Origin of the sequence: Streptomyces lydicamycinicus (assembly GCF_000829715.2) — a bacterium.
GTDB lineage: Bacteria > Actinomycetota > Actinomycetes > Streptomycetales > Streptomycetaceae > Streptomyces > Streptomyces lydicamycinicus.
Genome location: NZ_BBNO01000001.1, coordinates 432336 through 547678 on the forward strand (window position 1 = coordinate 432336; position 115343 = coordinate 547678).

Below are 115343 nucleotides of genomic sequence, written 5' to 3' on the forward strand. Positions count from 1 at the left end.
ACTCCACGTTCATGTCCGGCCTGTGGATCAAGAACCAGCAGCGCTACCGCACCGTCACCTCCAGCGACCGCATGCCGCTCACCGACGCCTTCAAGCGCTCCGGTGCCTGGCGCACGGCCGGCATCATGCCGGGCGTCACCCGCTCCTGGCCCGAGGGCAAGTTCTACGGCCTCGACCACGTCTACGACACCCACCATCTCGGCTACCGGGGCCCGCAGTTCAGCTGGTCGCGGGTGCCCGACCAATACAGCCTGTCGGCCTTTGAACGCCTGGAGCACGGCAAGCGCCATGACAAGCCGCTGATGTCGGAGATCATCCTCGTCTCCAGCCACAACCCCTGGGCGCCCATCCCCAAGATGATCGGCTGGGACGAACTCGGCGACGGCTCGGTCTACGACGCCATCAAGAAGGCGGGCAAGGACCCCAAGGAGGTGTGGAAGGACCCCGCACAGGTACGGAACGAGTACCGCCGCGCGATCCAGTACTCGCTGCACAGCCTCATCTCGTACATGGAGAAGTACGGCAACAAGAACACCGTGCTCGTCTTCCTCGGCGACCACCAGCCCGTCCCGACCGTCACCGGCGAGCACGCCAGCCGGGACGTACCGGTCGCACTGGTCGCCCACGACCCCGCCGTACTGGACCGGATCTCCGGCTGGAACTGGCAGAACGGCCTGAAGCCCGGCCCGAAGACCCCGGTCTGGCGGATGGACACCTTCCGCGACCGCTTCCTGACGGCGTTCGGACCCCGGCCGGGAGAGAAGCCTGAAGAGAAGCCGGAAGAAGAGCCGGGAGAGAAGGCGGAAGGAAAGCCGGGGCGGTCGGGACACTGACCTCGGGACATTGACCGTAGGGTCGGCGGACCCCCACCCCCACCGCTGCGAGAGCCCGCTCCGCCGCTGACGCCCAGGGCCGCTCCCCCGGGAGCGGCCCTGCTCCGTTCGACAGCCATGGCACACGGCCGGAGAATCGGAAGTGTGAGGAGGGGCCATGAGCATTCGCATAGCCACTTTCAACTGCGAGAACCTCTTCCGGAGGCCCATCGTCTTCAGCACCGGTGGCGAACCGGAGCACAACGCCATTCTGGAGGACTTCAGGAAACTTGTCGAAACCCTCGATCACCAGACGTATTCGGCCAACGACAGGAAAAAGATCATCGACCTGCTCAAGAAGCACAGCGTCGATGTCTCCCAGGAAATCTCCACCCAGACGATCCTGGTGAACGAGCCGCGCGGTCAGGCCCGGCTGCTCAAGGGTGAGGGCAGGAACATCGAGGTCAGGGCCGAGGTCGCGGGACGGGCCGACTGGGTCGGCTGGGTCGAACTGGCCAAGGGCGACCTCAGCTGGGACGCCGTCAAGAACACCGCCAGGGTGATCGCCGAGGTGAACGCCGACATACTGCTGACGGTCGAAGTCGAGGACCGGCTCACCCTGCACCGCTTCAACAAGCAGGTGCTGGCGGGCCAATTCGACGCGGAACCCTATCCGTTCAACATGCTGATCGACGGCAATGACATTCGCGGTATCGACGTCGGGCTGTTCAGCCGGCACCCGATCACCTCCATACGCTCGCACATCTTCGATACGAAGGATTCCCGGGAAATCTTCAGCCGGGACTGCCCGGAATTCGAGATCGACATCGATGGCGAACCGCTCTGGCTCCTCGGGAACCACTTCAAGAGCAAGCGTGGCGGTGGAGGCGCCGACAAGCGCAAGCTCCAAGGCGAGCGTGTCGCCCAGCTCTACCGGGCCGCACTCAAGCGCTCGGCCCATGTCGTGGTCGCCGGGGACCTCAACGACAACCCAGGCAGCCCGCCGCTCACGTTCCTTGAGGCCACCAGCCTGAAGGACGCGATGACCCACGACAGTTACGAGGGGCCGCCCGGCACCCACGGGAAGTGCACGAGCCCCAGCGACAAGATCGACTACCTGATGTTCTCGCCGGAGCTGTTCGCCAAGGTGGACAAGGTCGAGGTGGAGCGTCGTGGGATCTTCGAGTTCGGGACCCCGTTCGACACCGTGACCGGACCCGACGACCAGGCTTCCGACCACGCTGCCATCGTCACCGAACTGGACCTGTAGGAGAGTTCGGCACGTCGGGACCGGGCGGGTGCGCCGTGCAGCGCGCCCCACTTGGGCCGCCGCACCACCCAACCCGTCACATCCCAGCCGTCAGCCCATCGATCATGCGGTCGAGCAGGCGGTCGAACACGGCCTGCGGTGCCGAGTCAGGACCCGGCACCGCCAGGGCCTGCGCGAGGTGGGGATAGCGGCCCTCGGTGGCAACCGACCGGAGGTAACGGGCCTGCGCGTCCAGGAGTTCGCCGGAGGTGGGCCCACCGGCTTCGACCGCCCGCTCCTGGGCGAGTTCATAGGAAACATGGCTGGCCACGAAGCCGGTGAGCAGGCTGAACGTCTCCAGCCGGGCAGGGGCCTCCAGGCCGACGGGGGCGAGCACGGCGAGGGCGTACTCCAGGGCGGCGAGCGCGTTCGGGCCGAGCGTCTGCCGGGCCGAGAGCGCCCCGGGGAGCCACGGATGGCGCCGCATGATCGTGCGCTGCTCCTGCGCGAACTGTCGCAGGTCGGCCCGCCAGTTGCCGGACGGCGCAGCCGGCAGCGCGTGGTCGCCGCTCACCTGGTCGATCATCAGCTCCAGCAGCGTCTCCTTGTTGGGGACGTAGCTGTAGAGAGACATCGTGCCGGCCCCGATCCGGGCCGCGACCGCGCGCATGGTGACCGCGGCGAGCCCTTCGGCATCGGCGAGGGCAATGGCCGCGGTGGTGATCGCGGCGCGGCTGTGGGCCGGCGGCCGCCCCCGCCGCGGGCGTTCGGCCTGCGACCAGAGCTGCTCGGGATCCACACCGGCACTACGGCCGGCTGAGCCTGTACGGGGCACGGCAACCTCTCCTCACTCCTGGCGCCATCCAATCACCCCGCCTCGCACACACCGCACGCCGTACGGGAATTCCGCCCGCCGTCAGCCCTGGGCGACCGGCCGGACGACGACCTCGTTCACATCGACCGCGGCGGGCTGCTCGATGGCGAACGCGATGGCGCGGGCGATCGCGTCGGGCGGTATGGCGATGTCGTCCCGCATCTTCGTGATCTCCGCCCGGACCCGGCCGTTGCTCGACGCCTCGGCGAAGTCGGTGGCGGTCACCCCGGGCGAGACGGTGGTCACCCGCAGCGCGTCGCCGGCCTCCTGACGCAGCCCTTCGCAGATCGCCCGGACCGCGTACTTGGTGCCGGCGTAGACCGCCATGGCCGGGACGACGCGAAAGGCGGCGGTGGAGGCGATGGTGACGAAGTGCCCGGCGCCCTGTGCGCGGAAGACCGGCAGTGCGGCGGCGATGCCGTGCAGCACGCCCTTCACATTGACGTCGACCATCCGGTCCCACTCCTCGACGCGCAGATCGTCGAGCGGCGAGATCGTGCCGGCCCCGGCATTGCTGACCAGGACGTCGAGCCGGCCGAAGCGCTCACGGGCCAGCGCGACCAGGGCGTGCAGGTCGTCCCGCCGGGTCACATCGGTGCGGAGCTGCACGGCCGCGCCACCCGCCCGCTCGATCCGGGCCACCAACTCCGCCAGCCGCTCGGACCGCCGCGCACCGAGAACCAGCCGCGCGCCGCGCTCGGCGAGCAACAACGCGGTCGCCGCACCGATACCACTGCTGGCTCCCGTAACAGCCACCACTTTTCCTTCAATTCCAGACATGAGGAACTTCCTTCCTTCTCGGCCGGGGGGGAGGGAGGGCCGGGAGGAGGCGTCGTAGCTGTCGCAGTTGTCGCAGCCGTCGCAGCAGCTCGGTCAGAGCCGCCGGCACCGCATCACGCTGCTTTTCGGCGTCCGGCCCTCGCCCACCACTCTCCAGCAGCCTTAGCCTGGTATCCAGAACGTACTTATTCTGGAACTGAGGCTGCTATGCCCCCGTCATCGGACCAACGTCAGCAGCTGGCTGCGTTCCTGCGCAGTCGGCGGGAACGCCTCACTCCGGCCGAGGTCGGCCTGCCGCAGACCGCCCGTCGCCGCACGCCGGGCCTGCGCCGCGAGGAGCTGGCGCTGCTGGCCGGCATCAGCGCCACCTGGTACACGTACCTGGAGCAAGGACGCGAGATCCGCGCCTCCGAACAGGTGCTGACCGCCCTGTCCACCGCACTACGGCTCGACCGCCATGAGCGCGCCCACCTTCTCCAGCTGGCCGGTCACGCTCCCGCGGACGAACCCGAGCACCGCGAACCGCTCACCCCCGAGGCCGCGGCCGTACCGCTCCTGCTCCAGCCCCACCCCGCGTACCTCATCGACGGCACCTACGACGTCCTCAGCCACAACCAGGCGGCCGAAGCCCTCTTCCCCCGCCTCATCGACCACGAGGCAACGAGCCCGCCCAACTTCCTCCGCTGGACGTTCCTCGAACCGGCCGCCCGCGACATCGTGCTCGACTGGGAACCCGAGGCCCGCGCCCTGCTGGCCCGGCTCCGAACCCTGTCCGAACGCCACCCCGCCGACCCGCGCTACCCCCGCCTCATCGACGAGTTGACCACCCACAGCCCGGAAGCACGCGCCTGGTGGCCCCACTACGAGGTGCAGCCCCGCCACAGCGGCCACAAACGCCTGCACCACCCGCAACGCGGACCGGTTGAATACGCCTACACCGCCTTCCACCTGGCCGAACAGCGGGAGCAGACACTGGTGGTCTACATCGATGCGGCGGCGGCATCCGACCGGCCGCTCCCCGGGCTTTGAGCGCAGCTACCGGGTACGCGTCCCGCCAGGGCCGTTCGCGACGGTGCGGCCGGCGCTGCTTGATGCGGCCGGCGGTCTTGAGGAGACCGACGGCGCGTGATGAGACGACGGTGCTTGAGGAGACCGACGGCGCTTGAGGAGGAGGTGGCGTGTCAGGGCGTGCCAGGGCACATCAGGACGCGCGGTGAAAGCGGCGGTGCAGCTCACGCACCTGCTCCGCGAGGCCGGGAACCGGGCCCTCCACCACGAGGTCGGGAACGACGTCCCGGATCGGGAGGGCGCGTACGGGAGGGGCGGGAACCTCCAGCTCGCCGAGCCAGGCCATCAGTTGCTCGGAGGAGCTCACGTACACGATGCGCCCCAGCCCGGCCCAGCCGTGCGCTGCGGCGCACATCGGGCAGTGCTCACCGGAGGTGTAGACGGTCGCCGCCGCTCGTTCCTCGGGGGACAGGTGCGCCGAGGACCAGCGCGCCAGCTCGAATTCCGGGTGACGGGTCCGGTCGCCGGAGGCCACCCGGTTGTGGTCCTCGGCGAGGACACTCCCGTCCCCGCCGACGAGCACGGAGCCGAACGGTTCGTCGCCCGCCTCCAGCGCCTCGGTCGCCAGCTCCACACAGCGGCGCAGGTGCCGCAGTTCGTTCTCGTTCACGACGATGCTCCCAGCACGCGGTCTCCAGGGATGCCAAGCCTTCGCCCCCCTCGACACGCCCGGATCAGCCACCGTGCGGGACCCCGTACGGCACACCCCGTACGGCACGCGCCCCGCCCGGCTGTTGCCGCACTCCCCGGCTGTTGCCGCACCCACGGCTGTTGTCTCACTCCACAGGCAGCTCGGCCTCGATGAGGTCGGCCGCCCGCTGGGTGCCGCCCTCGTCGGCCATCTCCCGCTGGACGGCCGCGAGCCGCCGTGCCACTTCCGGGTCCTCGACGAGCGCGAGCACCGCCGCACGGAGCGTGTCGGCGTCCGCCTCGTCCATCGGCACATGGCGGGCCACGCCGAGCCCCTGAAGCATGTCCGCGTTACCGAACTGGTCGACGGCCTGCGGGACGGCCACCATGGGCGTGGCAGTGGCCAGACCCTCCTGACTGCCACCCGCGCCGGCATGCGTGATGAACGCGTCGGCCTTCCTCAGGATCGCCAACTGCGGTACCCACTGCCGCACTTCGATGTTCCCGGGGATCTCCCCGAGCTCCTCCGCGGTGACATGCTTGCCCACCTGGAGCACGACATGCCAGCCCGGCAGATCGCCGAACGCCTTGACGCACTCGCGGTAGAAACCGGCCTGCTTGGTGAAGGACGAGCCGAGCGAGACCAGCAACACGCGCTCGGCGCCCCCGGGCCGCTCCCAGCCCCCCTGCGCCGCACGCTCCCCCTGGCAGGCGCCGACGAACGAGTGGACCTTCTCATCCACCCGGTCGGCATGCGGCTGAAGTGCCTTGGGGATGAGCACGATCGAACGACCCGGCCGGCCGACGAACGGATCGGGATGCTGCGTGATCCCGTTCTCCGTAAGCCAGTTGCTGAACTTCTCGTAGTAGGCCCGCCCACGCTCGGTCGCCCTGGGCTCCGCCCACATCGGCTCGGCGACCTCCTCCTCATACCCCTCCCACGCCACGAGGTTCGGCGAAAGCGAGACCGCCGGCACCCCCCAGCGATGCGCAAGAACACGCGCCGGGTACGAGGTGATGTCATGCAGCACAAGATCCGGCTCATCCCCGCGATAGGCGTCGATGAGCTGCGGCAGCACCTGAATCGCGTCATTCAGAAACGGCTCGACGTTGTCGAGAAGCGTGGTCCCCCATGCCGACGGGTCATCATCCGGCGACGGCAACGTCGTGCGATACAGCACCGGCTCCGCCCCGGTCTCGGCAACCTTCTCCGCAAAAAGATGCGGGATCGCGTACGTGACACGGTGCCCCCGGGCGACGAGCTCGCGGATCACTTCGAGGCTCGGGTTCACGTGCCCGTGGGCGGCGATGGAGAACATGGCGATATGGGCACGCTTGGGGTGTTCCGGGGTCGTCATGCCCTCAAGGTAAGCGAGACGATACGTCTCGTGCAACCTATTTCCGGTTGAACCTGCCCCGCCCGCCCGGGGATCCGGGCGGGCGGGGCAGGTGATTTGCGGGGCGGCCTGCGCAGGTAATGGCAGGGATGTGAGCGCTCAGGCATCGTCCCGGGTCGGGCAAGGCTCTGGTGTCGACGGACGCACGGGCGCCGACATACGCCCCGTTGAAATCTCTTTCCGTGATAATTCTGCGCAGAAGAGTGGAGGGAATCCGCCGTAGATGCTCATGTCGGAAGTTGACTCCGTGAGGCGCGGCGGACCTGACGGCCCAGCCGACTGCCTTGGAAGTGCCACCAGGCATGGTTGTCGCTTGATCGGTGCCGCATCCGGGTCGACTTCTCTCGCCCTGCCGCACGAATCCTGCTCGGCTTCGTGGCAGGCGTTGGGTGGCACCGGGCATCGTTCGCCGCCCCACAACCGCACCAGAGCGAGCGGGGAACAGCGGAGAATCACAGTGAAGGCAGCGAAGCCTGATGAGGCCGCACTCCGGCCGTTCTCCCAAGTCAGCGTCCAAACCGGCCACGAATGATCGCAGCTTCCCAAGCTGATGGCCCGGCAGCTCAGTACGGCCGCGGAATCTCGTGCTCGGCCAACGCGGCCTCGTACCGCGCCAGCAGAGCATCCAGGTTCGCAAGGAGAAAGCTGGCGGACTCCCGAGCTTCAACCAGATCGCCTCGCTCGCATGCCTCCACCACCTCGGCCACGTCGCTGCGGAGGATGTGAAGGGAGTCGCCCTGTACTAAGACCCCAGGGAACCGTCTGCCAGGCATGCGCACCACGGCGTCGTTGACGCCATCTGTGAACAGTGCGGCCTCAATGCGCTCCATCGTGCCATCCAACCTGACATCACCAGCTGACATCAACGACGTTGGACCGAGGCGGGCTTGAGCGCTCACGCGCGCCATACCGGTAGGAGCACAAGGGTCGTATGAGAGACGCTCGATCGAACTCCTAAAGCGGTGTTCATGCACGTATTCGGGCCGTGCCTGTGGGTCGGGACCGGTCCGAATGCGTCCGCCGCGTCCGCGGGTGTCGGTGTCAGTGGCTAGTGGCATGCTCTTGCTGCTCTGAGACAACGCAGAGGGGGCGGCATGTCCATGCCGAGCAAGTGGGAGATTGCACAGTTTTGGGAGCAAGGTCGGAACCGCGATGAGTTCGCTCCTCATCTGTCTCTTGTTGAACCATGCTGCTTCGCATGCGGATGGTTCTCCGAATGCTGGGAGGAGAAGACCCCTCGGGCTCGCTGGCGTCGCGCCCGCCTAGAACGAGCCCACATAGTGCCTCGAAGCCTCGGCGGTCCAGATACCGCCGATAATCTGCTTCTACTCTGCCGGCCATGCCATGAGGACTCCCCTGACTGGGCCGACCCACGGCAGATGGCCCGCTGGATCGCGACTAGGGCGGAGCGGCCAAGCAAAGAGGTGGAGACTTTCCAGGCATGGTTTGCCGCTGCCAGTGAGGCACCAGAGTTCAGGGATGCCGTTGCCTCTGTCGCCACGGAGCAGAACGCGCAAGAGCGAGTGATGGATCTCCTTCAGGGCCTAATGGCGCAGGCGGGAACGCACTTCGCTGTTGGGACCAGCCCGGGCACGCGTGTCGCTGTACTTCGGACAGCTGCCGAGCGAATCCGCAGTTGGGACAAGCATGGAATGTCAGATGGCTGATGATCTCGTGCAGGGCTGGGATGACGAGGCTGAGTATCACGCGGCGGTTGGTTGTTCCTGGCTCGTGATCGTCATCGCGCTGGTGTGCGTCGGGGTTGTGATCGGTGTCGCGCTCGTTGGCGTGTTCGGAGTCTTCGGGGCCTCCGAGGTGTTGTCGATCATCTCCGGCTGACACCAACAGCGGCGGACGCCGGGAGACCCGAGCGGTGCACCGTGGCCGGGGGCGTACGGCACACATGCCTCGGCAGGCGGCTGGGTACGTTGTCTGCGACTTCCCGGAGGATTCCGTCGACGCTGCCTCGTTGCCAGGGGCGGCGGTCGGCGTAGAGGTGTGTGTACGTGTGGAACTCGGGGTCGGCTTCGTTGGCGATGGTCATCCGGAATGAGCCGTCGGGGTGCACCTCGCGCCGCCGCGTGGGGAGCTCCGGGCCAGTCGGTTCGCTGGACCAGGCCATGGTCAGCACGTAGATGTCGGTGCCGGCGAAGAGCTCTTCCAGGACCGTGTTGCTGCGGTCTAGGACCACGGCGTATTCGTCCTCGGTCTCCGGGTGGCGCTTCGAGCCGGGGAGGCTGTGGAAGCGCACGCAGCGGTCGCTGTAGGCAGCGCGTAGCTCGTGGGCGAGGGGCGGTCCCAGGGGCCACTGCCGCTGCCACAGTTCGGAGAGATGATCGCGGTCGAGATGGCGGCTCATCCGTCGGCGGGTGCCACCCCCACCGGGCAGCTCACCAGCGTCCCCCATCCCGCAGTACCCCGGCGGGTTCTTGTCCAGGTACTGCTGGTCTCTGAGGCCGCCTGCACCATTGCTGAGGTGCTTGGGACCGGCCCCTGATTGCATTGCAGAGGGCGGGGTGACGCGGTGCCTCGCCGGAAGGGTGGGGACGTGTACGAGCGTGAGGTCGTCGTCAACGAGCTTGCCCAAGGGCTTCGTCCTATGGCGGAGGGCACGGCGTGGTTCGCCGGCTGTCCCGAGGTCGAGCAACGTCTGGTCGTCAGGGAGCTGGTGCATTTCTGCATCCAGGCACGTGCGACAGAGGAAGACGCCCAGGAGGCCATCGCGCGCTCCGGCCTACGCCCGACGTACACACCGGCTGTGATGCTGACCCGATGGCGGCTCCACATGTCCGCACTCCCGCCTTACGACCTTCCCAGGGCGTTTCGGCTGTTGATCGCGCTGCTGGCCATCGCCGATACCCGCCGACGTGAGCGCTACTGCGTCGGCGGGTGCGGGCACGAGTGGCATCAGCTGGCTCGCAGTACAGGCGCGGGACTGTCTGCTAGCTGATCAGCCTTCGGCTGGCGCCACGCCGACGGGGCAAGACACCCCCGTCCCCACGAGTCTGCCCTGCCATGTGACCACTTGCTGCTGATCGGCCGCCGGCGCCGCCTGAGTGCCTGGTCTCGCAAGCAATGTCTGCAAGGGAGCAGCGAACCGTCGCCCTCTGATGCAGGATCAGGGTGTGACTGATCCCACTGCTGTAGACGACTCCACGCCCCAACAGGCCCAGATTCATCCGAAACTGGGCATCTTCGATGGATTCGAGAGCTATCGCTCGCCATCTGAGGGCGATCTGGCGCGGGTGATGAACGCGGGATTGGTTGTGGCCGACGCTAACGTCCTGCTCGACCTTTACCGATACACGGAGCAGGGACGTCAGCTTCTGTTGTCAGTCATGGCGAAACTGGGCAACCAGCTTTGGATCCCTAACCAGGTGCTCGTTGAGTTCTGGCGCCACCGCCTCGAAACAGTCAGCGCTCCTAAGGCTTCTGCTGCGAGTGCAATCAAGGAGCTGCAGGACATCAAGGGAAGAGCGACCGGTGTTCTCCGTAATTGGGCTGGCCGATTTGCTCTTCCAGAAGATGAGTTGGGAAGGATCTTTGAGGATCTCAATAACGGGTTCGAGGCGGCAACCAAGGCAGTAGATGATCTTGTCGTGAAACATGCAGGGCCTGCCGACCGTGACACTGCAGCAGATCCGGTCGTCGCGGCTCTGGAGAAGGCCCTGACGGCTCGCGTCGGGGCCCCTCTGTCGCCAGAAAGGTACAAAGAGGTCGTCCTGGAGGGGCAGCGCCGCGTCACACAAAAGATCCCGCCGGGTTACATGGATGCTGGCAAGGGGGACAACGCCGCCGGAGACTTCTTGGTGTGGAGCCAGATCCTCGATGAGGCGCGCCTCCGCAAGTGCGATGTCTTGCTCGTCACCGGTGACGTGAAGGAGGACTGGTGGCGTAGGGACAACCGACAAGCTAGCGGACCAAGGCAAGAGTTGATTGATGAAATGTCCCGCGAGGCTGGTACCCGACTGTACATGCTTACGCCGCGCCAATTCACGGCTCTCGGTGCGTCCGTCTTTGCCATCGATGCAGCTGAGACGGGATTGGACGATATCGACCGTGTGGATCGCTCTCGGGAGGAAGTGACGGAGGAGGTCGCCGAGACTCTGCAGGGCTTGTGGAATCCGTCGGCTGTAGAAGCACTGCTCGAGAAGCTTGTTTCGGGTGGCTATGAGGACCGTGCCGCCGTCATCAGGTGGGCTGCAGACAACGAAGGATTCGTGAGCCACGAGACGATCAGGGAGCTGTGTCACTACTCCCCGGAGGCCAAACTGAACGGCCTGGTGCGTCCCATCAGCCGGTTCACTACCGATCTTCAGGCTGCGGGGTTGCTGCCCCATCACGTCGCTCCACTGCTACAGGCTGTCTACGATCCCAACTACAGTTACGTGAAGGCGTCAGGATTTCGCCTTCACGCCTCTGCCGAGCCTTTGGTACAGGCATTGGCCGAGGCGGAAGGGGACGATCCCGAGTGACCGGGTAGCTAGAGGCAGTCCGGCCCGTGGCGAGGGGGAGACGAGTCATCTAGGCCGTGTTTTGGAAGTAGCTCCTGCCCTCGCCTCATGCCGTGATGATCCAGGTGTGGGCGTGGAGATCTTTCGGATGAGCAGTGGTCGGTGCTGGAGCCGTTGTTGCCGGTGGCTGGGGTGGGGCGTCCGGCTCGAAACCAGCGGAAGCTGATCGACGGGGTGCGGTGGCGGGTACGGACCGGTGTGCCGTGGAGGGATTTGCCGGTGGAGTACGGGCATTGGCAGACCGTGTACGGGCTCTTCAGACGGTGGCAGCGTGCGGGGGTATGGGCCCGGATCCTGGTCGAGTCGCAGGTCAGGGCCGATACGGCGGGCCGGATCGAGTGGTCGGTGAACGTCGACTCGACGGTCTGCCGGGCACATCAGCACGCTGCTGGCGCCCGGCGGGACGGAGCCCAGCAGAAGGAACCGCCGGGCGGAGGCCGGACCGAGCCCGACGATCACGGGCTGGGTCGGTCACGGGGTGGGTTCTCGACGAAGATTCATCTCGCTTGCGAACAGGGCCAGAAGCCGTTGTCGCTGCTGGTCACCGCGGGACAGGCGGGTGACAGCCCGCAGTTCGTGCCGGTCCTGGAGGCGATCCGCGTGCCACGTCATGCTGTGGGAGGTCCCCGGGTGAGTCCGTGGCGGGTGCGGGGTGACAAGGCGTACTCTTCACACGCTAACCGCGCCTACTTGCGGCGGCGCGGCATCAGGTGCACGGTTCCCGAACCGGCCGACCAGATCCGCAACTGCAAGCGACGTGGCAGGGCCGGTGGCCGCCCGCCCGCCTTCGACCGGCAGGACTACAAGGCCCGGCATGCGGTCGAGTGCGGGATCAGCCGCCTCAAGCAGCACCGGGCCGTGGCCACCCGCTACGACAAACTCGCCGCCCGTTTCGAAGCGACAGTCCAGATCGCGGCCATCCACCAGTGGCTGTGAACCTCCGCGTCCCCGGCACTCGTGCCATGTTGACTCTACGAAAGGGACGCTACCGCTGTTGGGGTCTCACCGTTTTGGGCTTGGCGGGCTCGTTCGTCGATCATCCTCGTAAAGGCAAGCAGCACATTTGTGTCGAGTTCACGGGTGCCACCTCCGTAGACGATGCGGGAAACAACCGTGCCGGCTCGGTTGATCGAAGCCATCTGATAGGTCGTTGCGTTGCCTCGGAAGCCCTCCGTGGCAAAGGCGGCAGTCTGCTCCCCCACAGCGCTCATCGACATAGCTCGGCTCTGCAGGCCATCATCGGTGGGCTCAGCTGCGCCGGTTAGGAAGTCTTTATAGCCCGCTTCAGCCGCTTTCTCTGTGCGGTACGAAAGGACACGGAACACCGCAACGTTGTTGACGCCCGGGTCGGTGAAGGTGACCCTGCTTTCCCACAGGAGTCCGGCGCAGGAAGTGGTGCAGGCTTTCCCTGAGAAGGTGTCAGCAGGTGTCTTCAACGACCAGCCACTCAAGATACTGTCTACGCCAGGCAGAACCGCTTCGAGATGACCTCTCTCGGTGATCGGCAACTTCTTGCGCGCTGTTCCCCCGCCCCCGCCTGACAGAGCACCCGGATTCGACCCATTCCCCCCTGATGCACCCAAGGAGGACGGCTTATCAGTGCCGTCGTCGGTAAGCCCTCTCACCCCTTCATATAGAAGGAGGGCGATGAGTACGGCCAGGGCTGCAACGATGGCGGTCAGCGAGGCCCGCACTCCGGGGGTGTTCTGGAGTGTTACGGGGCCGATAGTAATCGTGCTCTTCTTGACGCCACCCCCGATGGTGATCGTGTTGATGTCCGATCCGGCCCTGACGTGCGTCGGCTGCAGCACCTCCAGCAGCTTTCTCGCAAACTCCGGGTCGCTGGTGATCGCTGTTGCGAGGTATGCGCGGGCTTCCTCTTGAACGCCAGGTGCGGACGGCGCCTCGTCGAGCTGTGCGAGTGTGGCGCTTCCCCCGCCTGAGGAACTGAGGCGCTCACGCGCCAGGCGCCGAACTTCATCCGTAGCCGCGGTGCCAAGCCCAGTGCCAGCGCCGCTTGCTAACCCCGTGAGTGCCGACATGACCACCGACGCCAACCCATCCGCTTCCATGCTTCTCCCCCACCGATGGACGCTGAGCAAGCCATGATTGCCGCACAAGAGGGCTATCAACAAGCCCAGACCGTTTTTAGGAAGGTGGTGGTGTGTTCCGCCCAGTGGTTCCTTCTGGGCCTGGCGGTCCCGCCGGGCACCGGCGGCGTGCTGATGGGCCCGGCAGATCGTGGAGTCCACGCCGGCCTCCCAGTTGATCAGTTTGGCCGTGTCCGTCCTGGCCGACAGCCTGGTCAGGACCCTGGCCCAGACCCCATCGCGCTGCCAGCGACGAAAGAACCGGTAGTCCGTCTGCCACAGACCGTACGCCGATGGCAGGGTCCGCCACGGCGCACCGGTCCGTACCGCCAGCGAATCCCGTCGATCAATCGCTGCCGACCCACCGACGGCCTGTCCAGCACCGCGACCGGCAACAACGTCTCCGGCACCGCCCACTCGTCATCTGACAGATGCCCTCGCCCCACACTCAGATCATCACGACACGAAGCGAGACAGTTCTAAAACACGGCCTAGTAGTCATGGGGCTCCATTTGCCGACCCCGATGCTTGCGTCGCGTACCCTTACACGTTGGTCAGTGGATGACCACGCCGGGAACGAGGGCGACCAGTCCGGAGATGAAACTGCCGATTCCGGCGAGGGTGACGACGGTGGCTTTGCCGTCTGAGAACAGTCCTGAGCAGAAGGCCCGGACTTGGCGGCGGACGATCAGCATCTTGAGTTTCTGCCAGCGGTGTTGCCGGATGTGGCAACCGAGAAGGAGCCCCGATGCGTTGTTGCGGCAGCCGTCTTCGCGCCCTCGAACCGGTGCGCCACATGTGACCGGTGCTTGGACGGCGCACCAGAGTAGGACGACGGCTGAGAGTATGATCACCACTGCTGGCCCGGCTGCCCTGTTGATCCAAGCTGCGATCAGTAGGACGCCGGCCAGAACTCCCCACCACTGCCCCAAGCCACCAAGATTGCTCCGCCTCGCCCCCGAAGATGCCATGCCTTGATTCGTGGCGTGCTGTGGGCGAAGCATGCTTCGGAAGGGGCCATTGGCTCAAAGGGGCCTCAGGGTGGCTGGGAGTCCATGGCATCGGACCCGGCGGTGTGCCGCCCCGGCCTTCGTATGAGCCACTGATGGGATGACGCAGCTCTACCAAGCTGTGCTGCTGTCTACTCCTTCGTCGCGTCCGGCGCCGGCGCGATGCCCGTCGGGCAGGACCGTCCCCAGTTCGTCTCCGACGGGGCACTTAGCTTGACCCCCGTCCCCCCGATCCCGCAGTACCCCGTCGGGTTCTTGTCCAGGTACTGCTGGTGATAGCCCTCCGCCGGGTAGAACGGGCGGCCGGTGGCGGGGAGGATTTCGGTGGTGATGTCGCCGTGGCCGGCGTTGTGGAGGACGGGGCGGTAGGCGTCGCGGGAGGACTCGGCGGTCTGCTGCTGGGTGGGGGAGTGGGTGTAGATGGCGGAGCGGTACTGGGTGCCTACGTCGTTGCCCTGGCGGAAGCCCTGGGTGGGGTCGTGGGACTCCCAGAAGAGCTTCAGGAGGGTGGTGTAGGGGACGACCTTGGGGTCGTAGACGACGCGGACGGCCTCGGTGTGGCCGGTGTGGCCGCTACAGACCTCTTCGTAGGTGGGGTTGGGGGTGTGGCCGCCCTGGTAGCCGACGAGGGTGGTCCAGACGCCCTCGGTCTGCCAGAACTTCCGCTCGGCGCCCCAGAAACAGCCCAGCCCGAAATCGGCGATCTCCAGGCCGTCCGGGTACGGGCCGAGCAGCGGGTTGCCGAGGACGGTGTGCCGGTCGGGGACGGCGAAGGCCCGCTCGGGGCGGCCTTCGAGTGCCTCCTCCGGGGTGGGGAGCTGGTTCTTGAAGCGGGAGAACAGCATGGGGATCAGGCTCCTGGGGAGAGGAGAAGGGACGACCTGGCTGGGGCTGGGGCTTTGGACGCTGTGCGGTCGGCGGTCGGCGGTCGGCGGTCGGCGGTCGGCGGTCGGCCGTCAGCGGTCCGTGGCGTGCGGGGTGCGGTGACGGCGGGCGGTCAGGGTGCACTCAGGGGAACATCCGCGGAGCGGGGGGCATTCCGGTCGGCGGGGTCAGCTTCCGGAGGGTGGGAAGCCCGCGGAGGTGCCGCCGAGCTGTTCCCAGCCGGCGATGGCCAGGGCGCGGTAGGCGGCGTACTCGGCGGCGGGGCTGTGGCCGTAGGACCAGGGGACGGCGCCCACGTGGCCGTCGACGAGGCGGAGCTGTTCCATGGCCTCGGCGTAGCGTTCGGCGCGTACCAGGAACCAGACCAGGAGATGGCGGACGTGCGGGGCCATGGGGTGGTCGGCGGGGGCCTCGCGGAGGGCGAAGTGGGCGCCCTCGATGGCGCGCTCGACGACCGCGCTCTGGTAGAGGCTGCGGACCATGTTGGCCTCGGGGAGGTGCTCGTAGACCGCGAAGAGGGGGAGGGCCGGGAGGAGGGTCCCCTTGGGGGCGGCGGCCGCGGCGCGCTCGGCGAAGGACTCGGCCTGTTCGCGGGAGCCGTGCCACTTCTGCGACCAGTAGGGGAGCGCGGCGAGGTGGGCGCCCATGTGCTGCGGGGCGCGCTGGGCGACCTTGGACCAGAGCTCTTCGTAGTCGGCGGGGCGGTCGTGCAGGCCGCGGGCGATCGCCAGCTCGGTGATGTACGGGATCGGGCTGCCGGGGGCCAGCAGCGCCGCTTCCCGGCAGACCGTACGGGCCTCCTCCAGAATCATGCGGAAGTCCTGGGAGCCCGGGTCGCGCAGCGCCTGCACGACGAGGAACTGGGCGTGCGTCTGGGCACCGCCGGGATCCTTGGGCGCCTCCGAGCGCCAGGTGCGCAGCCAGATCCCGCCGGTCCGCCCGCCGTCGCCGTACCCGGGGCCCGTACCGCGCCGCTGCTGCTCCGACGCCTCCTCCGCGGCCAGCTCGAAGGCCGCGGCACCGGCCAGTGTCTGCACCCGCTGCCAGCGGCGCTCCCAGTCGTCGCCGGTGGACTTCAGCAGCTCGGCCGCCGGGCGCCAGTCATGCGTGCGGCGCATCTCGGCGAGCGCGTCGGCCAGTTCCTGGTCCGGGCCGGGCAGGCGTACGTCGAGCTGCTCCAGCGGTACGAAGCCGTAGCCCGCCATCGGGTCGGAGGCCACCACCAGGCCCTGCCGGGTGTGCTGTACGGCCCGTCGGCGTCGCATCCAGGGCAGGAAGACGAGACCGCCGAGCGCGAGCGCGGCGAAGAGAACCAGCAGAGCGTCCATGTGGAGTGTCCTGTACCTGAAATTCTTGTAACGGCTGCCTGGGAGCTGCGGTGGGGCGGAGACGTGGGTGGCGGGGGCGATGGGCGGTGTGCGACGGGCGGTGAGGGGAACCGCTGTGCGGATCCTCGTCTGTATCCACTATCCAGCCAACCAGAAAGTTCCGGAAAGTTCGGTTGCGCGGACGACTACCCTCGGCAGGCATGAGCGATCAGCGCGAAGAGCGCCACCAGCATTTTGAAACCCGTGCCATCCACGCAGGTCAGGAGCCTGATGAGGCGACCGGTGCGGTGGTACCTCCCATCTACCAGGTGTCCACGTACAAGCAGGACGGTGTGGGCGGGCTCCGCGGCGGCTACGAGTACAGCCGCAGCGCCAACCCGACCCGTACCGCCCTCGAAGAGAACCTCGCAGCCCTGGACGGCGGCCGCCGCGGCCTCGCCTTCGCCTCCGGCCTCGCCGCCGAGGACTGCCTGCTGCGGACCCTGCTGACCCCGGGCGACCATGTCGTCATCCCCAATGACGCCTACGGCGGCACGTTCCGTCTCATCTCCAAGGTCGTCGAGCGCTGGGGCGTGGAGTGGTCGGTGGCCGACACCTCCGACCCGCAGGCCGTGCGCGCCGCACTGCGGCCCCGTACGAAGGCGATCTGGGTGGAGACGCCCAGCAACCCGCTGCTCGGGATCACCGACATCGCGGCGCTCGCCGCCGTCGCCCGGGACGCCGGGGTCAAGCTCGTCGTCGACAACACCTTCGCGAGCCCCTACCTCCAGCAGCCGCTCGCCCTCGGCGCCGATGTGGTGGTCTACTCCACGACCAAGTACATGGGCGGGCACTCGGATGTGGTCGGTGGCGCCCTGGTCGTCAACGACGACACCCTGGGTGAGGAACTCGCCTACCACCAGAACGCGATGGGCGCGGTCAGCGGCCCGTTCGACGCCTGGCTGGTGATGCGCGGCATCAAGACGCTCGCCGTCCGTATGGACCGGCACAGCGCCAACGCGGAGCGGATCGCGGAGCTGCTGAGCTCCCACAACAAGGTGACCCAGGTCTACTACCCGGGGCTGGCCGAGCACCCGGGCCACGACGTGGCCACCAAGCAGATGCGGTCCTACGGCGGCATGGTGTCGTTCCGGGTCGCGGGCGGCGAGCAGGAAGCGGTCGAGGTCTGCAACCGGGCCAAGCTGTTCACCCTCGGTGAGTCGCTGGGCGGCGTCGAGTCGCTGATCGAGCACCCGGGGCGGATGACGCACGCCTCGACGGCCGGGTCGCTGCTGGAGGTCCCCGGCGACCTCGTGCGCCTCTCGGTCGGCATCGAGTCCGTCGACGACCTGCTGGCCGACCTGGCACAGGCGTTGGGCTGACGGCACCAGCGCCGGCCCTGCCGTTCACCACCCCTCCGTGCGAGGGGTGGTGTGGGCCGGCGGGGGCAGCCACGGCTGGGTCGTGGCTGCCCAGACCAGTGCCGCCAGCACGAGGAGCGCGAGCAGCCGGCCGAGGCGCCGTGCCCGCCTGCGGTGGATCATCAGCCGCCGGCCGCGGGCGGTGGCGCGCGCGGCCAGATCGGTCGGTACGAGCGGATGCGGTCCGGCCAGCATCCGCCGTACCTCGGTCTCCTTGCGGTCGGCGGGACTCATGGGGCGGTGGGTTCCGGTGTGGTTCCCGGTGCCGGTGCGGAGTCCGCTTCCGGGAACGGGGCCGGTCCGGGGCGGCGGCTGCGCATCTCCCCGAGGGCGTGCAGGCACAGCGCGTGCACCCGCTCGGCGGGCAGGCCGAGTTGGGCGGCGGTCTGTTCCTCGGCCACGCCCTCGTGGAACCGCAGGACGAGCACCAGCCGCTCCTGCGGGGACAGCCGGTCCAGCAGCCCGCCGCGCGGCCGGCGGTGGCGCCGGGCGGTGTGCGCGAAGACGGCGGCCAGCTCCCGGCGGGTGTGCGCGTACGGATCGTCGCCGCGCAGCCGGTCCCAGTCGGCGTACGTCCGCGACAGCGCCCGGAGCAGCAACTCCTCGGCGGCCGGGGCGGGCCGGGTGGCGGGCTCGCCGGTCAGCAGGGTGGCGGTGTGCAACAGCCGGCCCGCCGCGCCCGCCACGAACCGCTCGAACTCCCGGGCGCGGCGGCGCTCCTGCTCCGGCCGCCGCTCTCGCACCGCGCCTCCCGGATGACGGACGCACGACTCCTGGGCTCCTATAGCACGGCAGTACGGCCGGCCGGTCAAGAGGCGGGACGGGCCGGGCGGCCTCGCCGGGGCGAGCTCCGGGCCCGCGTCACGTCAGCCGGTGCGCCGGCGTCAGGACGTCGGGCCGGCCGGCGTCAAGGACGCGGTGATGTCGCAGAGGGAGGCGTTGAAGCGCGTCAGGAGTGTGGTGAAGGCGGCGCGCTCCTCCTCGGACCACTGCTCCGTCACCAGGGCCATCAGCGCACGGCGCGAGGTGCGCACCTCCTCCAGACGGGCGTGCCCGCGCTCGGACAGCTGGAGCACCACGGCGCGGCCGTCCTCGGGGTGGGTGGCGCGGCTGACCAGACCGGAGTCGACCAGCGGGGCGACCTGCCGGGTGACCGTCGAGGAATCGATGCCCATACCGGCGGCCAGGGCCTTGACCCCCATCGGGCCTTCCTGGTCCAGGCGGTTGAGCAGCAGATACGCGGCGCGGTCCATGGAGTTGCGCGCCTGTCCGACGCCGCCGAGCCGGCTCTGTTCTGCACGGCGGGCGAAGACGGCCACTTGGTGCTGTAGCGCGTCGAGGAGAGCGGGGTCGGTGTGGGTCGTCATGTCCGAAGAGGTGGGCATGGCCGGGAGCTCGCTTCGGTGGAAGTGCGTATGGATGGGAGGACAGCGTACGCGGACCCGGCGCGGAGCGTACCTGCGCTGCCCATTCCGATAACGCCCCGTAGCCCCGGGCGGTCGTACGGGGCGCCGCCGTACCCCCGCCCGCCGCGTGCCTGATCACCATTCGGGCAGAAAAGGCCCTCCGGTGGGCGAACTGCGAGACTGGCGGCATGGCCGACCACACGCCGCGCACGCCGCAGGAGACCGCCGCCGCCGCCGCGCTTCCCGCGGAGGGTCCGGCGGCCGCGATCACGGTCGATGACATCCGGGCGGCGCACAAGATGCTCTCCGGTGTCTCCCGGGCCACCGCGATGGAGGGCAGCCGCTATCTGTCCGGGCTGGTCGGCGCGCCCGTGCATCTGAAGTGCGAGAACCTCCAGCGCACCGGCTCCTTCAAGATCCGTGGCGCGTACGTACGGATCGCCGGGCTCTCGGCACAGGAGCGGGCGGCCGGTGTGGTGGCCGCGAGCGCGGGCAACCACGCCCAGGGTGTGGCGCTGGCGGCGTCCCTGCTGGGGGTGCGCTCGACGGTGTTCATGCCGGTCGGCGCCCCGTTGCCGAAGGTGGCCGCCACCCGTGAATACGGGGCGGAGGTACGGCTCCAGGGCCATGTGGTGGACGAGACGCTGGCCGCCGCCCAGGACTACGCGCGCGAGACCGGTGCGGTCTTCATCCACCCCTTCGACCACCACGACATCATCGCCGGGCAGGGCACGGTCGGGCTGGAGATTCTCGAACAGTGCCCGGAGGTACGGACCATCGTCGTCGGGGTCGGCGGCGGCGGGCTGGTGGCCGGGATCGGGCTCGCGGTGAAGGCGCTGCGGCCGGATGTGCGGGTCGTCGGGGTGCAGGCGGCGGGTGCGGCCTGCTATCCGCCGTCGCTGGCGGCCGGGCGTCCGGTGGCGATCGAGGGGCTGTCGACGATGGCCGACGGCATCAAGGTCGGGCGGCCCGGCGAGGTGACCTTCGGGATGGTCGAGGAGCTGGTGGACGAGGTCCGTACGGTCACCGAGGACCAGCTCTCCAGTGCGCTGCTGCTGTGTCTGGAGCGGGCCAAGCTGGTGGTGGAGCCGGCCGGGGCGAGCCCGGTGGCGGCGCTGCTCGCCGACCCGGAGTCCTTCGAGGGGCCGGTGGTCGCGGTGCTGTCCGGCGGCAATGTCGACCCGCTGCTGATGCAGCGCATCCTGCGGCACGGGATGGCCGCCGGCGGGCGCTATCTCTCGCTGCGGCTGCGGCTGACGGACCGGCCGGGGGCGCTGGCAACGCTGCTGGGGGTGCTGTCGGTGGCCGATGCGAACGTCCTCGATGTGGGCCATGTGCGTACGGATCCGCGGCTCGGTCTGACCGAGGTCGAGGTGGAGCTGCATCTGGAGACCAAGGGGCCGGCGCACTGCGGCGAACTGCGGGCGGCGCTGCGCGAGGCGGGGTACTTCGTCACGGAGTGAGCCTGCCGCGACGGATGCGGCAAAAGGGATGGGGCCATGGGGCGTCACGGGTATACCGTGGCGCCCCACACGCGTCGGCGGACGTCCGTTTCCCTCCGCTTCCCTACGCCCCCGCGCGGGAAAATCAGCAAACTGTATCGCGATGTATCGCGTCTGTGGCGTAGCATCCCGACTGCGGGGTGCCGGTGCGTCATGGCGCCCCGTTGCGGACAAATGCCCACAGAGCAGGCATAGACCGCCAACCGTAATATTCGACCTGGAACTGACCCAAGTCATGGGAGTACCCCTATGCCAGGCGCCATTTACGCCGAAGGTCTGGTCAAGACCTTCGGCGACGTGAGGGCACTGGACGGCGTCGACCTCGACGTCCCCGAAGGAACCGTCCTCGGAATGCTCGGCCCCAACGGTGCCGGCAAGACCACCGCCGTACGGGTCCTGACGACCCTGCTCCAGCCCGACCGGGGCAAGGCGGTGGTCGCCGGGATCGATGTGCTGGCCCACCCCGACAAAGTGCGGCGCTCCATAGGTCTGTCCGGCCAATTCGCCGCCGTCGACGAGTACTTGACCGGCCGCGAGAACCTGATGATGGTCGGCCAGCTCTACCAGATGAGCGGGCGCGACGCGAAGCGCCGAGCCGCTGAACTGCTGGAACGCTTCCATCTCGGCGATGCCGCGGACCGCACCGCCAAGACCTACTCCGGCGGTATGCGCCGCCGGCTCGACCTCGCGGCCGCATTGGTCGTCAGCCCGCCCGTGATGTTCATGGACGAGCCGACCACCGGCCTGGACCCCCGTAACCGCCAGGGTCTGTGGGACGTCATCCAGGAACTGGTCGCCGGCGGTACGACCCTGCTGCTCACCACGCAGTATCTGGAGGAGGCCGACCACCTGGCCCACGACATATGCGTCGTCGACCACGGCAAGGTCATCGCCCGCGGCACCTCCGACCAGCTCAAGGCACGCACCGGCGGCGAGCGCGTCGAGGTCGTCGTGCACGCTCCCGAGCACCTCACGGTCGCCGACGAGGTCCTGCGCGGCTTCGGCAAGGGCGAGGGCACCGTCGAACCGCACACCCGCAAGCTCACGATCCCGGTGACGGGCGGCGCCAAGCTGCTCGCCGAGGTCATCCGCGAACTGGACCTCCGCGGTGTGGAGATAGATGACATCGGGCTGCGCCGCCCGACCCTCGACGATGTGTTCATCTCGCTGACCGGCCACGCCGCCGAGACCGCGGACGCCAACGGCAACGGCGCGGACGCCGCGGACGCCGGCCCGGCCGACGGGGGCTCCGTCGGCAGGCAGAAGAAGCGCAGGAAGGCCGGAGCGCCGGCCGACGCCCTCGACGCGGACGTGACGACCGACAAGGAGGGCGTGAAGTGACCACGGTGACCGAAGCGGCCGACACCGCCCCCGTCCAGCCCCCGCGGCCGCGCGGCGGCTTCAGCCGGTCCGTACGCGACTCCCTGGTGGTCGCCAAGCGCAATCTGATACGGATGCTGCGCATTCCCGAAGTGGTGATCTTCGGGCTGATCCAGCCGATCATGTTCGTGGTGCTGTTCACGTACGTCTTCGGCGGTTCCATCAACATCCCCGGCGCCCCCGTGGGCGACGCCCAGGCGTATCGCGAGTTCCTGATGGCCGGGATCTTCGCGCAGACGGTCACCTTCGCCACGGCCGGTGCCGGCGCGGGTATCGCCGACGACATGCACAAGGGCCTCATCGACCGGTTCCGGTCGCTGCCGATGTCCCGGGGTGCGGTGCTCACCGGACGGACCCTCGCCGACCTCGTGCAGACCGCGCTGACGCTGGTGGTGCTGGCGATCGTCGCGCTGCTGATCGGCTGGCGCACCCACGAGAGCCTCGCCGAGGTGCTGGCCGGCTTCGCGCTGCTGCTCCTGCTCGGCTACGCCTTCTCGTGGATCGGCGCGCTCATCGGCCTCTCGGTGCGCACGCCCGAGGCGGCCACCTCCGGCGGGCTGATCTGGCTCTTCCCGCTGACCTTCATCTCGAATGCGTTCGTGCCGGTCAACGGCATGCCGGCGTTCCTCCAGCATGTCGCGGAGTGGAACCCGTTCAGTGCGACGGTGGCCGCCGCCCGGGAGCTGTTCGGCAACACCATCGACCGGGTGCCGAAGTCGGTGACCGGTGCCTGGCCGATGGAGCATCCGGTGGTGGCCTCGGTGATCTGGTCCCTGCTGATCATCGCGGTCTTCCGGACGCTGGCCGTCCGCAAATACCGGTCGGCCGCGGCCTGAGCGGGCGGAACGGCCCCCGGCGGGCCCTGCGGCTCAGGGCGCAGGGGAGCCGGGCGGCGTACGGCCCGGCGGTGTCCAGCGGTGTCCAGCACGGCGAAGCGGCCCGGAGCATCACGCTCCGGGCCGCTTCGACGTCTGCGGTGTCTCGGCCTCAGCCCGTGTACGGCTTGGCGTCGAGGATCTTCACGGTCGCCTTCTTGCCGTTGGGGAGCTCGTACTCCGCCTCGGCGCCGACCTTCTTGCCGTTCACGCCGGTGCCCAGCGGCGACTGGGGGGAGTAGGTCTCGATGTCCGAGCTCGCGTACTCCCGGGAGGCCAGAAGGAACGACAGCGTGTCGTCCGGGTCCCCGTCGAACGCGATGGTGACGACCATGCCGGGAGCGACCACGCCGGTCTCGGCAGGGGCCTCGCCGACCTTCGCGGTCTGGAGCAGCTGGGTGAGCTGGCGGACGCGCAGCTCCTGCTTGCCCTGCTCTTCCTTGGCCGCGTGGTACCCGGCGTTCTCCTTCAGGTCACCTTCCTCGCGGGCGGCCGCGATCTTTTCGGTGATCTCGGCGCGTGCGGGACCAGACAGGTGCTCCAGCTCGGCCTTGAGCTGGTCATACGCCTCCTGGGTAAGCCAGGTGACGTTCTCGCTGGTCTGGGTCACAGGTGCTCCTCGTCGGTACTGGGGATAAATCAAACGCCCTACCAGGAAGGTTTGCGCCTTCACAGGTGGGCGAAACCACGAGCCTAACAATTCCGGCACAAAACGGGGAAGAGGAAATTCACAGCGACCGCACAGCAGCGCATCATCCCTGCTCAGAGGCGGTTACGACACGCCCTGTGCCGGCTGTGGCCTAGGCGACACGGGTGGGGCGGGCGGTGCGGTTGACGCGGCTGGTGGGGGTGTGACCGGCGGGCCGGCGGGGGTGTACGGAGGCGTGTGGGGCGGGCGGTAGTGGCGTGAGGGGCCGGGTGGTCGGCGGTGGGGCTCGCGGGGGGGGGGGGGCGGGCCGTCGGTGGCGGTGGCGCGGTGGCGGGGTCAGCCCGTACCGGACGTCGTGCAGCCGACGAGCACGGCATTGGTCGCCCGCTTGGTCGTCCGCAGCGTGACCTCGGTGTCCACCTGGCCCGTGCGCTGGTCGACGGTGATGTCCTTACGGCCGACCTCGGAGCCGTCCTCGGCCTGCGAGCGGAGCGTGCACACGCCCTTGGCGTCGGTGTCCTTGACGACTTCGAGATGGACCTTGACGGCGTGGTCGGAGACCGCGTCCCAGGCGATCACACGGCCGCTGAGGTCCTGCCCCGTGATGTAGGAGACACCGGACCAGCCGATCACGCCCAGCAGCGCGACGCCGAGCACCGCGCCGATGATCTTGAGCTTGCGGTCCGCGCGCTGATCCGCGGAACGGCCGTAGCGTCCGTCGGGGAGCCCGTCGCGCACCGCGGTCATGATCAATCCTCCTGGATACGGGGACCTCACTCATGAACCCCCGGGGGGTCCCCGCCCCTGGGAATACAGCGCCCCCTCGCTTCGGTCACTATAGGAGGCATCTTCTCCGGCCCTTCATTGAGGATCGAGTCTTGACTGAGCAGCTGCGATTGATGGCGGTTCACGCCCACCCCGACGACGAGTCGAGCAAGGGTGCGGCCACCATGGCCAAGTACGTGTCCGAGGGGGTGGACGTGCTGGTCGCCACCTGCACAGGCGGTGAGCGAGGATCCATCCTCAACCCCAAGCTCCAGGGCGATCCGTATATCGAGGAGAACATCCACGAGGTACGGAAGAAGGAAATGGACGAGGCCCGGGAGATCCTGGGCGTCAAGCAGGAGTGGCTGGGCTTTGTCGACTCCGGGCTGCCCGAGGGCGACCCGCTGCCGCCGCTGCCCGACGGCTGCTTCGCTTTGCAGGACGTCGAGGCGGCGGCTGAGCCCCTCGTCCGCCTGATCCGGACGTTCAAGCCGCAGGTCATCACGACCTACGACGAGAACGGCGGCTATCCGCACCCGGACCACATCATGACCCACAAGATCACGATGGTGGCCTTCGAGGCGGCCGGCGACCCGGAGAAGTACCCCGAGGCCGGTGAGCCCTGGCAGCCCCAGAAGCTCTATTACAACCAGGGCTTCAACCGCCCCCGTACGGTCGCGCTGCACGAGGCGCTGCTGGCGCGCGGGATGGACTCGCCCTACGGCGAGTGGCTGGAGCGCTGGAAGCAGTTCGAGCAGCGTGAGCGCACGCTGACCACTTATGTCCCGTGCGATGAGTTCTTCGAGATCCGTGACAAGGCGCTGATCGCCCACGCCACCCAGATCGACCCCGACGGCGGGTGGTTCCGGGTGCCGATGGACATCCAGCGCGAGGTCTGGCCGACGGAGGAGTACGAGCTCGCGAAGTCGCTCGTGGACACTTCCCTCCCCGAGGACGACCTCTTCGCGGGCATCCGCAACAATTGACCCCATGATGAGCGCGACCAGCACCCTCGCCCTGACGCACTTCGTCACCCTTGCCGACAGCTTCGACAAGAACAAGGTGACCCCCGGCGTCCTCGGCTTCATCGTCTTCGCGGTCATCGGCGGCGCCGTGTGGCTGCTGATGAAGTCCATGAACAAGCACATGAAGAAGGTGGACTTCGAGGAGCAGCCGGAGGGCGGCGAGGCAGGCACCACCGCCTCCGCCGCCGCGCCGGCGGCCGAGCCGAAGACCAGCTGAGCGCGGGGCCTGCCGGTCCGCCCACGACGAGGACCGCTCGGCCCACGGGCCGGCCGCTCCGTGCGGACCGGTCGCTCCGTGGAGCCCCGGTGGTCCGCAGAGACCGGGTGGCGGTCGACGGCCGGCCGATGGACACGGCCGGCTGACCGGCCCGGCGGCTCGTCGGTCCGAGCGGCCGGCGAGCCGGGCCCGCGCGCCGTCGGGGCGTCACCGCGCACGTCCGCGGCGGTGCGCCCCGGCGTACCCGGCATCGCTTCCTGCATCTCCGGCATCGCTCCCGGCCCGCCCTGCCGTCACTCCGCGTCGGCCGGGGCGATCAGCACGCCCATGACCTCGCGCGCATGGCGGTTCGGCACCATGCCCAGCCGCCAGGCCTGCCAGCCCGACTCCGGCTCCACCCCGCGCTCCAGCAGCAGCGCGAACGCCTCCGCGCAGTCCTCCAGCTTGGCGTCGCGGGTCGCATGCTTCTCCCGGACCAGCTGCGCCAGCTCCTCCTGGGCGACGGCCGTACCCACCACGGAACCGCCCGGTGAGGCGAGCGGCAGCAGCGTGCAGCGCAGGAACCGCGCCCAGTCCTCACCGCGCCGATCGCCGTAGCCGGCGAAGAGCCGCGCCGCCTCGTCGGCCAGCTCCAGGGCCTGCGCCGCCCGGCCGTTGCCGGCATCGATGATCAGCAACTCCAGGCAGGACCACGCCTCCCCGTGGGGCACCCCGATCCGCTGGAAGTCCTTACGGGCGTCCTGAAGCAGCTGCCGGGCGAAGCCGCTGTTGCGCAGCGACCCGGTCTGCTCGGCCCGCAGATCGCGGGTGACCCGGCCGGAATGATGCCGGGCGCAGGCGAGTCCGTAGCCGTCCTGCATCCGGCTGAACATCGTCCGGGACCGCTCCAGCTGCCGCAGCGCCGCATCGCGTTCGCCGCGCTCCTCCAGAGCCTGGCCCAGGTAGTACATCGTCCAGGCCTCACCGCGGGCGTCCTCGTGCTGGTGGTGCAGTGGCAGCGCCTGCCGCAGCTGGTCCACCGCGGGCCCCGGATCGCCGTCCACCAGCCGGGCGCGCGCCAGCTGCGTCATCGCCCAGGCCTCACCGCGCTCGTCGTGCGTCCGGCCGTAGAGCTCCATCGCCGCCTGAAGGGCCTGCTCCGCGGCCGGTACATCGCCCCTGCGCAGATGTACCTGGCCGAGCTGGAAGTGCGCCCAGGCCTGGCCGTGCACGCTCTCGCTCTCCTCGTGGAGCTCCAGCGCCTCGCGCAGCATGGCGACGGCGTCCGCGAGCTGTGCGCGGTCGCGCTCCACCGCGGCCAGGGCGTGCAGCGTCCACGCCCGGTCACCGTGCATATCCGCGCCGGACTGGAGCTCCAGCGCCTCACGGAGCTTGGCCGAGGCCTCGGTGAGATGGCCCTGCTGTTGGAGCGTGATGCCCAGATCCCGCAGCGCACGGGCGGCACCCGCCGGATGCTGTGCCTCGAAATACAGATCCACCACCGACGACAGGGTCGTCCGCGCCTTGTCCAGCTCGCCGAGCTGCCGGGCCGCCACACCCGTACGCCACTGCACCGAGCGGACCAGCAGCCCCTGCCCGACGGCCCGGGTCAGCTCGCTCAGCTCGCCCAGCCGGTAAAGATCGCCGCGCAGCAGGCAGTAGTCGGCCAGCGCGCCCAGCAGATGCGAGACCGCTGCCTGGTCCACGCCGTGATCGGCATGGCGCAACGCGGAGGTGATGAAGCTGCTCTCGTCGTCCAGCCACTGGAGGGCCGCGTCCAGGGAGGTGAAGCCGTGCGATCCGAAGCGGTCGGCACGGGTGGACGTCCGGCCGTCGACCAGCCGGATGACCGAGTCGGCCAGCTCCGCATAGCCACGGATCAGCCGCTCCTGGGCCGCGCCGCGCTCGCCCGGCTCCTCCTCGTCCACCAGCCGGGCATGCGCGAAGCTGTGCACCAGGGCATGCAGGCGGTAGCGCTCGCCGCGGACATGCTCGATCAGCCCCGCGCGGGCCAGCGTCGTCAGCTGCCGGGCCGCCTCGGCCTGTTCGACGCCCAGCAGCGCCGCCGAGGCCGCCGCCCCCAGGCTCGCCCGGCCCACCAGCGCCAGCCGGCGCAGCAGCCGACGGGCCGTCTCCGACTGGTCGCAGTAGCGCAGCCACAGGGCCCGCTCCACCGGCGACCGCTCCTCGTGGGCCGCGAGATCCGTGGCCAGCGCGGCGGGGGTGCGCGTACCGAGCGAGGAGCCCGCCACCCGCAGCGCCAGCGGCAGCCCGGCGCACAGCTCGGAGATCTTGTCGATCGCCCGCGAGTCGTACGGACCGGCCGCGTCCGGGGCCTCGCCGCCACCCGCGGCGGTGGCCCGCAGCAGCTCCTCGGTGCCCGCGGTGTCCAGTGGTCCCACCGGCAGCTGATGCACCCATGCCTGGAGGTCCTCGGGCAGCTCCAGCGGCGTACGGGAGGTGACCAGCACCAGGCTGTCGGACCGCTCCGGCACCAGCGTGCGTACCTGCTCCGCATCCGCGGCATCGTCCAGCAGCACCGTCACCGGCAGACCGGTCAGATGGTGGTGATACAGCTCGGCGAGCCGTTTGACCTGCTGTTCCTGGGACGGCCGCTCGCGGAACAGCAGCTGCTCGCGCGGCGCGCCCAGCCGGTTGAGCAGATGCAGCAGCGCGTCCCGGGTGGGGAGCGGTACCTCACCGGGGGTGTCACTGCGCAGATCCACCACACACGCGCCACGGAACTGATCGCGCAGCTGGTGGGTGGCCCGCACCGCCAGCGCCGTCCGGCCCGACCCCGGCTCGCCGTGCAGCACCACCACCGTCGGCTTGGTCTCCGTGCTCGCACGGGCCGCCTGCACCCACTGAGCGATCTGCGTCAGCTCAGCCCGACGCCCCGCGAACGGGACGTCCGGGCACGGAAGTTGGGCGAACGAATGCTCCAGTACGGACCGCTGACGGGCCGCCGCGCTGCGGTCCGCGCCGCGCAACTGCGGCCCACGGGTGGACGTCGAGGCGGCCGGCTGGGATGCCGTGCCGCCGCCGCGGGCCGCTGCCGTCAGCATCCGCTGCTGATCCAGGAACGGACGGATGCCCCGCACCTCCAGCGCCGTCAGCCACTGAAGCCGCAGCTGCTGGGCCCCGCCCGGCTGGCCGCGCTTCCCGGCTTCCTGGTGGGCCGCCGGCCAGTGTCCCGCGGTCAGCTTCAGGACCGTGGCCGCCGCCCCCGCCACCACCACGACCGCCCCTACGCCCAGCGCCGCGCCCGCGCCCGTGCCGTACGCGAGGTCCGCGCCGCAGGCCGCCACCGCCGCCGCGGCCGTCGCCACCGCGGGGGTCCCCAGCTCCTTGCGGGAGAGCCGCCGGCCCAGCGAGGGCTGACCGGCGGCCGCCTCGTCCAGCGCCCGCACATACGCGGAGTACTCCTCGGCGGCGCTGCCCGCCAGCTCCTCCAGCGCCGAGCGTGCCCTGCTGAGCAGTGTGTCCCCGTCGAGCCGCCCGCCCGAGCGCCGTACCTCTTCCTCGACCGCCCTGGTCAACAGCGCTTCCGCTTCCGCCCGGTGGCCGTCGCGCAGCACAGCCAGTGAGCCCGGCATGCCCATCCCCCTCCAGCAGTTCCAGCAGTCTCCGGCGGTGATCGTCGCCGCACGCACAGTGTTCCGCGTCCGCGCGGATTCCGGCAGGGCTGTGGACAACTCCCTCCGCTCCCGGCTCACCGGCCCCCCTTGGGAGAGGATGGACCCATGCCGAACCGCCTGGCTCATGAGACTTCCCCGTATCTGCTCCAGCACGCCGACAACCCGGTCGACTGGTGGCCCTGGTCCGCCGCCGCGTTCGAGGAGGCCCGGCGGCGTGGTGTGCCGGTGCTGCTCAGCGTGGGCTACAGCTCGTGCCACTGGTGCCATGTGATGGCGCACGAGAGCTTCGAGGACCCGGCCACCGCCGAGGTGCTCAACGAGCACTTCGTGGCCGTCAAGGTCGACCGGGAGGAGCGCCCGGACGTCGACGCCGTCTACATGGAGGCCGTACAGGCCGCCACCGGCCAGGGCGGCTGGCCCATGACGGTCTTCCTCACGCCCGACGCCGAGCCGTTCTACTTCGGTACGTACTTCCCGCCCGAGCCCCGCCACGGCATGCCGTCCTTCGGGCAGATCCTCGACGGGGTGCGCAACGCCTGGGCCGACCGCCGCGACGAGGTCGGTGAGGTCGCCGGACGGATCGTCGCCGACCTGGCCGGACGTTCCCTGACCGGGGCGCTGCCCGCGGACCGGCGGCCGCCGGGCCCCGAGGAACTGCACGGCGCCCTGATGGGGCTGACCCGTGACTTCGACGCGGTGCACGGCGGATTCGGTGGCGCGCCCAAGTTCCCGCCGTCCATGGTGCTGGAATTCCTGCTCCGCCACTACGCGCGCACCGGGTCCGCCGGGGCCCTGGAAATGGTGCAGGCGACCGGCGCTGCGATGGCCCGGGGAGGCATCTACGACCAGCTCGGCGGCGGTTTCGCGCGCTATGCGGTGGACGCCACCTGGACCGTGCCGCACTTCGAGAAGATGCTCTACGACAACGCCCTGCTGTGCCGGACCTACGCGCATCTGTGGCGGTCCACCGGCTCGGACCTGGCCCGCCGGATCGCCGTCGAGACCGCCGACTTCATGGTCCGCGAGCTCCGTACCGACCAGGGCGGCTTCGCCTCCGCACTGGACGCGGACAGCGATGACGGCACCGGGAAGCACGTCGAGGGCGCCTACTACGTCTGGACGCCCGAGCAGCTGCGCGCCGTACTGGGCGACGAGGACGCGGAGTTCGCCGCCACCTGCTTCGGCGTCACCGAGGAGGGCACCTTCGAGGAGGGCGCCTCGGTCCTCCAACTCCCGGACACCGAGGACCTGGTGGACGCCGAACGGGTGGTCTCCGTCAAGCGGCGGCTGCTCGCGGCGCGGGAGGAGCGGCCGCGCCCGGGGCGGGACGACAAGGTCGTCGCCTCCTGGAACGGGCTGGCCATCGCCGCGCTCGCCGAAACCGGTGCCTACTTCGACCGGCCGGACCTCATCCAGGCCGCCACCGACGCCGCCGACCTGTTGGTCCGCGTCCACATGGACTGGCACGCCCGGCTGCACCGCACCTCCCGCGACGGCACCCCCGGCGCCAACTCCGGCGTCCTGGAGGACTACGCCGATGTCGCGGAGGGCTTCCTCACCCTGGCCTCGGTCACCGGGGAGGGCGTCTGGGTGGAGTTCGCCGGATTCTTCCTGGACACCGTGCTGCTCCAGTTCACCGCCGAGGACGGCGCGCTCTACGACACCGCGGCCGACGCCGAGGCACTGATCCGCCGCCCCCAGGACCCGACCGACAACGCGACGCCCTCCGGGTGGACCGCGGCGGCCGGTGCCCTGCTCTCGTATGCGGCGCTCACCGGCAGCGGTCTCCACCGGGACGCCGCGGAGCGGGCCCTGGGCATCGTCACCGCGCTCGCCGGGCGGGCCCCGCGCTTCATCGGCTGGGGCCTGGCCGTCGCCGAGGCCGCACTGGACGGGCCGCGCGAGGTCGCGGTCGTCGGCCCGCAGGGCGATCCGGCCACCGTCGCGCTGCACCGCGCCGCGCTGCTCGGCACCGCCCCGGGGGCGGTCGTCGCGCTGGGTGTCCCCGGGACCGACGAGGTACCGCTCCTCCAGGACCGCCCCCTGGTGGACGGCCAACCGGCCGCCTACGTCTGCCGCCACTTCACCTGCGAGCGGCCGACCACCGACCCGGAGGAGCTGACCGAGCGCCTCCGGGGGTGATCATCTTCCGGTGAACGGGCCCGGCCCGGCCCACGGTTCACGGCGCTTCCGCGGCGGCGGCCCCCTGGGAGGTACGGCACAGCGGCCGTCCCAGGGGGCCGCCGCCGGGCCCTGGGGCCAGCGACGGAATGGCCCCGGACGTGCGCGTCAAGTTCTGGCCTCGCACGCCCGGCTGTACGGCATTACGGCATCGAGCAGGCGCCGCGCGCCTTGCGCGAGCTTGCCGAAGGGCGCCATCTGGGCGCCGTCCTGGTGGAGTTGTGAGGACCCGGCCCCGGGACGCGGTGGCGGAGCCGAGGCAACCGGCCACTGTCAGAGGCCGGTTGTAGCCTCGCAGAGTGACGAACTTGCTCAAGAAGCGATCCCTCGTCCAGGAAGCCGCGGCGCTGCGGGCCGGCACCGAAGACCCCGTCGACGCGGTCCACCGCACCTGCGACCGCATCGACGCCGTCGATCCGGAGGTGCGGGCCTTCGTGGCGGAGACGGGGCGGCGTACGCGGCTCCTGAAGGCGGCGCGTCGGGCGGCCGCCGCTGTGCGGGACCCCGTCGGCCGGCCCGTCCTCCATGGCGTCCCCGTGGGCATCAAGGACATCGTGCGGGTCGACGGACTGCCCACCCGCGCGGGCTCGGCGCTGCCGCCCGAGGTGCTCGGCGGCCGGCAGGCCGGCGTCGTCGACCGGCTGTGTGCCGCCGGTGCGCTGATCGCCGGAAAGACCGTCACCGCGGAGTTCGCGGTCACCGCCCCGGGCCCGACCCGCAATCCGCACAACCCGGCGCATACGCCCGGCGGTTCGAGCAGCGGTTCGGCGGCCGCGGTCGCCGCCGGGATGGTGCCGCTGGCCATCGGGACACAGACCGTCGGCTCGATGATCCGGCCCGCCGCGTACTGCGGAGTGGTCGGCTTCAAACCGTCCTACGGGCGGATACCGGTCGACGGAGTGATCCCCAACGCCGCGAGCTTCGACACCCTCGGCTGCTACGCCACGGACGTGGCGGGTGTCGCCCTGGCGGCGTCGGTGCTGGTCGACGGATGGCGACCGGAGGCCGTGGTGGGGCCCGGGCCGCGCCCGGTACTGGGCGTGTCGGCCGGTCCCTACCTGGAGCGCGCCGACGACGCGGCGCTGCGCGCCTTCGAGGAGCAGCAGGAGCTGCTGCGATCCGCCGGGTACACCGTCCACGAGGTGCCGGTGATGGACGACTTCGAGCAGATCGTCGAGCAGCTGTTCACGATGAACCGCTATGAAGTCGCCCGTGCGCACCGGGACTGGTTCGCCCGCTTCGGCGACCGCTACCGCCGGCAGACCACGGCGGCCATCCAGGAAGGCCGGACGATCGGGGACGCCGCCTACGAGGCGGCCCGAATACGGCGTCATGCCTTCCGCGCCCGGCTCGCGGCGGACCGCGCCGCGGCCGGTGTCGACCTGTGGATCGCCCCGTCGGCCACCGGTCCCGCGCCTGCCGGTCTCACCACTACCGGCACCTCGATCATGTGCCTGCCGTGGAGCAACGCCGGGCTGCCGGCCATCAGCCTGCCCGCCGGCCGCGCCCCCAACGGCCTGCCGCTCGGCCTCCAACTCATCGGCGGATCCGGCACGGACGAAGAACTGCTCCAGGGGGCAACGGGAATCGAGCACGTACTCAACGGAGAGGCGCGGAAGAGGGACGTACTCAACCGGGGCGCGGGGGACGGGGATGTGGCGGCCGGCGACGGCGCACGGGTCGACGGCGGCGGAAGGAACGACGGCGGCGGACGGAACGGCGGAGACCGACGCGACGACGGCGGGCCGGCCCCGGACGGCCCCGCCCTCAGAGCGTGAGGCCCCGCGCCAGCACATCCATCGTCCGGTGGATCAGCGCCTCCAGTTCGGTGTGCTGACCGCCCGCGACCCAGTGCAGCATCGCCTCCTGGAGCGCGGCCAGGACCGCGGCGCTGATCACCCGCAGCTCCAGGTCGTCGGCCGGGCGGCCGGTGCGCTCCGCCAGCACCGCGCTGATCAACGCGGTGTCCCGGGCGTTGTTCTCCGCCGTACGGCCCCGGATGGCGGGTACGTCACGGACCAGCCGGATGCGCTGGACGAGTTCGCCGCGGTCCGCGGCGGTGAGCTCGCGCAGTGCCTCGACCGCGACCCGCCGCATCGATTCGACCATCGGCTCGTCCGCGGGACGGGCCCGCAGTCCCGCCTCCAGCACGGTGTCGTACTCGTCCGTGAGCACGATGTCTTCCTTGGTCGGGAAGTAGCGGAAGACCGTGCTCGGCGAGACATCGGCGGCCTCGGCGATCTGGTCGATGGGGGTCGCGTCGTATCCCTGCTCCTCGAAGAGCCGGTAGGCGGCCCGTCGGATCGCCTCCCGGGTCTGGATCTTCTTCCGCTCCCGGAGCCCGATCTTCGGTGTTCCGGGCGGCGCGGTGGCAGGGGTACGTGCGGAAACCATGCGCAGCATTGTCGGGCATCGCGCGCCCAGGAGGCCACGCCCCGGCCCGTGCGGGACGGTGCCCCGGCCCGTGCGGGACGGCGCCCCGGACAGCGGCTTCGGTCGGCGGCGCGCTCAGTGCGGTCGCTGCGCTCAACACTCTCCGTGTTCGCAGCGCTGTCCGCGCCTTCCGTGCCCTCGGCGCTGTCAGTGGGGTGTGTCACGCTGGGGCGTGGGAATGATTACTGTGAGTGATTTATGGGGGTGGGGGCGTGCTCGGTGAAGGTCTCGATACGGCGCGTGGCCGCGGCCGGGAAGGCCGCGGCCACGGGGGGCGCGGGGATATCGGGCCGGTCGGCCGCTGGGGCGGGGCCTCAGGTGTGCGTATAAGCCACCAGGGAGATGCCGACGTAGTGCACGACGAAGGCCGCCAGGGTGAAGGAGTGGAAGACCTCGTGGAAGCCGAACCACCGGGGTGAGGGGTTGGGGCGCTTGAGGCCGTAGATCACGCCGCCGGCGCTGTAGAGCAGCCCGCCGACGATGACCAGGACGAGGACGGCGACGCCGCCGGTGCGCAGGAAGTCGGGCAGGAAGAAGACGGCGGCCCAGCCCATGGCGATGTAGCAGGGGGTGTAGAGCCAGCGTGGGGCGCCGACCCAGAAGACCCGGAAGATGATTCCGGCCAGTGCGGCCGCCCAGACGGCCCAGAGCAGTGTCTGTCCTCGGGAGCCGGGCATGAGCAGCATCGTCAGCGGCGTATAGGTGCCCGCGATGATCAGAAAGATATTGGCGTGATCGAGCCGGCGCAGTACGCCGTCGGCGCGCGGGCCCCAATTTCCGCGGTGGTAAAGGGCGCTGACCCCGAAGAGCAGGCAGGCGGTCAGGGTGTAGATGGCGCAGGCCAGGCGGCCGCGGGGGCTGTCGGCGAGGGCGGTGAGTATGACGCCGGAGAGGAGGACGGCGGGGAACATTCCGGCGTGCAGCCAGCCGCGGAGTTTGGGCTTGAGGGGCGCGGTCACGGCGGCGACCGCCGCGATCGCGGGCGGCGCGGAGGGGGGCTGGCTCTCGGCGGCGTCGGGCGCGGAAGTCATGGCGCAATGCTACCTACGCGACCGTAAGTTACGGATTGGTGCCGAAGTGGTGACGGTCACGAAAGCGCCCTCTGGACAGAACCCCATAACGGTCGGATGATCAAATGAGTGCCGTCGGCACCGGATGAGCGGTCACGAAGCATCCGGGTCGCAGCCCCCAAGGGGCAGACATCAAAAGAAGCGGATTTTCCCGGCCAAATCGGGCATAAATCTGTCCATACCCTCATCTAGGAGCGATCGTGGCGCGCGACAACGCGGCTCCCCCCGTCCTCACCCGTCATCAAGGACTCATCTCCTGGGTCGACGAGATCGCAGCGATCACCCAGCCCGACCGGGTCGTCTGGTGTGACGGCTCGGAGGCGGAGTACGAGCGTCTGTGCGAGGAGCTCGTCGACAAGGGCACGTTCAAGAAGCTCGACCCGATCAAGCGCCCCAACTCGTACTACGCGGCCTCCGACCCCTCGGACGTGGCGCGGGTCGAGGACCGCACCTTCATCTGCTCCGAGAAGGAGGAGGACGCCGGCCCGACGAACCACTGGAAGAACCCCGCCGAAATGCGCGAGATCTTCGCCGGTGAGCAGGGCATCTTCCGCGGTTCGATGCGCGGCCGGACGATGTACGTCGTCCCGTTCTGCATGGGCCCGCTCGGCTCTCCGCTCTCCGCGATCGGCGTGGAGATCACCGACTCCGCCTATGTCGCGGTCTCGATGCGCACCATGACGCGCATGGGTCAGCCGGTGCTCGACGAGCTCGGCGAGGACGGCTTCTTCGTCAAGGCGGTGCACTCGCTCGGTGCGCCCCTGGCCGAGGGTGAGGCCGATGTGCCGTGGCCGTGCAACTCCACCAAGTACATCTCGCACTTCCCCGAGGACCGGGAGATCTGGTCCTACGGCTCCGGCTACGGCGGCAACGCCCTGCTCGGCAAGAAGTGCTACGCGCTGCGCATCGCCTCCGTCATGGCGCGCGACGAGGGCTGGCTCGCCGAGCACATGCTGATCCTCAAACTCACCCCGCCGCAGGGCGAGTCCAAGTACGTCGCCGCCGCCTTCCCGAGCGCCTGCGGCAAGACCAACCTCGCGATGCTGGAGCCGACGATCTCCGGCTGGACCGTCGAGACCATCGGTGACGACATCGCCTGGATGCGCTTCGGCGAGGACGGCCGCCTCTACGCCATCAACCCCGAGGCCGGCTTCTTCGGCGTCGCGCCCGGCACCGGCGAGCACACCAACGCCAATGCCATGAAGACGATGTGGGGCAACTCCGTCTTCACCAATGTCGCGCTCACCGACGACGGCGATGTGTGGTGGGAGGGCATGACCGAGGAGAAGCCCGCCCATCTGACCGACTGGAAGGGCAACGACTGGACGCCGGAGTCCGAGACCCCCGCCGCCCACCCCAATGCCCGCTTCACCGTCCCGGCCGGCCAGTGCCCGATCATCGCGCCCGAGTGGGAGGACCCCAAGGGCGTGCCGATCTCGGCGATCCTCTTCGGTGGCCGCCGCGCCAGCGCCGTGCCGCTGGTGACCGAGTCGCTGACCTGGCAGCACGGCGTCTTCCTCGGCGCCAACGTCGCCAGCGAGAAGACCGCCGCGGCCGAGGGCAAGGTCGGCGAGCTGCGCCGGGACCCGTTCGCCATGCTGCCGTTCTGCGGCTACAACATGGGTGACTACATGGGTCACTGGGTCAAGGTCGGCGCCGACAAGGACCAGGCCAAGCTGCCGAAGATCTACTACGTCAACTGGTTCCGCAAGGACGACAAGGGCCGCTTCGTGTGGCCGGGCTTCGGCGAGAACGGCCGGGTGCTCAAGTGGATCGTCGAGCGGCTGGAGGGCAAGGCCGAGGGCGTCGAGACCCCCATCGGTGTGCTGCCCACCAAGGAGTCGCTGGACACCACGGGCCTCGACCTCGACGACGCCGACCTCGATTTCCTGCTCACCGTCGACAAGGACGTGTGGCGCGAGGAGGCGGCGCTGATCCCCGAGCACCTCAACACCTTCGGTGACCACACGCCGAAGGAGCTGTGGGACGAGTACCGCGCACTGGTCCAGCGGCTCGGCTAGTCACCGCACCGCACAACGCCCGGCCGGGGCCCCGCATCTCTCAGGTGCGGGGCCCCGGCTCGTGAACGCCTGCCGGGCCCGCTCCCGCCGCCCTCATACTCCCTGTCCGTACGGGGAGTTCAGCCCCCGCCAGGCCCGGCGCTCGCGCTGAGTGACCGGTGGCAGCCCGAACCGTGCCCGGGAAGAGGCGCCGGCCGGTTGGGCCGGTCGAGTGAGGCGAGGGAGGGGCGGCCGGGTCCCGGGCACCCGCCCGGTTCAGGCCGTGGCGAGATCCCGGTGCGGTGCCGTGTGCGCCGCCATCCGCTCGGCGGCCAGTTCCCGCGCCGCCGCGTCGTCACGGGTGGTGGCGACCGCCAGGGCGTTCCCGGCGAGGGTGCGGGCGCGCTGCTGGAGGGCCTCGATCCGGGCCGGGGTGCCGCCGTCGGTGGGCTCGGCGCGCAGCGGATAGTGGCCGCCGCTCAGCCGGGCGACCTGCTCGGCGATGCGCTCGGCGGCAGCGGCCAGCTCGGCGCCGTCCAGCCCGGCGTCCTGCGGCGCACCGCCGTCCGTCCGCGTCGCCAGCGCATGCAGCTCATCGGTGACGGTGAGCAGCGCGGTCAGCTGTCCGGCGAGCCGGATGTCCAGCTCCTGCTCGCGCGAGCGGTGCGGGATCTCCGGGGCGGCGGCCATGGTGTGGACCGACTTGGTGCGGATCGGTTCGTACATGGGACGGCCTCCTGAAAACGTTCAGGAGACCATCCTAGCTTAGACGCTGTCTAAAGTTGTGGCTCTTATAGAAGACCGCTCCGGGTCAGTACTGTCCGTAGCCGTCGAGGAAGGAGCCGATTCGGGTGACGGCATCCGCCAGATCGTCCTTGCTGGGCAGCGTGACCAGGCGGAAGTGATCGGGCTCCGGCCAGTTGAAGCCGGTGCCGTGGACGATCATGATCTTCTCGGCGCGCAGCAGGTCCAGCACCATCTGCCGGTCGTCCTTGACCTTGTAGACCTTGGGATCCAGCCGCGGGAAGGCGTACAGCGCGCCCTTCGGCTTGACGCAGCTGACGCCGGGGATCTGGGTCAGCAGCTCATACGCCGTGTCGCGCTGCTCCAGCAGCCGGCCGCCGGGCAGCACCAGATCGTTGATCGACTGCCGGCCGCCGAGCGCGGTGGCGACCGCGTGCTGGGCCGGCATATTGGCGCACAGCCGCATATTGGCGAGGATCGTCAGCCCCTCGATGTACGAGGTGGCATGCGCCTTCGGGCCGCAGACCGCCATCCAGCCGCTGCGGTAGCCCGCGACCCGGTACGACTTGGACAGCCCGTTGAAGGTCAGGGTCAGCAGGTCGGGGGCGAGCGAGGCGAAGGGTGTGTGGGTGACGCCGTCGTAGAGGATCTTGTCGTAGATCTCGTCGGCGCAGACGATCAGGTTGTGCCGGCGGGCGATCTCCGCGATACCGCGCAGCAGCTCGTCGTCGTACACGGCACCCGTGGGGTTGTTGGGGTTGATGACGACGATGGCCTTGGTGCGGTCGGTGACCTTGCGCTCGATGTCGGCCAGGTCCGGCATCCAGTCCGCCTGCTCGTCGCAGCGGTAGTGCACGGCCGTGCCGCCGGAGAGCGAGACGGATGCCGTCCACAGCGGATAGTCCGGGGCCGGGACCAGCACCTCGTCGCCGTCGTCCAGCAGCGCCTGCATCGACATCTGGATCAGCTCGGAGACGCCGTTGCCCAGGTAGATGTCGTCGACGGAGAGGTCGATGCCCTGCGTCTGGTAGTGCTGCATCACCGCGCGGCGGGCGGAGAGCAGGCCCTTGGCGTCCCCGTAGCCGTGCGCCGTGCCGACCGTGCGGAGGATGTCCTCCAGGATCTCGGGCGGGCACTCGAAGCCGAACGCCGCCGGGTTGCCGGTGTTGAGCTTGAGGATGCGGTGACCCGCCGCCTCCAGCCGCATGGCCTCCTCAAGCACCGGGCCACGGATCTCGTAGCAGACGTTGGCGAGCTTCGTTGACTGGATCACCTGCATGTCCGCCACCTTACGGGCGCGTATCGGCGGCCGCCCGGTGTTTTTCCCCACGTTGATCACCGGACGGTGTGGAGTTCCTCACGCCCGGTGACGATTCGGGGGGGTGCGGATTCCGCGGAGGCCCCCACGGGCGGGGGTGCGCGCCGCTACGCTCCGGCACATGCCCGCCTCGGCACCGTTACCCCCGGCCGCACCTGCCGCACCGGCCTCGCCCGCTCCCGCCGCCTCCGCGCCCCACGGCCCGTTCGCGCTGCTCAACGACGAGCCGGTGGCCGAGCCCGGCGCGGATCTGCTCGGCGCCGGCCGCGCCGCCCGCCGGCTCGCCGGACTCCTGGTCGCCTCCCGCGCCTCCACCCCGTTCACCCTCGCCGTCGACGCCGGCTGGGGCATGGGAAAGAGCAGCCTGATGCGGCTGGTCGACGCGGAGCTGGCGCGCGCCCCCGAGGTCCACACCGTCTGGTACAACGCCTGGACCTCGACCGGAGCCGACGCGCTGGAAGGGCTGATCAAATCCGTACTGATGCGCTTCGACCGGCGGGTGCTGCGGCGCGGGCTTCAGCGGATCTCCGAGCGGGGCGCGCTGCTGCGGGCCGTACGGGCCGTGACCACGGTCGCCGCCGGGCCGCTCGGGGTGGCCGGTCTGGTCGACGAGCTGTGGCGCGGCCTGTCCGTCAACTCCCAGGCCCGCAACGAGATGCGCGAGGCGATCGGCACACTGGTCCAGGAGTGGTCCGAGACCGCCGAGTTCCGGCCGCGCCGCCTCCTGGTCGTCTTCGTCGACGACCTCGACCGCTGCTCCGAGGAGACGGTGCTCGCCGTCTGTGAGGCGGTGAAGGTCTATCTGGATGTGCCGGGGCTGGCGTTCGTCATCGGCTGCGACCGTTCGGCGCTGGCGCCCAACGGGCTGCTGCGTGACCCGTCGCCCGCGGCCTCGGCGTTCATGGAGAAGGTTTTCCAGACCAGCTACCGCATTCCGGTCGCCGACCAGCAGGACGTCCGGGAGTACATCGACCGGTGTGCCCGCGCCGTCGGGATCGACCGGCTTCTGGACGAGCGGCTCACCACCCTGCTCGCGGAGCGCTCGGCCGGTAATCCGCGCCGCATCAAGCGCCTGGTGAACGGCTTCGTGCTGGAGGCGACGCTCAATCCGATGTGGGAGGACTTCCCGCCCGAGGCGGTGGTCAGGACGCTGCTGCTCCAGTACTTCTACGCCGACTTCTACCGGATGGTGGCCGGCGGCGGGGGGCCCGGCGCCGGCGATGTGATCGCTGAGTTCCGCACCTACCAGCAACTGCGCCGGCTGCTGCGGGCCCCGGATCCGATCCCCGACGCCGAGCGCTCCCGCCTCAACCGCTTCCTTCACGAACACGACCTGCCGGACCAGGACATGGCCACGGGGGCCGATACGCTGAGCCGTCTGGAGCGCCAACTCCCCAGCGGCTTCCCGGAGATGGTGACCGACCAGGGGTTCACCTCGCTGCTCGACGGTCTGGTGGCGCTGCCGCGCTCCGAGGAACTGCTGCGGCGGCTGCGCGAGGGAGCCGCGCTCCCCGCCCCGGTGGAGCCGGAGCCCGCCTCGTACCTCCAGGCGCGCCCGCCCCGGACCGCGTCCCCGGCGGGGGCGTACGGCGCGCCGCCGGGGGCCGGGGCGCACCGTGCCGCGGACGGGATGCTGCACGGTGTGCACATCCTGTGGGTGGACGATCATCCGCGGAACAACGAGTCGCTGGTCAACGCCTTCCGCGCGGCGGGCGCGGTGGTGCGGATCGCCGAGGACTCGGCCGCCGCGGACGCCGCCCTCGCCGTCGAGCGGCCGACGATGATCGTTTCCGATATCGACCGGGGAGGCAATCCGCGGGAGGGCCTGGAGCACATCGGGCGGCTGCGGCGGGAGGGCCGCTACACCGGCCCGGTCGTCTTCTACGCGGGCCGGGTCACCCCGGAACGGACCACGCTGACCGGGCAGTTGGGGGCCCATCTGACGAGCAGCGGACCGGAGATCGAACGGCTGGTCCTGCGCGCGGCCGCGGGGGAGCTGCCGCCGCCCGGCTGACCTCAGCCCCGGCCCGGCGCCGTCCGCCGTACCGACCGGCCCGCCAGTACGTCCGTCCGCCGGCCGTCCTCCATCACGAACCGGCCCTCGATCAGGACATGCGGAATGCCGGTGGGCAGCGTGCGCGGGGCGTCGAAGGTGGACCCGGCGGCGACCGTTTCCGGGTCGAAGAGGACCAGGTCGGCGCGGTAACCCTCGCGTACCAGGCCGCGGTCGGGGAGCCGCAGCCGGGCGGCCGGACGGCCCGTCAGATGGGCGACGCACTCCTCCAGCGACAGCACGCCCAGCTCGCGGACGTACCGGCCGAGGTACCGGGGGAAGGTGCCGTACGCCCGCGGATGCGGTTTGGCGCCCTGGAGGATGCCGTCGCTGCCGCCGGTGTGCACCCGGTGGCGCATGATCCGGCGGACGTTGCCCTCGTGGCCGACGTGCTGGAGGATCGTCGAGCCCAGACGGTCCTCGATCAGCAGCCGGCGGGCGGTCTGCCAGGGCTCCTCGCCGCGCTCCGCGGCAGCGCGGGCCACGGTCTTGCCGACGTGGTCCGCCAGCTCGGGGTGCGACACCCCGGAGATCTCGATGGTGTCCCAGTCCATGGGCACCCCGTGACAGCCGTCCGCGCCCTCCACCTCCATGACGTGCCGGATGCGGGCGGCCGTCGCGTCGTCCCGGAGGCGGGCCAGGATCACCCCGGGGCCGCCCTCGCTCGCCCAGCTCGGCAGCATGGCCACCAGGGTCGTACAGCCGGGGGTGTACGGATAGGTGTCCAGGGTGAGGTCCGCGCCGGCGTCCAGCGCGTCGTCCAGGAGGGCGAGCAGCTCGGGCGCGCGGCCCTCGTTGACGCCGAAGTTCATGGTGGCGTGCGCCAGATGCAGCGCACAGCCGGCCTCGCGGGTGAGCGCCACCATCTCCTCGTACGCCTGGAGGGCACCGGCGCCGTAGGAGCGGTGGTGCGGGCAGTAGTAGCCGCCGTAGCGGGCCACCACCCGGCACAGTTCGGTCAGTTCGGTGTCGGAGGCGTACATCCCGGGGGTGTAGGTCAGACCGGAGGACATGCCGACCGCGCCCTGTTCCAGGCCCTCGGCGACCAGCTGCCGCATGCGGTCCAGCTCGTCGGCGGTGGCCGCGCGGTCGTCCCAGCCGAGGGTGAGCATCCGTACCGTGCCCTGCGGGACGAGATAGGCGGCGTTGACGGCGATGCCCCGGCCGTCGAAGCCGTGGTCGAGGCGGTCGAGGTAGCCGCCGACGGTGCGCCAGCTGAAGTCGACGGAGGCGTCCCCGGGCGCTCCGCCGTTCCAGCCGGTGATCTGGGCGCGGACCTCGGCGAGGGTGCGGTCGTCGACCGGTGCGTACGACAGGCCGTCCTGGCCGAGGACTTCGAGGGTGACGCCCTGGGCGGCCTTCGCCTCGTGCCCGGGGTCCCGCAGCAGTGCCAGGTCGCTGTGCGCGTGCATATCGATGAAGCCGGGGGAGAGGGCGAGGCCCTGGCCCTCCACCACGCGGGCGGCGCCCGGCCGCGGACCGCCGTCCGACTCGCGGTGGATGGCCGCGATCCGGCCGCCGGACAGGGCGACATCGGCGCGGTAGGACGGACCGCCGGACCCGTCGACGACGCGTACGCCGCGGAACACCGTCTCCATGGCTGGGCCTGCCTCTCTCGGTGCCCCGGAGCGTCGCCCAGGGGACGTGCGGTCGCAGGGTCCGGGGCCGGCGGCGCGCACCGCGGGGGATCGGCGCGCACCGCCGGCGTCCGGGGGCGGGAGCAGAGCTCCGGCCCGGGAAGCCCACGGGGTCAAGGCCCCGCCGGGCAGGTCCTAGAAGAAGGTCCGGATGAAGTCCGTGACCGTGCCGTCCTGTTCGACGAGGGGGATCAGCTGCCACTTGTCGAAGATGGTGCAGGGGTGCGAGAGCCCGAGGGCGACCCAGTCGCCGACCTCCACATCGCCGGCGCGCTCGGTGTCGACCCAGGCGTGCTGGTCGGACAGCTTGGTGACGGTGAGGCCGTCCGCCGGGCGTTCGGTGCCGTCCCGGCCGGACCGGACCACCTGGGCCTGCGGCAGATCCAGGTCGTACGCCGCGTCGCGCTTGCCCGCGTTGAGGAACGCCTGCTCGGTCGTGGGGCGGGAGACGACCTGGGCCCACAGCCGGAAGGCGGGGTGCAGGGCGCCCTCCTCCGGGACGCGGTTGAAGGGGGTGAGCCGGCGGTAATGGGCGTCGTCGTGCGAGACGTACGCGCCCGAGCGCAGCAGCTTGAGGACGGGCGCCGACAGCGTGGGGAGGTCCGCGAAGACCTCGGCGACCGCGTCGAACCAGGCGCTGCCGCCGGCGCTGACCACGATCTGGTCCAGGTCGGCGAACCGGCCCGCCTTGTCGAACGCCTCGGCCAGCGCGACCAGTCGGCGCAGGTAAGCGGTCACCCGCTCCGGGGTGGCCTCGGGCACCTCGCCCTCGTAGCCCGCCACGCCCACCAGGCGCAGGGTGTCCACCCCCGCGATGGCATCGGCGAGTTCCAGGCACTCGGTCTCGGTGCGGACACCGGTACGCGCGCCCTCGCCGGCGCACAGCTCGACGACCACATCCACCGGGCGGGTCGCCCCGGCCTCCCGCAGGGTGCGGTCCATCAGCTCGATACCGCGCAGCGAGTCGACGTAGCAGATGAGCTGGAAGCCGGGGTCGTCGGCGAGTTCGGCGGCGAGCCAGCGCAGTGCGGCCGGGTCCACGACCTCGTTGGCGAGGAAGATCTTCTGGATGCCGTAGGCGCGGTAGACGCGGACCTGGTGGGGGACGGCGGCGGTGATGCCCCAGGCGCCGTGCTCCAGCTGCCGGGCGAAGAGCTGCGGGGCCATACAGGTCTTGCCGTGCGGGGCGAAGGCGAGGCCGTGCCGGTCGGCGTAGGTCTCCATCAGGGCGAGGTTGTGCTCGACCGACTCGGCGGAGAGGGCGAGGACGGGGGTGGTGAAGCCGCCGTCGAAGAGGTTGCGGCGCTCGGCGGCCAGCTCCCCGACGGTGAGCCCTTCGGCGTCGGGCGGGAGCGCCTTGAAGCGGTGATCGACCCGTTCGTCCGCGAGTCCCTTGAGTCCCTGCGCGAGCCGCTCGCCGGCCATGGGGCCTCCTCCAAGTTCCTGTTGCACTCTCTGCAACGCTCATTGCGCATATCGCGTACAGCTGTCTAACATCCGGGCCATCGCCCGGTCAATGGTGAGAAGCATCGTGCAAAACGGGCCGGAACGGGCCCTGGACACCGCCCCGGACGACACCCGAACCGCCGCTCCCACCGCGCCCGGGTGAGCCGTACAGCGAAGGAGCGCATCCGATCGTGACCAGGTCCTCGAACGCCGGCGACAGTCGGGCTCCGGACGGCGCACCCGTTCCGGACGTCGATGTCGTCTGCCTCGGCGAGTCCATGGTCACCTTCCTGCCGCGGCTGCCCGGGCGGCTCGCCGATGTCCCCTCCTTCGACCGTGCCATCGGCGGTGCCGAATCCAACGTCGCCTGCACCCTCGCCCGCACCGGCCACACCACCCGATGGATCTCCCGGGTCGGCACCGACGGCTTCGGCGACCACCTGCTGACCGCCATCGCCGACTGCGGCGTCGACGTCCGCCACGTCCGGCGCGACCCGCTGCGCCCCACCGGCGTCTACTTCCGCACCGCCGGCGACCGCGCCACCGGCACCCACGAAGTCGCCTACTACCGCGCCGGTTCCGCCGCCTCCGCCATGACGGCGGCCGACCTGGACCCGGCCGCCCTGTACGCCGGCCGGATCCTGCATCTGTCCGGCATCACTGCGGCGCTGTCCGCGGACTGCCTCGGCCTGCTGCGGGAGCTGACCACCCGCCGCCCCGGGCGTCCGCTCCTCTCCTTCGACGTCAACTACCGGCCGGGGCTGTGGCGGGACACCGCGCGGGCACGGGTGCTGCTCGACCTCGCACGGGGCGCGGACCTGGTGTTCGTGGGCGACGACGAGGCCCGGGACGCCTGGGGCCTGCACGGTCCCCGGGCCATCCGCCAGGCGCTGCCGGAACCGCACACCCTGGTCGTCAAGCAGGGCAGGGCCGGAGCCACCGTGTTCCGGCGGACGCGGGAGCCGGGCGGCCGCCGCGACGACGCCACCTTCGTCCCGGCCCTGAACGTCGACCTCGTGGCGGCCACGGGCGCCGGCGACGCCTTCGCCGCCGGCTTCCTGTCCGCCACCCTCCGCGGCCTCCCGGACCGCGCCCGCCTCCGGCACGGCCATCTGTGGGCGGCCGCCGCCCTCACCGTCCCCGGCGATCTCGCCACCCCGCCGAGCCGGCCGTACGCCGACCGACTGGCCGCCCTCGACGACCCGGCCTGGGAGACACTGCACCTCGCTCCCGGCTGGACCGCCGCCGACACATCCGGCCACAGGGCCGACGAGGAGGTACCCACGCAGTGAACGAGCCATGTGCGAGAACCATCGAGAGGTGCGCCCCGGGCGACCGGCGGGCCGGGCGAAGCGAGGTGCCGGTATGAGCCGGACCGCCGACCGGGCCGAGGGCAACGAGGTGCCGGTATGAGCCAGACCGTCGACCGGGCGCTGAGCATTCTGCCGCTGCTCGCCGAGGGGCCCGCCGACCTGGGCCAGGTCGCCGACCGGCTCGGCGTCCACAAGTCCACGGCCCTCCGGCTGCTGCGCACCCTCCATGAACACGGCTTCGTCTACCGCCAGTCCGACCAGCGCTACCGCCTCGGTGCCCGGCTCTTCGCCCTCGCCCAGCAGGCCGTCGAGAACCTCGACGTACGCGAGATCGCCCACCCTCACCTCGTCGCACTCAACGAGAAGTGCGGACACACCGTCCACCTCGCGGTCCACGAGGAGAACGAGGTCCTCTACATCGACAAGGTGGAGAGCCGCTATCCGGTCCGGATGTACTCCCGGATCGGCAAACCCGTCGCGATCACGGTCGCCGCGGTCGCCAAGCTGCTCCTCGCCGACCTCCCCGAACCCGAGCGCCGCGCCCTCGCCGAGAAGCTCGACTACCCCCGCTACACGTCCCGTTCGACCCATGACGCCACGGCGTTCCTCGCCGAACTGGCCACGGTCCGCGAACAGGGCTGGGCCACCGACCTCGGTGGCCACGAGGAGTCCATCAACTGCGTCGCGGCCCCCGTCCGCGGCGCCGACGGCCGCCTGGTCGCCGCCATGTCGGTCTCCGCACCGAATGTCGTCGTCAGCGCCGAGGAACTCCTCGGACTGCTCCCGCTGGTCCGCCGCACCGCCGACGCCATCAGCCGGGAGTACTCCGGAACCGCCGTCCCCCCGTCAGCCACCGACCCCGCAGAGGAAGCCTGAACCCCATGACCGAGAAGACCGCGCTCACCCCGGCCACCCACACCACCCCGCCCGCGAAGTTCTCCCACGGCGTCAAGAAGGGCAACATCCTCCAGGTCGCGGGCCAGGTCGGCTTCCTCCCCGCCGTCGAGGGCCAGGCCCCCACCCCGGCCGGCCCCACCCTGCGCGAGCAGACCCTCCAGACCCTCGCCAACGTCAAGGCCATCCTCGAAGAGGGCGGCGCCAGTTGGGACGACGCGATGATGATCCGCGTCTACCTCACCGACGTGGCGCACTTCGCCGAGATGAACGCGATCTACAACGCCTACTTCGAAGAGCAGGGCCTCAAGGAGGCCCCCGCCGCCCGCACCACCGTCTACGTCGGTCTGCCCAAGGGGCTCCTCATCGAGATCGACGCCCTCGCCGTCCTGAGCTGAGCCACCCGCTGTGCCTTTGGTGAGCCGACCAGTGAGCCGACCGCTGTGCCGTTAGTACGTCCGCACCATCCGCCGCACGGCAGGGCACCCCGCACCGACGGGGCGCCCTGCCGCGGTCCCCCCTACCCGGAAAGCCGCTGCCTGCCACGGGAGTTCACCCATGCACCTTGCCGCCACGACCGCCGCCCCGGCCACCCCGCCATCACCACCCCACACCGGTGGACTGCTCGCCCTGATACCGGGCACCGCGGGCCTCCTGACGGTCGCCGCCCTGGGCATCGCCCTGCTCCTCGTACTGATCATCAAGGTCCGGCTCCAGCCGTTCGTCGCGCTGCTGACCGTCTCCATCGCGGTCGGGCTGGCCGCCGGGCTCTCGGTCACCGAACTCTTCGGCACGGTCCAGAAGTCCGACGCCGTCTCGCTGATCGAGACCGGCATGGGCGGCATCCTCGGGCATGTCGCGATCATCATCGGCCTGGGCACCATGCTCGGCGCGATCCTCGAAGTCTCCGGCGGCGCCGAGGTGCTGAGCGCCCGGCTGCTCCGTCTCTTCGGCGAGCGGCGCGAACCCCTCGCCATGGGCCTGACCGGCCTGATCTTCGGCATCCCGGTCTTCTTCGACGTGGGCATCTTCGTCCTCGCCCCGATCGTCTACGCGGCCGCCAAGAGGTCCGGCAAGTCGATCCTCCTCTACTGCATGCCGCTTCTCGCGGGCCTCTCCATGACGCACGCCTTCCTGCCTCCGCACCCCGGCCCGGTCGCGGCCGCCGGCCTCTTCAAGGTCGACCTGGGCTGGATCATCCTCATGGGCCTCGTCTGCGGCATCCCGGCGGTGCTCGCCGCCTGGGCCTACGCGGCCTGGATCGGCAAGCGGCTCTACGTCGGTGTCCCGCAGGACATGGTCGATGCGGCCGACGAGGCCAAGGCGGCGGTCACCGCCGAAAAGGCCGCGGCCGGCGTCCCGTCTGCGGCCGGCGTCCCGTCAGCAGCCGGTGCCCCCTCACACGAAAGGCCGGTCTCCCTGGGCACCGTCCTCACCATCATCGGCACCCCGCTGCTCCTCATCCTCCTGGCGACCTTCTCCTCCATCGCCCTGGCCCCCTCGCCCGGCCGCTCGGTCATCGAGTTCTTCGGCCACCCCTTCGTGGCCCTGACGATCGCCCTGCTGCTGTCGTACTACCTGCTGGGCATCCGCCGCGGCTGGTCCCGCACGTCCCTGGGAACCGTCTCGACCGCCTCACTCAAGCCGGTCGGCAACATCATCCTCGTGGTCGGCGCCGGCGGCGTCTTCGGCGCCGTCCTCAAGGCCAGCGGCGTCGCCACCGCCCTCTCCGACACCTTCCACCACGTCGGCCTCCCGGTCATCGTCCTCGCCTACCTCCTCTCCCTCGTCCTCCGCGTCGCCCAGGGCTCCGCCACGGTCGCCATCGTCACCACGGCGGGCATCGTCGTCCCCCTCGTCGAGGGCCAGAGCATGTCGCAGGCCCATCTGGCCCTGATCATCATGGCGATCTCGGCGGGGTCGATCTTCGCTTCGCATGTGAACGACGGGGGCTTCTGGATGGTCAGCAAGTACTTCGGCATCTCGGAGCGGGACACCCTGAAGTCGTGGACGGTGCTGGAGTCGGTGCTGTCGGTGGCGGGGTTCGGGGTGGCGGCGGTGGTGAGCCTGGTGGTGTAGGCGCCGGTGGCCAGGGCCCTCCACCTGCGTGGTGGGGTGGACTCCGCCCACGGCCGTAGCGGGCACCGAGCACGCCTACGTGACCGACACCCGCGAAGCCCTCCGCACCCTCATCCGCGTGATACGCGAGATAAAGGCCGGCAAGGCCGACCACCTGCTGTAGCGCCCCGTAGGGGAACGACGGAGGGGCGCCCGGCGTCGGCACGGGGCCGGGCCGGGCGCCCTTCGGGCCGTTGTCGTGCGGTCAGCTCCCCTTGCAGTACTGGCCTTCCTTGCCGATCGCCCGGTACGGGCAGTCGGCCAGTTCCAGTAGTTGCAGGACCGCCTCACGGTTGCGGGCGGTTTCCTTCGGGATCACCGAGTCCTTCGGGTAAAAGCCGCCGGAGCCGAACGAGGACGGATACATCTCGAAGGTGTACGCGAAGATGCGCTGGTCGCCCCAGAGCCAGTCGTCGATCGAACCGTCGGTGATGTACAGATCGCTGGACTGCTCGGGGGTGTAGCCGTTGGTGGCGGCCATGTTCTTGCCGATGGTGGCGAAGGCGTCGTGGTCGTCCTGGGTCATGCCCTCGCCGGTGTCGTCGTCGGTGAAGCCGAAGGGCCACAGCACCAGTTCGCTGTAGGTGTGGAAGTCGATGGCGGCCTTGATCTGCTGTTTGCCGCCGATGTTGCGGCCGTGGACGAACTTTGAGATCACCTGGACCTCGGGGGCGGAGGCGGGGGACTTGCCGCGGTAGGTCTCGGAGGAGGGGCTGGAGGAGGAGCCGCCGCAGCAGCCCCACTTGAAGTCCCAGTTGCGGTTGAGGTCGGTGCCCACGCTGCTGGACCCGGCGTTGGGCTGGCGGTTCTTGCGCCAGCTGCGGAAGGCACCGGAGGCGATGTCGTACTCGCCGCCGTCCGGGTTCAGATCCGGGATGATCCAGATCTCGCGGGAGTCGAGCATCTTGGTGATGCGGGGATCGGTCCCGTACTTCGAGGTGAACTCGTTGAGGAGGTAGAGGGACATCTCGACGGTGAGGTGTTCCCGGGCGTGCTGGTGGGCGGTGAAGAGGACCTCGGGCTCCTGCTCGTCCTTGGTGACGTTCTTGCTGAGTTTGAGAGCGAGGAGGTTGCGGCCCTCATGGGAGGTGCCGATGACCTGTTTGCTCAGGATGGCCGGGTACTTGGCGACGAGGGCGTCGATCTCCTTCGTGGCCTCGGCGTAGGTGTGGTACTTCGTGTAGCCGGTGGGGAAGTCCTTGACCCGGGGCTTGTGCGGGGACGGCGTGGCGAAGCCCGGTGGATCGGGCAACTTACGGAGTGCATGGCCCAGTTGACGGATTGCGGTGGCTTGGGCGCGGGTCGCGGTGATGACGACCGCGCGGGCGTGGACCTCGTCGATGCTGACGCCGGTCGCGGCCAGGGCGGTGCGCTCCGCACGGGTCGCGAGGCCCGTCACCTCGTATTGATGGGGGAGTTCGGCGCTCGCCGTGGAGTCGGCGGCGGGCCGGGCCGAAGGGGCGCCTTGCGCCTGTGCGGCGGCGATCGGGGCGGCGAGCGCGAGGGAGAGGAGTGCGGCGAGGACAGTGGTGCGTCCGCCGCGGATACGTGGTCGCATGCGGTCTCCTGTGGGGTGTGAGGCGAAGCGACGGCGTCAGTTTTGGCCTATGTCATGGCCGTGACAAGAGGTCGGGCGGCCATATGTGGGGCGCGCGGGAATCGGCCACCGGAATCGGCCACCGGAAGTGGCGAATCCCTCAACTTCCTCCTGAGCGGCGGAAATTGATTGCCAGACCGTGTCGAGTCGCCAACAATGCGCACGACAAAACCGAAGGCCTCCGCAAGGTCTTCGGTGACAGACGCTGAGAGGACCCCCACATGAACCGACCTCTCGTCGGCACCCTGGCCACGGCCGCACTGGGTGCCGCAACCCTGCTGGGCACCGTCGGAACGGCGCACGCCGCGCCGCAGGACGGTGCTCAGCACCCCACGCAGAAGAAGACCAAGGCGGTGGACTTCGCCGGCAGTGTCGCGCTGAGCAACTGCTCCGGCTCGGTCGTCCGGATGCCCGGATCCAAGCCGGAGGACCCGGCGCTGGTGATGTCCAACGGCCACTGCCTGGAAGGCGGTATGCCCGGCGCCGGCGAGGTCGTCGTCGACAAGCCGTCCAGCCGCAGCTTCACCCTGCTGGACAAGTCGGCCGGCAAGCTGGGCACGATCAAGGCCACCAAGGTCGCCTACGCCACGATGACCGACACCGATGTCTCGATCTACGAGACCGGGTCGACCTACGCCGAGATCGAGAAGAAGTACAAGATCAAGCCGTTGGAGCTGGCCACCGAGCACCCGGCCAAGGGCGCGAAGATCAGCATCGTCTCCGGCTACTGGAAGAAGATCTACTCCTGCGGCATCGACGGGTTCGCCTCCACCCTCAAGGAGGGCGAGTGGACCTGGAAGGACTCGGTCCGCTACACCCCGGAGTGCCAGATCATCGGCGGCACGTCCGGATCGCCGGTGGTCGACACCGCGACCGGCAAGGTCACGGCCGTCAACAACACCACCAACGAGAGCGGCGAGGAGTGCACTCTCAACAACCCCTGTGAGGTGGACGAGAACGGCAAGACCACGGTGCGCAAGGGCATCGGATACGCCCAGGAGACGTACCAGATACCGAAGTGCTTCGGCGACGGCAACAAGCTGGACCTGAACGCCGACGGCTGTGTGCTGCCGAAGCCGAAGGCCACGCGCCGGTGAGCTGAGGCAGGAGCCGCACCCCGGGTCCCGTGCACGAGGTGCGCGGGACCTGGGGCGTGGCCACGTGGTGCGGGGGCGCCGTTACGGAAGGCCGTGGACGTGCGCGCCCACCTGGTTCGCGAAGGCGCTGCCGTTGGCCGCGTCCCAGTTGGTGGACCAGGTCATCGCGCCACGGAGGCCCGGGTAGGTCCGGGAGGGCTTGAAGGAGCCGCAGTTGCTGCCCCGGGTGAGGCAGTCCAGCGCGGCGTTGACGACGGACGGGGCGACGTAGCCGCCGCCGGCCGCGCGGGCGGAGGCCGGTACGCCGATGCCGACCTGGGACGGGTCGAGCCCGCCTTCCAGCTGGATACAGGCGAGCGCGGTCAGGAAGTCGACCGTGCCCTGGGCGTAGACCTTGCCGTCGCAGCCGTTCATCGAACCGCTGTTGTAGTACTGCATGTTGACGGCGGTCAGGAAGTCCTTGATCCCGAGCGCCGTCTTGAAGTACTCGTTCTGCGGTGACTGCATATCGATGGTCTGCGGGGCCATGGTGACCACGACATCGCCGTGCCGGTCGTGCACGGACTTGAGCGCCTGGGTCATATAGGTCGAGTTGAGGCCGTTCTCCAGATCGATGTCGACGCCGTTGAAGCCGTACTCGTCCATCAGGCCGCTGACGGAGTCGGCGAAGTTCCGTGCGGAGGCGGCGTCGTTGACGGACACCGCGCCCCGCTCACCGCCGACGGAGAGGATCACCGACTTGCCGGCCGCCTGCTTCGCCTTGATATCTGCCTTGAATTCGTCGGTGGAGCCATAGCCGACGGCCGGGTCGAGACGGAAGGTGACCGCGCCGGGCTGCCCGGTCGCCTCGGCGAACGAGACCGCGATGATGTCGTAGGCGTCGTCGACATCCTTGAGTTTCTGCACCGTGGCGCCGTTGTCGAAGTTCTGCCAGTAGCCGGTGACCGCGTGCCGGGGGACGGCGGCGGTGGTGATGGCCGCGGCGGAGGGTGCCGGGGTGTGCGTCCCGGCCGCCTGGGCGGTGCTCGTCCCGACGAGGCCGGCCGTGGTCAGCACCGCGGCGGTGAGGCCGGCCAGCAGCCTCGCGGGCAGTTCGGCCGACGGCCGGTTTCCCGGCCCGTTCCCTGGCCCGTTCCCCGGCTCGGAATTCGGCCCGGAATTCGGCCCGGTGTTCGGCCCGTTACCCGGCCCGGTCTTCGGTCTTCCTGAGCGTGCGCGAACCACGACTGCCTCCGTGTGGGGGGAAGTTGGGGAGAGTGCGGATGCGTGTTCAGGGGCCCCTGTGCGTGCCGTACAACGTGGTCCAGACCAATCGCTCTGTCAAGAGTCCGGTCGGAAGCGGATGTTCCCGTGGGGGACGCTTGGCCGGTATCCGCCATTTCCCTGCGGGGTGATGGTCATGACGAGTAGCCCAGAACGTGTTCTCTGGGACGTATCTCTGTGGATAAAGTGCTGAGCGAATGGCGCCGATGGCGCAGAGCTGTGCCGATCCGCGGTCCCGGGACCCCCGGCGGCCGGAGGGAGTGGGGGAGCGACGTGCCGACCGCGATTGCAGTCACCAGCCCTGACCTCGCGCTGCCCGCGACCGACCGCCAGACCCTCGCCGCCGTCGTCCTTCAGGCCCCGCATCTCCAGCCGCTGGACGACGCCCTGACGGAGACCAGCGCGGTACTGGAACACCACGGCCATCTCGTCGTGCTGTACTCCTCCGTCTGCCCGCCGGAACACATCCGCCGGCTGCACACCCTCCGCGCCGTCCTGGAGAGCGACCGGATCGCCATCGTGCCGCTGTCCCTGCCGCCGCTGGGGGTCGCCTTACTGGCCCGTCAGCTGCGGCAGTTGTCGTTGTGCGATCTCAGCCCCGGGGTGCTGGCCAGCGCGGCCCGGCTGCTGACCCACTACATTCACGCCGGCGCCCTGCTGGGCAGCGTCAGCGGCCTGGACCGGGTCGAGGTCGATCTGCGCGCCCATATGAAGTCCTGGCTGCCCGGCGCGCACTTCGCGGTGCTGGCCCATCCCCAGCCGCAGTTGCTGCACCTGGACCGGCACAGCACCGAGGCCGGACTGCCCGCGCCCGGTTTCGCCACCCAACTCGCGGTCGCCCGCGGCCAGCTCACCTCGGAGTGGGTCACCGGCGCGCTCGCCCCGGGCTGGCAGGTGCAGGGGGTGTACGAGACCCGGCTGCCCGCCGAGTCCGCCCGGTGGTGGGGCACGCAGAAGCTGATCGAATTCGCGGCGGCCATACCGGATGTGTCGGTCCTCTATCAGCTGGTGACTTCCGTACGCCGCGAGGAGTGCGGCTGGTGCGGCCGGGAACTCCTCGGCGACCGCTGTGCGTTCTGCGCCGCCCCGCTGGCGAGGGAACGGGCGACGGGGGGTGGCGGCTCGGGCCAGGGGCCGGCGGCCATAGGCGGGCCGGCATCCCGGCAGGTGGGGGGCGCCGCTTCGGCTTCGGCTCCTGGGCCCTCGTCTGCTGCCGCTTCGGCTGCGGCTCCCGGGCCTTCTGCTGCTGCCGCTCCGGCTTCGGCTGCTCCTCCGGCCTCGCCCGTTCCTCCGGCTTCGGCCGCCGCGTCGTCACCGGGCGGCGGGGCGGCCGCCGCGCCCGCACCGGCTGCCCGGCCCGCACCGGCTGCCCGGCCCGCACCGGCTGCCCGGCCCGCACCGGCTCCCGGCCCGGACCGGCCCCAGCCCCGGGGCCAGGCCGCTGCCCCGATGCCCGCCCCGGCCCAGGCCCCCACGCCCGCCCCGGCGCCGACGCCCGCCCCCGCCCCGTCATCCGCCCAGACCCCGCCACCGCCACCGTCCCCCACGCCCGGACCCCCCACGCCCGGACCCCACACGCCCGCCCCCAACGCCCCGGCCCCCAACACCTTCGCCACCCCTGCCCCCTCCTCACCTCCGGCCGCTCAGGCCCCCTCTCCCTGGGAGGACGGCTCTCCTTGGGAGGGCGGCGCGTTCTCGCCGCCGGCGCCGTCGGGAGGGTCTGGTGCTCCCGCCGCACCCGGTGTGGTGGGTGTTTGGGGCGGCCGCCCCGGCGGTCGTGGTGAACCCGGGCAACTGGACGTACGCGGACCGGATCTCACGGCGGGCGGACCGGCCGTACCGGGGAACCCGTACGGGTCCGGCCGCCCCGTGCCGGGAAACCCCTACGCGTCCGACACCCCGCACGTCCCCGGCCAGTGGGACCTGCCCGGTCACCCCGACTTCGCCGCCCACCCCGATGCCGCCGGTCAGCCGGATCTCGCCGGCCGTCCGGACGTCCCCGGCACCCCGCGGACGGTGGCCCGCGTGCGCTGAGTCCGACCGGGCCGCCGTGGCCCCGCCCCTCCGGCCGGCCCCGTCGGCCGCCCCGCCGGGTCCCCGCCCGGTGACCGTCCACCCCGTCCCCCGCCCGCCCCTTCTCCCCGTCCCGATCGAGGTCCCTCCCCCATGAACTCACGCCAGCGCCGCGGAGTGATCCTGCTGCTCCTGTCGGTTCTCTGTGCGGTCGGCGCGTTCGTCGGCGTGCTGTCGGTGATCAAGAACGTCGAGTCCAAGGTCGGACCCGAGAAGACGGCGTACCGGCTGAAGACCGATGTCACGGCCTATAAAGAGCTGAATCCGGGGCAGTTCGAAAAGGTGCAGATGCCGCAGCGGTGGCTGCCGCCCACCGCCGTGACCGACCTGGACCAGGTCAGCGGCAAGATCGCGGTGACCCCGCTGAAGAAGGGGTCGCTGCTCCAAGACGACATGATCGTCGAGCGGCCCGCGCTGAAGGCCGGGCAGCAGGAGATCGCCATCATGATCGACGCCGCCACCGGTGTGGCCGGCAAGATCAACCCCGGTTCCCGGGTGAACATCTTCGCCACGTTCGAGGGCAAGCGCCCCGAGGACAAGCCGGTCTCCAAGGTCATCGTCGCGGGCGCCCAGGTCATCGACGTCGGCAAGCTGACGCCCCTGGAGGCCAAGGACCCGGGCGACAACACCACCGCCAACAGCCGGCAGGCCGGTGAGGCCGTCCCGATCACCTTCGCGCTGAACACCCAGGACGCCCAACGGGTCGCCTACGCCGAGTCCTTCGCCTCCCACGTACGGCTCGCCCTGCTCGCCCCCGGCAACGAGAACGCCATACCGCCCGGCCAGCGCAGCTACACCCTCGACGGCGACAAGTGACCCGGAGCCTCAGGTGACCATCCGCATCCTCCCGGCCATCGGTGACCCCGACGCCGCCCGCGCCGTGTCCTCGCTGCTCCACCAGCTGCCGGACGCCGAACCAGCGCCCACGGTCGGGGACTCCGCCGCACTGCTCCACGCGCTGGCCGGCGCCGCCGCCCAAGGAGCCGGCGCGGCGGCCGCGGGTGCCCCGCCCGCCGCGGGCCAGCCGTCCGCCGTGGAGGCGCTTCCCGAGGTCGTGCTCGTCCACGAGCGGATCGGGCCGACGCCGGCGCTGGAGCTGATCCGTGAGGTGGCGCTGCGCTTTCCCGCCGTCGGCGTCGTACTGATCACCACGGACGCCGGACCCGCGCTGTTCTCCGCGGCGATGGACGCCGGGGCCCGGGGCATCGTCGGCATGCCGCTCGGCTACGACGAGCTGGCCGCCCGGGTGCAGGCCGCCGCGCAGTGGTCGGCGGGCGTCCGGGTCCACCTGGGGGGCAGCCCGGAGGCGGCCCCCGGGCCGGCCGGCACGCTGGTGACCGTGACGGGCGCCAAGGGCGGGGTCGGCACCACCGTCACCGCGGTGCAGCTGGCGCTGGCGGCGCGGGCCGCGGGCCGCAGCGTCGCGCTGGTGGACCTGGACCTCCAGTCCGGTGACGTGGCCTCCTATCTGGACGTCCAGTTCCGCCGCTCGATCGTCGATCTGGCGGGCATCCAGGACATCTCCGTACGGGTCCTCCAGGACGCCGTGCACGACCACCACACCGGACTCGGCCTGCTGCTGGCGCCCGAGGAGGGCGAACGCGGGGAGGAGGTCGACGACCGGGCGGCCCGGCAGATCATCGGCGCACTGCGCTCCCGCTACGAGGTCGTGCTGGTCGACTGCGGCTCCCAGATGCAGTCCGCCAATGCCGCGGCCGTCGAACTCGCCGATCTGGCACTGCTGGTGACCACCCCGGACGTGGTGGCCGTACGGGCCGCCAAACGGCAGGTCCGGCTGTGGGACCGGCTCCAGATCCGTAAGGCGGAGGACACCACGACGGTGGTCAACCGCCTCACCCGGAACACCGAGATCCAGCCGCCGCTGGTCGCCAAGGCCACCGGCACCCAGGTCGCCCGGACCCATGTGCCGGCCGCCTTCAAGGAGCTCCAGCCCTGCGTCGACGCGGGCCGGATGCAGGATCTGGACAACCGGTCCACGGTCAAGCAGGCACTGTGCGCGCTGGCCGGTGAACTCGGCCTGGTCGACTCGCCGTCCGTACGGCAGGGCCGCGGCAGTCACCGGGCCCGCCCGACGCTGACCGGGCGCAAGCGCAAGGCCATAACGCCGGGGGCGGCTCCCGGTTCCGGGGGAGTTCCGGGTCAGGCATCGGGGTCGGCCTCCGGGGCGGGGCAGGGCCCCGGCCCCCGGTTCGGTGTGCGGCGGGGATCAGCGGCGGCGGCCGGCCCCGGACCGTTCGATCCGTCCGGCCCGTACGAGGAGGGCTGAGCGGTGCGGCGCCCGCTGGGCGGCGACGACCGGGGGCAGGTGGCCGTGGAGTTCATGGGGTTGCTCCCGCTGATCCTGCTGGTCCTCGCCCTGCTCTGGCAGTTGGTGCTGGTCGGCTACACCTACTCGCTCGCCGCGCACTCCGCCGACCGCGGCGCACGGGCCGCCACCGCCACCGAGGGCGGCGGTGCCGGCGCCTGCCGCACCGCCGCCGAGGACCAGCTGCCCAGTTCCTGGCGCGCGGGCGCCTCGGCCTCCTGCGGAACGGAGTCGGGCCTGTGGAAGGCAACCGTACGGATCAAGGTCCCGGTGCTCTTCCCCGGCGCCGGCAACTACCCGTGGACCGTCACCGGCTCGGCCGGCGCCGCGAAGGAGGAGACCGGGTGAGCGCCGTACGCCGGCCCGCCCGGCTCCGTGGCCACGGCCGCGACCGGGGCCAGGTCTCCATCGAATTCCTCGGCTTCCTGCCGATCCTGCTGGTCGTCGGGCTCGCCGTGGTCCAGCTCGGCCTGGCCGCCTACACCGTCCAGCAGGCCGGGACCGGAGCGCGCGCCGCGGCCCGTACCGCCTCGATGGACGAGGCCGACCGGGAGACCGGCCCGCAGGCCGCCGGGCGGTCCGCGATGAGCGGCTGGGTCGCGGACCGCGCGACGATCTCGGTGGGCGGCGGGGGCGCCGAGGTCAGCGCGACGGTGCGGGTAGCGATCCCCTCGGTCATCCCCGGCGTCGGCAGCCTCGGTACCGCCAGCCGCACCGCCACCATGCCCCGCCCGCAGGAACCCGGCGCACTGGGCCTGCGCGCCGCGGACACGTACGAAGGAGCACCCCCGCGATGAGCCTGAAAGCCCGGATCGTCGCACCCGAACCGGCCGGTGAGGCGCGCGAGGACAGCCATATGGTCGCCGTCTACCGCGCCAAGCTGCTCGAAGAGATCGACCTCGCCGAGATGTCCTCGCTTGCCGCGGCCGAGCGCCGCTCGCGGCTGGAGCGGGTGCTGGGCCACATCATCAGCCGTGAGGGCCCGGTCCTGTCCACCGCCGAACGCGCCCAGCTGATCCGCCGGGTGGTGGACGAGGCGCTGGGCCTGGGGGTGCTGGAGCCGCTGCTGGAGGACGCCTCGATCACCGAGATCATGGTCAACGGCCCGGACCAGGTGTACGTCGAGCGGGCCGGCCGGGTCGAGCTGCTGCCCGTCCGCTTCGCCTCGCACGAGCAGCTGATGCAGACCATCGAGCGGATCGTCTCCACCGTCAACCGGCGCGTGGACGAGTCCAATCCGATGGTCGACGCCCGGCTGCCGTCCGGCGAACGCGTCAATGTCATCATCCCGCCGCTCGCGCTGAACGGCGCCACCCTCACCATCCGCCGCTTCCCCCGCGCCTACACCCTCGCCGAACTCATCGGCATGGGCACGCTCGACGAGCAGATGCTGATGCTGCTGGCGGGGCTGGTGCGGGCCAAGTTCAATGTGGTGGTCTCGGGTGCCACGGGTGCGGGCAAGACCACCCTCCTCAACGCGCTGTCCGGCCTGATCCCGGACGGGGAGCGGATCATCACCGTCGAGGACGCCGCCGAACTCCAGCTCCAGCAGAGCCATGTCATCCGGCTGGAGTCCCGGCCGCCCAACGTCGAGGGCAAGGGCCGGATCACCATCCGCGACCTGGTCCGCAACTCCCTGCGGATGCGCCCCGACCGCATCATCGTCGGCGAGGTGCGCGGCGGCGAGACCCTCGACATGCTCCAGGCGATGTCGACCGGCCACGACGGCTCGCTGGCCACCGTGCACGCCAACAGCGCCGAGGACGCCCTGATGCGGCTCCAGACCCTGGCGTCCATGTCCGACGTCAAGATCCCCTTCGAGGCGCTGCGGGACCAGATCAACAGCGCCGTCGACTGCCTCGTCCAGCTCACCCGGCACGCCGACGGCTCCCGCCGGATCAGCGAGATCGCCATCCTCGACTCGCGCGGCCACGAGGACTACCGGATCGCCACGGTCTGCCGCTTCGACGCCGAACCGATGGGCGCCGACCGCATCGTGCACGGCCGCTTCCGCTACTTCCCGCTGCCGCGCCGGGTCGCCGAACGCCTCTTCATGGCGAGCGAGCCCACCCCGCCCGCCTTCGGCGTCGCCACCCACGACGCCCAACTCGCCACCCGGAAGGCCCACTCATGACCGGCGGGAACGACCTCGCCCTGCTCGCCATCGGCGCCACGCTGCTGTGCGGGCTGCTCGCGATCGCCGGCGTCCGGACCTACGCGGCCGGGCGCGCCCAGCGGCAGGCCGTCGTCGACCGGCTGGCCGACGAGCGCGGACTGCCGGTGACCGGGCGGCGCCGCTTCCCGTCCGTCGACCGGGCGCTGCGCGGCACCCGCTTCGGCCGGCGCCTCGAACTGCGGCTGACCGCCACCGGCCTGGACGTCACCCCCGGCGAGTTCGTCGTCTACATGCTGGGCACGGTCCTCGCGCTGTGGCTGGTCGCCCAGGCCACCCTCGCCCCGTTCTTCGGCCCGATCGCCGCGCTGGTCGCCATCTGGGGGGCGTTCGCCTTCCTCAACTGGCAGCGGCAGAAGCGCATCGAGAAGTTCATCAACCAGCTGCCCGAACTCTCCCGGATCCTCGCCAACGCCACCCAGGCCGGACTCGCGCTGCGGACGGCGCTGGGCATGGCGGCCGAGGAGCTGGAGGCACCGGCCGGTGAGGAGCTGGCGAAGGTCTCCGACAAGCTCTCGGTCGGCCACTCCATCGACGAGGCGCTCGGCGAGCTGGCCGAACGCCTGCCGTCCCGGGAACTCGTCGTGCTCGTCACCACCCTGGTGCTCGCCAACCGCGCCGGCGGCACCGTCGTCGGCTCGCTGCGCAACCTCACCAAGACCCTGGAGGAGCGCAAGGAGACCCGCCGGGAGGTCCGCACCCAGCTCTCCCAGGTGGTGGTCACCGCCTATGTCGTCCCGCTGCTCGGTATCGGCACCCTGCTGCTGATGAACCGGATCGCCCCGGGCGCCATCGACCGGATGACCTCCTCCTTCCTCGGCCAGCTCGCGGTCGTGGTGGCCTTCGCCCTCTACGGGCTCGGGTTCTTCTTCATCCGCCGCCTCTCCAAGATCGACGTCTAGGTATCGGTATCGCCATGGCACTCGGAATCCTGCTGGCCCTCGCCTTCGCCCTCTCGGTCGCCGGTATCTGCTGCGGTATCGCGCTCTACCGGCGCGAGGCCCGGCTGCCGCCCGACCTGGCGCTGTCCCTGGAGGTCGGCGCGACCCGCACCACGGCCGTCGGTTCGGCGGTGGACCGCGCCGGGATGCGGTACGCGCCGCTGGTGCTGCGGCTGATGGGCGGCAAGCGCACCGCCCGGGTCCGCCGGCGGATCGACCTGGCGGGCAATCCGGGCGGGCTGACCGTCGACCGGTACGCCGCCCGCCGCGCCGTGTACGGGGCCCTCGGCCTCTTCGGCGCCCTGGTGATGTTTCTGCGCGGGCAGCCGCTGCTCGGCGTGCTGATGGTGCTCTTCGGTCTTTTCTGGACCGAGGTCGGCATCTGGGCCGCCATCCGTCAGCGCAAGGACACCATCGAGCGCACCCTTCCGGACTTTCTGGATGTGCTGGCCGTCGTGGTCAGCGCCGGTCTGGGCTTCCGTCAGGCGCTGGACCGGGTCGCGGAGAAGTACGAGGGGCCGTGGGCGGATGAACTCCGGATCACCCTGCGGCAGATGGACATGGGCGTCAGCCGCCGGGCGGCCTTCGAGGAACTGCGCAAACGCAATGACTCCGAACAGGTCGCCCAGTTCGTCACCGCCCTCCAGCAGGGCGAGGAGCTGGGCTCGCCGATCGTCGAGACGCTGATCCAGATCGCCGACGACATGCGCCGGACCGACGCCCAGAACGCCCGGCGCCGGGCCGCCCGTGCGGTACCCAAGGCCACCATGGTCGTCACCACCTTTATGGTTCCGGCCACGATGATCCTGCTCATCGCCGGGTTCTTCCTCGGCTCGGGCACCAACTTCGGCTCGCTGATGGGAAGGTGACCCGTCGCACGCAGCCCGGCACCGGCCCGGCCCGCGCCCGTCCGGAGCCACGGGACCGAGCCCGGCGGACCCGTCCCGGCCGCCCCCGGCGCGCCGCCCGCCCGGCTCCCGGTGGCCTGCTGCGCCGGCACCCGTCACGACGGCCGCCGCTTCGGGCCGTCCTTGCGGTTGCACATCCGGGCCCGTCCGGCCGACAGCGGCCCGTACTCGGCCGGATGAGTGCGTTACCGGCCCGGCTTCCCGTCAACTCCTTCGCAACAGCAACGAGTTGTGTCACAGTGGGTGGGCGGATGGTTGCGCTCGCACTATGGTGCGGAAGGACCGTCCGGTCTGCATGGGTAACGGAACGGGGCACGGTCCCGGAGGGGGAGCGGGGGTGGATAGGGTGCGACTGAGTGGCCGAAAGACGCCGTTGTGCCTGTCATCCGGGTTCCCGAATGAGGATGGGATACGGATTCCCTGTTCCGGGCACACGGTTCCGGCGTACTTTTCTGGTGTCGTGAGCGCGGCCGACCGCGCCGGCACCACGGGGACAGACCAGCCGGACCAGAGCGGTACGGCCGCCCATGGAGGGGAAGACGATGGCGAAGCGGATTTTGGGGAACGACCGGGGACAGACCTCGATCGAGTACCTCGGCATCATCGCGGTGGTCGTGGCGATCGTCCTGGTCCTGTCGACCACGGACTTCGGCAGCCAGATCGCGAACGCCATCGCCAACAAGATCTCCGACGTCGTCGGCATTTAGCCCGCACCGCCACCGCCGTGCCGGCCACGCTCACACACCGCCGCCGGCGCGACGAAGGGCAGGCCTTCCCGCTCTACATCGTCGCGGTCGGGGGCCTGCTCTTCCTCGCGCTCGCCTTCTTCGCCGTCGGGCAGGCGGCGGCCACCCGCAACGGTGCGCAGACCGCCGCCGACGCGGCAGCCCTCGCCGCCGGCCAGAAGTACCGCGAACTGCTGCGCAAGAGCGTGCTCGACGGCCTCCGCGACGGCAGTTACCAAACCGATCCGACGGCCTGGGAAGAGCTGCTGAACGGGCGCGGCGCCCCGTCCGGGGCGGCCTGCGAGAGCGCGGGCTGGTTCGCCGGACGCAATGGCGCCGAGCTCTCCGGCCCGCGCTGCACCCCCGACTCCTGGCCCACCTCGTTCGCCGTCCAGGTCACCACTCGCAACCCCGTAGGGGATTCCGTCATCCCGGCGACCAGCCGCAAGCATGCGTCGGCCGAGGCGAAGTCCGTGGTCGGTCCCCGCTGCACCCTCGACCCCGCCACGGACGACACCGGCGGTACGGGCGACACCGGCGGTACGGGCGACGAGGGCGGCAAGGACAAGGGCGGCAAGGACAAGGGCGGCAAGGACGAGGGCGGCAAGGACGAGGACGCCCCCGTCGAGATCACCTGCGACGGCACCCGCTGGACGCTCGACCCCCGCCACCTGGAGGAACTGCCCGACGCCGCCGACCTGTTCTCCGTACGCCTCGCCCATTGACCGCCCGCACCCGACCACCCCCCTTGAGACGACCAGACGACGATCAAAGGAATCGCATCCCATGAGCATTCGGCGCACCACGAAGGCCGCCAGGGGAGCGGTCGCCATGGCGAGCGCTGTCGGCCTTGCGCTCGTCGTGGCCGGCTGCGGTGGTGACAGCGGCGGTGCGAAGGCGTCGGACGGCGACAAGCCACCGGCCCGCAGCACCGCCCCCAAGGACAGCGGCCCCGGCGCCCCGGCGGCCGACTCCGACAAGGTGATCGGCGAGATGAAGGGGCCGGACGGCGTGGTGGTCACCCTGCACTCCGTGGTCCGGGACTCCGGCGGCTTCGTCACCGTCAACGGCACGGTCACCAACCGTGGCACCCGCGCCTTCAACGCCATCGACTGGCGCTCCAACGAGACCGAGCTGCGGTCCCGTTCCTCGATCTCCGGGGCGACCCTCGTCGACAAGGCGGGCAAGAAGCGCTATCTGGTGCTGCGCGACACCAACGGCGAATGTCTGTGCACGACCGGCCTCAGCGGGCTGATGCCGGGTGCCAGCCGCCCGGTCTTCGCGCAGTTCCCGGCGCCGCCGGCCAAGGTCACCGAGGTCGATTTCCAGCTGCCGACCCTGCCGCCGGCCAGCGTGCGGATCACGGACTGATCGGGCACCGATGACCGTGACCCAGATGCCCCGAGGACGCCGGGTGCGCCGAGCGCCCCGGAGCGCCGCCACCGCCGCCGTCGCGCTGCTGCTCACCGCGGCGCTGACGGTCCCCGTCGCCCATGCCGATCCGCCGGGTGTGACCGAGGACTCCAGCCCGCCGGTGCACATCGACAGCGACGACCCCGACCTGCGGATGGTCCAGGGCGCCAAGCTCGCCCCGTCCAAGGTCCTCAACATCAAGTCGATCGTCGAGGCGGACGACGGCTCCGAGCGCCGCCAGGACACCAACGACAATGTGACCTTCGCGCTCCAGGCCGAGGTCCTCTTCGGCAAGGACAGCGCCGATCTGTCGTCGGACGCGCTGTCCCGTATCGGCACCATCGCGTCGGAGATCAAGAAGCAGAACGCCACCAAGCTGCGGGTCTTCGGCTTCACCGACAATCTGGGCTCGGCGGGCCACGGCCTGATGCTGTCCAAGAAGCGCGCCAACGCCGTCCAGCAGGAGCTGGCCAAGGACCTCGGCTCGTCCGTCAGTTTCGAGATCCGCGGCTACGGCGAGCAGTACCCGATCGCCGACAACGGCACCGAGGAAGGCCGCAAGAAGAACCGCCGGGTCGAGGTCAGCTTCCCGCGGGCCTCGTGACCGGGGCCGCGGCGGCCACCGGGGCCGGCCGCATCCGGCGACGGATGACCAAGCTGCCGACCACCTTGTCGTGCAGACACTGACGGAGCCCGTCCCAGAGGCAGTTCAGCGGGTCCAGCAGGGAGAGCACCGGCACCAGCCACATCCCCAGATGGGCCAGATGCCGTCCCAGGGCGGCCCCGTAGGAGAGCGGGCCCCCGTCGGCGAGCCGTACGACGCTCAGTCCGCACAGGAGCTTGCCCGGGGTGCCGCCGCAACGGGCCGTCATCAGCGGCGAGTAGAGAAAGAGCAGGGCCACGGTCACCAGGGCCGTGAGGTGGAAGGGCGCGTTGTCCCGGGTGCCGCCGAAGGTGACGACCAGGTCGGCGCCGGCGGTGACCAGGAACAGGACACCGAAGGCGAACACGATGTCGAGGAGCAGGGCGAGCAGCCGCAGCCCCTGGTTGCCGAGGACACCCGGGGCCGGCCCCCGGTGCGCCAGAGGCGCGGGGTAGGCGGGGGCGACGGGGAGCCCGGGGCCGGCGGGAGGTATGTGCTCTGGGGGTGTCGCGTTCATGCCGCGCATGTGACCATTCCGGCCCGCCCGGCGGCAACTCGACACCGGCACGGGCCCGTTGCCCCCGCACCCCGAGCCCTGGCCCCGGGCCGCGCGCCGGCCGCCCTCACCGGCGGGGTTCGACGCCCAGGCGCAGTCCGGGACGCAGCCCCCAGCGCGCCATCGCACCGGCCTCCGCCTCCAGGACGTGCCGGGCGCGGAGCCGGGGGAGCCCCAGCCGCCCCGGGCGCATGGTGCGTACGGCCAGCACGGTGAAGTCCCGGCTCAGATAGGCGACATCGATCGCGAACCGCATCCGGAAGGTGTGCACCCCGCTCGCCGGGGTGAGCAGCAGCGCCCCCTCGATACCGTCCCGCCCCAACAGCCCGCGGCCCCGCGCCCGGTAGGACGCCGCGATCTCCACCGGAATACCGCTCGCCGCCCCGTACAGGACCCCCGCACCGTTCTCCCAACGCGCCATGCGCAGCGTTCTATCAGCTCCCGCACTCCGTCTTTCCCGGCGGACCGCAGCCGGGCGCCTCTAGGCTCGGCGCGTGTCCGTGATGCTGATGTTTCTCGCCGCCGCTTACGGGACCGCGGCCGGGCTGCTGATACCGCGGCCCGTCCACCGGATGGCCGTCGAGCCCGGGGAGGAGTGGCGCGCGGTCTGTCCCGGGGGGCATCCGATCACCGGGCCGGCCCGGGGCTGGCTGGGGCGCGGGCGCTGCCCGGACTGCGGGGCGTACGGGCCGGGCCCGCTGCCCACGGCGGCGGTCACCGCGCTGGTCTGCGTGATCCTGGCGGCGGCCACCGGGCCCCGGCCGGAACTCGTCGCCTGGCTGGTCATGGCACCGGTCGCGGTGCTGCTGGCCGCCGTCGACTGGCGGGCCCGGCGCCTCCCGGACGTGCTGACGCTGCCGCTCGCGGTGGCGGGCGCGGCGCTGCTGGGGCCCGTCGGCTGGCTGACGGGGGAGACCGGGGCGTGGCGGCGGGCCCTGCTGGGCGGGCTGTTCCTCGGCGCCTTCTACCTCCTGCTCTACGTCGTGAACCCACGGGGCATCGGGCTGGGCGACGTCAAGCTCGCGGTCGGGCTGGGGATCGCCCTTGGGTGGTACGGCTGGCGCACCCTCGTCACGGGCGGCGCAGCGGGGGTGCTGCTCGGTGCGCTCTACGGCGCGGGGCTGCTGCTCGTACGGCGCGAGGCGCGGAAAGCGGCCATGCCCCTGGGGCCCTTCATGATCATCGGGGCGTTCTGCGGGCTGCTCCCCGGCGCCGCCGCGGCGGCCTGACCCACCGCGGGCCGGAGCCTTTGGGAGCCCCCGACCCGCCGCGGCCACGCCGGTGCACGCAGCACCCCTCCCGCGGGGTTATGGTGGAAACCCCCCCTCGGGCCGGTCCGTATCCCCCCCCACGGACCGGCCCGCTTTTTGTCCGGGGCACGGGGAACCCCGTGACCAGCCACGATGCGGCCGCGGCCGCACGGCGGCACCCCGCGCCGCGAGCGCGCGGAGCGCTCAGCGGCGGGCCCAGATGTTCACGCCGTCCGTGGTCCTGGCGAACTCGTCGATCTCGGCCAGCTCGGCCTCCGTGATCGCGGGGCCGTCGAGGGCCGCGATATTGGCCTCCAGCTGGGCGACGCTGCTGGCGCCGATCAGGGCGGAGGTCATCCGCTCGTCGCGCAGCACCCAGCCCAGGGCGAGCTGCGCCAGTGACTGGCCACGGCGGGCGGCGATCTCATTGAGGCCCCGGAGCCGGCGTACGACGTCGTCGGACAGCAGATTCGGGTCCAGCGACTTGCCCTGGGCGGCGCGCGAGCCCTCGGGGACGCCGTGCAGATATTTGTCCGTCAGCATGCCCTGCGCGAGTGGCGCAAAAGAGATGCAGCCCATGCCCTCCGCTTCGAGGGTGTCCAGCAGCAGATCGTCCTCGGTCCAGCGGTTGATCATCGAGTACGAGGGCTGGTGGATCAGCGCCGGTACGCCCATCGCGCGCAGGATGCCGGCCGCGTCCCGGGTCTGCTCGGCGTTGTACGAGGAAATCCCGACATACAGGGCCTTGCCCTGCTGGACGGCGGACGCCAGCGCGCCCATCGTCTCCTCCAGCGGGGTGTCCGGATCGAAGCGGTGCGAGTAGAAGATATCGACGTAATCGACGCCCATCCGCTTCAGGGACGCATCCAGCGATGAGAGGAGATATTTCCGTGAACCCCATTCGCCGTAGGGGCCGGGGTGCATCAGATATCCGGCCTTCGTCGACAGAATCATCTCGTCGCGGTAGCCGCGGAAGTCCTGTGCAAAGATCTTTCCGAAGTTGAGCTCGGCGGACCCGGGTGGCGGACCGTAGTTGTTGGCCAGATCGAAGTGGGTGACGCCCAGGTCGAAGGCGCGGCGCAGGATGGCGCGCTGGGAGCTCAGGGTGCGGTCGTCCCCGAAGTTGTGCCAGAGTCCAAGGGAGATAGCGGGGAGTTTGAGTCCACTGCGACCCGTTCGCCGGTACTTCATCGAGTCGTAGCGGGATTCCGCCGCACGGTAGTCGGTGCCAGTCATGCTCATCTCCCTATCACGTACTTGTGACCTACCTGATTGGGCTGTCGAGACAGCCGAGAAGTAAAGTTGCCCACTTGAGGCGACGGGGCGACCGCCATTGGCACGGAGGGGCTGGACCACACATGCTGCGATCTTCCGGGATGCGCATCCCGTATCCGCCTGCACTGCGCAATCTGGTCTATCGGCTGTACGCGCGCAGGGTGGAGGGTCGCCTGGATCACACCCAGGTGCCCAAGCACATCGGCGTCATCCTGGACGGCAACCGGCGCTGGGCGCGGGCCGACGGACGGACCACCGAGCAGGGCCACCAGGCCGGTGCGCTCAAGATCAGTGAGCTGCTCGGCTGGTGCGAGGAGACCGATGTCGAGGTGGTCACGCTGTGGCTGCTGTCGACCGACAACCTCGACCGGCCCGAGGACGAGCTGAAGCCGCTGCTCGGCATCATCGAGAACACCGTCCGGGACCTGGCCGCCGACGGCCGCTGGCGGGTGCACCACGTGGGCAACCGCGATCTGCTGCCCACCGCCACCCAGAAGGTGCTCAAGGAGTCCGAGCAGGCCACCCACGACAACACCGGCGTGCTGGTGAACGTGGCGATCGGCTACGGCGGCCGGCAGGAGATCGCCGACGCGGTGCGCTCGCTGCTGCTGGAACACGCCGAGCGCGGCACCTCCTTCGAGCAGCTCGCCGAGATCGTCGACATCGACCTGATCTCCGAGCACCTCTACACCCGTGGCCAGCCCGACCCGGACCTGGTGATCCGTACGAGCGGGGAGCAGCGGCTGTCGGGCTTCATGCTGTGGCAGAGCGCCCATTCGGAGTACTACTTCTGCGAGGTCTTCTGGCCGGCGTTCCGGAAGGTCGACTTCCTGCGCGCCCTGCGCGACTACGCCGCCCGGCACCGGCGTTACGGCTTCTAGGGCGAGCCCTGAAGAGCCGCTCCCGAGCCGCTCCCGTTCCGCCAGGCGCGTTACACCCCTTACGTCCCGGACAGCCCTGATTGTCACGGTACGTCACCAGGCCCCGCCGGCCCCATGAACCGCCGGCGGGGCCTCTTCTGACGCACCATCCCCCTGGGGCTCACCCGAATGGCTCCGCCGCTCGGTGATCACCTGTCACCCAAGGTTCATCGTCTGTGCGTCATATGCCGTGGCATGGCAACGAGGGTTCGAGGGAATATCCCTTCCAGGTCGGCGTCAGGAACAAGCCATCAGGCGCCGCATCTCAGCGGGCGGCATGGGGCCGTCCGCCCGGGAGGCCCTTTGCACATCACGGAGGTCCGTGCGTACCGCACGGTCGACGCGGAGGGCCGGCGCTCGGCCCGCGCATCGTGGCCCGAGCCCGGTCCGGTCATTAGATGGCCGGGGGTCCCGGGGACGCCGCCCCGAAGCGGTGGCCCCGGGAGAACACCGCCCCGCGACGCCGTCGCACCCCAACCTCATCCGAGGGGGTTCGTCCATCCGTGGTGAACATCAAGCAGCGCCGTGAGAACGACCGGCGCACTTATGTCCTCGACACCAGTGTCCTGCTGGCAGACCCAGGCGCCATGGCCCGCTTCGACGAGCACGAGGTCGTGCTGCCGGTCGTCGTGGTCACCGAGCTGGAGGCCAAGAGGCACCACCCCGAGCTCGGCTACTTCGCGCGGCAGGCGCTGCGCCTGCTGGACGAGTACCGGGTGCAGTTCGGGCGGCTGGACTCGCCCATCCCCATCGGGGATCTCGGCGGGTCACTCAGGGTCGAGCTGAACCACTCCGACCCCGGGATCCTGCCCGCGGGCTTCCGGCTCGGCGACAACGACTCGCGGATCCTCGCGGTGGCGCGCAATCTCCAGGCCGAGGGGTATGACGTCACGGTCGTCTCCAAGGATCTGCCACTGCGCATCAAGGCGTCCTCGGTCGGGCTGCTGGCCGAGGAGTACCGCGCCGAGCTGGCGATCACCGACTCCGGCTGGACGGGGATGGCCGAGCTGACCATCTCCGCCGAACAGGTCGACGACCTGTTCGCCGCCGAGACCACCCATGTCCCGGAAGTCTCCGAACTTCCGGTGCATACCGGACTTGTGCTCCAGTCCGAGCGCGGCAAGGCGCTCGGCCGGGTCACCTCGGACGGCGCGGTCCGGCTGGTGCGGGGCGACCGGGAGGCCTTCGGAATCCACGGCCGCAGCGCCGAGCAGCGGATCGCGCTGGATCTGCTGCTGGACCCGGACGTCGGCATCGTCTCGATGGGCGGGCGGGCCGGTACGGGCAAGTCGGCGCTGGCGCTGTGCGCGGGCCTGGAGGCCGTGTTGGAGCGCCGGCAGCACCGCAAGGTGATGGTGTTCCGGCCGCTGTACGCCGTCGGCGGGCAGGAACTGGGCTATCTGCCGGGCAGCGAGGCGGAGAAGATGAGCCCCTGGGCGCAGGCCGTCTTCGACACGCTCTCCGCGGTGACCACCAAGGACGTCATCGAAGAGGTGGTGGGCCGCGGCATGTTGGAGGTCCTGCCGCTGACCCATATCCGCGGGCGGTCGCTGCATGACGCGTTCGTCATCGTGGACGAGGCCCAGTCACTGGAACGGAACGTCCTTTTGACGGTTCTGTCCCGTATCGGCGCCAACTCGCGCGTGGTGCTGACCCATGATGTGGCGCAGCGCGACAACCTCCGGGTCGGGCGGTACGACGGCGTGGTCGCGGTCGTCGAGAAGCTGAAGGGGCACCCGCTGTTCGCCCACGTCACGCTGAACCGCTCGGAGCGCTCGCCGATCGCGGCGCTGGTGACCGAAATGCTGGAGGACGGCCGGATCTGACCGGTTGTGAAGACGACGCCGCCCGGCGAAGCGAAGGAGCTTAGCCGGGCGGCGTCGTGCTGCGAGTGGATATCCGAAAATCGTTTGCCGTAAACGAGGTGTGAGCTTTCACACCCAGCGGGGAATTGCCTCCCGGCGTCCCCGTCGGGCAGAGTCTGGGTCCTGTCAGGCCCCGCATACGGCAGCATCAGCACCCCCAGCGGTGTGGAACGAACACGAACTTCATAGCGAAACGCCGTATGCCGCCCGAGCATCACGCGGACCCCGAGGGGGACGTACCGGGCCAGTGCCTCCCGTGACCAGCCGGACCCATCCGTTCAACCGGGCCCGGAACAAGGGGAGACCAGCGTCAGGGGCACGATTGCGTCCGCGAGGTCACCTATGCGGACGATGCTGGAAGGAAAACGTGTGAGCCGGATCTCGGTCCGGGGATTCGCCGTGGCATCCGCCACCGCGGTCACCACCGTCGGCGCCGTGGTCGGCGTCGCTGCGGGCAACGAGCCTGCCTCGGTCAGCAACACCGAGGCCACCGCTGCCGATGCGACGATCGCCGACATTCCCGCGGGCGCACAGGCCCAGGTGCAGACGGCTTCCCTGACGCAGCAGGCGGACGACCAGTCCACCCAGGCGGACACGGCAGCGCTGAAGTCCGCCCAGGAGTCGGCACGCAAGGCCGCAGCTGAGACCGCGAAGAGCAAGAAGGACGCCGCGGACGAGGCGAAGGCGAAGAAGGACGCCGAAAAGCGCGAGAAGACGCTGGCCGCTTCCCGGTCCGCCACGCGCGACGCGAGCGACTTCGTCTCCAAGGGCTCGTACACCATCGCCGAGACGCAGTCCATGGCCCGCCAGATGATGGCGAGCGACCAGTTCCAGTGCTTCAGCAACATCGTGGACCACGAGTCCGGCTGGAACTACAAGGCCACCAACGCGGGCTCGGGCGCCTACGGGCTCGTGCAGGCGCTGCCCGGCTCCAAGATGGCCTCGGCCGGTGCCGACTGGCAGACGAACCCGGCCACCCAGATCAAGTGGGGCCTGAACTACATGAACGACCGCTACGGCAGCCCCTGTGGCGCCTGGTCGTTCTGGCAGGCGAACAGCTGGTACTAGGCCGTAAGCCGCACCACCGCACTTCCGAAACCCCCGAACGCGTCCGCGTCGGGGGTTTCGCGCGTGCCGCACAGGTAACGTCGTGCCGTCAGCTTGTGGCGCGTGGGAGGGGAAGAGGAAGGACATGTCCAGATTGCCTCAGTGGGTCGGTGGCCTCGGCGCCGGTCTGACGCGGCTCTCGCAGCGGCTGGAGGAACAGCGCCGCCGCGCGGAGGCCTCGATGGGGGTCTCCCCTGGAGGGGGCCCGTCAGACTCCTTCGGGGAGGCCGGCGACCCGGATGAGCTGAGGCGTGCCGAGCACGCGGACGCTTCCGCGGCCGAGAGCTCGGCGGACGACGGCCCGGCGGGTGACCGTTCAGCGGGCGACCGTTCGGTGGGCACGCTCACCGTTCCCCGTACGCAGCTGCCCGCGGCGGTGGACGGGGTGCCGGGGCCCGGGGCGGAGCAGGAGCCCCCGGCGGCCGCGGGCCGCCCGCCGGAGTCCGTGCCCGCCCCGCCCTCCTACGCCCCGGCCGTCGCGGCCCGCCCCGATCCGGTCGACGCGGTGCCGTGGGGCGTACGCGTCGCCGCCGAGGCGGGCTGGCGGCTGCTGGTGCTCGCCGCCACCCTGTGGGTGCTGGCGCGCGTCATCACCACCATCGAACTCGTCGTACTGGCCTTCATCGCGGCCACGCTGATCACCGCGCTGCTCCAGCCCACCGTGGGCTGGCTGCGTGCGCGTGGGCTGCCGCGCGGGCCGGCCACCGCGCTGACCTTCATCGGCGGGTTCGTGGTCATGGGCCTGGTCGGCTGGTTCGTCGTGTGGCAGGTCCAGGACAACATCGACTCGGTCTCCAGCCGTATTCAGGAGGGCATCACCGAGCTCAAGGGCTGGCTGCTGAAGAGCCCGTTCCATGTGACCGAGAGTCAGATCAACCACATCGCGAAGAATCTCCAGGATGCGGTCGGCGCCAACACCGAGGCGATCACCTCGGCCGGGCTGGAGGGCGTCACCGTCATCCTGGAGGTGTTCACCGGCATCCTGCTCGCGATGTTCACCACGCTCTTCCTGCTCTACGACGGCCGGCGGATCTGGAACTGGCTGCTCAGGCTGGTCCCGAGCGCGGCCCGCGAGGGTGTGGCAGGCGCCGGCCCGCGGGCCTGGCGTACCCTGACCGCCTATGTGCGCGGCACGGTCGTCGTCGCCCTGATCGACGCCATCTTCATCGGTATCGGGCTCTACTTCCTCAATGTGCCGCTGGCCGTCCCGCTCGCCGTCTTCATCTTCCTGTTCGCGTTCATCCCGCTGGTCGGCGCGGTGGTCTCGGGCGCGCTGGCCTGTGTCGTCGCGCTGGTCGCCAACGGGGTGTTCACCGCGCTGATGGTGCTGGCGGTGGTGCTGGCCGTCCAGCAGATCGAGGGCCATGTCCTCCAGCCGTTCATCCTGGGCCGGGCGGTCCGGGTCCATCCGCTCGCGGTGATCCTCTCGGTGGCCGCGGGCGGGCTGATCGCGGGCATCGGCGGGGCGGTCGTCGCGGTCCCCCTGGTGGCGGTCACCAACACGGTGGTGGGCTACCTCCGTTCGTACTCCACGGAGCAGGCGCTGCGGATGTCGGTGGCCCCGCGCGGTGCCACCGCGCTCGGGGTGGCACCGACGCCGCCCCCGACGCCGCGCCCGTCCGGGGAGCCCCGGGAGTAGTCCCCGTGCACCGGACGCACAGAACCCCCGCAGACCCGAGGTCTGCGGGGGTTCTGTCAGCTGGTGTCCGCGCTGCCGGAATTACTCGGCGAGCGCGGCCTCGGCGTCCAGCGTGGCGCCGACGGCCTGAAGGACGGACGCGATCTTGACGGCCTCCTGGATCGTCTCGCGGTCCACACCGGCCTTGCGGAGCACCTGCTCGTGCGAGTCCAGGCACATACCGCAGCCGTTGATGGCCGAGACGGCCAGCGACCACAGCTCGAAGTCGACCTTGTCCACGCCCGGGTTGCCGATGACGTTCATCCGCAGACCGGCACGCAGGTTGCCGTACTCCGGGTCCGACAGCAGGTGCCGGGTCCGGTAGAAGACGTTGTTCATCGCCATGATGGCCGCGGCCGACTTGGCGGCGTTGTACGCCTCGGCGGAGAGGTTGGCCTTGGCCTCCGGCTCCAGCTCGCGCAGCACCTTCGGCGAGCGCGAGGCGATCGCGCAGGCCAGCACGGTGCCCCACAGCTGCTGCTGCGGCAGGTCGCTGTTGCCGATGACCGAACCGAGGTTCAGCTTGAGGTCCTTGGCGTAGTCCGGTACCGCGGACTTCAGTTCGTCGAGAGCCATGTCAGATCTGCCTCCAGTTCGCTAGCGGAGTGTCACTCGCCCGAGAGCAGCGCGACCGGGTCGAGGGTGTCGTCGCCCTTGGACCAGTTGCAGGGGCACAGCTCGTCGGTCTGGAGCGCGTCGAGGACCCGCAGGACCTCCTTGGGGTTACGGCCGACGGAGCCGGCGGTCACCATGGTGAACTGGATCTCGTTGTTCTGGTCGACGATGAAGACGGCGCGCTGCGCGAAGCCGTCCTCGCCCTCGATGCCCAGGTCGCGCATGAGCTCGTGCTTCGAGTCGGCGAGCATCGGGAAGGGCAGGTCGGTCAGGTCCGGGTGGTCCTTGCGCCAGGCGTGGTGCACGAACTCGGAGTCGCCGGAGAAGCCGAGAACCTGGGCGTCACGGTCGGCGAACTCGTCGTTCAGCTTGCCGAAGGCGGCGATCTCGGTCGGGCACACGAAGGTGAAGTCCTTGGGCCACGCAAAGACGATCTTCCACTTGCCCTCGTAGGTCTTGTGGTTGATCTGCTCGAACTCCTGGCCCTTTTCCAGCGAAACGCAGGCGGTCAGGTCGAACTCGGGGAACTTGTCACCGACAGTGAGCACGTACTCTCCTTGTTGCGCAGAAAGTCCCTTTTGAGGACTTTCCTTGAGGCTTGGACGGGTTACACAGTGCCACAGCTGCCATTGATCAGGGAAATAGCTAGACTGGTTGATGTTGATCGGAGGTGGTTATCAGTGGCGTCACCGGCAAACCTGGGCGGCCGGCCCCGCCAGCCCAGCCTGGCCCAGCTGCGAGCGTTCGCGGCGGTGGCCGAGCATCTGCATTTCCGCGAGGCGGCGGCCGAGATCGGGATGAGCCAGCCCGCGCTGTCCGGGGCGGTCTCCACGCTGGAGGAGACCCTCGGAGTGCAGCTGCTGGAGCGTACGACGCGCAAGGTGCTGCTGTCGCCCGCGGGGGAGCGGGTGGCCGCGCGGGCCCGTGTGGTCCTGGAGGCCGTCGGTGATCTGATGGAGGAGGCGGAGGCGGCTCGCGCGCCCTTCACGGGCGTACTGCGGCTCGGTGTCATCCCGACCGTCGCCCCGTATCTGCTGCCGGCCGTGCTGCGGCTGGTCCATGAGACCTACCCCGACCTGGACCTCCAGGTGCACGAGGAACAGACCGCCTCCCTCCTGGACGGCTTGGCTCATGGCCGCCTCGACCTGCTGCTGCTCGCCGTCCCCCTCGGCGTCCCCCAGATCGCCGAACTCCCGCTCTTCGACGAGGACTTCGTCCTGGTCGCCCCCAAGGAGCACTGGCTCGGCGGCCGCGGCGACATCCCGCGCCAGGCCCTCCAGGAGCTGGACCTGCTGCTGCTCGACGAGGGCCACTGCCTGCGGGACCAGGCCCTGGACATCTGCCGCGAGGCCGGCCGCGACGAGAACACCCCCGTGACGACCAGCGCCGCGGGCCTGTCCACCCTCGTACAGCTGGTCGCCGGCGGACTCGGCGTCACCCTCCTGCCCCGCACCGCCCTCCGCGTCGAGACCGGCCGCAACGACCAGCTCACCACCGGCTACTTCGCGGACCCGGCCCCCTCCCGGAGAATCGCCCTGGCCATGCGCACGGGCGCCGCCCGCCAACAGGAATTCGAGGAGTTCGCGGAGGCGCTGCGCGGGGCGCTGCGCGGGCTGCCGGTGCGGATCGTGAAGGAGTGAGGGCCGGGGGCGGCGGTCACGGGGCAGGGCCCCGCGACGCTCAGGCCGCGCCCGCCCGCGTGTACGTCAGGAAGGCCGAGCCGCTCTGGAGGACGGTGTGTTCGGTCAGTTCCCAGGTGTGCGGGGCGAAGGCGGTGTCCGGGGAGAAGAGCGGGATGCCGCTGCCGAGGGTGAGCGGGCTGAGTTTGACGATCAGCTGGTCGATCTCCGGGTAGAGCGCGCCGGCGAGTGCGCTGCCGCCCAGCAGCCAGATGTCCTTGCCGTCCGAGCCCTTCAGCTCGCGTACCTTCGCCACCGGGTCGGTGGCGACCAGCTCCACCGCCGGGTCCGGGCTCTGCGTCAGGGTCCGGGAGAACACCAGATGCCGGAGATGGGGGTAGGCATCGGTGATCCCGGCCCGCAGGCCGATTTCGTAGGTGCGGCGGCCCTCCAGGACGGTGTCGAAACGGGTGCCCTCGCCGGTGATGCCGAACGCCGACCGGGCCTGCACGGGCAACACCTCAGGGAGCTCGGCGGCCAGATGCTTGACGTAGTCGTCGGCGATCGGCCAGAAGCCGTCCGGACCGGTGGGGTCCGCGCCGTCAGGGCCCGCGATGAAGCCGTCGAGAGTGGAAGCGATGCAGTAGACAAGTCGACGCATAAAGGGCCCCCCTTGGGCAGTTGATGTGCACTGCTGCGCCGGAATGATCTCGCAGATTCACTCCGTCCGCAGGCCGTCCGGGCGCATCAGGCGCCACAGCGGCGGCAGGCTCAGCGCCGTCACGAAGAGGATCACGCCGCCGCCGATGCCGGTCATCCCCGCCACCACCGGGATGTCCACCGTCACCGCGCTGTCGATCACCGTCAGCAGCAGCGTGCCCAGCGCCAGGCCACAGCCCAGTGCCAGGCCCAGGCCGAGGACGACCGGGAGGGCGGTCTGCCAGAGCACCGACCAGCCCAGGGTGCTGCGGCGGGTGCCGTAGGCGTCGAGGGTGGACAGCAGGCGGCGGCGCTCGTGGAGCTGTTCGACGGTGGAGATGATCAGGCCCGAGCCGATCAGCAGCAGGGTGATGACGGCGCCGGCGAACAGGCCGTTGCGGACGCTGGAGTACTGCGCGTCATGCGGATTGTCGACCGCGGAGAGCTCGGCCATCGTCGGGTCGATATGGGCCGCGGTGTTGCGGATGTGCTCCACCGCGTCCGGGGTGCCACGGTCGAAGTCGACCTGGTACTCCGCGCTGGGGAACCGGAAACGGCCGATGTCGACCGCGGCGGGGGTGGCCAGCAGGTCGTAGCGGACGCGGTCGGGGGCGCGCCCGGGGTCGCGCAGCCGGGCGTCGCGCGCCGCCGTGGGGACCGTCCAGGGGTGGGGCCGCACCGGATCGCTCTTGTCGTACGGGGGGTTGAGATCGAGGGTCGCGCCGGGCGTGAGGCTGTGGCCGCGGGCGCCGGTGAGGAAGACCTCGCCGTCCCGGCAGGAGTCCAGCCGGGCAAGGGTGCGCAGCTCGGCGCAGCTGCCGATGGCGATCGTCGCGAAGCGGTCGGTGGACCGGGCGGGCAGCAGGTCGGCGTTCGCGTCGATCGTGCCGCGGGCCGCCGTCACCCCGGGGGTGGCCCGCAGTGCGGTCAGCGCCCGCTGGACCTGTGGCCAGTCACGGGCGTTGCCCCACAGGCCGATCCGCGGCAGCTTGCCGGACTCGGCGTAGGCCTGGGCGTAACCGGCCTGCATACCGGTCAGCAGCATATGGATCGCGATGGCACCGGCCACCGCGACGGTGATGCCGCTGACCGCGCGGGTAGCCGAGCCGCTGTTCAACTGGAGCCGTCGGACGGCCAGTTGCCAGGAGACCGGCCCGCCGTGCAGCCGGCCGACCACCGCGTCGACCAGCCAGGGCAGCAGCGCGGTGACGCCGAGCAGCAGCAGCAGCGCACCGGCCGCCAGCCGGAGGGTGTTGACCGGGGTGTCCCGCCACGGGGATTCCCGGGCCAGCGGCACCAGCAGCAGGGTGCCCACGGCGGGCAGGGCCAGACGCCACCACAGCCGGCGGCGGACCGGCGGGCGCCGGCGGACGATGCCCAGTGGCTCGACGGTGACCCCGCGCTGTGCGAACAGTGTCACCGCCACCGCAGCCGTCGGCACCAGCACGGCGATCAGTGCCACGGCGAGCGGGCCGGGGGCCACGTCCGAGGGGAAGACATTGATGTCCCACAGCGTGATCACCGAAGCGAACTGCCGGCCGCCCAGGAACAGCGCCCCACCCGCCACCAGCCCCAGCAGCGAGCCGAACAGCGCCTCGCCCGAGGCGATCCGGCGGGTCGTGGGGACATCGGCGCCCACCAGCCGGAGCGCGGCCAGCCGGCGCTCCCGGCGTTCGTTGCCGAACCGTACGGAGGTGCCGATGAAGACCAGCACCGGCGTCATCAGCGCCACACACGTCATGATCACCAGGACCACGGCGGGCGCCCGCATCGGCGCCGGGTGCCAGTTCTTGCCGAAGTGGTCGATGCGATAGCCGTCGGGCGCGGCGAGGGTGGCGCTCTGCGCGAAGTAGGTGAGTTCCCGTGGGCCGCTCAGCCCGTCGTCGCCGATGACACCGGCCACCCGGTGGTCCAGCCGGTCGCGCAGCAGTGCGCCCTCGGGGGAGTCCAGCAGTTCCTTGAGCGCGGGGGAGACCAGCATCCGGCCGGGGCCGGGGAGTTGGCGTACACCCGGCGGCACCGGCGGATGCGCGCCGTCCGGGCGCACCACGCGGCCACGGACCGGTAGCCCGTGGAAGACGGTGTCGGTCGAGGCGTAGCGCACGGTGTCGTCGGCGGGCGGCGGTTCGTGCACCTGGCCCAGGTTCTCGCGGGCCTTCTCCCGGCCGTGCCAGGCGTCCATCAGGGTCGGCACGGACGCGCCGAGCAGCAGGACGGCCACGCCCAGGGCGACGCCGGCGGCCGTCAGCGCCGTACGGATCCAGCCCTCGCGGCCGCCGCCGGCCGCGAACCGCATCCCCATCGCGAGATCCCGGGCCCAGGCGCCGGGGCCGGTGCGCGGGGAGGCGGGCGCGCGGTCGTCGCGGTGTCCGCCGTCGTCGCCGGGCCCGTCGTCGCGCCCGGCCCGCGAGCGCAGCGGGCTCATACCAAGCCCGCCAGAATGTCCTTCACTTTGCCGTCGCGGACGACGATCTCCCGGTCGGAGTACGCGGCGACCCGGGCCTCATGGGTGACCAGGACCACCGCGGCGTTGCTCTCCCGGGCGGCGTCGGTCAGCAGGTTCAGCACGCGTTCGCCGTTGAGCGAGTCCAGTGCGCCGGTGGGCTCGTCCGCGAAGACGACCCGCGGCCGGGTGGCGAGGGCGCGGGCGACCGCGATCCGCTGGCCCTGGCCGCCGGATATCTCCCCGGGCCGCCGGTCGTGCACGGACTCGACCTCCAGCCGCTCCAGCCACTCGCGGGCCTGCCGCTCGGCCTCCTTGCGCTTGGTGCCGTTCAGCCGCAGCGGCAGCGCCACGTTCTCCAGCGCGGTCAACTCCGGCACCAGCTGCCCGAATTGGAAGACGAAGCCGAAGTCGGTACGGCGCAGGGCGCTGCGCTGCGCGTCGCTGAGGCCGGTCAGGGTGTGCGGGCCGTAGCGGACCGTACCGGCGTCCGGGCTGATGATCCCGGCCAGGCAGTGCAGCAGGGTCGATTTGCCGGAGCCGGACGGCCCCATGACGGCGACGACCTCACCGGGGTGGATGGAGAACTCCACGCCGTCCAGCGCCGGTGTCGCCCCGTAGGACTTGTACAGCCCCTCCGCCGCGAGCAGCGACCCCTCGGGTGTCATGGACGGACCGCTTCCGCCAGCTTGTCCAGCCGCGCGGCGGTCAGCTCCAGCCAGCGCAGATCGGCTTCGAGATGGAAGAGCGCATGGTCACAGATCAGCTGGTCGGCGAGGTCACCGGTGCGCTTGCGCTCGGTCAGCCCGCGCATCAGCCGCAGATGCTCGGCGCGCTGGCCGTCCAGCAGCTCGGCGGCGTTCCGGCCGGTCAGCAGCGCCAGGACGATCTTCGTGTAGAGCGTCGACTGGAGATACGGCTCGGGCTTCTCCGGCCGGGCCAGCCACTGCGCGACATCCGTGACCCCGGCGTCCGTGATCGCGTACCGCTTCCGCTCCGGCCCGGCCCCGGCCTCCACGGCGTCCACCTCGACCAGCCCGTTCTTCAGCAGCCGGGACATCGTGGAGTAGACCTGCCCGTAGTGCAACGGACGGTCCTGCCCGAAGTGTTCGTCAAAGGCCCGCTTGAGGTCGTACCCATGGCGCGGACCGGACTCCAGAAGGCCCAGCAGCGTATGACCGATTGACATGGCGCACACCCTACTCGGGGGTGTGTCGGCGGTGTATACGCGTGGCGTATAGCGCCCGGTCGGTCCGCGTCAGTCCCCGTCCGGCTCCTTGGGCGGCCGCCCCCGTCGCGGTATCGCCCCCGCTCCCTTCGGCAGCCGCCCCGCGTCCGACAGTGCCTTGCGGAGCAGGAACTCGATCTGGGCGTTGGCGCTGCGGAGTTCGTCACCGGCCCAGCGGGCCAGGGCGTCATGGATCAACGGGTCCAGCCGCAGCAGCACCTGCTTGCGCTGCTGCGGCCGTCGCGCGGGGGCCCGCTCGCTCTCGGCGCCGGGCCCCTCGGGGGTGTCGGCACTCACTGGTAGAGCGAGCCCGTGTTCAGGACCGGCTGGGCGGCCCGGTCGCCGCACAGCACCACCATCAGATTGCTCACCATGGCCGCCTTGCGCTCCTCGTCCAGCTCGACGATGCCCTGTTCGCTGATCCGTGCCAGCGCCTGCTCGACCATGCCGACGGCGCCCTCGACGATCTGCTGGCGGGCCGCGACCACCGCGCCGGCCTGCTGGCGCTGGAGCATCGCGGAGGCGATCTCGGGGGCGTAGGCGAGGTGACTGAAGCGGGACTCGATGATCCGTACGCCGGCGGCCTGAACCCGGGCGGTCAGTTCCAGGGCCAGCTTCTCGGTGATCTCCTCGGCGTTGCCGCGCAGCGAGAGGGCGTCCTCGTCGTGGGCGTCATAGGGGTACTCGATCGCGATGTGCCGGACGGCCGCTTCGGTCTGGGTGGCGACGAACTCCAGGAAGTCGTCGACCTCGAAGAGCGCCTGGGCGGTGTCCTCGACCTGCCAGACCACGATCGAGGCCAGCTCGATGGGGTTGCCGTAGGCGTCGTTGACCTTCAGGACGGCGGTCTCGTGGTTGCGCACCCGGGTGGAGATCTTCCGTGCGCTGGTGAGCGGGTTGACCCAGCGCAGACCGTCGGTACGGATGGTGCCGACGTAGCGCCCGAAGAGCTGGATGACGCGGGCCTCGCCGGGCGCGACCATCTTCACGCCGGTCATGCAGAAGAACGAGGTGAGCAGCAGCACGACGCCACCGATGATCATCGGGACCGCGGCCGCCTTGTTGCCGCCGTCGCCGAGTATGCCGCCGACGATGATCACGGCGATGCCCAGCGCGACACCGAGCACGGTCAGCAGCAGGGCCAGTCCGCCGCCGATGCTGTGCGCCGGGACCTCGCGGACCTGCGGTCTGGGCATCTCGGGGGCGTCGACGGTGAGGTCGTCGCCGGCGCCGCCGGTGCGGTCGGCCGAAGTCTGGTCGGTCATGGGGTCCCCGTTTCTCCAGGTGCGGCGGGTGATGTCCACCGCATTTGGTGATGTCGCTGGTCTAGCAAAGTGATAGCACTTTAACCGTTGGCGAGTTGCGGCGTCCAGTGCTGTGCGGGGGCTCTCCGGCGGTAAGACCCCAGGTGAGGGCGGGGCGACGCGCAATACCCACCCCATGGTTCCGTCGCGACGGGTGCTGTTTGTCACGTCAGGAAAAGCCTTGATCGATGAGTATTTGTTTATAGATGCGGTGTTAGCTTCAACAGCTGAGTTAGCTGGGGGCGGAACGACTGGAGTTGCTGAAGCGATGGGCCGAGCGGAAGCGAGACGGGCGCGACAGGGGAGCGCTCGCCGTGCCAAGCAGACAGACAAGAAGTCCGGCATACGCCGCTTCTTCACCTGGAAGAAGCTCCTCGGGGCCTTTCTCGGAGTGTGCCTGCTGGGCATCCTCGGATTCATCGGCCTGTATCTGTACGTGGACATCCCCAAGGGCAACAGCGCTGCCAAGCTGCAGAGCAATGTCTACAAGTACGCCGACGGCAAGGTCATGGCGCGGGTGGGCGACGTCAACCGCGAGACGGTCCCGCTCGACCGCATACCCAAGGACGTCCAGCGCACCTTCGTCGCCGCGGAGAACAAGTCCTTCTACGACGACTCCGGCGTCGACCTGAAGGGCACCCTGCGCGGAGTCCTCAACACCCTGCGGGGTCAGGGCAAGCAGGGTGGCTCGACGATCACCCAGCAGTACGTCAAGAACTACTACCTGAGCCAGGAGCAGACGGTTTCCCGCAAGCTCCAGGAGATCGTCATCTCGCTCAAGGTGGACAACAAGTTCAAGAAGGACGAGATCCTCGCCGGCTACATCAACACCAGCTACTACGGCCGCGGCGCCTACGGCATCCAGGCCGCCGCCCAGGCCTACTTCCGCAAGGACGTCGAGAAGCTCACCGTCTCGGAGGGCGCCTACCTCGCGTCGCTCCTCCAGGCGCCGAGCCAGTACGACTGGTCCAGCGCGACCGAGGCCGGCAAGAAGCGGGTCAAGGAGCGCTGGGCGTACACCCTCGACAACATGGTCGAGATGAAGTGGCTCTCCGCGGCGGACCGGGCCAAGCAGAAGTTCGAGGTGCCCCAGGGCCCCAAGCCGCTGCCCGGCATGAGCGGCCAGACCAGCTACCTGGTCAAGCAGGCCAAGCAGGAGCTCTTCGCCCAGGGCGTTGACGAGTCCGAATTCGAGGCCGGCGGCTGGACCGTCACCCTCGGCATCGACAAGAACAAGCAGAAGGCGCTGGAGAAGTCCGTCAAGCGCAAGCTCACCGACGACCTCGACCCCAAGAAGCGCAAGGTCGACGGGGACGCCCAGCTCGGCGCCACCTCGGTGGACCCCAAGACCGGGCGCATCGTGGCGATGTACGGCGGCGACGGCTATCCGAAGCACTACACGAACAACGCCACGCGCTCCGACTACCAGCCCGCCTCCACCTTCAAGCCGCTGATCCTGGCGTCGGCGATGGAGAACAACGCGGTCACCCAGGACGGCGTCCCGATCACCCCCAACACGATCTACGACGGCCGTAACCGCCGCCCGGTCGTCGGCGGGGACATCCCCTTCGCGCCGCCCAACGAGGACGAGCACCCCTACGGGAAGATCAGCGTCCAGACGGCGACCAACAACTCCGTCAACGCGGTCTTCGCCCAGATGGGCGCGGACGTCGGCCTGGAAGAGATCAAGAAGACCGCGGTCAGCCTGGGCATGGACGGCTCCAAGATCGACGCCAAGCCCGCGATGACCCTGGGCACCATGGGTGCCAGCCCGCTCCAGATGGCCGGGGCCTACGCCACGCTCGACAACCACGGCAAGAAGGTCACCCCGACCCTGGTCACCAAGGCGGTGCACCCGGTCGACGGCGTCGAGACCTCGGTCCCGCTGAAGAACCCGATCGGCGACCAGGTCCTCAGCCGCCGGACCGCCGACACCCTCACCTCGGTCCTGACCGGTGTGGTCAACGACGGCACCGCCTCGGAGGCCGTGAAGAACACCGCGTACGAGGCGGCCGGCAAGACCGGTACCTCCGACGACAACAAGTCGGCGTGGTTCGTCGGTTACACGCCCAAGCTGGTCACCGCGGTCGGCATGTTCGGCGAGTCCCCCAAGGGCGGCACCCAGGTCACCCTGAAGGGCACCGGTGGCGGCGGCCGGGTCAACGGCGGCGGCTACCCGGCCCGGGTGTGGGCGGACTACACGGAGTCGGCGCTGGGCGGCAACACCGGCGCGGAGTTCGACCTCGACACCGACCTCGGTGCCGGCGTCCCGCCGACCCCCACCCCGACGCCGAGCAAGACCCCGTCGGCCTCCCCGTCGCCGTCCGAGACGCCGAGCAAGAGCCCGTCGCCGACCCCGTCCAGCCCGAGCGGGCGGCCGACGGACACCACGAGCGGCAAGCCGTCGGACCCGGCCACCCCGACCGACCCCAGCTCCTCCCCGCCGCCCGACGGCACGGACGGCGGGGACACCGGCCGGCCGACCGGCGGGAACGCCGACGGTGGCAAGGGCACCAACAGCCTGCCCGACTTCAACTGACGCCGGCCCCGGCACACCGCACCGCGGCCCCCACCTCGTTGGTGGGGGCCGCGGTGCGGTGTCAGCGGGGGACGGAGCCTCAGCCGCCGTTCACCTTGTGGGCGATCCGGTCGCCCACGTTCTTGTCGATGTTGCGCCAGTACTGGAGCGCGCGGTCCAGCACCGGACGGCTGACGCCGTTGAGGAGATGACCGGACACATTGCCGACGAGCCGGTCGCGGGCCGCGTCGTCGAGGACCTGGCGGACCATGGTGCCCGGCTGGCCGAAGTCGTCGTCATCGCGGCGCAGTGTGTACGCCTCGCGGACCATTTCGCCGCCGGTCTCCCAGCCCGCGGGCTCCCCGTAGCGCAGGGTGTCCGCTGCCGGACCGCCGTAGCTGTTCGGGGCGTACGGCCGGGCCGCACGGGACGGCTCGTACCGCATCGGGCCGTCCTTCGCGTACGTGTGGACGGGCACATGCGGCCGGTTGGGCGGCAACTGGGCGTAGTTCGGGCCGATGCGGTACCGGTGGGTGTCCGCGTACGAGAACAGCCGGCCCAGCAGCATCTTGTCCGGTGAGGGACCGACACCCGGCACCATGTTGGACGGCTCGAACGCCGCCTGTTCGATGTGGATGAAGTAGTCCTCGGGGTTCTGGTTGAGCGTCATCCGCCCGACCTCGATCAGCGGGTAGTCGCCGTGTGGCCACACCTTGGTCAGATCGAACGGGTTGAACCGGTAGTCCGGGGCGTCCGCGAACGGCATGACCTGCACATACAGCGTCCACGACGGAGCGTTTCCGCCGTCGATCGCCTCGAACAGATCGCGCCGGTGGTAGTCGCCGTCCTCGCCGGCGATCCGGTCCGCGTCCGCCTGGGTGAGGAAGTCGATGCCCTGGTCGGTCTTGAAGTGGTACTTGATCCAGAACTTCTCGCCGCCGGCATTGACCCACATATAGGTGTGCGAGCCGTAGCCGTTCATGTGGCGGTAGGTCTTGGGGATACCGCGGTCGCCCATCAGCCAGGTGACCTGGTGGGCCGACTCGGGCGAGAGTGTCCAGAAGTCCCACTGCATGTCGTTGTCGCGCATCCCGTTGTCCGGGCGGCGCTTCTGCGAGCGGATGAAGTCCTGGAACTTGATCGTGTCACGGACGAAGAAGACCGGGGTGTTGTTCCCCACCAGGTCGTAATTGCCGTCCTGGGTGTAGAACTTCAGCGCAAAGCCTCGGGGGTCGCGCCAGGTGTCGGGGGATCCCTGCTCACCCGCGACGGTCGAGAAACGGGCCAGCATCTCGGTGGTCTTGCCCGGCTGGAAGAGATCTGCCCTGGTGAACTGGCTGACGTCGTTGGTGACCTGGAAGAAGCCGTACGCGCCGGCGCCCTTGGCATGCACCACTCGCTCGGGGACCCGCTCGCGGTTGAACTGGGCCATCTTCTCGATGAGGTAGTGATCCTGGAGCAGGATGGGGCCGTCCGGGCTCACGGTGAGTGAGTGCTCGTCGCTCTCCACCGGAACGCCGGCGTTGTTCGTTGTGCGCGGGACGTTGTGCGCGGTGCTGGTCATGGAGGAGCGCCTCCTGTTTCGACGACGGGGAGCAGGGGGTCGGTCAGTCCCGAATTAGGGCAGTCAGTCCCTTACGCCCACCCAAGCAGTGAACTCCCCGGACGGCATGTCGGCAAGAGTTGGACCCCGTCCGGTCTCAGACGGGGTCCAACATGTGGGACGCGGCCGGGCGCCCGGCAGACCTCAGCGGCGCGGCGTCCCCGGCGGCATCGACAGCTCGAACCAGACGACCTTTCCCATGCTCAGACGGGTCGCGCCCCAGCGTCGCGCCATCCGGTTCACGAGGTAGAGACCCCGCCCGCCCTCGTCCGACGGCCGGGCCTGCCGGAGCCGCGGCAGCTGCGGGACATCGTCACCGACCTCGCAGCGCAGCACGTCCGTGCGCAGCAACCGCAGCGTGATCGGCCGCTCCGCATACCGCACCGCATTCGTCACCACCTCGCTGACCAGCAGCTCCAGCTGGTCGGTCAGCTCGTCCAGGCCCCAGCGCGCCAGCGCCCGCCGGGCCAGCCGCCGGGCCTGACCGGCCGTCTGCGCCTTCGGGTCCAGATACCAGTACGCGACATCGCTGGGCGCGATCCCGTCGAACCGGGCCGCCAGCAGCGCGATGTCGTCATCGCGGTCGCCGGGGCCCAGCATGTCCAGCACCTCGTCGCACATCGGCTCCAGCGGCGGCGGATTGGGACCGGTCAGCCGGGCCGTCTCGGCCAGCCGCTCCCGCAGCTGCTCGATCCCGGTCCACACGTCCCGGATCCGCGACTCGACCAGGCCGTCCGTATAGAGCACCAGCGTGGCGCCCGCCGGGGCGTCCAGCTCCACCGCCTCGAAGTCCACCCCGCCGACGCCGATCGGCGCGCCCGACGGCACCCGCAGCACCTCGGCCCGCCCGCCGCGGTGCAGCATCACCGGCGGCGGATGGCCCGCGTTGGCGATGGTGATCCGGTGCGCGACCGGGTCGTAGACCGCGTACATGCAGGTCGCCATCCGGTCCGTGCCCAGCCGCTGGGCCTGCTCGTCGAGATGGTGCAGCACCTCCTGTGGCGGCAGATCCAGCCCGGCCAGCGTCTGGGCCGTGGTCCGCAGCTGGCCCATGATCGCGGCCGAGGTCATCGAGTGCCCCATGACATCGCCGACGACCAGCGCCACCCGGCTGCCGGGCAGCGGAATCGCGTCGTACCAGTCGCCGCCCACCCGGGCCGTCTCGGCGGCCGGCAGATAGCGGCTGGCCAGCCGGACGCCGGTCGGCTGCGGCAGCGAGTCCGGCAGCATCGTGCGCTGGAGCGCGTCGGCGATATACGCCTCGCGGCCGTAGAGCACCGCCTTGTCCACACCCAGCGCGGTGTGCGTCGCGAGCTGCGCCGCCACCAGCAGATCGTCCGGCTCGAACGCCGGCCGGTCCGGGCGGCGCAGGAACACCGCCGCGCCGATCACCCGGCGGCGGCCGCGCAGCGGCGCCAGAATCACCCGGTGGCCACCGGGCAGCCGCGGATCCGGCCCCAGCAGCTCGGGCAGCGCCGTCCGCGCCGCCTGTGCCTCGCCGAACAGCGGCCGTACGCCCCGCAGCACCTCGGCCAGCGGACCGCCGGGCTCCACCTCGGCCAGCTCCGCCGCGCTGCCGCCCATCGCCGGGCCCAGATCGGGCTGCGCGGGCAGCATCGGCAGCCGGCCGCCGTTGGTGTCCGGCTCCTCCGGAATCCGGTCGGTACGGCGCAGCCGCAGCACCACCGGACCGGTCGGCCGCTCATCACCCACCGGCAGCGGATCCCGCAGATAGACCAGGATGGCGTCGGCGAACGTCGGCACCGTCGCCCGGCACAGCCCGAGCACGATCTCGTCGAGGTCGATGCCCCGCGCGATCCGCCGCGTCGCCGCCCCGATGAAGCGCAGCCGGTCGCCGCCCGCCTGCCGGGCCGCGGCCACCTCGCCGCTCTCGCCGGGGTGTGCCGAGCGGGCCGGGGGAGGGGGCAGCGGGCCCGGCGGCGGACCGGCCGGTGCGGGCACCTGCTCCCCGGTGGCCTCCCCGGCCGCCGGCCGCGACACCTCACCGTGCGGGGCACCCGAGGCCGCCGGCCGTCCGCCGTGCGGCGCCTGCTCCGGCACCGACCCGCCCGGCTCACCGCCGCGCGGCCGCGACCGTCCGGCGCCGGACGGACCGCCGCCCTCCCGCGGCCGCCCCACCCCGTCACCGCCGTGGTGCGGGCGTTGCCCGTGGCGCGGCCCCTCACCCGGCTCGGGCGCCTCGGCGCGGCCCACCGCGCCCTGCGCCACCCGCCGTCCGGCACGGGCCGTCTCCCGGTCCGCCCCCTCCGGCCGTCCGCTCGCAGGCATGGACACCTCCCCGTACGAGTCGCCGTACGCCTCCCCATACGGGACCGAGGCGTCGCATGCGGCGGGATGGCCGCCGCGGTGCGTGGCGGAGTGCTCGGTGGCACGCCCGCCGGAGTGCCCGGCGGCGCTGTCCGCGTCCGCCGACGGGTCCCGCCGCGCCGCGCCGTGGTCCGCGGCCGGCTCGCCGTCGTCACGGCCGGCCGGTGAGCCCGCCGAGGCCGTGACGGTGACACCGGCAAGACCTATGTCGTCACCGCCGCGCACCGCGAAGCCGGTGCCGGGCACCGGCACGCAGCCGGCCGTGCCGGGCTGCTGCAGGGCGCTGCGCGGGTCGGGGACCGCGCCGAGCGGCGCCGTCCCGGCCGGCCCCCGGGCAGGGGACAGCGAGGACGCGGCGGTCGGTGCCGACTGCCGCGATTCGTGGGAGGTGGGGTGCTCCGTCACGCGTGGGATTCCATCCGTCCGGGGCTGCGCGCCCGACGCGCCGCGTTCCGAGCGCGCCGTCCGTGCGGCCGCGCCCGACGCGCTGCGTCTCAAGCGCGTCGCAGGTGCAGAAAGAGCTGGATCTCGGGTGGTACGTCCGTACTTGACGGGGCGTATGCGTAGGCATCTTCCCCGACGACGTCGAAACCCGCGTCGTGCACGACCCGGCGCAGGTCGTCCCGCAGGTAACCCGATACCCGGATCGAGTTGCCCAGGAACGGAATCGTGAAGTCGTCCACATCCGCCTCGACCATCGACAGGGCGAGCAGCCCCTCAGGACGTAGCAGATCATGGAGCATGCCCAATGCGTAAGGGATTTCGGCACGGGGCAGCATCAGAAGGGAGAAAAAAGCGGCAATACCGTCGAAGGAGCCGGGGCCGCCGAGCCGGCCGCCGCGCAGATCGGCGATGTCGAGCCGGTGGAAGTCGGCGACGGGGACGTTCTGCCGGGCCAGTTTGATCATCGAGGGGGAGAGATCGATACCCACGACGCGATGCCCGGCGTCCGCGAGCTGGTGGGCGCTCGGCAGGCCCGTACCGCATCCGAGGTCCAGGATGCGCGAGCCGGCCGGCAGGTTGTCGGCCAGCCAGGCGCCCGAGGCGAGCTGCCCCTCCTTGTGCGGAAAGGCGTCGTCATACCGGTCGCCGATCGCGTCGAACGCCTCGGCCTGGCCGGCCCGGTCCAGTGCTAACCGGTTCAGCCCCTCATATCCGTCGTAGCTAGTCGCGCTCACGACCTCGCCCCTCCTGCGACCGCGGTCAAGTTCGTTTTCCAGTTCTGGAGTTGCGCCTGTGCAGTCTTGCGGAGGACGATCCTACGTTTGAAGGCCCGGGGCGCAGCAAGGGGGCTCGGCCCCGCCTCCCGCCTCGCGGGAAACAGCTTTGCCCATAGGCGCACCTTTCCACGGTTCGCCCCCTTCACTCACGTCGTTTCACTTCACTCCCTCACGACCGCAAACGCTCCGGTGCGCGGTCCCAGTCCGCCGGGAGCCGGGGAACACCCCAGGCCGGATCGGGCCGCCAGTCCTCCCAGCCGTCGGCGTACGGTGCGCGCCAGGCCGAGATCTGTGCGATCGCGGCCCGTCCCGCCGACCGGACCTCGGCGGCCTGAGAATCCGTCATCAGCCCGTCCCGCTGCGCCTGGGCGAACTCGTCCTCGTCCCGCCACTCCCAGTGCCGGTCCGGAAAGACACAGATGTCGAGAAAGTGGTCCTCGGAGTCAATGCCGCCCGCCCAACGGCGGCGCGGCTCCTCCAGATTGACGTACCAGTTCTTGAACTGCCAGCCGCGCTCCCAGAACAGCCACACCGACCACGGGTCGCCGGGACGGGCCAGCTTCAGCACCCCGGTGCCGAACCAGTGGTCCCGGGCGGTCCGGCGCGGTTTGGTGTAGCGGGTGGACAGCGGCTCGCGGTGCACCGGTGTGCCGTCGGCGAGCACCGGCTTGATGCAGGCGGTGCCGGGCGCCATCCACACCGCCAGCAGCTCATCGGTGTCCTGGACAACGGTCATCGGCCGGCAGATGTGGAACCGCCCGGCATCGGCGTTGTCGCGATATCGCCAGAGGATGTGGTCCCCCGGCGCCCAGCGCGCCCCGTCCGCCGCCCGCCTCGCCCCGGCCGCCCCGCGACCGCCGGCCGCCTCGCCTTCCGTCGTGTCCACCATGTCCGCTGTCATGCGCAGATCTTAGAGGTGCGGCCCGCAGCGCGCCGTGACGTGAGCCGCACCGGGCGTAACGAACGCGCTATCCTGCGCCGCGCCGCTTTACGGGTGCGTCATCCGCAGCACGTCCAGCGCCTCGTCCAGCTGCTCCTCGGTCAGCAGCCCGCGCTCGACATAGCCGCCCGCCAGGACCACCTCGCGAATGGTCTTCCGCTCGGCGAGCGACTTCTTGGCGACCTTCGCCGCCTCCTCGTACCCGAGGTACTTGTTGAGCGGGGTGACGACCGAGGGCGACGACTCGGCGTACTCCCGGGCCCGTTCCACGTTGGCGGTGATCCCGTCGACCGTGCGGTCCGCCAGCAGCCGCGACACATTGGCCAGCAGCCGCACCGACTCCAGCACATTCTTCGCGATCACCGGCAGCATCACATTCAGCTCGAAGTTGCCGGCCGCCCCGGCCGCCGCCACCGTCGCGTCATTACCGGTGACCTGCGCCGCCACCATCAGCACCGCCTCCGGGATCACCGGGTTGACCTTCCCCGGCATGATCGACGAACCCGGCTGGAGATCCGGCAGCGCGATCTCGGCGAGCCCGGTCCGCGGCCCCGAGGCCATCCACCGCAGATCGTTGGCGATCTTCGTCAGCCCGACCCCGATCGTCCGCAGCTGCCCACTGGTCTCGACGATCGCGTCCCGCGCCCCCTGCGCCTCGAAGTGATTGCGCGCCTCGGTCAGCGGCAGCCCGGTCACCCGCGCCACCTCGGCGATCACCGCGGCCGAGAACCCGGGCGGGGTGTTGATCCCCGTCCCCACCGCCGTACCGCCCAGCGGGAGTTCCGCCAGCCGCGGCAACGAGGCCCGCAGCCGCTCGACGCCGTAGCGCACCTGGGCGGCATAGCCGCCGAACTCCTGACCCAGCGTCACCGGCGTCGCGTCCATCAGATGCGTCCGCCCCGACTTCACGACCTCGGCGAACTCCTCCGCCTTCCGCTCCAGGCTCTCCGCCAGATGCTCCAGCGCCGGAATCAGATCATTGAGGACCGCCGAGGTCGCCGCGATGTGGATCGACGACGGAAAGACATCATTGGACGACTGGCTCGCGTTGACATGGTCGTTCGGATGCACTTCCCGGCCCAGCCGCTCACCCGCCAGCGTCGCGAGGACCTCATTGGTGTTCATGTTCGACGACGTGCCGGACCCCGTCTGGAACACGTCGATGGGGAAGTGCTCGTCCCACCGCCCCTCGGCGACCTCGGCGGCGGCCTCCTGAACGGCCTCCGCGATCTCCTTGTCCAGCACCCCCAGCTCGCCGTTGACCAGGGCGGCCGCCCCCTTGATCCGGGCCAGCGCCGCGATGTGCGCCCGCTCCAGCCGCTGCCCGGAAACCGGGAAGTTCTGCACCGCCCGCTGCGTCTGGGCCCGCCATTTGGCATGCGCCGGGACCCGCACCTCACCCATGGAGTCGTGCTCGGTCCGGAAGTCGTCGGAGTCGCCGAATGCGCTGTTGTCACTCATACCTATGTCAGTGCCCGGAAACGGCGATCTGTTCCCGGGCACGGCCGTAAGTCACCTGCCTGCGGGGCGCCCGCGGCCGACGGGCCCACGGCGGGTTCCGGGTCCGGCCGGCGGTGGGCCCGCCCGAACGTCCCGTCCGGACAACCGCCTTGAGCGACTGCTCAAAACGCTCTACGCTGCGTTTTGAGCAGTCGCTCAAACATCTGGGGCGGAGGCAGTCGCATGGGGTTGTACGTGGAGGCGCGCATCCGCGCCGGGCTCGACGAGGTGTGGGACCGGAGCCAGCTGCCGGACCGGCATCAGCGCTGGGACCTGAGGTTCAGTGAGATCGACTACCTGCCCTGCGCGCCGGGGGAGCCGCAGCGCTTCCGCTACGCCACCCGCGTCCTGACGCTGCTCACGGTCGACGGCACCGGCGTCTCGGCCGGTGAGCGCAACCGGCCCGACGGCACCCGGACTTCCGCCCTCCGCTTCGCCTCCGCGCATCCGCTCTCGCTCATCGAGGAGGGCCGCGGGTACTGGCGGTACGTCCCTGACGGCGCGGAGCTGCGGTTCCTCACCGGATACGACTACCGGCCGCGGTGGGGGCGCTTCGGCCGGTTCGTCGACCGGCTCCTCTTCCGGCCGCTCATGGGCTGGGCCACCGCCTGGTCCTTCGACCGGCTGCGGCTGTGGTGCGAGCGCGGGATCACCCCCGAGCGGTCGCTCCGCCACGCCCTCGCGGAGCTGGCCGCCCGTACCGCCGCCGTCCTCGCCACCGCGGCGCTGGCCCCCGTGCTCCCCACCGCCGTACTGGCCGTGACCGTGCACGCCGTGGCAGCCGCCGCATTGCTGCTGCCGCCGCTGCCCGTCACCCCCGCCGCCCGCCGCTGTCTGCGCCGCCCCCCGGAGCGGCCCGCCGGCCGCGGTGGGAGCGCCGCCGCCCCGACCGCCCTCCTCGCCACCCTGGAGCAACCATGACCTCAATCTTCCAGCGCGCCCTGGGCGCCGACTTCGACCGGCTCCACCCGCAGATCCGGCGGCGCTTCTCCGTCGGGCTCGACAGCGGTGAGGCATGCGTCGGGCGCGGCACGATGGACCGCATCTGGCACGGCCGCAGCTTCGTCCGGCCGTTCCTGGCCCTCGGCGGCAGCCGCCACATCCTCGTCCCGCAGGCCGGCCGGGACATCCCCTTCGTCATCGAGAACGTGCCGTACCGGGACTCCTTCGGCCGCGAGACCGTCACCTTCGTGCGGACCTTCGCCTTCCCGCGCCGCCCCCGCCGCTTCGACGCCACCATGGTCTTCAGTCCCGAGCGCGGCTGCGTCGTCGACTACCTCGGCACCCATCAGCACCTCGCCACCGACCTGCACTTCACGGTCGACGACACCGGCGCCCTGGTCATCCGCTCCGGCGAGCACCGCTTCCGGGAGGGGCCGGTCGACGTCCGGGTGCCGGACCTGATCGGCGGCGACGCCGTGGTGCGCGAGTCGTACGACGACGCGGCCGGGCGCTTCCGTATCCAGGTACGCGTCGGCAACCGGCGGTTCGGCCCGCTCTTCGGCTACGAGGGGTCCTTCGACGCCGAGTTCGTGAACGTCGCCGAGCGCGGCGTACGCGCCGGACTGCGACCGGTGCGCGAGGAGGCGCGGGCGTGAGCGCCGACACCCGTACGAAACTGCTCGCCGGAGCGCTGCGGACGCTCACCGAGCAGGGCATCACCAAGACCTCGGCGCGCACCATCGCCGCCACCGCGGGCGTCAACCAGGCCCTGGTCTTCTACCACTTCGGCAGCGTCGACGAACTCCTCGCCGCCGCCTGCCGCTACGGCGCGGAGCAGCGCGTCGAGCATTACCGCGAACGCTTCGCCCAGGTCGGCAGCCTCTCCGAACTCCTTGAACTGGGACGGGAACTGCACACCGAGGAACGCGCCGCCGGCCATGTCGCCGTCCTCGCCCAGCTCCTGGCCGGCGCCCAGACCCAGCCCCGCCTCGCCCCCGCGACCGCCGCCGGCCTCACCTCGTGGATCGAGGAGATCGAGGCGGTGCTGACACGGGTACTGGCCGGCACACCGATCGCCGCCTTCGTGGACGTCACCGGCCTCTCGCGGGCGCTCGCCGCGGGCTTCGTCGGCCTGGAACTGTACGAGGGCGTGGACCCGGAGGGCGCCCTGGCGGCCCTGGACGCACTGGAGCAACTGTCCGGCCTGGTCGGCGTACTGGAGGACCTGGGCCCGGTGGCCCAGCGGGCGGTACGGGCCCGGATCCGGCGGAGTACGGGGCGGCGGGGCTAGGGCGTGTCGTTTGGATCAAGGCGAGCCCGCCTTGATCCAAACGACACGCCCTAGGGCCCCTCCGCGCCTTCCCGGTTCGCAGCAAGAGCCCCCGACACCACGTCGGGGGCTCTGCGGTCTCCTGCCGGTAGGTCAGGCGATCAGTTGGCCTGGCGCACCGGAATGCTCGTGAATGTAGGCGCCGGAGCCGGGTCCTGGAAGAAGTCGTTGCCCTTGTCGTCGACGACGATGAAGGCGGGGAAGTCCTCGACCTCGATCTTCCAGACGGCTTCCATGCCGAGCTCCTCGTATTCGAGGACCTCGACCTTCTTGATGCAGTCCTGGGCGAGGCGGGCGGCGGGGCCGCCGATGGAGCCGAGGTAGAAGCCGCCGTGGGTGCCGCAGGCGTCGGTGACCTGCTGGGAGCGGTTGCCCTTGGCGAGCATGATCTTGGAGCCGCCGGCCGCCTGGAACTGCTCGACGTAGGCGTCCATCCGGCCCGCGGTCGTCGGGCCGAAGGAGCCGGAGGCGTAGCCCTCGGGGGTCTTGGCCGGGCCGGCGTAGTAGACGGGGTGGTTCTTGAGGTACTCCGGCATCTCCTCGCCGGCGTCCAGGCGTTCCTTGATCTTCGCGTGGGCGATGTCGCGGGCGACGACCAGGGTGCCGGTGAGGGAGAGACGGGTCTTGACGGGGTGCTTGGTCAGCTCGGCCAGGACCTCGTCCATGGGGCGGTTGAGGTCGATGGCCACCGCGTCGAGGTCCGGGCCCGCGCCCTCGGTCAGCTCCTCGTCGGTGGTCTCCGGGAGGAAGCGGGCCGGGTCGGTCTCCAGCTGCTCCAGGAAGACGCCCTCGGCGGTGATCTTCGCGACGGCCTGGCGGTCGGCGGAGCAGGAGACGGCGATGGCGACCGGGCAGGACGCGCCGTGGCGGGGCAGCCGGACGACGCGGACGTCGTGGCAGAAGTACTTGCCGCCGAACTGGGCGCCGATGCCGATCTTCTGCGTCAGCTCGAAGACCTTCTCCTCCAGCTCCTTGTCGCGGAAGCCGTGGCCGGTGGGGGAGCCCTCGGCGGGCAGCTCGTCCAGGTAGTGCGCGGAGGCGTACTTGGCGGTCTTCATCGCGTACTCGGCGCTGGTGCCGCCGACGACGATCGCGAGGTGGTACGGCGGGCAGGCGGCCGTACCGAGCGAGCGGATCTTCTGCTCCAGGAACTTCATCATGGAGGCCTCGTTGAGGACCGCCTTGGTCTCCTGGAAGAGGAAGGACTTGTTGGCGCTGCCGCCGCCCTTGGCCATGAAGAGGAACTTGTAGGCGCCGCCGTCGGTCGCGTACAGCTCGATCTGGGCCGGGAGGTTGGAGCCGGTGTTCTTCTCGTCCCACATGGTCAGCGGAGCCATCTGCGAGTAGCGCAGGTTCAGCTGGGTGTAGGCGTCGTAGATGCCGCGGGAGAGCGCCTCCTCGTCGCCGCCCTCGGTCAGCACGTTCTGGCCGCGCTTGCCCATCACGATCGCGGTGCCGGTGTCCTGGCACATGGGGAGGACGCCCGCGGCGGCGATGTTGGCGTTCTTGAGCAGGTCGAGCGCGACGAAGCGGTCGTTGGCGCTGGCCTCGGGGTCGTCCAGGATCTTGCGGAGCTGGGCGAGGTGGGCCGGGCGCAGATAGTGCGAAATGTCGTGCATCGCCTCGGCGGCCAGCTTGCGCAGCGCCTCCGGCTCGACCTTGAGGAACGTCCGGCCGTCGGCCTCGAAGGTGCTCACGCCCTCCGAAGTGACGAGACGGTACGGGGTGTTGTCCTCACCTACGGGGAGCAGGTCGGTGTAGGCGAATTCCGGCATTGAAGGTCATTCCTTACTCGGAGAGGTCCGGCTGGCATCTACGGCAGCGCCTGAACAGCGTAGAACCCTGGCGCGCGGACGCGGCTGTGAGGTAAGGCTCAGTCGGTGTGCGGCCGGATCTGTTCGATTCCTGGGGCCGGTCGTGCGGACACTGGTCGCGATCTATCGCGTTTCGGTACGCTGGGCCGGTGGATGCAGACAACGGGGGACGTCCGGGCCCTGAGACCCCGCCCGGACCGCTTCAGGAGCAGGACCGGCTCCAGGAGCGGAAACCGCTGAACATGACCAAGCCGGCGGCCGGGGCGCCGGCCCCGCCCGCGGTGGCCGAACGCGATATCCGGGCGTCCGACGCGGACCGCGACCGGATCGCCGAGATCCTCCGCGAGGCGCTGGCGGAGGGCCGGCTGGACCCGGAGGAGCACGCCGAGCGGATCGACGCGGTCTACCGCGCCAAGACCATGGGCGAACTGGAGCCCGTCGTACGGGATCTGCCCGCGGCGGGCGGCCACCGCCCGCAGCCGGACCAGGGCGGGCCTGCGTACGGCCCCGCCGCCCCGGCACCGGACCAGAACCTCGTCGCGATCTTCAGCGCCGCCGTCCGCAAGGGCCGCTGGCAGGCCCCGGCGCGGATCAACGCCGTGGCGTTCTTCGGCAGCGTCGAGATCGATCTGACCGAGGCGGTCTTCCCGCAGCAGCAGATCCAGATCAATGTCACGGCGGTCTTCGGCAGCGTGGAGATCCGGGTCCCGGAGAACATCACGCTGCGCAGCAGCGGCTCCGGCATCCTCGGCAGCTTCGAGGTCGAGACCCATGAGGCGGGCGACACCGACGCCCCGCAGGTCCAGGTCAACGGCTATGCCGTGCTGGGCAGTGTGGAGGCCAAGCCCAAGCGCGGCGCCTGGATCCGCGATCTGCGCGACCGGCTGCGCGAGGGGCACCGGGAGCTGCGCCGTCAGGTGTGGGAGGACCACCAGCAGCTGCGGCAGGAGCAGCGGGAGCGGCACGAGCGGCACCGCGCCGAACGGCGCGAGCGCCGGGACCGGTTCCGTAAGGGCATGGACGGCTGACGGCGGCGACGGCGGCGGACGGGCCCCCGGGGCCGAGGAGTTGCGGCCGGCCGACTACCGGGAGGGGGCGGCCCGGTGTTCCCTGAGGGGTCGTCCGCTGTCGCTTTTCTCGTTGTCGCACGATCGCCACGGTGTGCATAAGCGTGCGTACAGCGGGTAGGGCTGGTGCATCGTCTCTCGTACGGCTGCGGGGTGCGGAAAAAGGCCGTGCGCAGCGAGACGGGCAAGGGTGATTCTCGCGCCGAAGCCGTCGTCAGGAGTAGACCGTGCTGCTACCGCAACAGCCCCTGCAGGATGCCGCTGTCGTTCCGTCCCAGCAAGTGCCTGCTCGCGACGAGGCCGGCCCCTGGCATTCGGAGGCGGTGTGCCGCCGGGACGAAGCCGGGCTGTTCTTCGCCCCGTCCAAGGAGCCCACCGCCGCCCGGCTGGCCAGAGAAGAGGCCGCGAAGCGGGTCTGTGCCCGCTGCCCCGTCATGGTCGAGTGCCGGGAGCATGCGCTGCTCCAGCCCGAGCCGTACGGCGTCTGGGGAGGTCTGACCGCGGCCGAGCGCCGGGTCGTGCTGACCCGTCGGCGGCGCCGGGAGAGCGAGCTCCAGCGCACGGCCCATATGCCCGCGGCGGGCTGACCGCCGCGGCACCGGCTTCGGCCCGTACGGCGCACACAGGACGCAGGGGTCACTTCGCCCCCGCCGGAGACTCTCCGGCGGGGGCGACGTGTGTGTACGGGTGCGGGCCGCGAGGGCACGCCGTTAGCTGGGGCGCTCGAAGTCCACCGAGCTGTAGGCGCGCAGCTTCGACAGCCGGTGCTGGGAGTCGATCTGGCGGATGGTGCCGGACTTGGAGCGCATCACCAGGGACTGGGTGTAGGCGTTCTCGGCGCGGTAGCGGACGCCGCGCAGCAGCTCGCCGTCGGTGATGCCGGTGGCGACGAAGAAGACATTGTCGCCGCGGACCAGGTCGTCGATCTCCAGCACCTTGTCCAGGTCGTGCCCGGCGTCCAGCGCGCGCTGGCGCTCCTCGTCGTCCTTGGGCCACAGCTTGCCCTGGAAGGCGCCGCCGAGACACTTCAGCGCACAGGCCGCGATGATGCCCTCGGGCGTCCCGCCGATGCCCAGCAGCAGGTCCACGCCGGTGCCCTCACGGGCGGCCATGATCGCGCCGGCGACATCGCCGTCGGCGATGAACTTGATCCGGGCTCCGGCCTCCCGGACCTCCTTGACCAGGCCCTCGTGGCGGGGGCGGTCCAGGATGACCACTGTGACGTCCTCGACCGCGGACTTCTTCGCCTTGGCGATCCGCTTGATGTTCACGGCCACCGGGGCCGTGATGTCGACGAAGTCGGCGGCCTCCGGGCCCGTGGCGAGCTTGTCCATGTAGAAGACCGCGGACGGGTCGAACATCGAGCCGCGCTCGGCCACCGCCAGCACGGAGACGGCGTTCGCCATGCCCTTGGCGGTCAGGGTCGTCCCGTCCACCGGGTCCACGGCCACATCGCACTCCGGGCCGGTCCCGTCGCCGACACGCTCGCCGTTGTAGAGCATCGGGGCGTTGTCCTTCTCGCCCTCCCCGATGACCACGACGCCGTTCATCGACACGGTGTGGATCAGGGCGCGCATGGCCTTGACCGCCGCGCCGTCCGCGCCGTTCTTGTCACCTCGGCCCACCCAGCGGCCCGACGCCATGGCACCGGCCTCGGTCACCCGGACGAGCTCCAGGGCGAGGTTGCGGTCCGGGGCCTCGGGGCTGACCTCGAGTTGGGACGGGAGATGATGCTCGGTCATCGAGCGCACCTTTCTGTACGGCGACGGCCGTGAAGGATGAGGGTGATACCGACCTTATCCGTACCTCGCCAAAATGAGCAGAGGGCCCCACGCATGAGCAGCCGCGGGGGCACCGGGTGCCGGCGCGTTTGCGCAGGTCACGGCCCTGACCGGGGGGCCTGTCGGGCTCGCGGCGGCCATAGGGGACCATAGGGGCGTGGCAGGTATGCGAGGCAGGCAAACGGTGCGGGACATGGTCCTGTCGCTGGCGGTGATCGGCATCCTCGTCGGGGCGATCTACATCTTCATCCCGCACGACGAGAGCGCGGACGCGGCGCGGAGCGCGGTCAAGCGGGTCGACTACCGCGTCGAACTGATCACGGCCCGGCGGACGGCGCCGTATGCGGTCGCCGCGCCCGAGGGGCTGCCGAAGACCTGGCGCGCCACCTCCGTCTCGTACAAGGCGAGCGACGACGGCAAGGGCGGCGCCTGGCACCTGGGCATGCTCGACCCGGAGCAGGAGTACGCGGCCGTCGAGCAGAGCGATGCCATGCCGCGGAAGTTCATCAAGGACGTCACCCTCGGCGCGACCAAGGCCGAGGGCAAGCAGGCCGTCGGCAGCAAGAAGTGGGACCGCTACCAGGGCGACAAGTACCGGGCGCTGGTCCGTGAGGAGTCCGGGGTGACCACGGTCGTCACCGGCACCGCGCCGTACGGGCGGCTCGCCGATCTTGCCGCCGCGCTGGTGGCGAAGAAGGGCTGAGGAACCGCGACACGGCTGAGGCCGCCGCACCCGGGAGGGGTGCGGCGGCCTCATGCGTGCTGCGGCCGGTCCGGCCCGCGTGTGCGCGCCGGTCCGGGCTCAGACGGCGGTGACGGCCTCGTCGAAGGCCAGCCGCGGCGAGCGCGGGTGGAAGGCGTCGGCGCCCGGCTTGCCGATGTTGATGACGAGGAAGGACTTCTGCTTGCCGTCGCCGAAGAACTCCTTGTCGATGCCGGAGAAGTCGAAGCCGGTCATCGGGCCGGCGGCCAGACCGGCGGCGCGGATGCCGACGATGAAGTAGCCGGCCTGGAGGGTGGCGTTCTGGGTCCCGGCCACCTCGCGGGCCGCGGCCTGGGAGAAGAAGGAGTCCTTGATGCCCGGGGCGGCCGGGAAGAGCGTCGGCAGCTTCTCGTGGAAGTCCAGGTCCACGGAGAGGATGGCGGTCAGCGGTGCGCTCAGGGTCTTCGGGCCATTGGAGCCCATGGCGTGCTGGACCAGGCGCTGACGGGCCTCCTGGGAACGGACCAGGGTGATCCGCAGCGGCGTCTGGTTGAAGGCGGTCGGGCCGTACTTCACCAGGTCGTAGACGGCCTGGATCTGCTCGTCCGTCACCGGCTCGTCCGTGAACGTGTTGGCGGTCTGGGCCTCACGGAACAGGAGGTCCTGAGCGGCGGCGTCAAGGGCGAGAGACATAAAAGGCACCTCGGTGAGTCGGGTGGGGGGTTCGGTTCGGCGGCCCTGCGGACGCCGCGGTGGGCGCGGTGCCGTGGCAGGGAGCTACGGCAACCACTGTAAACGAGATATATTAAGTTTCAACTAAAAGTGGATCACTGTGAGTGGGTTCACAGGGACGGACCGGCGTCGTTCCGGGGTTCGGGCCGTCCGCTGACCCGGGCGGGCTGGACCGGGCGGCCGGTCCGGTGGCTACGGCCCTAGGCGCGCTCGGCCCCGGCCTCGTCCGACGACTCCGCGAGCGCCGCGTCCAGCCGCGCCCGCGCACCGTCCAGCCAGCGGCGGCAGACCTTCGCCAGCGCCTCGCCGCGCTCCCACAGCGCGAGCGACTCCTCCAGCGTCGTGCCGCCCGCCTCCAGGCTGCGGACGACCTCGATCAGCTCGTCCCGCGCCTGCTCATAGCCGAGCGTGGAGTCCACCGGGGGCACCTGGGCCATCCCGGCCGCCGCACCCTGCTCCGCGTCCGCCGCGTCGTCCGTCTTCGCCTTCGCCATGTCTCCCACCCTAAGAGTCCGTCCGTGCACTATTCGGCGGCCGTGGCGGCACCCGGGGCGCCGTCCACCCGCACCCGGAATTCGCCCTCGGCCACCCGGGCCCGCAAGGTGTCGTCCGGCTCGACCTCCTGCGGCGAGCGCACCGCCGTCCCGTCCGGCCTCTGGAGGACCGCATAGCCGCGCTCCAGTGTCGCCTTGGGGGAGAGCGCCACCACCCGCGCCAGGGTGTGCGTCAGCTCCGAGTCGGCGCGGTCCAGCAGATGCCCCAGGGTCCGCCGGCCGCGCTCCAGCATCGCCGTGACCTGCTCCTCCCGGTCCTCGACCATCCGCTGCGGGCGCTGTATGCACGGCCGGTGCAGCGCCGCCGCCAGTCCCCGCTCCTCCCGCTGTACGAAGCCGTCGACCGCCCGCCGCGCCCGCTCCCGCAGCTGCTGGACCCGGACCAGCTCCTCGCCGACATCGGGCACCACCTTCTTCGCGGCGTCCGTCGGGGTCGAGGCGCGCAGGTCGGCGACGAGATCCAGCAGCGGGCTGTCCGGCTCATGGCCGATCGCCGAGACGACGGGGGTCACGGCCGCGCCCACGGCCCGTACGAGCTGTTCGTCGGAGAACGGCAGCAGATCCTCCACGCTGCCGCCGCCCCGGGCCACGATGATCACGTCCACCTCGGGCAGCGCGTCCAGCTCCTGGACCGCCGCGATCACCTGCGGGACCGCATGCACCCCCTGCACCGGCACATTGCGCACCGCGAAACGGACGGCCGGCCAGCGATGCCGGGCGTTCTCCAGGACGTCCCGCTCCGCGGCGCTCGCCCGGCCGCAGACCAGGCCGATCAGCTGCGGCAGAAACGGCAGCGGCTTCTTGCGGTCCGCCGCGAACAGGCCCTCCGCCGCCAGCGACTTCTTCAACTGCTCCAGCCGGGCGAGGAGTTCCCCGACGCCGACCGGCTTGATCTCGGCGGCCCGCAGCGACAGCTGGCCGCGCGGGGCGTACCACTCCGGTTTCGCGTGCACCACCACCCGGGCGCCCTCGCTGACCACGTCGGCGACCTTGTCGAAGACCTGGCGGTAGCACGTCACGCTCACCGAGATGTCGTACGACGGGTCACGCAGCGTCAGAAACACCACCCCCGCGCCGGGCCGCCGCGAGAGCTGGGTGATCTGCCCCTCGACCCACACCGCGCCGAGCCGCTCGATCCAGCCGCCGATGAGCCGGGACACCTCGCCGACCGGGATCGGCGTTTCCGGGGACGTAGAAACAGCCATACGAGCGAGAGTAGCGGCGGGCACTGACAGTGGCGGCGGCCGCGCGGTCCGTGGCCGCCGGGAGGCTCCCGGCGGCCGTGGGAGCGGGCCCGGCATCCGGCCCGCGCCCGGCTCGCCATCCGGCCGGCCTCCGGCTCGCCATCCGGCCGGCCTCCGGCTCGGCGCCCGGCCCGCCACCTGCCCGCGCCCGGCCGCCCGCCGCCGCTCGCCGCCCACCCCTCCCGCCTCCGCGGTCGGCGCCTCGTCACCCCCGCGCCCCGCCCGCCCGCGCCCGCCCGCCGTACTGCACCGCCAGCACCACGAGCCCCGCCAGCAGCCAGACCCCGCCCACGAGCTGCGCGGTGGCGGACGCCTCGACGACCACCGCGATCACCACCGCCAGCCCCAGCAACGGCACCACCGCATGCCACAGCACACTCGGCGCCCCACCCCCGGCCGCCCCGCTCCGCCCCGCCCGGCGCTCCCCCCGCCTTCCCCGGATCCAGAACCAGCCGAGCACCGAGGCGTGCAGCAGCCCGAACGCCGTCAGCGCGCCCACGTTCACGATCGACGACAGCTGGTCGAGCCCGTCGTCCCTGCGGGCCGCGCCCACCGCCGCCACCAGCGTCACCACGGCCGCCCCCAGCAGCGCCCGGCGCGGCGCCCCGCTGGCCGCGTCCACCTTCGACATCGCCCCCGGCAGCCGCCGGTCCCGGGCCATCGCGAACAGCAGCCGGCCGGCCGCGGCCTGCCCCGCCAACGCCGCGAACGCCGCGCCGACCGCCTTGCTCACCGCCACCAGATCGCGCAGCCACCGGCCCACCGCCGAGTCGACCGTGGCGTAGAACGCCGTGCCCTGCTCCCCGGGCCGGGCCGCGAGATCCGCCGCGCTCACCGGCATCAGCAGCGCCGCCAGATACGTCTGCACCGCGAACAGCACCCCGGCCACCACCAGGCAGGTGAGCAGCGCCCGCGCCACCCGGTCCGCACCGCCCCCGGTCTCCTCCGCGAACGAGGCGATCGCGTCGAAGCCCAGATAGGACAGCACCGCCACCGACACCGCCGACAGCACCGCCCCCACCGAGAAACCGCCCTCCCCGGTCAGTGGCGCGGCCCACCCCCGCTGCGCCCCGTGCGCCACCAGCACGACGACCGCCGACACCACGAACACCGCGAGCACCACGATCTCCATCGCCAGTACCGCGAACCCGACCCGGGCCGCGGTCCGTACGCCCGCCAGATTCAGCAGCGTCGTCACCACCACCGCCAGCGCCGTCCACACCCACGGGTGCACGGCCGGCACCAGCGCGTGCAGCGCGATCCCGGAGAACAGATACGCCACCGCCGGAATCAGCAGATAGTCCAGCATCGCCATCCATCCGGCGACGAACCCCGCACCCTCGCCCAGCCCCGCCCGCGCGTACGCGTAGACCGACCCGGCCCGCGGGGCCACCCGCACCATTTGGGCGTACGAGGAGGCGGTGCACGCCATCGCGACGGTCGCGACCAGGTAGACGGCCGTGACCGCACCGTGCGACCTGGCCTGGAGTGTGCCGAAAATGCCGACCGGCGCCATCGGGGCGATGAACAGCAGACCGTAGACGAGCAGATCCCGGAAGGTCAGCGTCCGCCGCAGCCCACCGGGAGCGCCGGAGTCCGCGCCCCCGCCCGCGGCGCCGCCCTCCGCCCCCTCCTCCCCACTGCCGCCCGTGACCGGCATCTGTGCCTCCTCGCTGCGTGCCGCCCTCAGTCTGGGCCAGCGGCCGATCTTCGGGGGCGGGGGCACGCCCTTACGATGGGACGCATGACTTCCTCGCCCAGCCCGACTCCCGCCACCACCCCGGGCGAAGCCGCTTCGCGCCGCAGGGTCCTGCTCGCCGCCCCCCGTGGTTACTGCGCGGGCGTGGACCGCGCCGTCATCGCCGTCGAGAAGGCCCTTGAGCAGTACGGCGCGCCCGTCTACGTACGCCACGAGATCGTGCACAACAAGTACGTCGTGAAGACCCTTGAGAAGAAGGGCGCCATCTTCGTCGAGGAGACGGAAGAGGTGCCCGAGGGCAACATCGTCATCTTCTCGGCGCACGGCGTCGCCCCGGTCGTCCACGAAGAGGCCAAGCGCGGCAAGCTCGCCACCATCGACGCGACCTGCCCGCTGGTCACCAAGGTCCACAAGGAAGCGGTCCGCTACGCCAAGGAGGACTACGACATCCTCCTGATCGGCCACGAGGGCCACGAAGAGGTCATCGGCACCAGCGGTGAGGCGCCCGAGCACATCACCCTCGTCGACGGCCCGAAGGACGTCGAGAACGTCGAGGTCCGCGACCCGGACAAGGTCGTCTGGCTCTCCCAGACCACCCTCTCGGTCGACGAGACCATGGAGACGGTGGACGCCCTCAAGGGCCGCTACCCCAACCTCCTCTCGCCGCCCAGCGACGACATCTGCTACGCCACCCAGAACCGTCAGACCGCGGTGAAGCAGATGGGCGCCGAGGCCGATCTGGTCATCGTCGTCGGCTCCAAGAACTCCTCGAACTCCGTGCGCCTCGTCGAGGTGGCGCTGGGCGCCGGCGCCCGCGACGCCCACCTGGTCGACTACGCCGAGGAGATCGACGAGGCCTGGCTGGAGGGTGTCGGCACGGTCGGCGTCACCTCCGGCGCCTCCGTCCCCGACATCCTCGTCCACGGTGTCCTGGACTGGCTCGCCGCGCGCGGCTACGAGGACGTCGAGACCCTCACGGCCGCCGAGGAGTCCATCCACTTCTCGCTGCCCAAGGAGCTCCGCCGCGACCTGCGCGCCGAGGCCAAGGCAGCCACCGAGGGCTGACCCCGCCGCCGACCGGTTCGCCATCCGGGCCATGAGTCGTCTCATCCCGGGGGCGAGCCGCCCCGTCGGCGCCTAGCCTTTTCCCATGAGGGTCTTCGGTGTGGACATCGGCGGATCGGGCATCAAGGGCGCCCCGGTGGATCTGGCGCGCGGCGATCTCGCGGAGGAGCGCTACAAGGTACTGACCCCGCACCCGGCCACCCCGGAAGCGGTCGCGGACTGCGTCAAGGCGGTCGTGGACCACTTCGGGTGGACGGGGCCGGTCGGTGCGACCTTCCCCGGAGTGGTCACCGACGGCACGACCCGTACCGCCGCCAATGTCGACCAGGGCTGGATCGGTCTCGATGCCGACGCCCTGCTCACCGGCCGGCTGGGCGGCGAGTCCGCCGGCCGCCCGGTCACCCTGCTCAACGACGCGGACGCGGCCGGCCTCGCCGAGATGCGCTACGGCGCGGGCCGCGACCGGTCCGGCACGGTCATCGTGCTCACCCTCGGCACCGGCATCGGCAGCGCGGTCTTCATCGACGGCCGCCTCGTCCCCAACACCGAGCTCGGCCATCTGGAGCTGCACGGCCATGACGCCGAGAAGCGCGCCTCCACCAAGGCCAAGGAGGACGAGGGGCTGAACTGGCAGCACTGGGCCCACCGGGTCCAGAAGTACCTCGCCCATGTCGAGATGCTCTTCTCGCCCGAGCTGTTCGTGATCGGCGGCGGGGTGAGCCGCAAGGCGGAGAAGTTCCTGCCGCTGATCGAGGGCATCAGGGCCGAGATCGTGCCGGCTCAGCTTCAGAACAATGCGGGGATTGTGGGGGCCGCGATGGCTGCGCACGCCGCTCGGGCTGGCGAGCCACCTGCCGCGGACGGTTCCCGGGCCGCGGCCGGGGCCGGTCGGCAACCCGCGACGGCGGCCGGTTCCGCTGCCCGCGCGGTCCGCTCTGCGGTCGACTCACCGGTCGGCTGGCCCGACGCCGGGCGATGAGCAGCGCCCGCCGGACGATCGCGAGCAGCGCGCAGACCAGCGTGCCCGCGTAGAGCCAGCCCGCGTTCAGCGCGAGGACGGTGAAGAGACCCATCAGCAGCCCCTCCAACCCGTCCCCGCCGTGCTGGATCGGCAGCGCACCCAGCGCGAAGGCGATCGGCAGGGTGACCGGCGCGCAGATCAGGTCGTACGGCCTGACCCACAGCGCCGCGCCGATGCCCACCAGCAGGTAGCAGACGCCGTACGCGGTCGGTGCGCCGCCGAACAGCAGCCGGTCCACGAAGGCGAACGCCAGCAGCGCCAGCGTCGCCAGCAGCCAGCAGCCGAGACCGGTCAGCTTGGCGGCAGGCATCCGGCGCCGCGGGCCGTCCGGCGGGACGGCCGCCGGGCGCCGGGACCTGGCCCGGTAGACGGCGGAGGACTCGGCGCCCGCCGGTGGGGCCGGGGCGTGCCCGGGGGCCGCGGACGCCGCCGGACGGGCGGGTGCACGGAGGGCCCCGGCGGGCGCGGAGCCGCGCGGCGGGGCGTGCACGGCGGCCGTCGCGGAGGCCGGTACGGACGCGAACCCGGAGGCCCGCATCGCGGAGAGAAAGGCGTCGTCGGGATCGGGGGTCACGGCCTCCGCGGGGCGCGGGAGCCGGGCGTCCTGGCCCGCGGGCGGCCGTCCGGACCGCGGCGGGCTGTGCTGGGGCGTGCGCGCTTCGTGTTGCTCCACCCGGCCACGGTAGGCCGCTAAGTGGTATTAACCGGTCGCGGGACACGCGCTTTCGCCGAGCTTGCGGCCGAGTTCGCTACGGGCCGGCGGCCGGGCGGTCCCGGTGGCGGCCGCTCGGCCCGCGCCGCCCCGTAGACTGGTGGATCGGCCCTCCCGGGGCCGTGCCCACCCCACCACCTCTCGCTCGGAAGTCGAGTCGCCACGTGTCGCTCACGATCGGAATCGTCGGTCTGCCGAATGTCGGCAAGTCGACCATGTTCAATGCCCTGACCAAGAACGACGTGCTGGCGGCCAACTACCCGTTCGCCACCATCGAGCCGAACGTCGGCGTCGTCGGCGTCCCCGACCCGCGGCTGGCCAAGCTCGCCGGGATCTTCGCCTCCCAGAAGATCCTTCCGGCGACCGTCGACTTCGTCGACATCGCGGGCATCGTCCGCGGCGCCTCCGAGGGCGAGGGCCTGGGCAACAAGTTCCTCGCGAACATCCGCGAGTCCGATGCGATCTGCCAGGTCATCCGCGCCTTCAAGGACGAGAACGTCGTCCACGTCGACGGCAAGGTCTCGCCCAAGGACGACATCGAGACCATCAACACCGAGCTGATCCTCGCCGACCTCCAGACCATCGAGAAGGTGCTGCCGCGCCTGGTCAAGGAGTCCCGGATCAAGAAGGACGTGGCCCCGAAGGTCGCGGCGGTCGAGGCGGCCAAGGAGATCCTGGAGAAGGGCGACACCCTCTTCTCCCAGGGCATCGTCCAGGGCTCGGGCAAGGAGGAACTCCTCCACGACCTCCACCTCCTCACCACCAAGCCCTTCCTCTACGTCTTCAACGTCGACGAGGACGAGCTGACCGACGAGGACTTCAAGAACGAGCAGCGCGCCCTGGTCGCCCCCGCCGAGGCGATCTTCCTGAACGCCAAGCTGGAGGCCGACCTCGCCGAGCTGGACGAGGACGAGGCCCTGGAGCTCCTCCAGTCCGTCGGCCAGGAAGAGCCCGGCCTCGCCACCCTCGCCCACGTCGGCTTCAACACCCTCGGCCTCCAGACCTATCTGACGGCCGGCCCCAAGGAAACCCGCGCCTGGACCATCAAGAAGGGCGCCACCGCCCCCGAGGCCGCCGGCGTCATCCACACCGACTTCCAAAAGGGCTTCATCAAGGCCGAGGTCATCTCCTTCGCCGACCTCGTCGAAACCGGCTCGGTCGCCGACGCCCGCGCAGCCGGCAAGGCCCGCATGGAGGGCAAGGACTATGTGATGCAGGACGGGGATGTGGTGGAGTTCCGGTTCAACGTGTGACGTCGGTCATAGCGTTGATGTAGCGATCTGGCAAATGTGCAGGTCAGGCGGGGTCGGTTCCATTCGGGGCCGGCCCCACTGTCGCTCCCGTTGCTGGATCCGTGCTGGATTTGGTGACGTCTCGTCAGCTGTTGTTATCCCTGGTTATCCGCACGGTCGCTGGATCGGCGCTGGATGTGACTGACCGGGCGTCAGCTGGATGGGCTGTGCCCTGGCTGCGGATTTCGTTGTGGGCGGGGGCTGGGGGCCCTGTGGCGGCCGTTGTGGGGTGGGCGGGGCTGGGGTGGGGTGGATGTGGTGCCCGTCGCCCATGGGCGCGGTATGCGGCCCGCGTGCGGTGTCCGTGGCGCCGCGTGGGACGCAGCGGGGGAACCGTCCGGCTACACACCAGTCTCGGCTACCGCGCACCCGCCGACTGCGAGGCTGCCCTTGCGGCCTGCCACCACACCGACGGTGTCCGTCAAAGTGGAACAAGCTCGGTTCGTCACCGTCCTCGGGCCGATGCCACCCAAGCGGAGTGTCAACGAGTGGATGGATACCGCAACCGACCTCCTGGCTTACCGCATCATCTACGGCGTCATCGACCCCGTCGTCGCCCTCGGCGCCAAACCCGACGGCCGCCGACAGTCCCGCCGCACGGCATGGCACCCAAGCACCGAGCCGAGGGGGAGTACCGGGACGTACCCCTACCCGCCTTCCTAGCCGAGGAGATCGACACGCACCTGCGGGAATGGGGCACGGTAACGACGGCGGGGATGGCGGCCCTGTTCACCCCTCGCGACCGGGGCAAGCGCACCATGCCAACGGCGACCACCTACGCGCACCACTTCAGGAAGGCACTCAAGGCCGCGGGCATCGTCAAGCCGGACGGGAGCCCGAAGTACACGCCGCACGGTCTGCGCCACTTCTTCGCCTCCACCGCGCTCGCCCACGGCATCCCCATCCATGAGGTTTCCCGCTGGCTGGGCCACAAATCGATCAAGACCACCGTCGACGTCTATGGCCACCTCGTTCCCGCCTCCTGGGGCCGCTGCCGGACGGTGATGCAGACTGCCTGAGACGCAGAACCTGACGCAGGGGGTAGCAGCAGGTTCGAGCCCTCGGCGGGGAACACGTGACATGGGTACGGAGAGAGCTGTTGATTGGGGGCGCGCAGCTCGTGGTCCACACGGTTGTCCGGTTGAACCGGTAGGCAGCTGGCGCTTGGCCGCAGGTTTGAGCTCAGGTCACTGCATCCTGGCTCTGCCAGCTGGTCGTAGAAGGTACCGTTGTCCGCCCTCAGCGCTTGTCCGATTATGCCACTGCGGATCCGGATGGCGGTCCGTCGTCTACCAGTAGTTCCGTGGCGTGACCGGCGGTTCTTACAGCGTGGGCCGGGAGAAAACGGCTGGCCTTCCCGCTCCACGTGATCACCAGTTCGTCGCGGGCCCGAGTGGCCGCCACGAAGAGCAACGAGCGGGAGCGCTGCTCCTCCTGCCGGTAGCGTTCCGGCTGGGCGTGCCGATAAGTCTCGAGTCGCTGATGTGGGACGAGACCCTCACTCACCCCGGCGAGAAAAACCCGTTGGAACTCCAGCCCCTTAAAGCCGTGCAGCGTGCCGATGCGCACGGCGTCCATCCCCGGCGGGATGTCCCTGCCGATCTCGCAGGCCTTGATGCCGTACCGCTCATCGGCCAGGGTGGCGGCCAACTGCGCGGCCGCGTCACGCGACGGGACGCCCACTGCCATCGCCGCGTAAGGCGTTCCGTAACGGTCGTGGCGTTCCTTGAGAAGCGCGGCGATCGCCTGCATCTCGGTCTGCCAGTCGGGGGCGCGCCAGTACTGCGGTGCCAGCCCGGTGAGGACGGACCGGTAACCGTCGAGGGTGTCCCGGCCGTTGTCGAGATCGTCGAACTGCTCGCCGACGATGAGGCCGTGCGCGCTGCCCAGGATCTCGCGCGTGGTCCTGTAGTTGAGGGTCAGCCGGCGTGAGGCTCGGCCGGGCGTGCTGATGCCCAGCCGTCCAAGCACCACCTGATGGGCGTAGATCCGCTGGTGGGCGTCACCGACCAGGAAGATGTCGTTCGGGCCGGGCGTCACCATCGCGCGCAGCATGCGCCAGTGGGAGGCGGACAGATCCTGCGCCTCGTCCACGACCACGTGCCGGTAACGGGGCTTGAGCCACATACCGCTCCCGGCCTCGCGGTGGATCAGGTCGATGCCACCGTGTTCGGCCTTGTATCGGGCCTGCGCGGTCACCTTGGCCATCCGCCGGCCCTCCGCACGGGCGGCCTCGTCGGCGATGAGCGCGTGAGTGGTGCGGTGCTCCCGGTTCAGATGCGCCCGGTAGCGCTGGGACAGCTCCCACACCTGGCGGCGCTGGGGACGCTGGAGGACGCCCCGGCCTTTTCGTTCGGCCCGGAAGTACATGTGGTCGGTGCCGCAGCCCTGGGCGAGGATCACATGTTTGAACTCCCAGTCCAGGAACTCCGCGTCGAACGCGTACACCTCGGCCTCGGCGCACACGGTGTGCCAGAGGCTCAGTGCCTGATCGTCGCTCAGCGGAGGGGGGAGCGGGGACCCGGGGTGCGTCTCCTGAACGACTTCACGGGCGAGCCGGTCGATCCACTTCACGTCGACGCGGCGCACCAGCTCGTCACCGCCGAGGTGGTACAGCCTGTCCCGCAGGTCCTTGGCGAGGTTGGTGTTGTACGTGGTGAGCAGCACCGGCTTTGTGTGCCCCGGCGGCAGCCCCTCCACCAGGTGACGCACCCGGTGCAGCGCCGCCACCGTCTTGCCGGTCCCAGGGCCGCCGGTCACCTTGGCCGACCCCTTGAAGGAGGTGGTGGCCAGGCGGTGCTGCTCGGGGTGGAGGAACAGCCGCCAGGCTTCGAACCCGTCGCCGAGCGCGTCGAGCACGGCGGTGTCCTCGGTGCTTACCTGGGACACCGGCCGGCGTGCCGCCTTCGCCCAGTCGTGCGGATCTACCTTGTCGTCGGCGCGCCAGGCCTCGGTGATGTGGACCCGGACGTCGGCGGGCTCCATCCCGTCGCTCAGGGCGAGCAGGACGTCGCGGGTGAGAGCGGGGAGGTTGTGGCCCAGCAGCGCCTCCAACTGTGCCCGGTCCGTGATTCGCCGAAGCGCCGGAAGCAGCGAGGCGGACACGCCGAGGCGGAGCAGTTCCGTGTCGTCGTGCCGGGCGAACAGGGGCACAGGCAGCGACCGGGGTGCCGGATGAGCGGAGTCGTCGGCCGGCGACGGCTCCCTGCCCTCGGTGTCGCCCGCGTCCTCTCGGAGCGGAAGCGCGACGACCTCACGGCTGACCACGCTCTGGTCCACGAGTTCGACGCCCCCGGAGACCTCGTTGATCTCCACGGTGATCCGGGCGAGTTCGTCGCGGGCCGTGTCGCTGACCCGCACGGCGAGCAGGCTGAAACGGTTCTCGTCGGTCTCCAGCAGCAGGGCCATCCCGTGGCTGTCGATCCTCGCGAGGAAGAGCCGGCCGTTGCGACCGGTGTCGCGCAGCGAGGTGAGCCGCAGAGCGCGGTTGGAGCGGTCGGCGCGCAGCCTGCGGACGAAGTCGCCGACGGCGTTCTTGTCGCCGGGGGCCAGACGTTTGATGTCCTCGTTGGCCTGCGGGGTCGGGATGACCTGTGTTCTGACCGGCCTGTTCACGCTCCGCCGCCTCCCTCGTCCGTCATGCCGGTCCGCGCCTCGCGGAGCAGTGCGGCCAGTTCGGTCTCGTCCCAGGCCGCCGCCTCCCCGACGCGCCAGCCCGCGGCGTGGCACTCGGTCAGGTAACCGGTGTCCTGTGCGTCCTCGGCCAGGACGACGGCGATCCTCGCCGTGGGCCAGGCCAGTTCCAGGGGGCGGGAGACTCCGCGCGTGTCCCACCCGGCCTCGGGCGGCGGTACGTCGCCTCGCTCCGCGAGCGTACGCGCCAGCTTCTCGATGGCCGGGTCGCCCATGTACGACAGCTCCCGCAGCACGAGTTGCCAGGCCATCGTCCGCTCCAGAGCCGTAGGCGTAGTGCCGCCGGCGTTCGCGACCGTCCCGGTGCCGGAGTCAGTGAGGCGGACGTCGGCGCCCCGCTCAGGCTCCGCGCCGGCATCGGTCAGCCCGGTACCCTGCCGGTCCTTGCGCAGGGCGGTCAGGAGCCCGCCGGCCTGTCCGGCGGTCGCGGCCAGCAGGCTCGCGTCGAAGGCGTCCAGCGCGGTGCGGGCCAGCTGTAATCCGTCCGCCCGCCCCTCGCCAGACGGGTCCAGGAACTGCAGGACGTTGCCCCAGCACAGCCACGCCTTCCAGCGTCGCCGGTGCTCGGCGCCGTCACCGGCGACAGCCTCCGGACGGTCGTCCAGCACCGCCAGCGCGCTCAGCCCCTGCGGTTTGAACCGGGAGTCCCCGATCAGCAGCAGAGGCAGCCCCGAACCGTCGCGTACTGGGTACAGCCGCAGCCCGCCCCCGCCGACCGCCGGGCGTTCCTCGCCGCGCAGTGCGGCCTCCACCCACGGCACCGCCGCCTCTGGCCCGGCATCGACGACATCCTCCCGCCGCGCCATGCTCATCAGCCCCGCCACGGCAAGCCGTGCCAGCACCTGCCACCGGCGCGGGTCCGGATCGGCCAGGAACCCCAGCAGCGCGGGGATCGCACCGGCGAACAGCCGGTCCAAGTACGCCGGGTCCTGCCGCTGTTGGGCCCACCGGGCACGCGCCTTGCCGCCCGGCGTGCCGTCCCCGTCCACCGGGTAGGGAGGCCAGGCACTCCGCGCCTGCGGTCCGGCCAGCGCGGGGGCGAGCGCCCCCGCCGCCTCGTCCGCGTCGGCGCCGCCGGCGCGCCCGGACCGCTCGCGCAGCTCCTTCTCCCAGGCGATGACGTCGTCCCAGGTGATCTGCCAGACCAGCATGCCGTCGGCCCGCAACCGGGCCCGTTTGGCCGCGTCCCCGGCGATCCGGTTGACGGCTTCGGAGGCGTGCCAACGGTAGCCGTCGAGATACACGGCAACCGGCACGGGGTGCGGCCCGTCACCGGTGGCTGCGTCGCCCGCGGGGCGCAGCAGCAGGTCCGGGACCGTGCCGTGGGCGTCGAGCGGCTTCTGCGCGACGACCTCCCAGTGGACCGGCGAGCCGTCCCGCCCGCGCAGGGTGAACCGCTTGCCCTGGCGGCCGGTCGGCGTCTCCTCGTGCTCCACCCCTGCGCCGTCGGGCGCGTTCTCCAGCCACCGGTCCAGGCAGTCGATGAACCGCCGCTCCAGATCGCTCTGCGCCTGGGCCGCGAAGCGTCGGTGATCCGCGTCCCCGCCGCCCTCACCGCCTGCGGCCTGCCCGTCCGGTTCCCTGCGGACGCGGCGGACGTCCCAGCGGCTGCGCCCGTCCACGCCGAGGACGTCGTCCAGCATCCACAGGGCCTCGCGCCGGTCGAGCAGGGGGTAGTCCCGGTCCGGCGCGTAGCCGAGCAGACACAGGTGGCAGGCTTGCCGCGGCCCGTTCTTACAGGGGCACTCGCGAAGATACTCCTGGGCGCCCGCCAGCACGGCCCGGAACTCCTCGCCGTCGTGTTCGACCAGACGCTGGAGGTAGCCGGTGCCCCCGGGCAGGGAGTCGTAGAGCACCAGGTGGTTGCGGGTCAGGCCGGTCACTCGGTCCGGTTCGCTGGTGGGGGCGGACCGGATGTGCGCGGGGTCGCCGCCGTAGCGCAGGGCCAGGCCGAGGTGGAGCGCGGCGGAGAACGACGCGAGCCGCTCGGGTACGCGCAGGGTCGCGGCAGGCAGCAGGACGCGCAGGGCCTCGGTGCGGTGCTCAGCGCATGTGATCACCCGTGCGTCGGCGGCCTCCACGGGCCGGGCCCGGCGCCGGGTGGGGCACCAGGGCCGGTGGTGCGCCAGCTCAGGCCGGGCCGCGATCGACTCGATCACCTGCTCTTGTACGGGCGGATGCCCCGGATCCCGGTCGGTGGCTCCGCCGCACAGCGGGCACACGGTGAACGGGCTGACGGTGACCTCACGCCCAGCGAAGAACGTGTCCGGATGGCGGCCGGGCCTTGCCGGACCCAGGTTGAAGCGGCGTACGACCGCCTCCCGTACATGGTCGAACCCGAAGACGGCGCTCTCGTGCCGCCAGCTCTCCTTGACGGCCGCCGGGTCGACGTCGACCGCCGTCACCGTCGAGTGGTATCGGCGGCTGCGGGACTCCTGGTCGTCGATGATCCGGGCGTCGTCCCGCCGGTCACGGGAGGTGACCTTGCGCGGCACGATCACCGAGAACCGCGCCGATCGGCCGCCGATGCCGGGCCCGGCGCAGCGCGGGCACGGCGAGGTGTCCGCCTCCGCGTCCCGCCCGGTGCGGACGTGGCCGCACTCCGGGCACACCCGCCACACTGCGATCGCCGGCCGGCTCTCCTCCCCGGCCCCGGTCTGCTCGCCGTGCCGGGGCCGCGCGCCGAGGTCGAATCCGTCGACCTCGTGCCGGTAGCCGAGCACGTAGTAGGAGTTGCCCGGCGCCAGTTCGGTCAGCGCGGCCTCGGCGGGCCGCTGGTACAGGCGCGTCTCGGTGCGCCACTGGGTTCCCGGTGCCTGCTCCGCCTCCGCGCCCCGGGCTCGCCGGGCGGGTTCCTTGCGGGTGAGGACTGCCTCCAGCCGGACGCCGTTCTCTACCAGGGTGTAGTTGGGCAGCAGTCCCCGTTCGACCAGGAACGCCTGCGCGCCGGACTGGGCGAGGGTCTGCAGCTGCCCGCGTACGGCTTTGGCCTCCCGGCCCAGGGTCCGCTTCTCGCGGGCCTCATCCTCGACGCTGTCGTGCAGGGCCTCGGCCGCCTCGTCGATCGCCGCGAGCCGGTCCACCAGCTCTGCCCGCTCTGCATCCCAGGCGGCCTCGGCGTCCCGCAGCCGCCAGGCCAGCCACCGCTCGGGCGACCGCTCCGCCGTCGCGTCGCCGGCGTCGGGCAGCGGCTCCACGTACCGGCGCAGCTCCTTGTGGGCGTCACGGGTGGCCCCCGAGTCGGGTACGCCCTCGATCTCGGGGAATAGCCGCAGGAAGTCGTCCACCAGGTCGGTCCGGCCGACGACAGCCCGCTCGAAGTGCCGAAGCCAACCCGCTCGCCCGAACAGCGCGGTCGCCCGGTCCGGCAGCGGCAGCACGCCCTCCAGCCTGCCCCGCCCCGCGAGGTCGAGGAGATGGGCGGTGAACTGGCGGCGCAGCAGCTCGGTGGCGGACAGGAAGCAGCCCGGCGGCAGGATCCGACCGGCGATCAGGTGCCGGGGCTCGGCCAAGTGGTACAGGGAGCGCGGGCTGGTGTCGGCGAGGGACACCAGCAGCGCGTTGCCGGTGGAGCGCCCCGCCCGGCCGGACCGCTGGACGTACGCCGCGGTCGTCGGCGGCAGGGAGGCCAGCAGCACCGCCTCCAACTGGCCGATGTCGATCCCGAGTTCCAGGGTGGGCGTGCAGGAGAGCACATTGGGGTCGGTGTGCCGTACCCCTTCGCGGAAGCCCTTCTCGACCTTTTCCCGTTCCTTGCGGGTCAGCACGCCGGTGTGCTCGGCCGCGACCACGCTGTAGGGGTCGGCCTCCCGGTACAGCCGGCGGTAGTAGTCGCCGCGGTAGTCGCGTCCGGCCCGCCCGGCATCCGCCGCCGGGGGCCGCCGCAGGGCGCCGGCGCAACCTTTCAGCGGACAGGGCAGCCCCGTCCACACCCCGACCCGCTCCGGCGGCACGGTCTGCGTCCAGCCGCACTCGCGGCACACCAGCGCGGCGTCGGCCGTCTCCTCGTCGGTGAGCGGACGCACCCGGACGTGCCCGGGGGTCAGCCCGTACACCCCGGCCCGGTCCTGGCCGCGTCCGGCGCGCTGCTCGCCGGTGCGCCGGTACGCCAGCGCGCCGATGCCCGGTTCGGCGAGCCGGGGCATCAGCCTGGCCAGGTAGTCGCCGGCCAGGGCGCGGTCCATGCCCAGGCAGCGCGCCGTGAAGTCGGTGTACCAGCTCTCCCTGGTGTCGACCCGCTCGAAGTCGGTCCGGCCGGGCCGGGCGCCCACGAGGACGAACGCGGGCGCCTCGGACCCCCGCCCGAACGCCTGCATCCCCTCCGGGCGCCCACCCCACACGCTGTAGCGGTTACGGCCCTCATCGCCGATGAAGGTGTCCAGCCAAGCGTGCCTTATACCGCCGCTCACCCTGATGTGCTCCAGCAGCCCGCGCACGAACCCCTCGAAGCGGCGCAGCCGTTCGGGTCCAGCGGCGGGTACCCCGGCCACCGTGGCCGCGTCCGGGCCGCCGTCTTCGGCTTCCGGACGGGCGGGGGACTCCTCGGCCGGCACCTCCTCCCACGGGAGCTGCTGCCGCAGGACGTCCTCGTAGAGGGCCTCGGCGGTCCTCGCCGCCGTCTCCGGGTCGGGCAGCTGGACCTCGGCGGCCACGGTCCGGGTGAGTTCCAGCGTCCGGCCGAGCCGCGCGTGCAGCCCGAATTCCAGCAGCGTGTTGAACGCCAGACGCTCCCCGACCAGTTTCCACGTGTCCTTCGGCAGCCGCTTCCGTCCGGCCAGCAGCCGCCGCACCCCGTCCACGTCGTGCAGATCCGGCGGGACGACGGAGGCCAGCAGCTTCTCCTTGTCCACCGACGCCCGGCGCACCAGCGCGGCGATCAGCTCGTTCAGCGGCACACCGTCCTTCGCGAACTCCGCGTTCCGAGCGGCCTGTTCGGTCAGCTGCTCGTGCACCAGCGAACGCAGGGAGAACTTCCAGGCCCGACTGGCCACGAACCCGGCCAGGTGCGCGGCGTCCTGTACCGAGTCGTTGAAGACCAGGGTGCGGCGCCGGTCGTTGCCGTCGGCGTCCCGCGCGGGCAGCTCGCCGCCGGTGAACAGCTGGGTGACCGCCACCGACGCCAGCGGCGCAACGCCCGCGCCGAGGAAGCGGATGCCCTGCGCCTGGCCGCAGGCCGGGCAGCGGTCC

The 115343-nt window shown here is 70.8% G+C and carries 100 protein-coding genes and 3 pseudogenes (2 of these 103 cut by a window edge); 53 read left to right on the top strand and 50 right to left on the bottom strand.

Features of this window, described 5'->3' with window-relative positions; genetic code table 11:
* Together TU31_RS01890 and TU31_RS01895 are read left to right on the top strand one after the other, a co-directional pair.
* Positions 1-833, top strand: partial view of an alkaline phosphatase family protein gene (locus tag TU31_RS01890; protein WP_245698376.1) — the 3' end only. It extends 1171 nt beyond the left edge of the window; only the last 833 of its 2004 coding nucleotides appear in the window; its start codon lies beyond the left edge, outside the window; it ends in the stop codon at positions 831-833.
* A gap of 157 nt (positions 834-990) precedes the next feature.
* Complete coding sequence (locus tag TU31_RS01895; RefSeq protein WP_042147864.1) at positions 991-2082, top strand: endonuclease/exonuclease/phosphatase family protein; 1092 nt, start codon at positions 991-993, stop codon at positions 2080-2082.
* Between the two features lie 76 nt (positions 2083-2158).
* Here TU31_RS01895 and TU31_RS01900 read toward each other — a convergent pair whose 3' ends face one another.
* Both TU31_RS01900 and TU31_RS01905 read right to left on the bottom strand, forming a co-directional pair.
* Entirely contained in the window at positions 2159-2860 is a 702-nt protein-coding gene (locus TU31_RS01900; protein WP_042147867.1) for a TetR/AcrR family transcriptional regulator, read from the bottom strand.
* 117 nt (positions 2861-2977) lie between these two features.
* A complete protein-coding gene (locus tag TU31_RS01905) occupies positions 2978-3715 on the bottom strand; it encodes an SDR family oxidoreductase (protein ID WP_042147869.1) in 738 nt (245 codons plus the stop codon).
* 207 nt (positions 3716-3922) lie between these two features.
* Between TU31_RS01905 and TU31_RS01910 the strand changes: the two genes are divergently transcribed.
* A complete protein-coding gene (locus TU31_RS01910) occupies positions 3923-4744 on the top strand; it encodes a helix-turn-helix transcriptional regulator (protein WP_042147877.1) in 822 nt (273 codons plus the stop codon).
* 172 nt (positions 4745-4916) lie between these two features.
* Here the strand turns inward: TU31_RS01910 and TU31_RS01915 are convergent, their stop codons facing one another.
* From TU31_RS01915 to TU31_RS01925, 3 genes are all read right to left on the bottom strand, one after another.
* Positions 4917-5399 carry a nucleoside deaminase gene (locus tag TU31_RS01915; RefSeq protein ID WP_042149790.1) on the bottom strand — a complete coding sequence of 161 codons (483 nt, stop codon included), beginning with the start codon at positions 5397-5399 and terminating at the stop codon, positions 4917-4919.
* Between the two features lie 160 nt (positions 5400-5559).
* Positions 5560-6771 (bottom strand): macrolide-inactivating glycosyltransferase, encoded by a 1212-nt coding sequence (gene mgt / locus TU31_RS01920; protein WP_042147881.1) that lies wholly within the window; start codon positions 6769-6771, stop codon positions 5560-5562.
* A 602-nt stretch (positions 6772-7373) separates the two neighbouring features.
* The gene (locus TU31_RS01925) at positions 7374-7640 is read right to left on the bottom strand and encodes a DUF6959 family protein (protein ID WP_042149792.1); all 267 of its coding nucleotides are present in this window, start codon (positions 7638-7640) and stop codon (positions 7374-7376) included.
* A 270-nt stretch (positions 7641-7910) separates the two neighbouring features.
* Between TU31_RS01925 and TU31_RS40520 the strand changes: the two genes are divergently transcribed.
* Together TU31_RS40520 and TU31_RS01930 are read left to right on the top strand one after the other, a co-directional pair.
* Entirely contained in the window at positions 7911-8477 is a 567-nt protein-coding gene (locus TU31_RS40520) for an HNH endonuclease (protein WP_370682701.1), read from the top strand.
* The gene (locus TU31_RS01930) at positions 8470-8649 is read left to right on the top strand and encodes a hypothetical protein (protein ID WP_042147884.1); all 180 of its coding nucleotides are present in this window, start codon (positions 8470-8472) and stop codon (positions 8647-8649) included. The genes TU31_RS40520 and TU31_RS01930 overlap by 8 nt, the downstream gene beginning before the upstream one ends.
* Here TU31_RS01930 and TU31_RS35750 read toward each other — a convergent pair.
* Positions 8636-9169 (bottom strand): DUF3885 domain-containing protein, encoded by a 534-nt coding sequence (locus TU31_RS35750; RefSeq protein WP_052718799.1) that lies wholly within the window; start codon positions 9167-9169, stop codon positions 8636-8638. The two genes, TU31_RS01930 and TU31_RS35750, sit on opposite strands and share 14 nt — an antisense overlap.
* Positions 9170-9358: 189 nt before the next feature.
* Here TU31_RS35750 and TU31_RS01940 point away from each other — a divergent pair, with 189 nt between their 5' ends.
* The 3 genes and pseudogenes from TU31_RS01940 to TU31_RS01950 form a co-directional block, all read left to right on the top strand.
* Positions 9359-9760 carry a DUF5958 family protein gene (locus TU31_RS01940; RefSeq protein ID WP_052718800.1) on the top strand — a complete coding sequence of 134 codons (402 nt, stop codon included), beginning with the start codon at positions 9359-9361 and terminating at the stop codon, positions 9758-9760.
* A gap of 175 nt (positions 9761-9935) precedes the next feature.
* Complete coding sequence (locus tag TU31_RS38450) at positions 9936-11285, top strand: PIN-like domain-containing protein (protein WP_158894221.1); 1350 nt, start codon at positions 9936-9938, stop codon at positions 11283-11285.
* A gap of 108 nt (positions 11286-11393) precedes the next feature.
* A pseudogene (locus TU31_RS01950) lies at positions 11394-12260 on the top strand (IS5 family transposase); the annotation flags it as partial.
* Positions 12261-12295: 35 nt separating this feature from the next.
* Here TU31_RS01950 and TU31_RS39500 read toward each other — a convergent pair.
* The 5 genes and pseudogenes from TU31_RS39500 to TU31_RS01970 form a co-directional block, all read right to left on the bottom strand.
* The gene (locus TU31_RS39500; RefSeq protein WP_245698428.1) at positions 12296-13576 is read right to left on the bottom strand and encodes a hypothetical protein; all 1281 of its coding nucleotides are present in this window, start codon (positions 13574-13576) and stop codon (positions 12296-12298) included.
* Positions 13577-13684: 108 nt separating this feature from the next.
* Positions 13685-13831, bottom strand: a pseudogene (locus TU31_RS39505) (hypothetical protein); the annotation flags it as partial.
* 137 nt (positions 13832-13968) lie between these two features.
* Entirely contained in the window at positions 13969-14109 is a 141-nt protein-coding gene (locus TU31_RS39510) for a hypothetical protein (RefSeq protein ID WP_245698377.1), read from the bottom strand.
* Between the two features lie 446 nt (positions 14110-14555).
* Positions 14556-15269, bottom strand: a complete 714-nt coding sequence (gene msrA / locus TU31_RS01965) for a peptide-methionine (S)-S-oxide reductase MsrA (protein ID WP_042147897.1) — start codon at positions 15267-15269, stop codon at positions 14556-14558.
* A 207-nt stretch (positions 15270-15476) separates the two neighbouring features.
* On the bottom strand, positions 15477-16637 hold the full coding sequence (locus TU31_RS01970) for a hypothetical protein (RefSeq protein WP_042147900.1): 1161 nt from the start codon (positions 16635-16637) through the stop codon (positions 15477-15479).
* Between the two features lie 200 nt (positions 16638-16837).
* On the opposite strand from TU31_RS01970, the gene TU31_RS01975 reads away from it, so the two are divergent.
* Positions 16838-17998, top strand: coding sequence for a cystathionine gamma-synthase (locus tag TU31_RS01975; RefSeq protein WP_042147905.1), 1161 nt, complete (start codon positions 16838-16840; stop codon positions 17996-17998).
* Positions 17999-18022: 24 nt separating this feature from the next.
* Here the strand turns inward: TU31_RS01975 and TU31_RS01980 are convergent, their stop codons facing one another.
* The 3 genes from TU31_RS01980 to TU31_RS01990 form a co-directional block, all read right to left on the bottom strand.
* Positions 18023-18271: a hypothetical protein gene (locus TU31_RS01980; protein ID WP_042147908.1), complete on the bottom strand. Its 249-nt coding sequence runs from the start codon at positions 18269-18271 to the stop codon at positions 18023-18025.
* Entirely contained in the window at positions 18268-18780 is a 513-nt protein-coding gene (locus tag TU31_RS01985; protein ID WP_042147910.1) for a sigma factor-like helix-turn-helix DNA-binding protein, read from the bottom strand. Before TU31_RS01985 ends, TU31_RS01980 begins: the two co-directional genes overlap by 4 nt.
* Before the next feature lie 141 nt (positions 18781-18921).
* Positions 18922-19422, bottom strand: coding sequence for a MarR family winged helix-turn-helix transcriptional regulator (locus tag TU31_RS01990; RefSeq protein ID WP_042147913.1), 501 nt, complete (start codon positions 19420-19422; stop codon positions 18922-18924).
* Positions 19423-19631: 209 nt separating this feature from the next.
* On the opposite strand from TU31_RS01990, the gene ilvA reads away from it, so the two are divergent.
* The 3 genes from ilvA to TU31_RS02005 all read left to right on the top strand — a co-directional run bounded on the left by ilvA (position 19632) and on the right by TU31_RS02005 (position 23161).
* Positions 19632-20906 (top strand): threonine ammonia-lyase, encoded by a 1275-nt coding sequence (gene ilvA / locus TU31_RS01995; RefSeq protein ID WP_042147916.1) that lies wholly within the window; start codon positions 19632-19634, stop codon positions 20904-20906.
* A gap of 288 nt (positions 20907-21194) precedes the next feature.
* Complete coding sequence (locus TU31_RS02000; protein WP_042147919.1) at positions 21195-22286, top strand: daunorubicin resistance protein DrrA family ABC transporter ATP-binding protein; 1092 nt, start codon at positions 21195-21197, stop codon at positions 22284-22286.
* The gene (locus TU31_RS02005) at positions 22283-23161 is read left to right on the top strand and encodes an ABC transporter permease (protein WP_181018512.1); all 879 of its coding nucleotides are present in this window, start codon (positions 22283-22285) and stop codon (positions 23159-23161) included. Before TU31_RS02000 ends, TU31_RS02005 begins: the two co-directional genes overlap by 4 nt.
* Before the next feature lie 151 nt (positions 23162-23312).
* On the opposite strand, the gene greA is transcribed toward TU31_RS02005, so the two are convergent.
* Together greA and TU31_RS02015 are read right to left on the bottom strand one after the other, a co-directional pair.
* Positions 23313-23810, bottom strand: a complete 498-nt coding sequence (greA, locus tag TU31_RS02010) for a transcription elongation factor GreA (RefSeq protein ID WP_042147922.1) — start codon at positions 23808-23810, stop codon at positions 23313-23315.
* A 375-nt stretch (positions 23811-24185) separates the two neighbouring features.
* The gene (locus tag TU31_RS02015; RefSeq protein WP_042147925.1) at positions 24186-24596 is read right to left on the bottom strand and encodes a DUF4307 domain-containing protein; all 411 of its coding nucleotides are present in this window, start codon (positions 24594-24596) and stop codon (positions 24186-24188) included.
* A 131-nt stretch (positions 24597-24727) separates the two neighbouring features.
* On the opposite strand from TU31_RS02015, the gene mca reads away from it, so the two are divergent.
* Both mca and TU31_RS02025 read left to right on the top strand, forming a co-directional pair.
* On the top strand, positions 24728-25600 hold the full coding sequence (gene mca / locus TU31_RS02020) for a mycothiol conjugate amidase Mca (RefSeq protein WP_078885506.1): 873 nt from the start codon (positions 24728-24730) through the stop codon (positions 25598-25600).
* A 4-nt stretch (positions 25601-25604) separates the two neighbouring features.
* Complete coding sequence (locus TU31_RS02025) at positions 25605-25856, top strand: RAMP4 family protein (protein WP_042147933.1); 252 nt, start codon at positions 25605-25607, stop codon at positions 25854-25856.
* Between the two features lie 293 nt (positions 25857-26149).
* Here the strand turns inward: TU31_RS02025 and TU31_RS02030 are convergent, their stop codons facing one another.
* Positions 26150-29431 carry a tetratricopeptide repeat protein gene (locus tag TU31_RS02030; protein ID WP_042149807.1) on the bottom strand — a complete coding sequence of 1094 codons (3282 nt, stop codon included), beginning with the start codon at positions 29429-29431 and terminating at the stop codon, positions 26150-26152.
* A 147-nt stretch (positions 29432-29578) separates the two neighbouring features.
* Between TU31_RS02030 and TU31_RS02035 the strand changes: the two genes are divergently transcribed.
* Positions 29579-31615, top strand: coding sequence for a thioredoxin domain-containing protein (locus TU31_RS02035; protein ID WP_042147936.1), 2037 nt, complete (start codon positions 29579-29581; stop codon positions 31613-31615).
* A 338-nt stretch (positions 31616-31953) separates the two neighbouring features.
* Complete coding sequence (locus TU31_RS02040; protein WP_045867289.1) at positions 31954-33432, top strand: amidase; 1479 nt, start codon at positions 31954-31956, stop codon at positions 33430-33432.
* Here the strand turns inward: TU31_RS02040 and TU31_RS02045 are convergent.
* Together TU31_RS02045 and trhA are read right to left on the bottom strand one after the other, a co-directional pair.
* A complete protein-coding gene (locus TU31_RS02045; RefSeq protein ID WP_245698378.1) occupies positions 33422-34048 on the bottom strand; it encodes a TetR/AcrR family transcriptional regulator in 627 nt (208 codons plus the stop codon). The two genes, TU31_RS02040 and TU31_RS02045, sit on opposite strands and share 11 nt — an antisense overlap.
* A 353-nt stretch (positions 34049-34401) precedes the next feature.
* On the bottom strand, positions 34402-35118 hold the full coding sequence (trhA, locus tag TU31_RS02050; RefSeq protein ID WP_042147942.1) for a PAQR family membrane homeostasis protein TrhA: 717 nt from the start codon (positions 35116-35118) through the stop codon (positions 34402-34404).
* Between the two features lie 239 nt (positions 35119-35357).
* Between trhA and TU31_RS02055 the strand changes: the two genes are divergently transcribed.
* Positions 35358-37178: a phosphoenolpyruvate carboxykinase (GTP) gene (locus tag TU31_RS02055; RefSeq protein ID WP_042147944.1), complete on the top strand. Its 1821-nt coding sequence runs from the start codon at positions 35358-35360 to the stop codon at positions 37176-37178.
* A gap of 255 nt (positions 37179-37433) precedes the next feature.
* Here TU31_RS02055 and TU31_RS02060 read toward each other — a convergent pair whose 3' ends face one another.
* On the bottom strand, positions 37434-37883 hold the full coding sequence (locus tag TU31_RS02060) for an SCO4983 family protein (RefSeq protein ID WP_042147947.1): 450 nt from the start codon (positions 37881-37883) through the stop codon (positions 37434-37436).
* Positions 37884-37968: 85 nt separating this feature from the next.
* A complete protein-coding gene (locus TU31_RS02065) occupies positions 37969-39180 on the bottom strand; it encodes a pyridoxal phosphate-dependent aminotransferase (protein ID WP_042149813.1) in 1212 nt (403 codons plus the stop codon).
* Between the two features lie 160 nt (positions 39181-39340).
* On the opposite strand from TU31_RS02065, the gene TU31_RS02070 reads away from it, so the two are divergent.
* A complete protein-coding gene (locus TU31_RS02070; RefSeq protein WP_052718818.1) occupies positions 39341-41233 on the top strand; it encodes a KAP family P-loop NTPase fold protein in 1893 nt (630 codons plus the stop codon).
* A 2-nt stretch (positions 41234-41235) separates the two neighbouring features.
* Here TU31_RS02070 and TU31_RS02075 read toward each other — a convergent pair whose 3' ends face one another.
* Both TU31_RS02075 and TU31_RS02080 read right to left on the bottom strand, forming a co-directional pair.
* Complete coding sequence (locus TU31_RS02075; protein ID WP_042147949.1) at positions 41236-42870, bottom strand: N-acyl-D-amino-acid deacylase family protein; 1635 nt, start codon at positions 42868-42870, stop codon at positions 41236-41238.
* A 174-nt stretch (positions 42871-43044) separates the two neighbouring features.
* Positions 43045-44334: an amino acid deaminase gene (locus TU31_RS02080; RefSeq protein ID WP_042147952.1), complete on the bottom strand. Its 1290-nt coding sequence runs from the start codon at positions 44332-44334 to the stop codon at positions 43045-43047.
* A 299-nt stretch (positions 44335-44633) separates the two neighbouring features.
* Here TU31_RS02080 and TU31_RS02085 point away from each other — a divergent pair, with 299 nt between their 5' ends.
* The 5 genes from TU31_RS02085 (at position 44634) to TU31_RS40185 (ending at position 48804) form a co-directional block, all read left to right on the top strand.
* Complete coding sequence (locus tag TU31_RS02085) at positions 44634-45647, top strand: sugar kinase (protein ID WP_042149817.1); 1014 nt, start codon at positions 44634-44636, stop codon at positions 45645-45647.
* A gap of 117 nt (positions 45648-45764) precedes the next feature.
* Complete coding sequence (locus TU31_RS02090; RefSeq protein ID WP_042147955.1) at positions 45765-46544, top strand: IclR family transcriptional regulator; 780 nt, start codon at positions 45765-45767, stop codon at positions 46542-46544.
* Positions 46545-46549: 5 nt separating this feature from the next.
* A complete protein-coding gene (locus TU31_RS02095; RefSeq protein WP_042147958.1) occupies positions 46550-46960 on the top strand; it encodes a RidA family protein in 411 nt (136 codons plus the stop codon).
* Positions 46961-47120: 160 nt separating this feature from the next.
* Positions 47121-48641 (top strand): GntP family permease, encoded by a 1521-nt coding sequence (locus tag TU31_RS02100; protein ID WP_042147961.1) that lies wholly within the window; start codon positions 47121-47123, stop codon positions 48639-48641.
* Between the two features lie 28 nt (positions 48642-48669).
* Entirely contained in the window at positions 48670-48804 is a 135-nt protein-coding gene (locus TU31_RS40185; protein WP_275451769.1) for a hypothetical protein, read from the top strand.
* 81 nt (positions 48805-48885) lie between these two features.
* Here the strand turns inward: TU31_RS40185 and TU31_RS02105 are convergent, their stop codons facing one another.
* Positions 48886-50238 (bottom strand): M14 family metallopeptidase, encoded by a 1353-nt coding sequence (locus TU31_RS02105; RefSeq protein ID WP_042147964.1) that lies wholly within the window; start codon positions 50236-50238, stop codon positions 48886-48888.
* A gap of 260 nt (positions 50239-50498) precedes the next feature.
* On the opposite strand from TU31_RS02105, the gene TU31_RS02110 reads away from it, so the two are divergent.
* Complete coding sequence (locus tag TU31_RS02110; RefSeq protein WP_042147967.1) at positions 50499-51374, top strand: S1 family peptidase; 876 nt, start codon at positions 50499-50501, stop codon at positions 51372-51374.
* 81 nt (positions 51375-51455) lie between these two features.
* Here TU31_RS02110 and TU31_RS02115 read toward each other — a convergent pair whose 3' ends face one another.
* On the bottom strand, positions 51456-52466 hold the full coding sequence (locus tag TU31_RS02115) for a chitinase (RefSeq protein ID WP_042149819.1): 1011 nt from the start codon (positions 52464-52466) through the stop codon (positions 51456-51458).
* Positions 52467-52910: 444 nt separating this feature from the next.
* Here TU31_RS02115 and TU31_RS39010 point away from each other — a divergent pair, with 444 nt between their 5' ends.
* The 12 genes from TU31_RS39010 to TU31_RS02175 all read left to right on the top strand — a co-directional run bounded on the left by TU31_RS39010 (position 52911) and on the right by TU31_RS02175 (position 63800).
* A complete protein-coding gene (locus tag TU31_RS39010) occupies positions 52911-54671 on the top strand; it encodes a hypothetical protein (protein WP_042147970.1) in 1761 nt (586 codons plus the stop codon).
* 132 nt (positions 54672-54803) lie between these two features.
* Complete coding sequence (gene cpaB, locus TU31_RS02125; protein WP_181018513.1) at positions 54804-55526, top strand: Flp pilus assembly protein CpaB; 723 nt, start codon at positions 54804-54806, stop codon at positions 55524-55526.
* 13 nt (positions 55527-55539) lie between these two features.
* Complete coding sequence (locus tag TU31_RS02130; RefSeq protein ID WP_042147976.1) at positions 55540-56997, top strand: CpaE/TadZ family protein; 1458 nt, start codon at positions 55540-55542, stop codon at positions 56995-56997.
* A 3-nt stretch (positions 56998-57000) separates the two neighbouring features.
* Complete coding sequence (locus TU31_RS02135; protein WP_063770767.1) at positions 57001-57384, top strand: TadE/TadG family type IV pilus assembly protein; 384 nt, start codon at positions 57001-57003, stop codon at positions 57382-57384.
* Positions 57381-57833, top strand: a complete 453-nt coding sequence (locus TU31_RS02140; protein WP_042147978.1) for a TadE/TadG family type IV pilus assembly protein — start codon at positions 57381-57383, stop codon at positions 57831-57833. Before TU31_RS02135 ends, TU31_RS02140 begins: the two co-directional genes overlap by 4 nt.
* Positions 57830-59170: a TadA family conjugal transfer-associated ATPase gene (locus TU31_RS02145; protein ID WP_042147980.1), complete on the top strand. Its 1341-nt coding sequence runs from the start codon at positions 57830-57832 to the stop codon at positions 59168-59170. The genes TU31_RS02140 and TU31_RS02145 overlap by 4 nt, the downstream gene beginning before the upstream one ends.
* A complete protein-coding gene (locus TU31_RS02150) occupies positions 59167-60111 on the top strand; it encodes a type II secretion system F family protein (protein WP_042147983.1) in 945 nt (314 codons plus the stop codon). The genes TU31_RS02145 and TU31_RS02150 overlap by 4 nt, the downstream gene beginning before the upstream one ends.
* A 14-nt stretch (positions 60112-60125) precedes the next feature.
* Complete coding sequence (locus TU31_RS02155; protein WP_042147987.1) at positions 60126-61019, top strand: DUF5936 domain-containing protein; 894 nt, start codon at positions 60126-60128, stop codon at positions 61017-61019.
* 581 nt (positions 61020-61600) lie between these two features.
* Positions 61601-61765, top strand: coding sequence for a membrane protein (locus TU31_RS39015; RefSeq protein WP_018089307.1), 165 nt, complete (start codon positions 61601-61603; stop codon positions 61763-61765).
* A 17-nt stretch (positions 61766-61782) separates the two neighbouring features.
* Positions 61783-62508 (top strand): pilus assembly protein TadG-related protein, encoded by a 726-nt coding sequence (locus TU31_RS02165; RefSeq protein WP_042147993.1) that lies wholly within the window; start codon positions 61783-61785, stop codon positions 62506-62508.
* A 61-nt stretch (positions 62509-62569) separates the two neighbouring features.
* Entirely contained in the window at positions 62570-63154 is a 585-nt protein-coding gene (locus TU31_RS02170) for a hypothetical protein (protein ID WP_042147996.1), read from the top strand.
* A 10-nt stretch (positions 63155-63164) separates the two neighbouring features.
* Entirely contained in the window at positions 63165-63800 is a 636-nt protein-coding gene (locus TU31_RS02175) for an OmpA family protein (protein WP_052718803.1), read from the top strand.
* Here the strand turns inward: TU31_RS02175 and TU31_RS35765 are convergent.
* Positions 63778-64356: an RDD family protein gene (locus tag TU31_RS35765; RefSeq protein ID WP_158894224.1), complete on the bottom strand. Its 579-nt coding sequence runs from the start codon at positions 64354-64356 to the stop codon at positions 63778-63780. The two genes, TU31_RS02175 and TU31_RS35765, sit on opposite strands and share 23 nt — an antisense overlap.
* 106 nt (positions 64357-64462) lie before the next feature.
* The gene (locus TU31_RS02185) at positions 64463-64816 is read right to left on the bottom strand and encodes a DUF192 domain-containing protein (protein WP_042148000.1); all 354 of its coding nucleotides are present in this window, start codon (positions 64814-64816) and stop codon (positions 64463-64465) included.
* A gap of 82 nt (positions 64817-64898) precedes the next feature.
* Between TU31_RS02185 and TU31_RS02190 the strand changes: the two genes are divergently transcribed.
* Complete coding sequence (locus TU31_RS02190) at positions 64899-65624, top strand: prepilin peptidase (RefSeq protein ID WP_078885557.1); 726 nt, start codon at positions 64899-64901, stop codon at positions 65622-65624.
* Positions 65625-65849: 225 nt separating this feature from the next.
* Here TU31_RS02190 and mgrA read toward each other — a convergent pair whose 3' ends face one another.
* Entirely contained in the window at positions 65850-66881 is a 1032-nt protein-coding gene (mgrA, locus tag TU31_RS02195; protein WP_042148006.1) for an L-glyceraldehyde 3-phosphate reductase, read from the bottom strand.
* Between the two features lie 140 nt (positions 66882-67021).
* Here mgrA and TU31_RS02200 point away from each other — a divergent pair, with 140 nt between their 5' ends.
* From TU31_RS02200 to TU31_RS02215, 4 genes are all read left to right on the top strand, one after another.
* A complete protein-coding gene (locus TU31_RS02200; RefSeq protein ID WP_042148010.1) occupies positions 67022-67801 on the top strand; it encodes an isoprenyl transferase in 780 nt (259 codons plus the stop codon).
* Between the two features lie 542 nt (positions 67802-68343).
* Positions 68344-69666, top strand: a complete 1323-nt coding sequence (phoH2, locus tag TU31_RS02205) for an RNA 5'-3' helicase PhoH2 (RefSeq protein WP_042148013.1) — start codon at positions 68344-68346, stop codon at positions 69664-69666.
* A 408-nt stretch (positions 69667-70074) separates the two neighbouring features.
* A complete protein-coding gene (locus TU31_RS02210; protein ID WP_042148017.1) occupies positions 70075-70773 on the top strand; it encodes an aggregation-promoting factor C-terminal-like domain-containing protein in 699 nt (232 codons plus the stop codon).
* A gap of 124 nt (positions 70774-70897) precedes the next feature.
* Positions 70898-72451 carry an AI-2E family transporter gene (locus tag TU31_RS02215; RefSeq protein ID WP_042148020.1) on the top strand — a complete coding sequence of 518 codons (1554 nt, stop codon included), beginning with the start codon at positions 70898-70900 and terminating at the stop codon, positions 72449-72451.
* A gap of 81 nt (positions 72452-72532) precedes the next feature.
* Here the strand turns inward: TU31_RS02215 and TU31_RS02220 are convergent, their stop codons facing one another.
* Entirely contained in the window at positions 72533-73066 is a 534-nt protein-coding gene (locus TU31_RS02220) for an alkyl hydroperoxide reductase (protein ID WP_042148022.1), read from the bottom strand.
* 32 nt (positions 73067-73098) lie between these two features.
* Entirely contained in the window at positions 73099-73653 is a 555-nt protein-coding gene (locus TU31_RS02225; RefSeq protein WP_042148025.1) for a peroxiredoxin, read from the bottom strand.
* 132 nt (positions 73654-73785) lie between these two features.
* On the opposite strand from TU31_RS02225, the gene TU31_RS02230 reads away from it, so the two are divergent.
* Positions 73786-74745, top strand: a complete 960-nt coding sequence (locus TU31_RS02230; protein ID WP_078885508.1) for a hydrogen peroxide-inducible genes activator — start codon at positions 73786-73788, stop codon at positions 74743-74745.
* A gap of 40 nt (positions 74746-74785) precedes the next feature.
* Here the strand turns inward: TU31_RS02230 and TU31_RS02235 are convergent, their stop codons facing one another.
* From TU31_RS02235 to TU31_RS02260, 6 genes are all read right to left on the bottom strand, one after another.
* Positions 74786-75385 (bottom strand): dihydrofolate reductase family protein, encoded by a 600-nt coding sequence (locus tag TU31_RS02235; protein WP_042148028.1) that lies wholly within the window; start codon positions 75383-75385, stop codon positions 74786-74788.
* 57 nt (positions 75386-75442) lie between these two features.
* Positions 75443-77848, bottom strand: coding sequence for an FtsX-like permease family protein (locus TU31_RS02240; RefSeq protein ID WP_042148031.1), 2406 nt, complete (start codon positions 77846-77848; stop codon positions 75443-75445).
* Entirely contained in the window at positions 77845-78534 is a 690-nt protein-coding gene (locus TU31_RS02245) for an ABC transporter ATP-binding protein (RefSeq protein WP_042148034.1), read from the bottom strand. The genes TU31_RS02240 and TU31_RS02245 overlap by 4 nt, the downstream gene beginning before the upstream one ends.
* Positions 78531-79055, bottom strand: a complete 525-nt coding sequence (locus TU31_RS02250) for a PadR family transcriptional regulator (protein ID WP_042148037.1) — start codon at positions 79053-79055, stop codon at positions 78531-78533. Before TU31_RS02250 ends, TU31_RS02245 begins: the two co-directional genes overlap by 4 nt.
* A gap of 69 nt (positions 79056-79124) precedes the next feature.
* Positions 79125-79391: a type II toxin-antitoxin system antitoxin gene (locus tag TU31_RS02255; protein WP_042148040.1), complete on the bottom strand. Its 267-nt coding sequence runs from the start codon at positions 79389-79391 to the stop codon at positions 79125-79127.
* Positions 79388-80359 (bottom strand): SPFH domain-containing protein, encoded by a 972-nt coding sequence (locus TU31_RS02260; RefSeq protein WP_042148043.1) that lies wholly within the window; start codon positions 80357-80359, stop codon positions 79388-79390. Before TU31_RS02260 ends, TU31_RS02255 begins: the two co-directional genes overlap by 4 nt.
* A gap of 307 nt (positions 80360-80666) precedes the next feature.
* On the opposite strand from TU31_RS02260, the gene TU31_RS02265 reads away from it, so the two are divergent.
* The gene (locus tag TU31_RS02265; RefSeq protein ID WP_042148046.1) at positions 80667-82937 is read left to right on the top strand and encodes a transglycosylase domain-containing protein; all 2271 of its coding nucleotides are present in this window, start codon (positions 80667-80669) and stop codon (positions 82935-82937) included.
* Positions 82938-83016: 79 nt separating this feature from the next.
* Here TU31_RS02265 and TU31_RS02270 read toward each other — a convergent pair whose 3' ends face one another.
* From TU31_RS02270 to TU31_RS02290, 5 genes are all read right to left on the bottom strand, one after another.
* Complete coding sequence (locus tag TU31_RS02270) at positions 83017-84480, bottom strand: catalase (protein ID WP_042148049.1); 1464 nt, start codon at positions 84478-84480, stop codon at positions 83017-83019.
* 183 nt (positions 84481-84663) lie between these two features.
* Complete coding sequence (locus tag TU31_RS02275) at positions 84664-86808, bottom strand: SpoIIE family protein phosphatase (RefSeq protein ID WP_423609632.1); 2145 nt, start codon at positions 86806-86808, stop codon at positions 84664-84666.
* Between the two features lie 533 nt (positions 86809-87341).
* Complete coding sequence (locus TU31_RS02280; RefSeq protein ID WP_042148055.1) at positions 87342-88025, bottom strand: class I SAM-dependent DNA methyltransferase; 684 nt, start codon at positions 88023-88025, stop codon at positions 87342-87344.
* Between the two features lie 211 nt (positions 88026-88236).
* Positions 88237-88968 carry a cytidylyl-2-hydroxypropylphosphonate hydrolase gene (gene fomD / locus TU31_RS02285; RefSeq protein WP_370682692.1) on the bottom strand — a complete coding sequence of 244 codons (732 nt, stop codon included), beginning with the start codon at positions 88966-88968 and terminating at the stop codon, positions 88237-88239.
* An 87-nt stretch (positions 88969-89055) separates the two neighbouring features.
* Positions 89056-90468: a class II fumarate hydratase gene (locus tag TU31_RS02290; protein WP_042148057.1), complete on the bottom strand. Its 1413-nt coding sequence runs from the start codon at positions 90466-90468 to the stop codon at positions 89056-89058.
* Between the two features lie 222 nt (positions 90469-90690).
* On the opposite strand from TU31_RS02290, the gene TU31_RS02295 reads away from it, so the two are divergent.
* From TU31_RS02295 to TU31_RS02305, 3 genes are read left to right on the top strand one after another with little or no spacing between them, the layout of a single operon-like run.
* On the top strand, positions 90691-91428 hold the full coding sequence (locus tag TU31_RS02295) for a hypothetical protein (protein WP_042148060.1): 738 nt from the start codon (positions 90691-90693) through the stop codon (positions 91426-91428).
* A complete protein-coding gene (locus tag TU31_RS02300) occupies positions 91425-92105 on the top strand; it encodes a DUF4166 domain-containing protein (protein ID WP_042148063.1) in 681 nt (226 codons plus the stop codon). The genes TU31_RS02295 and TU31_RS02300 overlap by 4 nt, the downstream gene beginning before the upstream one ends.
* Positions 92102-92740, top strand: coding sequence for a TetR/AcrR family transcriptional regulator (locus TU31_RS02305; protein ID WP_042148066.1), 639 nt, complete (start codon positions 92102-92104; stop codon positions 92738-92740). Before TU31_RS02300 ends, TU31_RS02305 begins: the two co-directional genes overlap by 4 nt.
* Positions 92741-92880: 140 nt before the next feature.
* Here TU31_RS02305 and TU31_RS02310 read toward each other — a convergent pair whose 3' ends face one another.
* On the bottom strand, positions 92881-94554 hold the full coding sequence (locus TU31_RS02310; RefSeq protein ID WP_042148068.1) for a fumarate hydratase: 1674 nt from the start codon (positions 94552-94554) through the stop codon (positions 92881-92883).
* 281 nt (positions 94555-94835) lie between these two features.
* Here TU31_RS02310 and TU31_RS02315 point away from each other — a divergent pair, with 281 nt between their 5' ends.
* Both TU31_RS02315 and TU31_RS02320 read left to right on the top strand, forming a co-directional pair.
* Entirely contained in the window at positions 94836-95621 is a 786-nt protein-coding gene (locus tag TU31_RS02315) for a DUF1707 SHOCT-like domain-containing protein (RefSeq protein ID WP_042148071.1), read from the top strand.
* A 266-nt stretch (positions 95622-95887) separates the two neighbouring features.
* Positions 95888-96247 carry a WhiB family transcriptional regulator gene (locus TU31_RS02320; RefSeq protein WP_042148074.1) on the top strand — a complete coding sequence of 120 codons (360 nt, stop codon included), beginning with the start codon at positions 95888-95890 and terminating at the stop codon, positions 96245-96247.
* Positions 96248-96370: 123 nt separating this feature from the next.
* Here the strand turns inward: TU31_RS02320 and glpX are convergent, their stop codons facing one another.
* Complete coding sequence (gene glpX, locus TU31_RS02325) at positions 96371-97402, bottom strand: class II fructose-bisphosphatase (RefSeq protein ID WP_042148076.1); 1032 nt, start codon at positions 97400-97402, stop codon at positions 96371-96373.
* Positions 97403-97607: 205 nt separating this feature from the next.
* Between glpX and TU31_RS02330 the strand changes: the two genes are divergently transcribed.
* Positions 97608-98144, top strand: a complete 537-nt coding sequence (locus TU31_RS02330) for a DUF4245 domain-containing protein (protein WP_078885509.1) — start codon at positions 97608-97610, stop codon at positions 98142-98144.
* 99 nt (positions 98145-98243) lie between these two features.
* Here TU31_RS02330 and TU31_RS02335 read toward each other — a convergent pair whose 3' ends face one another.
* From TU31_RS02335 to TU31_RS02350, 4 genes are all read right to left on the bottom strand, one after another.
* Positions 98244-98837 carry a malonic semialdehyde reductase gene (locus TU31_RS02335; RefSeq protein ID WP_042148083.1) on the bottom strand — a complete coding sequence of 198 codons (594 nt, stop codon included), beginning with the start codon at positions 98835-98837 and terminating at the stop codon, positions 98244-98246.
* Positions 98838-99076: 239 nt separating this feature from the next.
* Positions 99077-99370 (bottom strand): exodeoxyribonuclease VII small subunit, encoded by a 294-nt coding sequence (locus TU31_RS02340; RefSeq protein ID WP_042148085.1) that lies wholly within the window; start codon positions 99368-99370, stop codon positions 99077-99079.
* Positions 99371-99399: 29 nt separating this feature from the next.
* Complete coding sequence (gene xseA / locus TU31_RS02345) at positions 99400-100635, bottom strand: exodeoxyribonuclease VII large subunit (protein ID WP_042148088.1); 1236 nt, start codon at positions 100633-100635, stop codon at positions 99400-99402.
* A gap of 244 nt (positions 100636-100879) precedes the next feature.
* Positions 100880-102334 (bottom strand): APC family permease, encoded by a 1455-nt coding sequence (locus TU31_RS02350; protein ID WP_078885510.1) that lies wholly within the window; start codon positions 102332-102334, stop codon positions 100880-100882.
* A gap of 84 nt (positions 102335-102418) precedes the next feature.
* Between TU31_RS02350 and TU31_RS02355 the strand changes: the two genes are divergently transcribed.
* Together TU31_RS02355 and ppgK are read left to right on the top strand one after the other, a co-directional pair.
* On the top strand, positions 102419-103438 hold the full coding sequence (locus TU31_RS02355; RefSeq protein WP_063770768.1) for a 4-hydroxy-3-methylbut-2-enyl diphosphate reductase: 1020 nt from the start codon (positions 102419-102421) through the stop codon (positions 103436-103438).
* Between the two features lie 85 nt (positions 103439-103523).
* Positions 103524-104417, top strand: a complete 894-nt coding sequence (gene ppgK / locus TU31_RS02360) for a polyphosphate--glucose phosphotransferase (protein WP_042148094.1) — start codon at positions 103524-103526, stop codon at positions 104415-104417.
* Positions 104418-104475: 58 nt separating this feature from the next.
* Here ppgK and TU31_RS40525 read toward each other — a convergent pair.
* A pseudogene (locus TU31_RS40525) lies at positions 104476-104997 on the bottom strand (DUF6542 domain-containing protein); the annotation flags it as partial.
* Between the two features lie 338 nt (positions 104998-105335).
* Between TU31_RS40525 and ychF the strand changes: the two are divergent.
* The gene (ychF, locus tag TU31_RS02365; protein WP_042148097.1) at positions 105336-106424 is read left to right on the top strand and encodes a redox-regulated ATPase YchF; all 1089 of its coding nucleotides are present in this window, start codon (positions 105336-105338) and stop codon (positions 106422-106424) included.
* A gap of 641 nt (positions 106425-107065) precedes the next feature.
* Complete coding sequence (locus TU31_RS02370; RefSeq protein WP_078885512.1) at positions 107066-107482, top strand: tyrosine-type recombinase/integrase; 417 nt, start codon at positions 107066-107068, stop codon at positions 107480-107482.
* Between the two features lie 235 nt (positions 107483-107717).
* On the opposite strand, the gene TU31_RS02375 is transcribed toward TU31_RS02370, so the two are convergent.
* A complete protein-coding gene (locus tag TU31_RS02375; protein WP_045867290.1) occupies positions 107718-110078 on the bottom strand; it encodes a UvrD-helicase domain-containing protein in 2361 nt (786 codons plus the stop codon).
* Positions 110075-115343, bottom strand: partial view of a DEAD/DEAH box helicase family protein gene (locus TU31_RS02380; protein WP_042148102.1) — the 3' portion only. 1895 nt of this gene lie beyond the right edge of the window; the window shows 5269 of its 7164 coding nt (coding positions 1896-7164); the start codon falls outside the window, past its right edge — the gene reads right to left on this strand; the stop codon is at positions 110075-110077. Before TU31_RS02380 ends, TU31_RS02375 begins: the two co-directional genes overlap by 4 nt.

Excerpts from the sequence above, each read along its gene's own strand:
- TU31_RS35765 (WP_158894224.1), bottom strand. The coding sequence starts at position 64,356 with ATGAACGCGACACCCCCAGAGCACATACCTCCCGCCGGCCCCGGGCTC.
- TU31_RS02185 (WP_042148000.1), bottom strand. The coding sequence starts at position 64,816 with ATGGCGCGTTGGGAGAACGGTGCGGGGGTCCTGTACGGGGCGGCGAGC.
- TU31_RS02240 (WP_042148031.1), bottom strand. The coding sequence starts at position 77,848 with ATGAGCCCGCTGCGCTCGCGGGCCGGGCGCGACGACGGGCCCGGCGAC.
- TU31_RS02310 (WP_042148068.1), bottom strand. The coding sequence starts at position 94,554 with ATGCCGGAATTCGCCTACACCGACCTGCTCCCCGTAGGTGAGGACAAC.
- msrA (WP_042147897.1), bottom strand. The coding sequence starts at position 15,269 with ATGCTGTTCTCCCGCTTCAAGAACCAGCTCCCCACCCCGGAGGAGGCA.
- TU31_RS02170 (WP_042147996.1), top strand. The coding sequence starts at position 62,570 with ATGAGCATTCGGCGCACCACGAAGGCCGCCAGGGGAGCGGTCGCCATG.
- TU31_RS02155 (WP_042147987.1), top strand. The coding sequence starts at position 60,126 with ATGGCACTCGGAATCCTGCTGGCCCTCGCCTTCGCCCTCTCGGTCGCC.
- ppgK (WP_042148094.1), top strand. The coding sequence starts at position 103,524 with ATGAGGGTCTTCGGTGTGGACATCGGCGGATCGGGCATCAAGGGCGCC.
- TU31_RS01990 (WP_042147913.1), bottom strand. The coding sequence starts at position 19,422 with ATGCCCACCTCTTCGGACATGACGACCCACACCGACCCCGCTCTCCTC.
- mgt (WP_042147881.1), bottom strand. The coding sequence starts at position 6,771 with ATGACGACCCCGGAACACCCCAAGCGTGCCCATATCGCCATGTTCTCC.
- TU31_RS02095 (WP_042147958.1), top strand. The coding sequence starts at position 46,550 with ATGACCGAGAAGACCGCGCTCACCCCGGCCACCCACACCACCCCGCCC.
- TU31_RS02200 (WP_042148010.1), top strand. The coding sequence starts at position 67,022 with ATGCGCATCCCGTATCCGCCTGCACTGCGCAATCTGGTCTATCGGCTG.
- TU31_RS02235 (WP_042148028.1), bottom strand. The coding sequence starts at position 75,385 with ATGCGTCGACTTGTCTACTGCATCGCTTCCACTCTCGACGGCTTCATC.
- TU31_RS01905 (WP_042147869.1), bottom strand. The coding sequence starts at position 3,715 with ATGTCTGGAATTGAAGGAAAAGTGGTGGCTGTTACGGGAGCCAGCAGT.
- TU31_RS02270 (WP_042148049.1), bottom strand. The coding sequence starts at position 84,480 with ATGACCAGCACCGCGCACAACGTCCCGCGCACAACGAACAACGCCGGC.
- TU31_RS02035 (WP_042147936.1), top strand. The coding sequence starts at position 29,579 with ATGCCGAACCGCCTGGCTCATGAGACTTCCCCGTATCTGCTCCAGCAC.
- TU31_RS02295 (WP_042148060.1), top strand. The coding sequence starts at position 90,691 with ATGGGGTTGTACGTGGAGGCGCGCATCCGCGCCGGGCTCGACGAGGTG.
- TU31_RS02315 (WP_042148071.1), top strand. The coding sequence starts at position 94,836 with ATGACCAAGCCGGCGGCCGGGGCGCCGGCCCCGCCCGCGGTGGCCGAA.
- TU31_RS02075 (WP_042147949.1), bottom strand. The coding sequence starts at position 42,870 with ATGGAGACGGTGTTCCGCGGCGTACGCGTCGTCGACGGGTCCGGCGGT.
- TU31_RS02175 (WP_052718803.1), top strand. The coding sequence starts at position 63,165 with ATGACCGTGACCCAGATGCCCCGAGGACGCCGGGTGCGCCGAGCGCCC.
- TU31_RS02220 (WP_042148022.1), bottom strand. The coding sequence starts at position 73,066 with ATGGCTCTCGACGAACTGAAGTCCGCGGTACCGGACTACGCCAAGGAC.
- TU31_RS02190 (WP_078885557.1), top strand. The coding sequence starts at position 64,899 with ATGCTGATGTTTCTCGCCGCCGCTTACGGGACCGCGGCCGGGCTGCTG.
- TU31_RS02290 (WP_042148057.1), bottom strand. The coding sequence starts at position 90,468 with ATGAGTGACAACAGCGCATTCGGCGACTCCGACGACTTCCGGACCGAG.
- TU31_RS02045 (WP_245698378.1), bottom strand. The coding sequence starts at position 34,048 with ATGGTTTCCGCACGTACCCCTGCCACCGCGCCGCCCGGAACACCGAAG.
- TU31_RS02355 (WP_063770768.1), top strand. The coding sequence starts at position 102,419 with ATGACTTCCTCGCCCAGCCCGACTCCCGCCACCACCCCGGGCGAAGCC.
- TU31_RS02145 (WP_042147980.1), top strand. The coding sequence starts at position 57,830 with ATGAGCCTGAAAGCCCGGATCGTCGCACCCGAACCGGCCGGTGAGGCG.
- TU31_RS02350 (WP_078885510.1), bottom strand. The coding sequence starts at position 102,334 with ATGCCGGTCACGGGCGGCAGTGGGGAGGAGGGGGCGGAGGGCGGCGCC.
- cpaB (WP_181018513.1), top strand. The coding sequence starts at position 54,804 with ATGAACTCACGCCAGCGCCGCGGAGTGATCCTGCTGCTCCTGTCGGTT.
- TU31_RS40520 (WP_370682701.1), top strand. The coding sequence starts at position 7,911 with ATGCCGAGCAAGTGGGAGATTGCACAGTTTTGGGAGCAAGGTCGGAAC.
- TU31_RS01975 (WP_042147905.1), top strand. The coding sequence starts at position 16,838 with ATGAGCGATCAGCGCGAAGAGCGCCACCAGCATTTTGAAACCCGTGCC.
- TU31_RS02300 (WP_042148063.1), top strand. The coding sequence starts at position 91,425 with ATGACCTCAATCTTCCAGCGCGCCCTGGGCGCCGACTTCGACCGGCTC.
- TU31_RS02065 (WP_042149813.1), bottom strand. The coding sequence starts at position 39,180 with ATGCAGGTGATCCAGTCAACGAAGCTCGCCAACGTCTGCTACGAGATC.
- TU31_RS02110 (WP_042147967.1), top strand. The coding sequence starts at position 50,499 with ATGAACCGACCTCTCGTCGGCACCCTGGCCACGGCCGCACTGGGTGCC.
- TU31_RS02105 (WP_042147964.1), bottom strand. The coding sequence starts at position 50,238 with ATGCGACCACGTATCCGCGGCGGACGCACCACTGTCCTCGCCGCACTC.
- TU31_RS02150 (WP_042147983.1), top strand. The coding sequence starts at position 59,167 with ATGACCGGCGGGAACGACCTCGCCCTGCTCGCCATCGGCGCCACGCTG.
- TU31_RS02000 (WP_042147919.1), top strand. The coding sequence starts at position 21,195 with ATGCCAGGCGCCATTTACGCCGAAGGTCTGGTCAAGACCTTCGGCGAC.
- TU31_RS02070 (WP_052718818.1), top strand. The coding sequence starts at position 39,341 with ATGCCCGCCTCGGCACCGTTACCCCCGGCCGCACCTGCCGCACCGGCC.
- TU31_RS01980 (WP_042147908.1), bottom strand. The coding sequence starts at position 18,271 with ATGAGTCCCGCCGACCGCAAGGAGACCGAGGTACGGCGGATGCTGGCC.
- TU31_RS02275 (WP_423609632.1), bottom strand. The coding sequence starts at position 86,808 with ATGCCTGCGAGCGGACGGCCGGAGGGGGCGGACCGGGAGACGGCCCGT.
- glpX (WP_042148076.1), bottom strand. The coding sequence starts at position 97,402 with ATGACCGAGCATCATCTCCCGTCCCAACTCGAGGTCAGCCCCGAGGCC.
- TU31_RS02265 (WP_042148046.1), top strand. The coding sequence starts at position 80,667 with ATGGGCCGAGCGGAAGCGAGACGGGCGCGACAGGGGAGCGCTCGCCGT.
- TU31_RS02090 (WP_042147955.1), top strand. The coding sequence starts at position 45,765 with ATGAGCCAGACCGTCGACCGGGCGCTGAGCATTCTGCCGCTGCTCGCC.
- TU31_RS02100 (WP_042147961.1), top strand. The coding sequence starts at position 47,121 with ATGCACCTTGCCGCCACGACCGCCGCCCCGGCCACCCCGCCATCACCA.
- TU31_RS02370 (WP_078885512.1), top strand. The coding sequence starts at position 107,066 with ATGGCACCCAAGCACCGAGCCGAGGGGGAGTACCGGGACGTACCCCTA.
- TU31_RS02340 (WP_042148085.1), bottom strand. The coding sequence starts at position 99,370 with ATGGCGAAGGCGAAGACGGACGACGCGGCGGACGCGGAGCAGGGTGCG.
- TU31_RS39510 (WP_245698377.1), bottom strand. The coding sequence starts at position 14,109 with ATGCTGATCGTCCGCCGCCAAGTCCGGGCCTTCTGCTCAGGACTGTTC.
- TU31_RS01895 (WP_042147864.1), top strand. The coding sequence starts at position 991 with ATGAGCATTCGCATAGCCACTTTCAACTGCGAGAACCTCTTCCGGAGG.
- TU31_RS02060 (WP_042147947.1), bottom strand. The coding sequence starts at position 37,883 with ATGTACGAACCGATCCGCACCAAGTCGGTCCACACCATGGCCGCCGCC.
- TU31_RS02215 (WP_042148020.1), top strand. The coding sequence starts at position 70,898 with ATGTCCAGATTGCCTCAGTGGGTCGGTGGCCTCGGCGCCGGTCTGACG.
- TU31_RS01910 (WP_042147877.1), top strand. The coding sequence starts at position 3,923 with ATGCCCCCGTCATCGGACCAACGTCAGCAGCTGGCTGCGTTCCTGCGC.
- TU31_RS39015 (WP_018089307.1), top strand. The coding sequence starts at position 61,601 with ATGGCGAAGCGGATTTTGGGGAACGACCGGGGACAGACCTCGATCGAG.
- TU31_RS01930 (WP_042147884.1), top strand. The coding sequence starts at position 8,470 with ATGGCTGATGATCTCGTGCAGGGCTGGGATGACGAGGCTGAGTATCAC.
- TU31_RS02330 (WP_078885509.1), top strand. The coding sequence starts at position 97,608 with ATGCGAGGCAGGCAAACGGTGCGGGACATGGTCCTGTCGCTGGCGGTG.
- TU31_RS02085 (WP_042149817.1), top strand. The coding sequence starts at position 44,634 with ATGGTCACCTTCCTGCCGCGGCTGCCCGGGCGGCTCGCCGATGTCCCC.
- TU31_RS35750 (WP_052718799.1), bottom strand. The coding sequence starts at position 9,169 with ATGAGCCGCCATCTCGACCGCGATCATCTCTCCGAACTGTGGCAGCGG.
- TU31_RS02250 (WP_042148037.1), bottom strand. The coding sequence starts at position 79,055 with ATGTCAATCGGTCATACGCTGCTGGGCCTTCTGGAGTCCGGTCCGCGC.
- mgrA (WP_042148006.1), bottom strand. The coding sequence starts at position 66,881 with ATGACTGGCACCGACTACCGTGCGGCGGAATCCCGCTACGACTCGATG.
- TU31_RS02025 (WP_042147933.1), top strand. The coding sequence starts at position 25,605 with ATGATGAGCGCGACCAGCACCCTCGCCCTGACGCACTTCGTCACCCTT.
- TU31_RS02080 (WP_042147952.1), bottom strand. The coding sequence starts at position 44,334 with ATGGCCGGCGAGCGGCTCGCGCAGGGACTCAAGGGACTCGCGGACGAA.
- ilvA (WP_042147916.1), top strand. The coding sequence starts at position 19,632 with ATGGCCGACCACACGCCGCGCACGCCGCAGGAGACCGCCGCCGCCGCC.
- TU31_RS02245 (WP_042148034.1), bottom strand. The coding sequence starts at position 78,534 with ATGACACCCGAGGGGTCGCTGCTCGCGGCGGAGGGGCTGTACAAGTCC.
- TU31_RS02260 (WP_042148043.1), bottom strand. The coding sequence starts at position 80,359 with ATGACCGACCAGACTTCGGCCGACCGCACCGGCGGCGCCGGCGACGAC.
- fomD (WP_370682692.1), bottom strand. The coding sequence starts at position 88,968 with ATGACAGCGGACATGGTGGACACGACGGAAGGCGAGGCGGCCGGCGGT.
- TU31_RS02335 (WP_042148083.1), bottom strand. The coding sequence starts at position 98,837 with ATGTCTCTCGCCCTTGACGCCGCCGCTCAGGACCTCCTGTTCCGTGAG.
- TU31_RS02030 (WP_042149807.1), bottom strand. The coding sequence starts at position 29,431 with ATGCCGGGCTCACTGGCTGTGCTGCGCGACGGCCACCGGGCGGAAGCG.
- trhA (WP_042147942.1), bottom strand. The coding sequence starts at position 35,118 with ATGACTTCCGCGCCCGACGCCGCCGAGAGCCAGCCCCCCTCCGCGCCG.
- TU31_RS01970 (WP_042147900.1), bottom strand. The coding sequence starts at position 16,637 with ATGGACGCTCTGCTGGTTCTCTTCGCCGCGCTCGCGCTCGGCGGTCTC.
- TU31_RS02015 (WP_042147925.1), bottom strand. The coding sequence starts at position 24,596 with ATGACCGCGGTGCGCGACGGGCTCCCCGACGGACGCTACGGCCGTTCC.
- TU31_RS01925 (WP_042149792.1), bottom strand. The coding sequence starts at position 7,640 with ATGGAGCGCATTGAGGCCGCACTGTTCACAGATGGCGTCAACGACGCC.
- xseA (WP_042148088.1), bottom strand. The coding sequence starts at position 100,635 with ATGGCTGTTTCTACGTCCCCGGAAACGCCGATCCCGGTCGGCGAGGTG.